The sequence below is a fragment of the Pseudomonas sp. TE36184 genome (assembly GCF_054060055.1).
In genome coordinates this window covers 2232185-2344482 of sequence record NZ_JBSSCU010000001.1, presented here as the reverse complement: position 1 = coordinate 2344482, position 112298 = coordinate 2232185, and the positions used below count along the sequence as shown (strand labels likewise).

General features: G+C 61.3%; 104 protein-coding genes and 5 pseudogenes (2 of these 109 running past the window's edge). 61 read left to right on the top strand and 48 right to left on the bottom strand.

Annotated elements, in window-relative coordinates:
• Positions 1–217: the beginning of an AraC family transcriptional regulator gene (locus ACVWZP_RS10220; protein WP_026140022.1), read on the bottom strand. Its footprint begins 611 nt before the window's first position; 217 of the gene's 828 nt are visible here — the first part of the coding sequence; its start codon is at positions 215–217; its stop codon lies beyond the left edge, outside the window.
• A 185-nt stretch (positions 218–402) separates the two neighbouring features.
• Between ACVWZP_RS10220 and ACVWZP_RS10215 the strand changes: the two genes are divergently transcribed.
• From ACVWZP_RS10215 to ACVWZP_RS10200, 4 genes are read left to right on the top strand one after another with little or no spacing between them, the layout of a single operon-like run.
• Entirely contained in the window at positions 403–1542 is a 1140-nt protein-coding gene (locus tag ACVWZP_RS10215) for a tyramine oxidase subunit B (protein WP_026140023.1), read from the top strand.
• A 31-nt stretch (positions 1543–1573) separates the two neighbouring features.
• Positions 1574–1996: a RidA family protein gene (locus ACVWZP_RS10210; RefSeq protein WP_017846980.1), complete on the top strand. Its 423-nt coding sequence runs from the start codon at positions 1574–1576 to the stop codon at positions 1994–1996.
• A gap of 57 nt (positions 1997–2053) precedes the next feature.
• Complete coding sequence (locus tag ACVWZP_RS10205) at positions 2054–3346, top strand: NAD(P)/FAD-dependent oxidoreductase (RefSeq protein ID WP_079443277.1); 1293 nt, start codon at positions 2054–2056, stop codon at positions 3344–3346.
• A gap of 34 nt (positions 3347–3380) precedes the next feature.
• Positions 3381–4229 (top strand): alpha/beta fold hydrolase, encoded by an 849-nt coding sequence (locus ACVWZP_RS10200; protein ID WP_046384077.1) that lies wholly within the window; start codon positions 3381–3383, stop codon positions 4227–4229.
• A 26-nt stretch (positions 4230–4255) separates the two neighbouring features.
• Here the strand turns inward: ACVWZP_RS10200 and ACVWZP_RS10195 are convergent, their stop codons facing one another.
• Positions 4256–5047 carry an IclR family transcriptional regulator gene (locus ACVWZP_RS10195; protein ID WP_046384076.1) on the bottom strand — a complete coding sequence of 264 codons (792 nt, stop codon included), beginning with the start codon at positions 5045–5047 and terminating at the stop codon, positions 4256–4258.
• Between the two features lie 119 nt (positions 5048–5166).
• Here ACVWZP_RS10195 and ACVWZP_RS10190 point away from each other — a divergent pair, with 119 nt between their 5' ends.
• From ACVWZP_RS10190 to ACVWZP_RS10160, 7 genes are all read left to right on the top strand, one after another.
• Complete coding sequence (locus ACVWZP_RS10190) at positions 5167–5976, top strand: enoyl-CoA hydratase/isomerase family protein (RefSeq protein ID WP_177030025.1); 810 nt, start codon at positions 5167–5169, stop codon at positions 5974–5976.
• Between the two features lie 2 nt (positions 5977–5978).
• A complete protein-coding gene (locus tag ACVWZP_RS10185) occupies positions 5979–8066 on the top strand; it encodes an acetate--CoA ligase family protein (RefSeq protein WP_046384074.1) in 2088 nt (695 codons plus the stop codon).
• Between the two features lie 179 nt (positions 8067–8245).
• Positions 8246–9094: an ABC transporter ATP-binding protein gene (locus ACVWZP_RS10180; protein WP_108525689.1), complete on the top strand. Its 849-nt coding sequence runs from the start codon at positions 8246–8248 to the stop codon at positions 9092–9094.
• A complete protein-coding gene (locus ACVWZP_RS10175; protein WP_046384073.1) occupies positions 9091–9858 on the top strand; it encodes an ABC transporter permease in 768 nt (255 codons plus the stop codon). Before ACVWZP_RS10180 ends, ACVWZP_RS10175 begins: the two co-directional genes overlap by 4 nt.
• A 36-nt stretch (positions 9859–9894) precedes the next feature.
• Positions 9895–10890, top strand: a complete 996-nt coding sequence (locus ACVWZP_RS10170) for an ABC transporter substrate-binding protein (protein ID WP_046384072.1) — start codon at positions 9895–9897, stop codon at positions 10888–10890.
• Between the two features lie 81 nt (positions 10891–10971).
• Entirely contained in the window at positions 10972–12219 is a 1248-nt protein-coding gene (locus tag ACVWZP_RS10165) for an OprD family porin (protein WP_201022094.1), read from the top strand.
• 62 nt (positions 12220–12281) lie between these two features.
• Positions 12282–14351, top strand: a complete 2070-nt coding sequence (locus ACVWZP_RS10160; protein WP_288075395.1) for a 3-hydroxyacyl-CoA dehydrogenase NAD-binding domain-containing protein — start codon at positions 12282–12284, stop codon at positions 14349–14351.
• 42 nt (positions 14352–14393) lie between these two features.
• On the opposite strand, the gene ACVWZP_RS10155 is transcribed toward ACVWZP_RS10160, so the two are convergent.
• Positions 14394–15689 (bottom strand): MFS transporter, encoded by a 1296-nt coding sequence (locus ACVWZP_RS10155; protein ID WP_046384070.1) that lies wholly within the window; start codon positions 15687–15689, stop codon positions 14394–14396.
• A gap of 256 nt (positions 15690–15945) precedes the next feature.
• Between ACVWZP_RS10155 and ACVWZP_RS10150 the strand changes: the two genes are divergently transcribed.
• Positions 15946–16824 carry an alpha/beta fold hydrolase gene (locus ACVWZP_RS10150; protein ID WP_082107783.1) on the top strand — a complete coding sequence of 293 codons (879 nt, stop codon included), beginning with the start codon at positions 15946–15948 and terminating at the stop codon, positions 16822–16824.
• A 122-nt stretch (positions 16825–16946) separates the two neighbouring features.
• Here ACVWZP_RS10150 and ACVWZP_RS10145 read toward each other — a convergent pair whose 3' ends face one another.
• The 7 genes from ACVWZP_RS10145 to ACVWZP_RS10115 are packed head-to-tail and all read right to left on the bottom strand — an operon-like array spanning position 16947 to position 23381.
• On the bottom strand, positions 16947–17834 hold the full coding sequence (locus ACVWZP_RS10145) for an alpha/beta fold hydrolase (protein WP_046384068.1): 888 nt from the start codon (positions 17832–17834) through the stop codon (positions 16947–16949).
• Positions 17834–18643: a molybdate ABC transporter substrate-binding protein gene (locus tag ACVWZP_RS10140; RefSeq protein WP_046384067.1), complete on the bottom strand. Its 810-nt coding sequence runs from the start codon at positions 18641–18643 to the stop codon at positions 17834–17836. The genes ACVWZP_RS10145 and ACVWZP_RS10140 overlap by 1 nt, the downstream gene beginning before the upstream one ends.
• A gap of 29 nt (positions 18644–18672) precedes the next feature.
• A complete protein-coding gene (locus ACVWZP_RS10135; RefSeq protein WP_126588483.1) occupies positions 18673–19608 on the bottom strand; it encodes an SMP-30/gluconolactonase/LRE family protein in 936 nt (311 codons plus the stop codon).
• 26 nt (positions 19609–19634) lie between these two features.
• A complete protein-coding gene (locus tag ACVWZP_RS10130; RefSeq protein ID WP_241561609.1) occupies positions 19635–20579 on the bottom strand; it encodes an amidohydrolase family protein in 945 nt (314 codons plus the stop codon).
• Between the two features lie 59 nt (positions 20580–20638).
• Entirely contained in the window at positions 20639–21457 is an 819-nt protein-coding gene (locus ACVWZP_RS10125; RefSeq protein ID WP_046384064.1) for an SDR family NAD(P)-dependent oxidoreductase, read from the bottom strand.
• 10 nt (positions 21458–21467) lie between these two features.
• Entirely contained in the window at positions 21468–22028 is a 561-nt protein-coding gene (locus ACVWZP_RS10120; RefSeq protein WP_046384063.1) for a carboxymuconolactone decarboxylase family protein, read from the bottom strand.
• Positions 22029–22040: 12 nt separating this feature from the next.
• The gene (locus ACVWZP_RS10115) at positions 22041–23381 is read right to left on the bottom strand and encodes a cation:dicarboxylate symporter family transporter (protein WP_046384062.1); all 1341 of its coding nucleotides are present in this window, start codon (positions 23379–23381) and stop codon (positions 22041–22043) included.
• 165 nt (positions 23382–23546) lie between these two features.
• Between ACVWZP_RS10115 and ACVWZP_RS10110 the strand changes: the two genes are divergently transcribed.
• The 6 genes from ACVWZP_RS10110 (at position 23547) to ACVWZP_RS10085 (ending at position 29826) form a co-directional block, all read left to right on the top strand.
• Entirely contained in the window at positions 23547–24488 is a 942-nt protein-coding gene (locus ACVWZP_RS10110) for a LysR family transcriptional regulator (protein ID WP_046384061.1), read from the top strand.
• A gap of 199 nt (positions 24489–24687) precedes the next feature.
• Positions 24688–26823 (top strand): TonB-dependent siderophore receptor, encoded by a 2136-nt coding sequence (locus tag ACVWZP_RS10105; RefSeq protein ID WP_046384060.1) that lies wholly within the window; start codon positions 24688–24690, stop codon positions 26821–26823.
• 251 nt (positions 26824–27074) lie between these two features.
• A complete protein-coding gene (locus ACVWZP_RS10100) occupies positions 27075–27434 on the top strand; it encodes a response regulator (protein WP_017846984.1) in 360 nt (119 codons plus the stop codon).
• Complete coding sequence (locus tag ACVWZP_RS10095) at positions 27434–28045, top strand: chemotaxis protein CheC (protein WP_046384059.1); 612 nt, start codon at positions 27434–27436, stop codon at positions 28043–28045. Before ACVWZP_RS10100 ends, ACVWZP_RS10095 begins: the two co-directional genes overlap by 1 nt.
• Before the next feature lie 12 nt (positions 28046–28057).
• The gene (locus ACVWZP_RS10090; RefSeq protein ID WP_017846986.1) at positions 28058–29386 is read left to right on the top strand and encodes an ATP-binding protein; all 1329 of its coding nucleotides are present in this window, start codon (positions 28058–28060) and stop codon (positions 29384–29386) included.
• A 2-nt stretch (positions 29387–29388) separates the two neighbouring features.
• Positions 29389–29826, top strand: a complete 438-nt coding sequence (locus ACVWZP_RS10085) for a response regulator (RefSeq protein ID WP_057004887.1) — start codon at positions 29389–29391, stop codon at positions 29824–29826.
• A gap of 21 nt (positions 29827–29847) precedes the next feature.
• On the opposite strand, the gene ACVWZP_RS10080 is transcribed toward ACVWZP_RS10085, so the two are convergent.
• The 4 genes from ACVWZP_RS10080 to ACVWZP_RS10065 all read right to left on the bottom strand — a co-directional run bounded on the left by ACVWZP_RS10080 (position 29848) and on the right by ACVWZP_RS10065 (position 34105).
• The gene (locus tag ACVWZP_RS10080; protein WP_017846988.1) at positions 29848–30654 is read right to left on the bottom strand and encodes a CheR family methyltransferase; all 807 of its coding nucleotides are present in this window, start codon (positions 30652–30654) and stop codon (positions 29848–29850) included.
• 21 nt (positions 30655–30675) lie between these two features.
• Complete coding sequence (locus ACVWZP_RS10075; RefSeq protein WP_057004888.1) at positions 30676–31209, bottom strand: chemotaxis protein CheW; 534 nt, start codon at positions 31207–31209, stop codon at positions 30676–30678.
• Positions 31210–31251: 42 nt separating this feature from the next.
• On the bottom strand, positions 31252–32907 hold the full coding sequence (locus ACVWZP_RS10070; protein ID WP_232566461.1) for a methyl-accepting chemotaxis protein: 1656 nt from the start codon (positions 32905–32907) through the stop codon (positions 31252–31254).
• A gap of 667 nt (positions 32908–33574) precedes the next feature.
• On the bottom strand, positions 33575–34105 hold the full coding sequence (locus ACVWZP_RS10065) for a hypothetical protein (protein ID WP_457369715.1): 531 nt from the start codon (positions 34103–34105) through the stop codon (positions 33575–33577).
• Positions 34106–34540: 435 nt separating this feature from the next.
• On the opposite strand from ACVWZP_RS10065, the gene ACVWZP_RS10060 reads away from it, so the two are divergent.
• The 14 genes and pseudogenes from ACVWZP_RS10060 (at position 34541) to ACVWZP_RS09995 (ending at position 49360) form a co-directional block, all read left to right on the top strand.
• The gene (locus tag ACVWZP_RS10060; protein WP_457369714.1) at positions 34541–37435 is read left to right on the top strand and encodes a PAS domain-containing sensor histidine kinase; all 2895 of its coding nucleotides are present in this window, start codon (positions 34541–34543) and stop codon (positions 37433–37435) included.
• The gene (locus ACVWZP_RS10055) at positions 37435–38064 is read left to right on the top strand and encodes a response regulator (RefSeq protein WP_017846992.1); all 630 of its coding nucleotides are present in this window, start codon (positions 37435–37437) and stop codon (positions 38062–38064) included. The genes ACVWZP_RS10060 and ACVWZP_RS10055 overlap by 1 nt, the downstream gene beginning before the upstream one ends.
• 70 nt (positions 38065–38134) lie before the next feature.
• The gene (locus tag ACVWZP_RS10050) at positions 38135–39412 is read left to right on the top strand and encodes a methyl-accepting chemotaxis protein (protein WP_372340280.1); all 1278 of its coding nucleotides are present in this window, start codon (positions 38135–38137) and stop codon (positions 39410–39412) included.
• Between the two features lie 13 nt (positions 39413–39425).
• A complete protein-coding gene (locus tag ACVWZP_RS10045; RefSeq protein WP_017846994.1) occupies positions 39426–39794 on the top strand; it encodes a response regulator in 369 nt (122 codons plus the stop codon).
• A 33-nt stretch (positions 39795–39827) separates the two neighbouring features.
• Complete coding sequence (locus ACVWZP_RS10040) at positions 39828–40145, top strand: STAS domain-containing protein (RefSeq protein ID WP_017846995.1); 318 nt, start codon at positions 39828–39830, stop codon at positions 40143–40145.
• Positions 40146–40149: 4 nt separating this feature from the next.
• Complete coding sequence (locus ACVWZP_RS10035; protein WP_177032505.1) at positions 40150–42291, top strand: chemotaxis protein CheA; 2142 nt, start codon at positions 40150–40152, stop codon at positions 42289–42291.
• A gap of 25 nt (positions 42292–42316) precedes the next feature.
• Positions 42317–43567 (top strand): annotated as a pseudogene (locus tag ACVWZP_RS10030) (MCP four helix bundle domain-containing protein); the annotation flags it as partial.
• Positions 43550–44734, top strand: coding sequence for a methyl-accepting chemotaxis protein (locus ACVWZP_RS10025; protein WP_446676549.1), 1185 nt, complete (start codon positions 43550–43552; stop codon positions 44732–44734). The pseudogene ACVWZP_RS10030 and the gene ACVWZP_RS10025, both read left to right, overlap by 18 nt.
• Positions 44735–44737: 3 nt before the next feature.
• A complete protein-coding gene (locus ACVWZP_RS10020) occupies positions 44738–45250 on the top strand; it encodes a chemotaxis protein CheW (RefSeq protein WP_227778821.1) in 513 nt (170 codons plus the stop codon).
• 55 nt (positions 45251–45305) lie between these two features.
• Positions 45306–45830 (top strand): chemotaxis protein CheW, encoded by a 525-nt coding sequence (locus tag ACVWZP_RS10015; protein ID WP_026140027.1) that lies wholly within the window; start codon positions 45306–45308, stop codon positions 45828–45830.
• 21 nt (positions 45831–45851) lie between these two features.
• Positions 45852–46655 carry a CheR family methyltransferase gene (locus ACVWZP_RS10010; RefSeq protein WP_017847000.1) on the top strand — a complete coding sequence of 268 codons (804 nt, stop codon included), beginning with the start codon at positions 45852–45854 and terminating at the stop codon, positions 46653–46655.
• Positions 46648–47169, top strand: a complete 522-nt coding sequence (locus tag ACVWZP_RS10005) for a chemotaxis protein CheD (protein ID WP_046384050.1) — start codon at positions 46648–46650, stop codon at positions 47167–47169. The genes ACVWZP_RS10010 and ACVWZP_RS10005 overlap by 8 nt, the downstream gene beginning before the upstream one ends.
• On the top strand, positions 47166–48236 hold the full coding sequence (locus ACVWZP_RS10000; RefSeq protein ID WP_046384049.1) for a protein-glutamate methylesterase/protein-glutamine glutaminase: 1071 nt from the start codon (positions 47166–47168) through the stop codon (positions 48234–48236). Before ACVWZP_RS10005 ends, ACVWZP_RS10000 begins: the two co-directional genes overlap by 4 nt.
• A 371-nt stretch (positions 48237–48607) precedes the next feature.
• Positions 48608–49360 carry a hypothetical protein gene (locus ACVWZP_RS09995; RefSeq protein WP_017847003.1) on the top strand — a complete coding sequence of 251 codons (753 nt, stop codon included), beginning with the start codon at positions 48608–48610 and terminating at the stop codon, positions 49358–49360.
• A gap of 561 nt (positions 49361–49921) precedes the next feature.
• On the opposite strand, the gene ACVWZP_RS09990 is transcribed toward ACVWZP_RS09995, so the two are convergent.
• The gene (locus ACVWZP_RS09990) at positions 49922–51073 is read right to left on the bottom strand and encodes an MFS transporter (protein ID WP_457369713.1); all 1152 of its coding nucleotides are present in this window, start codon (positions 51071–51073) and stop codon (positions 49922–49924) included.
• 352 nt (positions 51074–51425) lie between these two features.
• On the opposite strand from ACVWZP_RS09990, the gene ACVWZP_RS09985 reads away from it, so the two are divergent.
• Complete coding sequence (locus tag ACVWZP_RS09985) at positions 51426–52421, top strand: diaminopimelate epimerase (RefSeq protein WP_201022099.1); 996 nt, start codon at positions 51426–51428, stop codon at positions 52419–52421.
• A 43-nt stretch (positions 52422–52464) separates the two neighbouring features.
• On the opposite strand, the gene codA is transcribed toward ACVWZP_RS09985, so the two are convergent.
• From codA to ACVWZP_RS09955, 6 genes are all read right to left on the bottom strand, one after another.
• Positions 52465–53700: a cytosine deaminase gene (gene codA, locus ACVWZP_RS09980; RefSeq protein ID WP_046384046.1), complete on the bottom strand. Its 1236-nt coding sequence runs from the start codon at positions 53698–53700 to the stop codon at positions 52465–52467.
• A gap of 27 nt (positions 53701–53727) precedes the next feature.
• Entirely contained in the window at positions 53728–54933 is a 1206-nt protein-coding gene (locus ACVWZP_RS09975) for a PucR family transcriptional regulator (RefSeq protein ID WP_372813260.1), read from the bottom strand.
• Positions 54930–56198, bottom strand: a complete 1269-nt coding sequence (gene codB / locus ACVWZP_RS09970; RefSeq protein ID WP_017847008.1) for a cytosine permease — start codon at positions 56196–56198, stop codon at positions 54930–54932. Before codB ends, ACVWZP_RS09975 begins: the two co-directional genes overlap by 4 nt.
• 191 nt (positions 56199–56389) lie before the next feature.
• Positions 56390–57013, bottom strand: coding sequence for an NUDIX hydrolase (locus ACVWZP_RS09965; RefSeq protein ID WP_017847009.1), 624 nt, complete (start codon positions 57011–57013; stop codon positions 56390–56392).
• 31 nt (positions 57014–57044) lie between these two features.
• The gene (queD, locus tag ACVWZP_RS09960; RefSeq protein WP_017736453.1) at positions 57045–57401 is read right to left on the bottom strand and encodes a 6-carboxytetrahydropterin synthase QueD; all 357 of its coding nucleotides are present in this window, start codon (positions 57399–57401) and stop codon (positions 57045–57047) included.
• A gap of 77 nt (positions 57402–57478) precedes the next feature.
• Complete coding sequence (locus ACVWZP_RS09955) at positions 57479–58558, bottom strand: patatin-like phospholipase domain-containing protein (protein ID WP_057004897.1); 1080 nt, start codon at positions 58556–58558, stop codon at positions 57479–57481.
• Between the two features lie 159 nt (positions 58559–58717).
• Between ACVWZP_RS09955 and ACVWZP_RS09950 the strand changes: the two genes are divergently transcribed.
• Genes ACVWZP_RS09950 through ACVWZP_RS09935 form a run of 4 tightly spaced genes read left to right on the top strand, consistent with a single transcriptional unit; the run spans position 58718 to position 61309 of the window.
• Positions 58718–59020: a PepSY domain-containing protein gene (locus tag ACVWZP_RS09950; RefSeq protein ID WP_057004898.1), complete on the top strand. Its 303-nt coding sequence runs from the start codon at positions 58718–58720 to the stop codon at positions 59018–59020.
• Complete coding sequence (locus ACVWZP_RS09945) at positions 59020–59331, top strand: PepSY domain-containing protein (RefSeq protein WP_017847012.1); 312 nt, start codon at positions 59020–59022, stop codon at positions 59329–59331. Before ACVWZP_RS09950 ends, ACVWZP_RS09945 begins: the two co-directional genes overlap by 1 nt.
• Complete coding sequence (locus tag ACVWZP_RS09940; protein ID WP_046384042.1) at positions 59331–59999, top strand: response regulator transcription factor; 669 nt, start codon at positions 59331–59333, stop codon at positions 59997–59999. Before ACVWZP_RS09945 ends, ACVWZP_RS09940 begins: the two co-directional genes overlap by 1 nt.
• Positions 59996–61309, top strand: coding sequence for a sensor histidine kinase (locus tag ACVWZP_RS09935; protein WP_457369712.1), 1314 nt, complete (start codon positions 59996–59998; stop codon positions 61307–61309). The genes ACVWZP_RS09940 and ACVWZP_RS09935 overlap by 4 nt, the downstream gene beginning before the upstream one ends.
• Positions 61310–61555: 246 nt before the next feature.
• On the opposite strand, the gene ACVWZP_RS09930 is transcribed toward ACVWZP_RS09935, so the two are convergent.
• Positions 61556–62311, bottom strand: a complete 756-nt coding sequence (locus ACVWZP_RS09930) for a methyl-accepting chemotaxis protein (protein WP_370737510.1) — start codon at positions 62309–62311, stop codon at positions 61556–61558.
• 102 nt (positions 62312–62413) lie between these two features.
• Positions 62414–62560, bottom strand: a pseudogene (locus ACVWZP_RS09925) (HAMP domain-containing protein); the annotation flags it as partial.
• 1372 nt (positions 62561–63932) lie between these two features.
• Here ACVWZP_RS09925 and ACVWZP_RS09920 point away from each other — a divergent pair.
• The 3 genes and pseudogenes from ACVWZP_RS09920 (at position 63933) to ACVWZP_RS09910 (ending at position 67005) form a co-directional block, all read left to right on the top strand.
• Positions 63933–65253: pseudogene (locus ACVWZP_RS09920) on the top strand (Na+/H+ antiporter family protein).
• Between the two features lie 72 nt (positions 65254–65325).
• Positions 65326–66147: pseudogene (locus ACVWZP_RS09915) on the top strand (cache domain-containing protein); the annotation flags it as partial.
• Between the two features lie 36 nt (positions 66148–66183).
• Positions 66184–67005 (top strand): methyl-accepting chemotaxis protein, encoded by an 822-nt coding sequence (locus tag ACVWZP_RS09910; RefSeq protein WP_370737509.1) that lies wholly within the window; start codon positions 66184–66186, stop codon positions 67003–67005.
• Positions 67006–67011: 6 nt separating this feature from the next.
• On the opposite strand, the gene trhP is transcribed toward ACVWZP_RS09910, so the two are convergent.
• On the bottom strand, positions 67012–68334 hold the full coding sequence (trhP, locus tag ACVWZP_RS09905; RefSeq protein WP_079443293.1) for a prephenate-dependent tRNA uridine(34) hydroxylase TrhP: 1323 nt from the start codon (positions 68332–68334) through the stop codon (positions 67012–67014).
• A 160-nt stretch (positions 68335–68494) separates the two neighbouring features.
• Between trhP and ACVWZP_RS09900 the strand changes: the two genes are divergently transcribed.
• On the top strand, positions 68495–69562 hold the full coding sequence (locus tag ACVWZP_RS09900) for an AI-2E family transporter (protein WP_017847019.1): 1068 nt from the start codon (positions 68495–68497) through the stop codon (positions 69560–69562).
• 3 nt (positions 69563–69565) lie between these two features.
• Here ACVWZP_RS09900 and ACVWZP_RS09895 read toward each other — a convergent pair whose 3' ends face one another.
• From ACVWZP_RS09895 to ACVWZP_RS09885, 3 genes are all read right to left on the bottom strand, one after another.
• Positions 69566–69739, bottom strand: a complete 174-nt coding sequence (locus ACVWZP_RS09895; RefSeq protein WP_017847020.1) for a hypothetical protein — start codon at positions 69737–69739, stop codon at positions 69566–69568.
• 91 nt (positions 69740–69830) lie between these two features.
• Positions 69831–70025 carry a hypothetical protein gene (locus tag ACVWZP_RS09890; protein ID WP_017847021.1) on the bottom strand — a complete coding sequence of 65 codons (195 nt, stop codon included), beginning with the start codon at positions 70023–70025 and terminating at the stop codon, positions 69831–69833.
• Positions 70026–70270: 245 nt separating this feature from the next.
• The gene (locus ACVWZP_RS09885) at positions 70271–70624 is read right to left on the bottom strand and encodes a hypothetical protein (protein WP_046384035.1); all 354 of its coding nucleotides are present in this window, start codon (positions 70622–70624) and stop codon (positions 70271–70273) included.
• Between the two features lie 156 nt (positions 70625–70780).
• Here ACVWZP_RS09885 and ACVWZP_RS09880 point away from each other — a divergent pair, with 156 nt between their 5' ends.
• Entirely contained in the window at positions 70781–71599 is an 819-nt protein-coding gene (locus tag ACVWZP_RS09880; RefSeq protein ID WP_301555999.1) for a shikimate 5-dehydrogenase, read from the top strand.
• Positions 71600–71659: 60 nt separating this feature from the next.
• Here the strand turns inward: ACVWZP_RS09880 and ACVWZP_RS09875 are convergent, their stop codons facing one another.
• A complete protein-coding gene (locus tag ACVWZP_RS09875; RefSeq protein WP_301556000.1) occupies positions 71660–72310 on the bottom strand; it encodes a YceH family protein in 651 nt (216 codons plus the stop codon).
• Between the two features lie 116 nt (positions 72311–72426).
• On the opposite strand from ACVWZP_RS09875, the gene ACVWZP_RS09870 reads away from it, so the two are divergent.
• On the top strand, positions 72427–72936 hold the full coding sequence (locus ACVWZP_RS09870; RefSeq protein WP_017847025.1) for a DUF1993 domain-containing protein: 510 nt from the start codon (positions 72427–72429) through the stop codon (positions 72934–72936).
• An 83-nt stretch (positions 72937–73019) separates the two neighbouring features.
• Here the strand turns inward: ACVWZP_RS09870 and sstT are convergent, their stop codons facing one another.
• Positions 73020–74240 carry a serine/threonine transporter SstT gene (sstT, locus tag ACVWZP_RS09865; protein WP_108525655.1) on the bottom strand — a complete coding sequence of 407 codons (1221 nt, stop codon included), beginning with the start codon at positions 74238–74240 and terminating at the stop codon, positions 73020–73022.
• 230 nt (positions 74241–74470) lie between these two features.
• Here sstT and ACVWZP_RS09860 point away from each other — a divergent pair, with 230 nt between their 5' ends.
• Positions 74471–75625 carry an MFS transporter gene (locus ACVWZP_RS09860; RefSeq protein WP_046483161.1) on the top strand — a complete coding sequence of 385 codons (1155 nt, stop codon included), beginning with the start codon at positions 74471–74473 and terminating at the stop codon, positions 75623–75625.
• Between the two features lie 4 nt (positions 75626–75629).
• On the opposite strand, the gene nhaR is transcribed toward ACVWZP_RS09860, so the two are convergent.
• Entirely contained in the window at positions 75630–76532 is a 903-nt protein-coding gene (gene nhaR / locus ACVWZP_RS09855) for a transcriptional activator NhaR (RefSeq protein ID WP_017847030.1), read from the bottom strand.
• A gap of 134 nt (positions 76533–76666) precedes the next feature.
• Here nhaR and ACVWZP_RS09850 point away from each other — a divergent pair, with 134 nt between their 5' ends.
• The 4 genes from ACVWZP_RS09850 to mnmH all read left to right on the top strand — a co-directional run bounded on the left by ACVWZP_RS09850 (position 76667) and on the right by mnmH (position 79930).
• Complete coding sequence (locus ACVWZP_RS09850; RefSeq protein WP_017847031.1) at positions 76667–76918, top strand: hypothetical protein; 252 nt, start codon at positions 76667–76669, stop codon at positions 76916–76918.
• A gap of 28 nt (positions 76919–76946) precedes the next feature.
• Positions 76947–77696 carry a TerC family protein gene (locus tag ACVWZP_RS09845; protein WP_017847032.1) on the top strand — a complete coding sequence of 250 codons (750 nt, stop codon included), beginning with the start codon at positions 76947–76949 and terminating at the stop codon, positions 77694–77696.
• A gap of 96 nt (positions 77697–77792) precedes the next feature.
• A complete protein-coding gene (gene selD / locus ACVWZP_RS09840) occupies positions 77793–78827 on the top strand; it encodes a selenide, water dikinase SelD (RefSeq protein ID WP_108525653.1) in 1035 nt (344 codons plus the stop codon).
• Positions 78827–79930, top strand: coding sequence for a tRNA 2-selenouridine(34) synthase MnmH (gene mnmH / locus ACVWZP_RS09835; protein ID WP_017847034.1), 1104 nt, complete (start codon positions 78827–78829; stop codon positions 79928–79930). Before selD ends, mnmH begins: the two co-directional genes overlap by 1 nt.
• Before the next feature lie 38 nt (positions 79931–79968).
• Here the strand turns inward: mnmH and ACVWZP_RS09830 are convergent, their stop codons facing one another.
• Both ACVWZP_RS09830 and ACVWZP_RS09825 read right to left on the bottom strand, forming a co-directional pair.
• Positions 79969–81024, bottom strand: a complete 1056-nt coding sequence (locus tag ACVWZP_RS09830; protein WP_026140034.1) for a permease — start codon at positions 81022–81024, stop codon at positions 79969–79971.
• A 58-nt stretch (positions 81025–81082) separates the two neighbouring features.
• Positions 81083–81784: a hypothetical protein gene (locus ACVWZP_RS09825; protein ID WP_026140035.1), complete on the bottom strand. Its 702-nt coding sequence runs from the start codon at positions 81782–81784 to the stop codon at positions 81083–81085.
• A 249-nt stretch (positions 81785–82033) separates the two neighbouring features.
• Between ACVWZP_RS09825 and ACVWZP_RS09820 the strand changes: the two genes are divergently transcribed.
• The 3 genes from ACVWZP_RS09820 to hemB all read left to right on the top strand — a co-directional run bounded on the left by ACVWZP_RS09820 (position 82034) and on the right by hemB (position 84670).
• Positions 82034–82732 (top strand): glutathione S-transferase N-terminal domain-containing protein, encoded by a 699-nt coding sequence (locus tag ACVWZP_RS09820; RefSeq protein ID WP_276197385.1) that lies wholly within the window; start codon positions 82034–82036, stop codon positions 82730–82732.
• A gap of 4 nt (positions 82733–82736) precedes the next feature.
• Entirely contained in the window at positions 82737–83579 is an 843-nt protein-coding gene (locus ACVWZP_RS09815; protein ID WP_046384026.1) for a PhzF family phenazine biosynthesis protein, read from the top strand.
• A gap of 116 nt (positions 83580–83695) precedes the next feature.
• A complete protein-coding gene (gene hemB, locus ACVWZP_RS09810; protein ID WP_017847039.1) occupies positions 83696–84670 on the top strand; it encodes a porphobilinogen synthase in 975 nt (324 codons plus the stop codon).
• 55 nt (positions 84671–84725) lie between these two features.
• Here hemB and ACVWZP_RS09805 read toward each other — a convergent pair whose 3' ends face one another.
• Entirely contained in the window at positions 84726–85340 is a 615-nt protein-coding gene (locus ACVWZP_RS09805) for a LysE family translocator (RefSeq protein ID WP_457369711.1), read from the bottom strand.
• 145 nt (positions 85341–85485) lie between these two features.
• On the opposite strand from ACVWZP_RS09805, the gene ACVWZP_RS09800 reads away from it, so the two are divergent.
• Entirely contained in the window at positions 85486–86571 is a 1086-nt protein-coding gene (locus tag ACVWZP_RS09800; RefSeq protein ID WP_057004905.1) for a DUF1615 domain-containing protein, read from the top strand.
• 126 nt (positions 86572–86697) lie between these two features.
• Positions 86698–87114: a PaaI family thioesterase gene (locus ACVWZP_RS09795; RefSeq protein ID WP_457370391.1), complete on the top strand. Its 417-nt coding sequence runs from the start codon at positions 86698–86700 to the stop codon at positions 87112–87114.
• Between the two features lie 59 nt (positions 87115–87173).
• Here ACVWZP_RS09795 and ACVWZP_RS09790 read toward each other — a convergent pair whose 3' ends face one another.
• From ACVWZP_RS09790 to ACVWZP_RS09780, 3 genes are read right to left on the bottom strand one after another with little or no spacing between them, the layout of a single operon-like run.
• Positions 87174–88355 carry an acetyl-CoA C-acetyltransferase gene (locus ACVWZP_RS09790; RefSeq protein WP_457369710.1) on the bottom strand — a complete coding sequence of 394 codons (1182 nt, stop codon included), beginning with the start codon at positions 88353–88355 and terminating at the stop codon, positions 87174–87176.
• A gap of 11 nt (positions 88356–88366) precedes the next feature.
• The gene (locus ACVWZP_RS09785; RefSeq protein ID WP_010566045.1) at positions 88367–89026 is read right to left on the bottom strand and encodes a CoA transferase subunit B; all 660 of its coding nucleotides are present in this window, start codon (positions 89024–89026) and stop codon (positions 88367–88369) included.
• Between the two features lie 36 nt (positions 89027–89062).
• Positions 89063–89761, bottom strand: coding sequence for a CoA transferase subunit A (locus ACVWZP_RS09780; RefSeq protein WP_017847044.1), 699 nt, complete (start codon positions 89759–89761; stop codon positions 89063–89065).
• Positions 89762–89894: 133 nt separating this feature from the next.
• Here ACVWZP_RS09780 and ACVWZP_RS09775 point away from each other — a divergent pair, with 133 nt between their 5' ends.
• Complete coding sequence (locus ACVWZP_RS09775) at positions 89895–90797, top strand: LysR family transcriptional regulator (protein WP_046384021.1); 903 nt, start codon at positions 89895–89897, stop codon at positions 90795–90797.
• Positions 90798–90854: 57 nt separating this feature from the next.
• Here the strand turns inward: ACVWZP_RS09775 and ACVWZP_RS09770 are convergent, their stop codons facing one another.
• The 6 genes from ACVWZP_RS09770 to ACVWZP_RS09745 all read right to left on the bottom strand — a co-directional run bounded on the left by ACVWZP_RS09770 (position 90855) and on the right by ACVWZP_RS09745 (position 98650).
• Positions 90855–91184 carry a hypothetical protein gene (locus tag ACVWZP_RS09770; RefSeq protein WP_017847046.1) on the bottom strand — a complete coding sequence of 110 codons (330 nt, stop codon included), beginning with the start codon at positions 91182–91184 and terminating at the stop codon, positions 90855–90857.
• Positions 91185–91702: 518 nt separating this feature from the next.
• Complete coding sequence (locus tag ACVWZP_RS09765; protein ID WP_046384020.1) at positions 91703–92548, bottom strand: NAD-dependent protein deacetylase; 846 nt, start codon at positions 92546–92548, stop codon at positions 91703–91705.
• A gap of 8 nt (positions 92549–92556) precedes the next feature.
• Complete coding sequence (locus ACVWZP_RS09760; protein ID WP_017847048.1) at positions 92557–92997, bottom strand: CBS domain-containing protein; 441 nt, start codon at positions 92995–92997, stop codon at positions 92557–92559.
• A 131-nt stretch (positions 92998–93128) separates the two neighbouring features.
• Positions 93129–95078 carry a DNA topoisomerase III gene (locus tag ACVWZP_RS09755; protein ID WP_449100897.1) on the bottom strand — a complete coding sequence of 650 codons (1950 nt, stop codon included), beginning with the start codon at positions 95076–95078 and terminating at the stop codon, positions 93129–93131.
• 166 nt (positions 95079–95244) lie between these two features.
• Positions 95245–96867 (bottom strand): MFS transporter, encoded by a 1623-nt coding sequence (locus ACVWZP_RS09750; RefSeq protein WP_169881439.1) that lies wholly within the window; start codon positions 96865–96867, stop codon positions 95245–95247.
• Between the two features lie 115 nt (positions 96868–96982).
• On the bottom strand, positions 96983–98650 hold the full coding sequence (locus tag ACVWZP_RS09745; RefSeq protein WP_457369709.1) for a GMC family oxidoreductase: 1668 nt from the start codon (positions 98648–98650) through the stop codon (positions 96983–96985).
• A 129-nt stretch (positions 98651–98779) separates the two neighbouring features.
• Between ACVWZP_RS09745 and ACVWZP_RS09740 the strand changes: the two genes are divergently transcribed.
• Positions 98780–99673 (top strand): LysR family transcriptional regulator, encoded by an 894-nt coding sequence (locus ACVWZP_RS09740; protein ID WP_457369708.1) that lies wholly within the window; start codon positions 98780–98782, stop codon positions 99671–99673.
• Between the two features lie 1287 nt (positions 99674–100960).
• On the opposite strand, the gene ACVWZP_RS09735 is transcribed toward ACVWZP_RS09740, so the two are convergent.
• From ACVWZP_RS09735 to ACVWZP_RS09725, 3 genes are read right to left on the bottom strand one after another with little or no spacing between them, the layout of a single operon-like run.
• A complete protein-coding gene (locus ACVWZP_RS09735) occupies positions 100961–102058 on the bottom strand; it encodes a DNA alkylation repair protein (RefSeq protein WP_457369707.1) in 1098 nt (365 codons plus the stop codon).
• 18 nt (positions 102059–102076) lie between these two features.
• Positions 102077–103423, bottom strand: coding sequence for a glutamine synthetase family protein (locus tag ACVWZP_RS09730; protein WP_057004910.1), 1347 nt, complete (start codon positions 103421–103423; stop codon positions 102077–102079).
• An 11-nt stretch (positions 103424–103434) separates the two neighbouring features.
• Positions 103435–103992 carry a helix-turn-helix domain-containing protein gene (locus ACVWZP_RS09725; RefSeq protein WP_017847055.1) on the bottom strand — a complete coding sequence of 186 codons (558 nt, stop codon included), beginning with the start codon at positions 103990–103992 and terminating at the stop codon, positions 103435–103437.
• Between the two features lie 208 nt (positions 103993–104200).
• Here ACVWZP_RS09725 and ACVWZP_RS09720 point away from each other — a divergent pair, with 208 nt between their 5' ends.
• The gene (locus ACVWZP_RS09720) at positions 104201–105394 is read left to right on the top strand and encodes an MFS transporter (protein ID WP_079443312.1); all 1194 of its coding nucleotides are present in this window, start codon (positions 104201–104203) and stop codon (positions 105392–105394) included.
• On the opposite strand, the gene ACVWZP_RS09715 is transcribed toward ACVWZP_RS09720, so the two are convergent.
• Together ACVWZP_RS09715 and ACVWZP_RS09710 are read right to left on the bottom strand one after the other, a co-directional pair.
• Entirely contained in the window at positions 105357–105629 is a 273-nt protein-coding gene (locus tag ACVWZP_RS09715) for a DUF1652 domain-containing protein (protein WP_017847058.1), read from the bottom strand. The two genes, ACVWZP_RS09720 and ACVWZP_RS09715, sit on opposite strands and share 38 nt — an antisense overlap.
• A gap of 130 nt (positions 105630–105759) precedes the next feature.
• On the bottom strand, positions 105760–107256 hold the full coding sequence (locus tag ACVWZP_RS09710) for a helix-turn-helix transcriptional regulator (RefSeq protein WP_046485900.1): 1497 nt from the start codon (positions 107254–107256) through the stop codon (positions 105760–105762).
• Between the two features lie 185 nt (positions 107257–107441).
• Between ACVWZP_RS09710 and ACVWZP_RS09705 the strand changes: the two genes are divergently transcribed.
• Positions 107442–108062 (top strand): transglycosylase SLT domain-containing protein, encoded by a 621-nt coding sequence (locus ACVWZP_RS09705; RefSeq protein WP_046384012.1) that lies wholly within the window; start codon positions 107442–107444, stop codon positions 108060–108062.
• 12 nt (positions 108063–108074) lie between these two features.
• On the opposite strand, the gene ACVWZP_RS09700 is transcribed toward ACVWZP_RS09705, so the two are convergent.
• Positions 108075–108962: a nitrilase family protein gene (locus ACVWZP_RS09700; RefSeq protein WP_057004913.1), complete on the bottom strand. Its 888-nt coding sequence runs from the start codon at positions 108960–108962 to the stop codon at positions 108075–108077.
• Between the two features lie 314 nt (positions 108963–109276).
• Here ACVWZP_RS09700 and ACVWZP_RS09695 point away from each other — a divergent pair, with 314 nt between their 5' ends.
• From ACVWZP_RS09695 to mgtA, 4 genes and pseudogenes are all read left to right on the top strand, one after another.
• Entirely contained in the window at positions 109277–109528 is a 252-nt protein-coding gene (locus ACVWZP_RS09695; RefSeq protein WP_046384010.1) for a hypothetical protein, read from the top strand.
• A gap of 283 nt (positions 109529–109811) precedes the next feature.
• A complete protein-coding gene (locus ACVWZP_RS09690; protein ID WP_017847066.1) occupies positions 109812–110156 on the top strand; it encodes an FKBP-type peptidyl-prolyl cis-trans isomerase in 345 nt (114 codons plus the stop codon).
• A 3-nt stretch (positions 110157–110159) separates the two neighbouring features.
• Positions 110160–110414 (top strand): annotated as a pseudogene (locus tag ACVWZP_RS09685) (GNAT family N-acetyltransferase); the annotation flags it as partial.
• 567 nt (positions 110415–110981) lie between these two features.
• Positions 110982–112298 carry the start of a magnesium-translocating P-type ATPase gene (gene mgtA / locus ACVWZP_RS09680; RefSeq protein WP_079443313.1) on the top strand. The gene runs 1389 nt beyond the window's last position, so 1317 of the gene's 2706 nt are visible here — the first part of the coding sequence; the start codon lies at positions 110982–110984; the stop codon falls past the right edge of the window.

The window sequence follows — 112298 nt, the reverse complement described above, 5'->3', positions numbered from 1 at the left end:
GCACGGTGGGACGTGTGGCATCGCAGTCGAAAACGATGTCCACGCAGCCATCCGGCACCGCCAGCACGTCGGTCGATTGGGCGACATCGAAGGCATAGAAATGCGAGATCGCCGGGTGTTCGGAAGGCATCACCGAATACCGCGATGAGTTGAGTACGAACCAGGGTTGTTCGTAGGCGGTTGGGTGCCGCGGCCTCGGCGCACACAGGTTGACCATGACGGAACCTTCGATTGGCAATATGCGCGAATATTCAGGCATTTATCGCGCCAACTCAGGTGCCCGCGGCAAGCGCCGATGTCCGAAATTTACAATACCGCCGATAAGCCCAGCCCGATACTCGGACTCGACAGCGTGGGAGCCGCGCCTACCGCAGCGATATCACCTTCAGCCCGAGAATAATTATGTCCACGACTACAAAAATAGACTTCATTTACCTGTCCGAGCAGGACATGATCCGCGCTGGCGTCACCGACATGCTTGCCTGTGTCGACACCATGGAAGAGATGTTCGGCCTGCTGTATATCGGCGACTACCGCATGGCGGGCCCGAACAACGATTCCCACGGCGCGATGGTGATTTTCCCCAAGGAATCACCCTTCCCGAACATGCCCAAACCCACCGCTGACCGACGCATGATGGCGATGCCAGCCTACCTGGGCGGCAACTTCTGCACCGCCGGCGTGAAGTGGTACGGCTCCAACATCGCCAACCGCGACAAAGGCCTGCCGCGCTCGATCCTGATGTTCACGCTCAACGACCCCGACACGGGCGCACCGCTGGCGCACATGTCGGCCAACCTGCTGTCGGCGTATCGCACCGGCGCGATTCCCGGCGTGGGCGCGCGCCACCTGGCCCGCAAGGATGCCAAAGTCGTCGGCCTGCTGGGCCCGGGGGTGATGGGCAAGACCACGCTGGCCGCTTTCATCGCGGTGTGCCCGCAGATCGATACCTTGAAGATCAAGGGACGCGGCGAGAAAAGCCTCAACGATTTTATTGCCTGGGTAAAGCAAACCTACCCACAGGTGACCACGATAAAAGTCGTCGACACCCTCGAAGATGTGGTCCGCGACGCCGACCTTGTTACTTATTGTAGCTCCGGTGAGGTCGGCGACCCCTCGAACTACCCAATCGTTAAGCGTGAGTGGGTCAAACCGGGCGCCTTCATGGCGATGCCGGCGTCCTGCTCCCTGGATGAAGGCATGGAGAGCTCCGAGGTGCGCAAGGTGCTGGATAACACCGGCCTCTATGAAGCCTGGTTCGAAGAGTTGCCCAAGCCCGCGCACCACTGCGTGCCGGTGATCGGTGTGCGGTTCATGGACATGATCGCCGAAGGCAAGATGCAGCGCGACGAGCTCGAAGACATCGGCAAGATCGTTGCCGGCGATGCCCAGGGCCGCCGGAACGATGAAGAGATCATCATCATGTCGGTGGGCGGCATGCCCGTGGAAGACGTGGCCTGGGGCACGGTGGTGTACCGCAATGCCATCGCAAAAGGCATCGGCGTGAAACTGAATCTGTGGGAAACCCCCGCGTTGCGCTAAGCCACCCTTATCCATCTGAAGAGGCAACGACATGACCAAAATCATCAAGCTCAAGACCGGTTCCCCGTTTGAAGACCAAGCCAGCTATTCACGCCTGGTGGTGGTGGACAACTGGATCTATGTCTCCAATACCGCAGGCCGCAACCCGCAAACCAAGTTGATCCCCGAGGACATCCTCGAACAGACGCATCAGGTATTCGCCAACATCGAAACGGCCCTCGCCGCCGTCGACGCCAGCCTGGCCGATGTGGTGTGCTCGCGGGTGTTCATCCAGGACCCCAAGGACGTTCCGGCGGTCATGGGCCTGATCGGCGAGAAGTTTCGCGGTGTCGATCCGGCCAGTACCGTGACCTGCCCGCCGTTGGGCTCGACGGTCTACAAGGTGGAACTGGAAGTGACGGCCTATCGCAACGCCTCCAAGGCGCAGGTCGAAGTCATCCGCCTGTCGCAATGACCGCTACGCGGCCGTGCGCTTGCGCGGCCGACCTCAATCGCTCACAGAGTCTTGATCATGGCCCCGACTATAGCGCCCGTGAACACGTCAACCACGTTCCCCTTCGCGACGTCCGTCGTCATCATTGGCGGCGGGATTATCGGCTTGACGGCTGCGCTGACATTGGCCGAACGCAATATCGCGGTGGTGGTGCTGGAAAAAGGCCGTATCGCCGGCGAACAGTCCTCACGCAACCTCGGCTGGGTGCGCAAGACCAGCCGGCACGCCGCCGATATCCCCTTGGCCCTCGCCGCAGATCGCTTGTGGGCGCAGATGCCTGAGCGGGTCGGCGCCGACGTCGGGTATCGGCAAGAGGGCATCATGTTCCTGGGCCGCAACGAGGCGCAGATGGCGATGCATGAAAGCTGGCTGAAATCGGTCGAACATCTGTCCCTCGACTCGCGGTTGCTGAGCCAGCGCGAGATCGCGCAACGGGTGCCGGGCGGCGTGGCTGACTGGGCCGGCGGTATCTTTACGCCATCCGATGCGCGGGCCGAGCCGACCCTGGCCAGCAGTGCGATCGCCAAGGCGGCCATGGCCAAGGGCGTGGTGATCATCGAGCAGTGTGCGGTGCGTACACTGCAGATGTCCGCCGGCAAGGTCAGTGGGGTGGTCACTGAAAAGGGCGAGATTCGCTGCGATCAGGTATTGCTGGCCGGGGGGATGTGGTCGCGGCGTTTTTTGGGCAACCTCGGCGTGGCGTTGCCGACCTTGGCCTTGACCTGTTCGGTGCTGCGCACACATCCGATGGACGGGCCTACGGAGATCGCCGTGGGCGCGCCGGACTTTTCCTTTCGCAAGCATAAGGACGGCGGTTTCATCATTACCCAACGCGGCAAATTGGACGCCTACCTGACCCTCGATCACCTGTTGCTCGCCAAGCAATACATGCCGCAGTTTCGTGCGCAGCGCAGCGTGTTGAACGTGTCGCTGGGCAAGTATTTCTTTAACGACCTGGCGCTGGCCCGGCGTTGGTCGGCCGACAGTATCAGCCCGTTCGAACGGGTACGGGTGCAGGACCCGGCCGCCAACCCGCGGCTCAACAACGATGCGATGAACAACCTCAAGGCCGCCTGGCCGGTATTCGAGCAGGCGCGGATCGCCCAGGCCTGGGCGGGCACCATCGACGTGACGCCGGACTCGAACCCGGTGATTGGGCCGGTCGCGCAAATTCCCGGGTTGACCGTCGCCACCGGTTTCTCGGGGCACGGTTTCGGTACCTCGCCGGCGGCCGGCCATCTGGCGGCGGATATCGTCAGCGGGGATACCCCGATCATCGATCCGAGCCCGTATCGTTTCGATCGTTTCTAAGCCGGCCCAAGCCCAGCCTTCATGGAGCACAACGATGTCGCCTGCCAGCTGTTTTTTTACTAATCGCACAGGCTTGCGCCTGCATTTTCTGCAATGGGGCGCGCCGAGCGGCGTGCCTCTGGTTCTGCTGCACGGCTTGCGGGCCTATGCGCAGACCTGGGAGTCGCTGGTGCAGGCGTTGGGCCCCGGTTACTGCGTTTACGCCCTGGACCAGCGCGGTCGCGGGTTGAGCGATTGGGCCACGCCGAGCAGCTACCACACGCAATCTTATGTGGAGGATGTGGAGGACTTCGTCGCCCACCTCGGTTTGCAACGCTTCGTGTTGCTGGGGCATTCGCTGGGTGGCGCCAATGCCCTTGAATATGCGCGGCAAAACCCAGGGCGTTTGCACGGGCTGATCATCGAAGACATCGGTCCCGGCTCTTCGAGCCAGGGCGACGGCGCGGCGCGTATTCGCCGTGAAATGAGCCAGACGCCGTTGCACTTCGACAGCTGGGCGAGCGCCCGCGCTTTCTGGCAGGCGTCGCGCCCGGGCTTGTCGGAGCAGGGCCTCGCTTCCAGGCTGGCGCATTCGATGAAAGAGCACGAAGGGCTGATCAGCTGGCGGCACGATCAGCAAGGCATCGCCGAGGCGCGCCTGAGCATCGAGCCGACCGACCTGTGGCCGGCGGTGCGGGCCTTGGACTGCCCGACCCTGTTCATTCGTGGCGGGCGTTCGGACTTCCTGCCCACCGCGACGCTGCAGGCGATGCGTGACAGCAATCGGCAGGTGCAGACGGTGGAAGTCGCGCACGCCAGTCACTATGTCCACGACGATCAGGGCGAGACGTTCAACCGGCTGGTCGCTGACTTTCTCGCCAGCCTCACGACTCCCAGCCCATGAAGGCAAGCGCGCACCGGCACTGACGTTTACGCCGCATCGAGACTGGCGCGGATCTTGTCCGCCAGCGCCAGCAACGGCGCGGCATACTGCGCGACCACCGCTTCGATCGGCTGCGGGGTCGACACGCTGATATTCAAAATGTGGTCCTGATAATTGCGTATGCCGAGTGGGGTCGAAATAGCCACCACCTCGGCCTGCCAGGACGCCGCGCAATACCCGCGAAGGCGGATGCTTTCATCGGCCTCGGCGATCTCGGCCGCCAACCCCTCCCATCTGGCGTCGCAGCGCCTGGCCTTGAACAGCGCCAGCAGCGCTTGCTGTTTCTGCGTTGGAATCGTCGCCAGGTAAGCGCGTCCCAGCGAGGTGAACTCCATGGGTACCCGTTGCCCGGTTTGTACGGTGCGTGGCGTGTTCTTGCGACTCAGGCGGATCGACTCCAGGTAAATCATTTCATCGCGGTCGGCGGCGGCCAACCCGACATTCACCCGGAGTGCATGAGCCGCCTCGCGCATCAGTGGCGCGGCGCGCTGAATCAGTGAACTGCTGTTGTACATGGCGTTGCCCAAGCAAAGCGTGGCGGGCGCGAGGCGATAGGCGCTGCGCTGGCCGTCGTACACCAGCATCCCGCTGTGAATCAGCGTCTGGGTCAAGCGACTGATGGTCGACTTGGACAAACCCGTGCGCTCGCTGATATCGCCATTCCCCAGGTACTCGGTGCCCGCGCGAAAGGCCCGCAGAATCTCGAGGCCCCGCTCAAGCGAGCGGTTGAGGGGCGCCTTGCCCGCACCGGGTCTGTCCAGGCCGTCATCCTCTCTCATCGTGTTCCACCCAGTGGAATTGGCGGATTGTTAATCATGGGGAGCTCCATAGACTCGGATCAGCGCAAGGCCTTTCAGTTTGGGCCGCTGCCATGCCAACAACAAGAGAGAGATTCCCCATGACGATGTTGCAAAGTGTTACTTCGCCGATCCACATGACCGTTGATGACGACGGTATCGCCGTGCTCACGCTCAACCGCCCCGAGGCGCGTAATGCGATCAGCGACGAGATGCGCAGCCAGATGATCGAGCTGCTGGAGGAGGTCGCCGCGAACCGCGCGATTCGCGCACTCATCATCACCGGCACCGGCAAGGGTTTCTGCGCCGGAGGCGACATCAAAGGCATGGAAAAGCGCATGAGTGCGCCGGCGGGCGAGGTGGCCTACAACGGTTGGAAGCGCCAGCAGCGCGTGCATCATGCGGTGTCCCTGTTGCTCAACCTGCCCAAGCCGACGCTCGCCGCGGTCAACGGCGCCGCCACGGGCCTGGGGTGCGACCTGGCGTTGAGCTGCGATTTCGTGGTGTCCTCGCGGCAAGCCAGTTATGCGATGAGCTACATCGCACGGGGCCTGATTCCCGACGGCGGTGGCTTGTATCTGCTGCCGCGTCGCGTCGGGCTGCCCAAGGCCAAGGAGCTGATCTATACCGGGCGCACCGTGCAGCCTGAAGAAGGTTTGGCGATCGGCCTGGTGGACCGGCTGGTGGAGCATGACGACCTGCTTGTGGAGGCCCGGCGCTGGGCCCTTGAGTTATCCGCCGGCTCGGCCACTGCGCTGGCCTTGAGCAAATCCATCCTGAACAACAGCTTCGAACTCACCCAGGCCCAGGTATTGGCCATGGGCAGCCAGGCCCAGGGCATCTGCTACACCTCCGCCGAGCACCAGGCATCGGTCGCCGCTTTTCTGGCGGCCAAGGCGAAGAGGGGGTGAGCATGGACAGCATTTCCCGCCTGATGAACCCACGCAGTGTCGCCGTGATCGGCGCCTCCGGGGACGCGCAAAAAACCTCCGGCAGACCCATCGCGTTCTTGCGTAAACATGGCTTCGCCGGCCGCTTGTACCCGGTCAATCCACGCTACGCCGAGATCGATGGGTTGACGTGCTATCCCAACATCGCCGCATTGCCGGAAGTGCCGGACGCCGCCATCATCCTGCTCGGCCCCGAACGCGCCAACCAGGCCGTGGCCGAATTGGCGGCCATGGGCACGCCGGCGGCCATCGTGCTTGCCGGTGGTTATGGCGAAGCCGGCGAGGAGGGCATCGCGCGCCAGCAAGCCTTGCAAGCCGCGCGAGGCAACATGCGCGTGTTGGGGCCGAACACCATCGGCCTGATCAACCTCACTCAAGGCATCACCCTGTCTGCCAGCGGCGCACTTGATCAGGAGGCGTTGCGGGCCGGCAATATTGCGGTGATTTCGCAAAGTGGCGGGATTCTCGGCTCTATCCTGTCCCGTGGCGCAGCTGCCGGCATCGGCTTTTCAAAGCTGGTGGCAACCAGCAACGAGGTCGATCTGGACGTCGCCGATTTCGTCGATTACCTGGTGGATGACGCGGCAACCGACGTTATCGCCCTGTATCTGGAAGGGCTTCGCGACACGGCCAAGTTCAGCCGTGCCGCGCTCAAGGCGCGCGCTGCCGGCAAACCGATCGTCGTCTTCAAGGTCGGACGTTCCGAGGCCGGTGCCCGCTCGGCGGCGTCCCATACCGGCGCCCTGGCCGGTGCCGACGCGCTCTACGATGTCTACTTCAAACAATTGGGCATTGTTCGCGCCCAGACCTTTGCCGACTTGCTCGACCTGCCTTTCGCACTGGCCAGCCGGCGCACGATGGCGGGCAATCGCGTGGCGATTCTGACCTCCACAGGCGGCGCCGGCACGCTGATCGCAGATGCCCTGGGCGCCAGCGGGTTCGACACCCCACCGCCGGGCGACGCCACCGCCGCGCGTTTGCGCGATCTCGACATCGGCGACCAGGCCGTGCTGGATCGCAACCCCATCGACCTGACGCTGGCCGGCCTGCAGCCGCATATCATGCAGCAGGCCATGTGCATCCTGCTGGAAAGCACGGACTACGACGCGGTCATCAGCGTGGTGGGGTCGTCCGGCGTCGCCCGCCCGACATTGATGGCGGATGCAATCCGCGACAGTCAGCGCGACAGCTGCAAGCCGGTCCTCGCCTATGTCAGTCCTTATGCACCGCAAGCCTTGCTGCGCATCAACAGCAACCAAGGCATCGCCTTTACCGCGCCTGAGGCGTGTGCCAGTGCGTTGCTGGCCTTGAAAGGCCACAGCGCTGTCGAGCCGTGCGCGGCGCCGACGCAAGCGCGCAATCAAGCCATGACCGCGACGGAAGTTGAGCAATTGCCGAGCGGCACCCTGGATGAACGGCACAGCAAGGCGCTGTTCAGCCGCTTTGGCGTGCCGGTCACCCGCGAACGGGCGGTTGAGCATACGAGCCAGGCAATAGACGCCGCTCGTGCGCTCGGCCCCAAGGTTGTGCTGAAGGTGCTCTCCGAGCGCATTCCCCACAAAACCGAAGTGGGCGGCGTCGCGCTCGGTCTTACCGAACACACCATTGGCCAGGCGCTGGAACACATGCGCGGCGTGGTCGCGGACAAGGTGGGGTTTGTCCCCGAGCGCTTTCTGGTTCAGGAGATGGTCAGCGGCGGCCACGAGCTGATCCTGGGCTTCCATCGAGACCCGCAACTGGGGCCTGCGTTGCTACTGGGGATGGGCGGTGTCAGCGCCGAACTGCTGCGGGACACCAGCATGAGGCTGCTGCCGATCAGCCGCAACGACGCGCAGGCAATGCTCAGAGAACTGAAAACCTTTGCGCTGCTCGACGGCTATCGCGGCGCCCCCAAGGCGGATATCGGTGCGCTTGTCGACTGCATCATGGCCTTCGCCGATATGGCAACGACCTTGGGCACCAAGCTCCACGAAGCCGAAATCAACCCTTTGCGCGTGTTCGCGCAAGGGCAGGGTGTCAGGGCGGTGGATGGCCTGGCACTGCTGGCGTGAGGCAGCACCTGTTCCACTCTGTGGAATAGGTGGATTGACCCTCACAGCCCCGGTTTCATAATCAAGACAGCTTCATCAACGACTCATAAAAACAAGTAGGTCGCTATGAACGTACTCAACTGCACATCGAACCAACGGCTCCCTCTGGGCAACCTGCATTTTCAGAGAAGGAGCCCATCATGCCTGTCGCATTAAAAGCCATCACCACGCCAGCTGGCGCGGAACGGGATGAGCGCGCGTCGGCGCTGATCCAATTTATCGGTGTTTCCAAATCCTTCACGGTCAAGGGCGTGGCCAAACAGGCATCCCACAGCATCAACCTGTCGATCGAGAAGGGTGAAGTGGTCACCGTGGTCGGGCCATCGGGATGTGGTAAATCCACACTGCTGAACATGGTCGCGGGGCTGTTCGCGCCCACCGAAGGGCAGGTGGTCTACAACGGCAAAGCCGTATGCGGGGTCAATGGCCGTACCGGCTACATGACCCAGAGCGACCACTTGCTGCCCTGGCGCGATGTGGTCGGCAACATTGCCGTGCCCCTGGAAATCCAAGGCATGCCCAAGGTGCAACGGCGCGAGCGTATTCAGGAACTGATCAAACTGGTCGGTCTTGAAGGCTTCGAAAAATCCTACCCCAGCCAACTGTCCGGCGGCATGCGCAAACGTGCGGCGCTGGCCCGCCTGCTCGCCTATGACCCGGAAACGCTGCTGATGGACGAGCCTTTCGCGGCATTGGATGCGCAACTGCGCATGCGTATGCAGACCGAGCTGATTCGGCTCAGCCGGCGCTTGAACAAGACCGTGATCTTCGTGACTCACGACTTGGATGAAGCCGTCGCCCTGGGGGATCGCTGCCTGATCTTCGCCGGCCGGCCCGGCACCATTGTCAAGGACGTGCCGATCCCGCTGGGCGAGGAGCGCAACATTCTCCAACTGCGCAAGGACCCCAGGTACCACCAGCTTTGCGGCGATTTGTGGGACTTCATGACCCCGTCTTTGAACGATGCAGCGGAGGGTAACCGAGCATGAATATATTCCTTGGACGTCTGGCGATCTTCATCACACTGTTCGCCACGTGGGAGCTGTCATCGGGGCCGTTGATCGATCCCTTTTTCGTCAGTTCTCCCAGTGAAATCGCCGGCAAGTTCTACGAGCTGGTGATCAGCGGAAGGCTGTTTTCCCATGGTGGGATCACGGTGGTGGAAACCCTTGCCGGCTTCGTGCTCGGGGCGACGGTCGGGATCGGGGTGGGGTTGCTGTTGGGCCGTAACGAATTGCTGGCCAAGCTGCTCGATCCGATCCTCGTGTCGATCTATAGCTTGCCGAAAGTGGCCCTGGCCCCGCTGTTCATCATGTGGTTCGGCATCGGGATCGAGATGAAGATCATCCTGACCGCCACCATCGTGTTCTTCCTTGTCTTCCTCAACACCTACAGCGGCGTGCGAGCGGTCGACCGCGAGCAGCTGGAGATCCTGCGCTTGATGGGCGCACGCGAGCATCACTTGATCACCAAGGTGGTGTTCCCTTCGGCCATCCAATGGGTATTCACCGGGCTCAAGCTCTCGGTGCCTTACGCGCTGATCGGGGCCATCGTCGGCGAAATCATGGCGTCCAATCGTGGGCTCGGCTATCTGCTGCAAGATGCGGCGGGGCAGTTGGACACCGCTGGGGTGTTCGCCGCGTTGGTCGCCATCATCGCTCTGGCGCTGCTGCTGCAAGCGATCGTGCGTATGGTCGAGACACGCCTGATGCCATGGAAAAAAGATCTGGGTGATCGTGAAGCTTCGGTTTGACCTGTTCATAACTCACAAGAAAATACAGGTGTACGCATGTCTATTAAAAAACTGATCGCAAAGGCGGGCCTTGTCGCTTCGTTGCTGGCTGGCGCCACTGGCGCTTATGCGCAGGATATAAAAGTTGCCCTGGGCACCGATGGGTTCGTGCATATGCCGCTGTTCGTGGCGGTGGATGGCGGCTATTTCAAGAAGCAGGGGATGAATGTCGAACTCGTCAAGTTCAAGGGCGGCGGTGCCGCGACCTCGGGCCTGGCCAGTCGAACCGTCGAGTTCTGTTCCTGTGCGATCCAGAACTCGATCAACGCGAAATTGAAGGGCGCCGACTTGACCCTGCTGGGCCGGCTGGTGGGGCAGTACGCAAGCAACGTGGTGATCAGCCAGAAGAAAGCCGACCAACTGGGCCTGACCGCGCAAACGCCGATGGAGCAGCGGCTGAAAGCGATGAAGGGCTTGAAGATTGCGGTCAGCGGCGCGGGCGGCAGTGCTGATTTCCTGGTGCGGTTTCTCGGTGAAAAAGGCGGCCTTTCGGCAGAAAAGGACTTCACGTTGTTATACCTGAACAGTGCCAGCGCCATTCTGACGGCATTCGCCCAGGAACGTATCGACGGTTTCGCACTGTCCTCTCCGACCTCGGACAGCGCCATTATCGAACACAAAGGTTTCACCCTGTTGGATATGGCCGAAGGGCAGGTCAAGGAGCTTGATGGTTATCCCTCCATCGCCTTGAGTGCGCGCAAGCAATGGGCCGATGAAAACCCGCAGACGGTGAAGACATTCCTGGACGCGCTGGCGCAAGCGACGACGCTGATCAACGAGCACCCTGAGCAAGCCATGAAACTGGTGCGCGCGCGCTTTGAAGGCACGCCGGATAACGTGTACGCGGCGGCCTGGGCCTCCAACAAACACTCATTTCCTCAAACGCCTTATCTGAGCGAGGAAGACGTCGCCCGGGCGATTGCGTTTCTCGGCAAAGTCCAAGGTCAATCGATTCCCGGCAAGGCCGGCGACTACATGACCGCGATGCACTGACACCCACTCTCACCTGATGGATGTAGCGGCCCACCGATCTCGAACGAGCGCGGTGTGGCTGCGTACCGCCCGGATTTTCTCATGAATAATAAAAAAACAAGCATATCGTGGGGCGTGATGGTTGCCGTCGGACCCTGCCTGGCCACCGCCCAGGCAGCCGACTTCTTCGCCGACTCCAAGGTCGACCTGGAAATGCGCAACTTCTACATGAACCGCGATTTTCGCGACGGCAGCGGCCCATCAAAACGCGATGAATGGGCGCAGGGCTTCATTCTGCGCGCACAGTCGGGTTACACGCCCGGCGTCGTCGGGTTTGGCCTGGATGCGATCGCCATGGTGGGCCTGAAACTCGATTCGAGTCCGGATCGAACGGGCACGGGGTTACTGCCGGTTCGCGATGACGGCAGCGCCCCGGGCGAGTATTCCAAGGCCGGGTTGACCGCGAAAATGCGCGTGTCCAAAACCGAGCTGAAGGTCGGCACCTTGATGCCCAAGCTGCCGACGCTGCAAGCGAACTTCGGACGCTTGCTCCCGCAAACGTTTCGCGGAGGCATGATCGAGTCCCGGGAGTGGAATGGCCTGGAGCTGATCGGGGGGCACCTTGATCAGGTCACCGATCGCGATGTCACCGGTGCGCGAGGGTTGTCGATCAATAACAAGAATCGGCGCTTTTCCGGCGCGCTTGACGGCGGCAACTTCGAGTTGGCGGGTGCCGCTTACCGCTGGAAGCATTTCCAGCTGACCTATCAGCTCGGACGACTGGAGGATGTCTATCAGCAGCACTATCTCGGTTTCAACAGTACCCACGACGTCGGTGAGGGTAAGTTCAAGGCGGATCTGCGCCTGTTTGTCAGCGACGATCAGGGGCAAGCGCGCGCCGGGCAGGTGGACAATCGTGCGTTCAGCGGGCTGGCTACCTATGAATGGCGGGGCAACGCATTCAGCCTGGGGTATCAAGCCATGCACGGGGATTCGGCGTTTCCCTACGTCGACGGTACCGACCCTTACCTGGTCAACTTCGTGCAGGTGGGCGACTTTGCCGAGAAGGGCGAACGCTCATGGCAAGTGCGTTATGCGCGCGATCTGGCGTCGTGGGGCTTGCCGGGGATGACCTTCATGACCCGTTACATCAAGGGCTCCGACGCAGAGCTGCGCACGACCGACTCCGGCCGCGAGCGTGAGCTGGATGTCGAACTGCAGTATCGGGTGCAGAGCGGGCCGCTCAAGGCCTTGGACATACGCCTGCGCAACGCGGTGTACCGCTCGGACTTCTCCCGTAATGCCAACGACACGCGGGTGATCCTCAGCTATCCCATTTCCTTCCTGTGACCCTTCCGCCTGGTGACGAAGGATCGTTACCAGGCGACGGTCGCATCACTCAGGTAACGCTCATGGAATCCTTGGTCAGTTTGAATTCAGCTGATGGCATTGGTGTCATCGTCATCCATAACCCGCCGGTGAACGCGTTGTCCCAAGGCGTCCGGCAACAACTGTCGGACGCCTTGGCACAGGCTCAGGCCGACCCCACGGTGCGCGCCATCGTCCTCGCCTGCCAGGGCACGACGTTTGTGGCCGGAGCCGATCTCAAGGAGTTCGACCAGCCGTTGATGGCGCCGCACCTTCCGGACGTTCTGAACACCATTGAAAACAGCCCCAAACCGGTGATTGCTGCGCTTCACGGCTCCGTGCTCGGCGGGGGGCTGGAGCTGGCGTTGGCGTGTCATCTGCGGGTCGCGGATGCGTCTGCGGTGCTTGGTCTGCCCGAGGTCAGCCTGGGCTTGATCCCCGGTGCCGGCGGCACGCAGCGCTTGATTCGCCTGTGTGGCGCGTTGATCGCCGTCGACCTGGTCATTGCCGGGCAGCGTCTGACGGCGGCGCAGGCACACGCAGCCGGGCTGATCGATCACTGCGTGGCGACCGACGTCCACGCCGCAGCGATTGAGTACGCACGGCGCTTCAGCGTGGCCCAACCCTTCTGGCGGCGAACGCGAGATCGGCTGATTGCCGAACATGACGCCGCTGAATTCGAGGCGAAAGTCGCCGGCGTCATGAAAAAAATGCGCGGGCAACAAGCGCCCCTGGCTGCCCTCGAGGCGATCAAGGCCGCCCTGACCGTGCCGTTTGACGAAGGCATGGCCGTGGAGCGCAGGCTGTTTATCGAGCGCCGACAATCGGCCCAGGCCAAGGCGTTGCGGCATCTGTTTTTCACTGAGCGCGCCTTGGCCAGCCGCACGCGTCAGCTCGCTGCCAATGGCCACGCGCCCTCGATTCAAAAGGTCGCGGTGATTGGCTCAGGCACCATGGGCGCCGGGATTGCCATCTGCATCGCCAATGCAGGCCTCGTTGTAAGCCTGATCGACGTGCAGGATGCCGCGTTGCAACGCGGTGTGAAAAACATCGACGACTATTACCGGGACGCGCTGCTCAAAGGGCGGCTCGATGCCCAGGCTGCGCAACACTGCCGGGCCTTGATTCGGCCGTCGACCTCAATGGACGCGGTGGCGGACGCCGACCTGGTCATCGAAGCGGTGTTTGAAGACCTGCAGGTAAAACGTGCGGTGTTTCAACAACTGGACAGGTTGTGTCAGCCGCACGCCATTCTGGCGACCAACACGTCCTACTTGGACATCGAAGCCATCGCCGATGGCGTCAGCCGTCCACAGCAGGTCCTGGGCATGCATTTCTTCAGCCCCGCGCCGGTGATGAAACTGCTGGAGGTGGTGCGTACCACCCAGACCGACCGGGCAGTGCTGGCGGCGGTGCTGGCTTTGGCGCAGCGGCTCGGCAAGGTTGCGGTAACGGTCGGGGTGTGTGACGGTTTTGTGGGCAATCGGCTGTTGGCGGCGCGGGAGCGGGAAGCTATGTTCCTGTTGGAGGAGGGCGCGCCCCCCGAGGATGTCGACCGTGTGATGCGTGCCTTCGGCTTCCCCATCGGCCCCTTTGAACTGCGTGATCTGGCCGGCGTGGATGTTGCCTGGCGCAACCGCCAGGGGCGCCTTTCTCGGTTGAACGAGCGTGAGCGGCGCTGCGATTGGGTCGATAAACTGTACGCCGCCGACCGTCTTGGCCAAAAAGCCGGTGTTGGGTTTTATCGATACGCGCCAGGCAGCCGCCAGGCCGTGCCGGACCCCTGGTTGACCGAGGTGTTGGACCAGCACCGGCAGCAATGGCACATCACGCCGCGGAACATCACCGATCAGGAAATCGAAGAGCGCTGTTTGTTTGCAATGATCAACGAGGCCGCCTGGCTGATCGACAACGATATCGTGGCGCACCCTGGCGATATCGATCTGGTGTGGATTCATGGATATGGCTTTCCGCGCTACAAGGGCGGGTTGACTTACCATGCCGACCAGAGGGGGCTGGGCTATGTGGCAAAAGCGCTGACGCGCTATAACCCTGAAGCTGGAAAGGCACTCTTGGCGTTCATGACGCGCCGCAAAACCTTCCACGCTCATTGACGATCGGCCCCGGCGGGTTGTTGAGCCCGCCGGGGCATTGCGTCAGGCTTCTTTGATCACATGCCTCAGAATCAACGTCAGGACCGTCGCGACACACAGCATCGCGGCCATTGCGATAAGGCCGGCGTTGAATGAGTGGGTGAGGTCTTTGAGCCAGCCGACTGCGTAAGGACCGACCAACCCCCCGAGGCTACCCACGGCGTTGATGAACGCAATGCCACCGGCCGCGGCTTGCTTGCTCAGAAACGTCGCGGGGATGCTGTAGAAGCACGTGCGGACCGAACTCAACCCGATCAACGCCACCGTGAGGCCAATCAGTGCCGGAATCAGGTCGCTGTAGACCACCGAGAAAATAAACCCGGCCGCTCCGGTGGCGCAGGTAATGGCCAGGTGGAGCACATACCGCCTTTTGCGCGCGAGCACCTTCGCCCACACGAGCATCGCGACACTGGCAATCAGATACGGTATCGCCGACACCCAGCCGATCTGAGTCGTCGTCAGCGCATGGCTTTTGAGGATTTGCGGCAACCATACGCCAATGCCCAGGATGCCGATGATGTAGCTGAACAGAATCGCGGCGAGCAGCCATACCCTGACGTCGTTGATGGACTGTCGAAAGCTGTGCGCGCCCTTTGACTCATGTTCCGCGTCGAGTGCCGACTGCAACGCTTGGCGCTCGTGCACAGTCAGCCACTTGGCGTCTGCGGGCCTGTCGGCCAGGCACTTCAAGCACAGTACGCCGAGCACACATGCCGGAAGGCCTTGTAGCACCAACAGCCACTGCCAGCCCCGGTACCCCCAAAGACCATCCATCGAGAGCATGGCGGCAGAGAGCGGCCCACCGAGGACGGAAGAGACGGGGATGGCAAACAGAAACCAGGCCATGACCCGCGTCCGGTATTGGATCGGAAACCACAGCGACAAGAAGAAAATGACGCCAGGAAAGAACCCGGCTTCTGCGATACCGGCCAGCAGGCGGATGAAGGCGTAACTGAGCGGCCCTTGAGCCAGCGCGGTGGAGGCGGAGAACAGCCCCCAGGTAATCATGATTCTTGCGAGCCATCGCCGCGCACCGAAGCGGTACAGCGCCAGATTGCTGGGTACCTCGAACAAGCAATAGCCCACATAAAAAATGCCGGCTGCAAAACCGAACTGGGAAGCAGTGAGCCCCAAATCTTCATTCATTGTCAGTGAAGCAAAGCCGACGTTAGTTCTGTCGAGATAATTAAAGAAATACGCGATGGCGAGCAGTGGGATTAACCTTATCGCGGCTTTACGGCAGGCACTCGATTCCAGCGCCTCCTGTCTTGTTACTTCGCCTGCTGTGAGTATGTTCATGCGCGTCCATTATTGTTGTAGTGAGGAACCTGGAAGCATAGGGGCGCGCTTCTTATCCTCGCCAACACCTTTTAACCATAGGTCGCTATAACCGCAGGGCATGGGGCCGTGGCAGTGTTTGCGGGGATTCCTGCCATGCCCGACAGGCATCGAAAACCATGACGCATCAGCATTGGTTATTTTCTTGAAAGTGCATAAACCTGATGGCTCACACCCATCGGTTTGGCGTGCCAAACAATAATAAAAGGCTCATGTAATGCAATACACTAAGATGATTAAATCTCTCATAGTGGCAGGGCTGGTTGCCTATAGCTTGCCGGGACATACCGACGACATGGTCAGAACAATTGTTGCCGAGAAAGGCAATGTACACATTGAGGCGCTGGATCAGGGCAAGGGGCATGTCATCGTGATCCTGCCTTCAAAAGGCCGTGGCGCGAACGACTATGACGAAGTGGCCCGTTACCTGGTAGGTGACGGCTATCGCGTGATCCGTCCGGAGCCTCGCGGTGTCAAGGGCAGCAAGGCGCCCATGGATACGCCGACGCTGCACGATTTTGCGGCCGACGTCGCCTTGGTGATGGATAAAGCCAGCACCGGGCCTGCGGTGGTGGTCGGGCATGCCTGGGGAAGCCAACCTGCGCGTGTGCTGGCGGTCGATCGTCCAGATCTGGTTAAGGGGATTGTATTGGCCGCCGCGTCGGTTGGTAAGTTGCCTGCCGGTTCATCTGAAAAGCCCTACGGCCGCATGCTCGAAGCGATCAAAGGCGCGGGCAATTACGCGTTACCCGAAGCCCAGCGAATCAGCTATCTGAAGGAAGCGTTCTTCGCCCCCGGCAACGATCCGCGCGCCTGGCTGAGCGGATGGTACGACAAGACCCACCAGGCTCAAGACCATGCACGGGACAGCACACCCGTGGATCTTTATTGGTCAGCCGGCGCAACCGTGCCGATTCTCGACCTGCAAGGGCAGCATGACGCCGTCGTTATCCCGAACATTCTTAAATCCATGCTCGGCGATCGGGTCGAACATAAAACCATTGCCAACGCCGGACATGCCATGGCCCCCGAGCAGCCGCGTGAAATGGCGAGTGCCATCGCCGATTTCGCTAAACGCGTGTATGCGGACAAGTGATCGGCGTCTGTCGCCGATTTGATTGACGGGCGGTGCATGCGTTGGCCGTGGCCTGACGGAAAAATGCTCCGGACCTTTCGGTTCGGAGCATTCCTCATCTGTTGCGCGGCGTGTATTGCGCGCTACATCTTGCGGGCGTACTGGGCCTTGGCAAACGCAGCGATGGCATCCGCCATCGCTTTGGGTTGCTCAGGCGCCATGGCGTGTCCGGCATCTTTCAAGACCACGACCTGGACCCGGTCACCGAGCATGCTTTTGAGCACGCCGGAGAAGCGCCGCGGGGCAACCGTGTCCGCTTCACCTTGCAGATCGAGAATCGGGGCACTGCCGGCGGCGAAGTAGTCGTCTACCGGTGTGGTGTTGCGTGCATGGGACTCGGCATCGTGGGTGGCCTGGTGCCAACCGCCCAGCCACACAGTAGGATCGTTGCCGGGGGCAAAGAAGGCCTTGCGCAGGTAGATCAGGCGTTGCTCTTCGGGCAGCGACAGGTCGCCGGCACCATCGATGGCCTGCCGCATCTCGGCATTGATCGGTTTTTCCGTCGAGCCCGGCGGCACTTTGCCGGCAGACGCTGCGGCCATCACTACACCGCGGACAAGGTCAGGGCGATCGGCGGCGAGCATGCGCGCGGCGAAGTTGCCCCAGGCGTGACCGACCACCACGACAGGGCCTGTGTTTTCATGTTCGACGACTGCTGCGACGTCCCGGGCAAAGTCGTGTACCGACAGGTTTTCCATCGGCCCTTTGCTTTGCCCTATGCCACGCGGCTCGGGCCTGAGGACGCGGAACCCATCCACCTGAAGATAATGGGCGACCTGGTCATAATCGCGAGCCGAACGCCCCAATGAAGGGAGCATCACGATCACCGGCCCTTTCCCTTGCGAGCTGACCTCGATTTGCACGTTGTCATAGTTGACCAGCGTTTGCTTGATCGGTGTGCCAGCAGCCATCGCAACGGCGCAAGTGAGGCCAAAGGTGGCGCCGAGCAGAATACGCGAGAGGGTTTTCATTATTTACGCTCCTGTGCCGTTGGATTGTTGGCCGGTTCGAGGCCGCTTTCGGTCAGCAGATGACGTGCGGCCGGGCTGTTGAGGAAGGCAATGAACTCACGGGCAGGTTGTGTATGAGGCGTCTCGCGGGCGACTGTCGCGCAGAACCGGCTGATTTTCTGTACCTCTTCGGGAAGCGGGCCCAGGTAGTCGACGCCGGGGGTGACCTTCAACTCGCTGATTTGCTGCATGCCGATGTCCGCATCGCCTCTGGCCAGCGCCGTGCCCACCAGTTCCTTGCCGGCGATCTCAACGGTTTTACCTTTGATCTTGTCGCTGATGCCCAACCGCTGGAACAGCTCGGTACGGATATACACGCCGCTGGCACCTTGGGAGTAAGCGATCTTGTCGGCATTGAGCAACGCCGAGGTGAGCGCGGCGACGCTTGATACGTCCGGCTTGGGTTTGCCGTGAGGCACCCCGACACCGATGCGCGAGTCGGCGATCTCGCGGCGGGTGGTCATATCAAACGCGCCGGTGGGCGAGAGCAGTTCCAGGGTTTCATCCGCCATGATCGCCAGGTCCATCGGCTCTTTATGCCTGATGCGTTCTGGAATGGATTCGGGCGATGTGCCCATTGAAGGTCCCCAACTGAAACTCAGGGTATTGCCGCTGGCTTTTTCGTAGGCCGGCTGAAGGTGTTCCATGGCACCCCGCAGTGCGCCACTGGCAATGATCTTCAGTTCAGCGGCTTGGCTCAATTGAGAAAAACCGAGCAGGCTGACCAAACCGGTGGACAGCAGTATCGGAGCAGATCTTGTTTTTTTCATGGTGCTGCCTTCTTCAATGGGCGCCTGTTTCAAGCGCCGCGAGTGTTGACGAATAACGAGTACAACGATGTGGTCGACGCCATCAGCAGACGATTCCCGCGTGGGCCGCCGAAGCACAGGTTGGCGCAACGCTCCGGCAGGTCGATGTGACCAATCGCGGTGCCATCAGGGGCGAAGATGCGTACACCGTCCAGTCCGGGCTCAGGCGTGGCCCAGCCGCACCAGAGGTTACCGTCCACATCCACGCGTATCCCGTCGGGCAACCCGCTGCCGGCATCGATCAGCTCACGCCGATGACTGACTTGGCCTTGCTCATCGACGCTGTAGGCGACGATGCGCCGAGGGCGAGCCCTGGACTCAACCAGGTAGAGGGTCTTTTCATCCGGGGAGAAGGCCAGGCCGTTCGGGCCGTCGAGGTCTTCGGCCACGCAGTGCAGGCTGCCGTCCGCATCGAGGCGATAGAGGTTGGCCGGCAGTTGCGCGGTGCCTTGCCGGCCCATGTAGTCGCTGATCAGGCCGAACGGTGGGTCGGTGAACCAGATACTGTCGTCCGACTTCACCACGATGTCATTCGGCGAATTCAGCGGCTTTCCTGCAAAGCTGTCGGCCAGCACGCTGATGCTGCCGTCGTATTCGGTGCGGGTGACGCGCCGGCCGCCATGTTCGCAAACGAGCAGGCGTCCTTGACGGTCGCGCGTCATGCCATTGGCCTGGTTCGAGGGCTGGCGAAAGACACTCAAGCCGCCGGTGGTCTCGTCCCAACGCATGATGCGATCGTTCGGCAGATCGGTGAACAGCAGGAAGCGCGCGTCGGCGAACCAGGCGGGGCCTTCCGCCCAGCGCAGGCCTGTACCGAGACGCTCAACCTTGGCATGGGCAAGGCGGTAGTGCGCAAATCGAGGGTCCAATTCGCGAACGCTCGGGTCGGGCACGCGGGAGCTGGGAACCCAGGTAATTTCGTTCATCGTTTGATCTCCTGAATGGACGCACATCAGGCGTAAAGGCGCGCCGGGTTGTCGACCAGCACCGCCTGCTGCAAGGCGGGGCTGTCGCACACCTGGCGAATGAAGGCGAGAAGCTGGGCATCGTCAGGTATCGGCCCTTTGATATTCGGATGCGGCCAGTCCGATCCCCAGATGGCGCGCTCGGGGGCGCACTCCAGTAACGCGCGAACCTGATCCAGCGCCTGCGGCCAAGGGCCGGGCTGACCCTGCATGGCACGATCGATGCCCGACAGTTTGATCCAGCGATTCGCGTGGCCCAGTTCCGCCCGCAGTTCGTCCATCAACCGCGGATCAACCGGCTGGGTGAGGTCCGGGCGCGCCATATGATCAATGACCAGTGGCGTCTTCAGGTCGCGCCAGGTGTGGAGGAATGGCAACAGCGTCGGCAACTCCCCGTGCACCAGCACGTGCCACCCCAGCGGAGCGACGCGCTCGGCCAACGCGCGCAGCTTTTGTGGGTCGCGGGCCCCCGGCAGATGGCCCATCAAGTTGAAGCGGATACCGCGCAGGCCGCCGTCGTGCAGAGCCTGCAACTGATCGTCGGTGGTGGTTTCATCAATGATGCCGACACCGCGATAATGCCCGTTGCTGCTGGCTATCGCCTCCAGAATGGCGCTGTGGTCGGTGCCATAGGGCGCAGCCTGCACCAGCACGCCGTGACTGATACCCAGTCGACGATGCATGCCCAGCAGTTCGCTGAAAGGCGCAGGCTCAGGCGTATAGGCCGCGTTGGCCGGAAGAGGGAAACGCGCCCACGGGCCATAGATATGGGTGTGACAATCCCAGGCACCTGTAGCGCTGGATGAAATCGACATGCTGGCTCCGAAAGTCTGCCCCGATACGCCGCCTGCCAGACCGATACCGGCGGCAGCTATCATGGTGTGTTTGATGAACAGACGACGTGACGTCTGAACGCAGGAAAAGTCGTCCATGTTCGGCCCTGGTTGGGTAGGCGGGCAGGGCTGCGATTTGCACAGCCCTTTGGAATGAGTCAGTCGCAGCGTGCGGTCATGCCGCCATCGACGATGATTTCCGTGGCGGTGACGAAGCGTGATTCGTCACTGGCCAGATACAGCGCTGCAAACGCCGTATCGCGGCCATCGCCCATGAACCCGAGTGGAATGCGTGCCACACGCGAATCGAGCAGTTTGCTCACATCGCCGCCCGTGCGTTGCCCGGCCAGGCGCACTTCGACCATCGGCGTATGCAACTGCCCCGGAACCACCGTATTTACGCGGATGCCCTTGGGGGCGTATTCGACGGCGGTGACGCGAGACAGTTGAATGACGCCGGCTTTGCTGGCGGCGTAAGCCACTTGTGCCGAGCCCGTCCAGCGCGTGCCGGACGTCGAGGCGGTGTTGATGATCGAACCGCCGCCCTGTGCTTCCATCAGTGGCAGCACATGCTTGCAGGTCAGGTAGACGCTTCTGAGGTTCAGGGCGATCTGCGCATCGAACTTGTCTTCGGCCAATGCCACAGCGCCGCCCGCGGCGGAACCGCCGACGTTGTTGACGAGAATATCGACCTGGCCGTAAGCCGCTTTGCACGCGGCGACCATCGAGGCGACCGCCTGACTGTCGGTGACATCGCAGGCGAATGGGGTGACCTCACCGCCGGCTTCACGGATGCGTTCGAGGGTTTCCTCCATGGCGCCCAGGTCGCGATCGACCGCGAACACCTTCGCCCCGGCCATGGCGAATATCACCGCGACCGCACGGCCATTACCCCAGCCACTGCCGACACAGCCGGCGCCGGTGACGATAGCGACTTTGCCCTTGAGGCGATCGCTTTTTGGGAGAGTATCAGTCATGCAAGTATCCTCAGTTCAATGTAGTCGGCAGTTCGGCAGTGGCGCCCGCAGGTGGCGGAACTTCGAACACCTTGATGGTCATGGAAATCAGGGTGTAGTAACCCGCGATGCCGACCAGATCGACGGCCGCATCGGTACCCATCTGTTCGACGAATTCGGCGTAGAGGCCATCGCCGATAGCGCGTTGGGCGTGCAGTTCGCGAATGAAGCGGTAGACCAGGGCTTCATCGGCGTTTTCGAACGCCGGCTCGCGGTCATCCCGAATCGCTTCGATGATGTGTGGCGCCAGCCCGGCCTTCAGTGCGAAAGGCTTGTGCGCCGCCCACTCGTATTCGGCGAGCCAGTGCCGGCCCATCAACAGAATGGCCAGCTCCGACAGGCGCGGGTCCAGGCAGGTGTCATAGCGGCAGTAGCGGCCCAGTGCCTGGGCGCACTCGGCCAGCGCTGGCCGATGCAGCCAGATCGCCAGAGGGCCGCGCACGCCTTGGCGAGGGCCATTGGCGATGCGCTCGTAAACCGGGCGCTGCGCGTCGCTGAGGTGGTTCGGGTCGATAGGCTTTAAACGATTCATGGAGCTTTCCTGTCAGGGACGCGGTGACTGAATAGAAGGTTTGTGCGCGGGCGCGATGGCCGCCTCGGCTGACGGGCTTTCGACCGGTGGGCGCAGCAGGCTTCGGCTCGGCTTGCGGCCGGTTGCCCGCTCGAAAGCGTCGGGGTCGAATGCGCCTTCCCAGCGCGCGATGGCAAACACCGCGACGGTGTTGCCGACGATATTGGTCAGGGCGGTAGCGGTGGCCATGATCCGGTCAATGCCGAACAGCAACCCCAGGCCACTCAGCGGAAGGGTTTGTACCGATTGCAACGTCGCGGCCAGCTTGATGAAGGCCCCGCCTGCAACGGTGGTGCCGCCTTTGGAAGTGATACTCAGGATCGCCAGCAGACCCAGTTGCTGCACCAGGGAGAAAGGCGTGTCGGTCGCTTGTGCGATGAACCCGATCGCAACTGCCATGTAGATGGCAGTTCCATCAAGGTTGAAGCTGTAGCCGGCGGGCAGTACAAAACCGACGACCACTTCGTCACAACCGCTGCGTTGCAGCTTTTCGATCAGGCGTGGGAATACCACTTCGCCGGACGCCGTGCCGAACACCAGCAGGATCTCATCGCGAATCAGGCGCAGCACAGTGCCGAAGGGCAGGCCGATAGACCAACTGATCGAGCCCAGAATGCCGAAGACGAAGATCAGTGAAGCGGCGTAGTAAACCGCGATCAACTTGAGCAGATAGAGCAGGGTGTCGCCACCGTAACTGCCGATGGCCGCAGCCATGGCGCCGAACGCGCCCAGAGGGGCCAGCTTCATGATGAAGCCGAGCATTTTGAAGAGGATGCTCTGCGCCTCGCCAAGGGCTTTGACGGCGACCGAATCAGGGCCGCAGACGCGGTTGATGGCGATACCGGCCAATACCGAGATGATCAGTACCTGGATGATGTCGCCCTTGGCGAAAGCATCGACCAGTGTGTGGGGAATGAGCCCCAGCAGGTAGTTGATCATCGACACACTGCCTGCCGCAGAGGTGGCCTTGATCGCTTCACTGGATTCATTCAGGCTCGTCGCATGCAGGCCCACGCCCGGTTCAACGACGTTGACCAGAATGAAACCAATGAGCATCGCGACGGTGCTGACCACTTCAAAATAGACTAGCGACTTGATACCGAGTCGGCCGAGTTTGCGCATGTCCTGAACATGGGTAAGGCCATGAACCAGGGTGACGAAAACGATCGGCGCCAGCATCATTTTCAGCAGCGCGATGAATGCTTGTCCGAGGGGCTTCATGGCGACCGCCCATTGCGGTGCGGCGAAACCGAGGATGACGGCAGCAACAAGTGCTATCAGCACCTGTACGTGGAGTTTCTTCAACTGATTCATGGCATTTCCTGGCCCGAGAATGGGCATCATTATTCTTGTGGTAACACGTCCCTTGACGGGCAAGCTGGGCCTTCAGCTATCAGCGATGAGCATAGAAAAAACTAAAGCTAGGCACAAAAACCTTATTTTGATACAAAGCTATGCCATTACGGCATGGTGATAACGATGGATATTCGGGAACTACGCTCCTTCGTAAAAGTGGCCCAGTGCGGAGGTTTCAGCCGTGCGGCCAAAGAGCTCTTCATTGCTCAGCCGGCTCTGAGTCGGCAGATCGCCAAGCTTGAAGAGCAGCTTCAGGTGGCACTGTTCATTCGTCACGGAAGGGGGGTGGAGCTGACTGCCGCCGGGGCGCGTCTGCTGGAGCGGGCGGATGTAATGCTGCGTTACATGGAGGACACCGCTGATCATGTCCGAAACAGTGCGTTTGAAGAGCGCGGCCATTTGGCGATCGGGTTGCCTCCTGCGATCGGGACCATTGTGGGGCCGCAATTGATCCGTCGTTTTCACGAACGCTGGCCGAAGGCGTCGCTGCACGCGCTGGAAGGGTTGAGCACGTCGTTGCAGGAATGGCTGCTGGATGGCCGAATCCAGGTAGCCGTGGTGTACAACCAGCCTCTGCTCGAGGCCTTTGATGTCAAACCCATTTTCAGTGAGCGCATGGTGCTGGTCGGGCCTCCAGGGGAAGCGCCGAGATCGGTGCGTATCACCGGCCTGGCTGATTTCCCGCTGATCCTTCCGGGCCTGCCGCACAGTAATCGTCGCTTGATCGAGCAGGTTGCCGCGCAGAATGGACTGCGGCTGAACGTCATATTCGAAGTGGACAGCGTGAGCTTGACCAAGCGTCTGGTCGCCGAAGGCATGGGGTACTCCATTCTTGCTCACGCAGCCGTTCAGGAAGATATCGCGAAGGGGCTGTTGGTCGGTCACACCATCGAACGACCGGGCATCCGATCCACGGTTTCGTTGACGACACTCAAAGACCGTAGAAGCAGCCGCCTGGCGTTGAGTTGGGAAAAGATTCTGTTGGAGACGTTGGAAGAGCTGGTGACGGTCGGCGCGTGGAAGGACGCGACTCTCTGGCTGGGGCTGGAAAGCACAAAAACCTAGGGTGCCCGGCATGGCAAAGGCGAACCACTCCAGCGAGTGGTTTTTTTTTGCCTGGATTTTTACGCGGTTGATACAAAGCTGATACGCGAAAAACAGTTAATGAGAATCCATGTCATACGCGAATGGTTTGGTATATCATGCGCCGCGAATTCCTGGCAGGTTTGCCTGCGCGTCGGCTCATCCATGAGGTCCAACATCCATGCGTCACACCCTGATTTCCCTCTGCGTGCTTCAGGCGTTTACTCCTTTTGCCTGGGCACAGGTTGCCGCCTCTGAACAACCCAGCCTCGAGTTGCAGGCGACCACGGTCACCGGCGAAATGGACTACGAGACGGCTCAAGGGCCGGTCAAGGGCTACCGCGCAACACGTTCAGCCAGTGCGACCCGTACCGACACTTCGATTCATGAAACGCCGCAGTCCATCAGCGTAGTGCCCAAGGACGTGGTCGAGGACATTGGTGCGACTCGCCTGCAGGAGGCCCTGGACTACGCGGGCGGCGTCGGCCGGGCGAACAACTTCGGCGGGCAAGGGCTTACCAGCTTCACCGTGCGAGGCTTTACCACTGCCGAGTTCTACCGCAACGGTTTCCCGATCAACCGCGGCTACCCGAGCATGCCCGACGCCAACAGCATCGAGCGCCTTGAAGTGCTGCGCGGGCCGGCGACCATGCTGTATGGCCGTGGCGATCCCGGTGGCACCTTCAACGTGGTATCCAAGCAGCCGCTGGCCGAGCCCACGGTCACGCTGGGTAGCCAATTGAATGATCAGGGCATGAAGCGCGGCACCCTCGATGCGTCCGGCCCGCTGGATGAGCAAGGCGCGCTGGCCTATCGTCTGAACGTGGTGGGTGAGGGCGGCGACACCTTCCGCGACCATGTCTCGAGCGAACGCTACGGCGTGACCCCGGTGTTGACCTGGCAGGCCAATGACGCCACCAAGGTGATCTTCGAAGGCGACTTCATGCGTAACAATCGCCCGCTGGATCGCGGCCTGACACGCTTCGCCAACCAGCGTGGGACGCCGTCCCGTGACACCTTCTGGGGTGAGAAGTACGCCGGCGACCTGCACAACGATAACAACATGGCCCAGTTGCGCTTCGAACATCTGCTCAACGACAACTGGACCCTGGGCGGTGGTTTCCAGTGGCTGGACGGGACGATGAAGGGCAATGGTGTCGAGGCCAACGGCGCGACCAGCCTGGATGCCGATGGCCGCACACTTCAGCGCAACTTCAACTACCGCAAGCTGGAATGGACCGACAAGGACTACCAACTCAACCTGACCGGGCACTTTTCCACCGGCGGCTTTGATCACACCTTGCTCACTGGCATCGAATACGAAGACTACGACTACAAGTCGATCATCCAGCGTTCCGCCGTCTTGGCGGGGACCTTTCCGATCGATATCTACAACCCGGTCTACGGCCAGCCTCGTCCGGCGCTGACCCGCACGCCGACACACGATAAAGAAAACCTCAAGACCTACGCGGCCTTCGTTCAGGACCAAGTGGCACTGACCGAGCGCTTGAAAGTCCTCGCCGGTGCGCGCTTCGAGCGCTTCGAGCACGATTACGAGTCCTACGTACCCGGTGTCAGAAGCTGGAACGCCGCCGACAACGCCGTCACCCCGCGCGTCGGCGTGATGTATGACCTCACCGACACCGTCGCGCTCTACGCGGATGCCGCGCGCTCGTTCAAGCCCAACACTGGCGCCAGTCGTCAGGGCGGTGGGTTCGATCCGGAGAAGGGCAAGTCCTACGAGATGGGCGTGAAGTGGGAAGCGCTTGACCGACAGCTGAGCGTCGATGCGGCGATCTACCAGATCGAGAAGAAAAATGTCCAGGGTGTCGACCCCTTTAACTCCGACTTCAATGTCGCGACGGGCCAGGTCCGCAGCCGCGGCTTTGATCTGAACGTGGCCGGCAACCTGACGCCCGAGTGGCGGATGATCGGCGGCTATGCCTATGTGGATGCCGCCGTCACCAAGGACACCACTGTCCGTACCGGAACGCGTTTGGCCAACATTCCGCGCAATAGCTTCAGCCTGCTCAACGTGTATGAGTTCCAGGACGGCACGCTCAAAGGTTTGGGCCTCGGCGCCGGTGGCAAATACGTGGCCGAGCGTGCCGGGCAGACGGCCAACAACACGTTCGCGATGGACGCTTACACGGTCGTCGACCTGCTCGGTTACTACAAGGTCAACGAAAAGGTCAGGCTCAACCTGGACGTGAAGAACCTGTTCAATCGCGAGTACGAAGAGGGCTCGTTCTTGAACTTCTACGCCTACCCTGGCGAGCCGCGCACGGTGCAAGTGGGTATTTCCTACACTCTGTAGCGCGGTCAGCGCCCGGTGCGATGTGCCTCGTCGCTTGATCCGGTGGTATGCCGGGCGAAGGTCACGCAGCCACACTTTTTGGCGGCCTGTAGGGAAACCCCTACAGGCTCCGAAAATCCCTCGCGCAATATCAGGATTGGATGATGGCTCTTTGCTAGATGTCGGGTTAGAGTGATTAAAAGGTTCTTGCGAATCTTCGTTTCTGCGACCCCTCCCGAGGCTGCAGGACACTTCATAATGTGGAGTGCATCATGAAAGTCCTAATCGCTGATGACTCATCCATGTCCCGCAAGCTGGTCTTGCGTTCCCTGCCAGAATCACTGACCGAAGATGTTCGCCAGGCCTGTAACGGTGCCGAGGTGATGGAGGCGTATCACGCCGGTTTGGTGGACCTGCTTTTTCTCGACCTGACCATGCCGGTCATGGATGGCTTCCAGACCCTTGAGGCGCTCAAGCGCGAGGACGCGAATGTGGTTGTCGTGGTGATCAGCGCCGACATCCAGCCGCTGGCCAGGCAGCGCGTATCCGATCTGGGCGCTGCTGCATTCGTCGCCAAGCCGGTTACGGCGCAAGCTGTACTCAATGCCTTGCACGTCATAGGGGTACTTTGATGGAAACCTTGGCCGCGCTAACCGAAGACCAACGTGATGCCTTGCAGGAATTGATGAACATTGCCATGGGGCAGGCCGCCGAACGACTGGCCCGGCTGACCAACACCATGGTTACGCTTTCGGTTCCTTTCATTCACCCACTGATCCGGGAGCAGGACAACCTGTTGATTCCGGACCATCTTCGTCGAAGCTCCATGATCGTCACCCGCCAGTCGTTCCTGGGGGAGTTGCGCGGAGAGGTGTTCGTTTGCTTTGGTTCCATGGGGGCCGACAAGCTCGCCGAATTGCTCGGCTATAGCGACGGCGGCCCTGCGCAGCAGGAAGAACTGATGCTGGATGTCACCAACATCCTGTCCGGCGCCTGCATCAGTGGCCTGGCCAAGCAGGTGGCGATACAAGTGAGTTATGACGCGCCGTCGATTCTGGTCCACAGAGAAGAGTCCGCGAACGCACTGAATGAATTGAACCTGAACGAACACCTGGCGATGGTGTTGGAAATCCGTTTCGAGGTGCAGGCTCATCAATTCTCCTGCGACCTGCTGATCTGTATTACCGAACGTACAGCAGGCGTTGTGGTCCGGGCCATCGATCGCTTGCTCTATGAGCTTTGAAGGGGCGTCTTCATGACAGACAACAAGGCAATTTCCCGGGAAACCCTTGAGTCGATGCTCAAGGCCATCAACATGGGCGTGCTGCTGGTCGATCATGACTGCAAAGTGCTGTTCTCCAACCACTTCATGTCCATCAACAGCGGCCGCAGCGCCGAAGAGCTCGTCGGTCGCACGCTGTTCGAAGTGTTTCCGGAACTGCCCGAGGTCTGGACCCGGCAGAAGATCAACAGCGTCGTCACGCTGCAAAACTTTGCGTTCACCTCCTGGCAGCAACGGCCGCACCTGTTCAACTTCGAAAGCACCCGGCCGATCAGTGGCTTGGTCGGGCACATGTATCAGAACTGCACGTTCTTCCCGGTGCAGGACGCCGATGGCGGCAGTCTGGGGGTGGGCCTGGCGATAAGCGATACGACCGATACCGCTGCCCGCCAACTCGAACTGACGCACCTCAACGAGTTGCTGGAAGAGGAAAAGAGCGCCCAGGCGCTGCTGATCGCACGGCTCGAGGAGGCTCAGGCGCAGTTGCTGCAGTCCGAGAAAATGGCAGCGATAGGCCAGCTTGCGGCGGGCGTGGCCCACGAGATCAATAACCCGATCGGCTTTGTGTGCTCCAACGTCAACAGCCTGCGGCGTTACCTGGTGGATCTTTTCGCATTGCTCGACGCCTATGAACAGGCCAGTGACGAAAAACATGCGCAGGCTCATCCCGAGCTTGCGGCCATGCGGGACAAGGCGGATTACGACTTCATGCGGCAGGACATCGACGAGCTGATCGTCGAGTCAGTCGAGGGGCTGGACCGGGTCACTCGTATCGTCAAGGACCTGCGCGAGTTCTCCCATGTCGACAGCTACGAATGGCAGTTGGCTGATCTGCACAAGGGGCTGGATAGCACCCTCAACGTTATCTGGAACGAGATCAAGTTCAAGGCTCAGGTGATCAAGCGCTACGGCGATATCGAGCCTATCGAGTGCATGGGCTCGCAGATCAATCAGGTGTTCTTGAATCTGCTCATCAATGCGAGCCATGCCGTGGGCGTTGATGGCGAAATCATCATCAACAGTGGCAGGGAAGACGGCGGTGTGTTCGTCGAGGTCGTCGACAACGGTCACGGCATCCCGCTGGACATCCAGAACCGGATATTCGAACCGTTCTTCACCACCAAGCCGGTAGGCATGGGCTCGGGCCTGGGCCTGTCGCTGTCGTACAGCATCATCGTCAAGCACCATGGAAGACTCACCGTCGAAAGTGAACCGGGCCGGGGCAGTTGCTTCCGCGCGTGGCTCCCGTTACGTCAGCCCCAGGTACAGGCCCACGCTACCTCTGCCGTTGAAGGATGCTGAGCATGAACACCACCGAGTTGAGCGAAAAACGCTACACCGTCATGCTGGTGGACGACGAAGAAAGTATCCTCAACAGCCTGCGCCGCTTGCTGCGTGGCAAGCCTTACGATTTGCTGCTGGCCACCAGTGGCGCGCAGGCGCTGAACCTTTTCGAACTGCACCCCATAGACCTGATCGTCTGCGACGCGCGCATGCCGTTCATGGACGGCCCGACCCTGCTCCGTGAGGTGCATAAGCGCGATCCGCACTGCATGAATATCCTGCTGACCGGTTATGCCGACATGAGCATGATCACGCAGGCACTCAGCGATGGGTACATTTTCCGCTACATCAGCAAACCCTGGAAGGATGAAGAGCTTCAGCTCACCCTCGATGAGGCTTTGGAAATGCAATGTGTGCTGCGTGAACGTGACAACCCGAAGAAGCTCATCAGCGAATAGTGGCTCGACAGCTTCGGCGCCTCACGGTTTTTGATAAATCGAAGGCGCCACCAGCTTGAACGCATCGCTGACGCCGTTCAGGCTTTCCGAATGACTGATCATGAAATAGCCGCCACGTCGCAGGAATGGGAGCAGGCGACTGACCACTTTTCGCTTGGTCTCCTGATCAAAGTAAATCATCACGTTGCGCAGGAAAATCACATCGAATTCGCCCAGTTGGGGCAGGGTTTCGATCAGGTTGACTTGCACGAAACTGACCCGCTGGCGCAGGGATTTATCGATCAGGAAGGTACCTTCCTGCTGGCCGATGCCCTTGAGGCAGTATCGACTGAGCAAGGACTGCGGCAGTCTGTTGGCGCGTTCCATCGGGTAATGCCCGTTCCGGGCCTTGGCCAGTACCTGGGTGCTGATGTCCGATCCGATGACCTCCCAGGGCGTGCTGCGCAGGGTTTCGGCAAGGGTCATGGCCAGGCTGTAAGGTTCTTCGCCCGAGGAGCTGGCCGCGCTCCACACCCTGAAGGTCTTGCCTGGCGACGCGAAGGGCAATACCCGTTCGCGCAGGAACTCGAAGTGCTTGGGTTCACGAAAGAAATACGTTTCGTTGGTGGTCAACAGGTCCAGGGCGAACTGCAGTTCGTCGGGGTTCTCCTTGCCCATTATCATTTTGAAATACGCGCCGTAGCTCTCCAGTTCATGGAACTGCAGGCGCTTGAACAGACGCCCGGCAACCAGGGCTTTTTTCATGGGTGACAAGTGGATGCCCGCTGCACCATAGAGCCAGGACTGGAACTGGGTGAATTCACGATCTTCAAGATTGATCTGTTTCAATCCGAACTCCTTGTTCGTGACTTACAGCTCCTGGAGGCTGGGGCTGTCACCGGCGTCCGCCAGTTGAGACATTTCATCCATCGACAGCACCTTGTCCACCTGCAAGACGATGACGAACGTGCCGGCGACCTTGGCCATGCCGCTGATGAAGTCAGGGCGAATGCGCGCGCCAAAGCTGGGGGCCGGCTTGATCTCGTCCGCCGGAATTTCCAGTACCTCTGACACACTGTCCACCAGAAGCCCGATATCCTGGGCCTGGTGGTCCTCGCTACTGGCTTCGAGGATCACCACACAGCTGCGTCGAGAGACCTTCGTGCAGGGCTGTCCGAACCGTGCCTTGAGGTCCAGCACCGGCACCACGGCACCTCGCAGGTTAAGCACGCCGCGCACGAAGTCGGGCATCATCGGCACCGGAGTCACGTGTCCGTACTCGATGATTTCCTTGATGCCCTGGATATCGATGGCGAACATTTCGCCGCCCAGCAGGAGCGTCAGGTACTGCGCCTCCTGCTTTTGAATCGCCGTCGTCTGTCGGGTATCGGTTAACGCGCCCATGTCGCTCTCCTGCATGAAAAAAGCACCGCGTCCGGTTTGCGCTCAGAACCGCGTGAACTCGCTTTCGTCGGGGCCTGCGCTCTTGAGGAAGGTTTTCTGCGGGACCGCTCGCGGTGCCCGCGCCACCGCACGCGATACGCTGCTTGCCTGGCTGGATTTGCCCAGTGTGACGTTCGATGCCTGATCGCTTGCGTCCAGCCTGAAAAAACTCATGGCCTGCTGCAACTGTTCGGCCTGGGTACTCATTTCTTCGGCGGTGGAAGCGAGCTCTTCGCTGCTGGAGGCATTTTGCTGAGTGACCTGGTTGAGTTGGTTCATCGCCGAATTGATCTGCGCCACGCCGGCTGCCTGTTCTTCGGAGGCGGCCGTGATTTCCTGGACCAGATCGGAGGTCTTGTTGATCGACGGCAGCATCTCGCCAAGCAGATGGCCGGCCCGTTCGGCCATTTCGACACTGCTGGTGGACAGCTCGCCTATTTCCAGAGCCGCCACCTGGCTGCGCTCCGCCAGTTTGCGCACTTCGGCCGCCACCACCGCGAAGCCCTTGCCATGTTCGCCGGCTCGCGCCGCTTCAATGGCGGCGTTCAAGGCCAGCAAGTTGGTCTGGTAAGCAATGTCATCGATGATGCTGATGCGTTGCGCGATTTTTTTCATCGCCTGCACCGTCTGCTGAACAGAGTCGCCGCCGTCTCCTGCTTCCTTGGCCGCTTTGCTGGCCATGCCGTCGGTTATCTTGGCGTTCTCGGTGTTCTGGTTAATGCTGGCACTCATTTGTTCGATGGACGCACTGGTTTCTTCGACGCTTGCGGCTTGTTGGCTGGTGGTCTGGCTGATGGCCTGGGCGGTAGCGCTGACTTCCTCCGACGCGCTGGCCAGACCGTCGGCGGCATTGCGCACCTCACCGATAATCTGCGAAAGCTTGCCAATCATTGCCTGCATCGCCGTGAGCACACGCCCGGTTTCGTCCTTGGAACCACCTTCGATCTTCACGGCCAGGTTACCTTCGGCCAGTTGGCTGGCCACATCCACGGCCCTTTTCAGCGGGGTGGAAATGATGCGTGAAATAAACAACGCCAGCGCGATACCCACCAGCAAAGCCACGAGTACCGCGGCGATGATGGACAGTCGCGCATTGGCGTAGATTTCGTTACCGCGTTGATTGGCTGCCGTGGCTCCGGCGTCGTTGAGGTCGATGAGTTTTACCAGGTCGCTGGAGATCTGTTCGAAGTCCCGTTTCGAATCCCCTTTGAGAATGACACTGGTCTGTTCCTTCAAACCCTGCCGCGACTCGGCCAACAGGTTCTTGCTGGTGTTGAGGTAGCTGTTCCAGTTGGTCTTGAGCGTATCGAACAACGCCTGTTCCGCCGGGCTTGAGATCAGCTCTTTTTCATAGCGCGCCATGCGGGTCTCGACTTCCTTGCGGGCATCGACGATCTCCTGTTCATATTGCGCCTGTTCCGTCGGGCTCTCGGCCATCAGATAGCGCAGTTCCTTGACCCGATAGTTGGCGACAAAAAAACGAATGCCGGAGACAACCCGCACCGAAGGCAACCAGTTGTCGCGCATCTCAGCGGCAGTTTCGTTAACCAGGCCCAACTGGATGATGGCGAACACGCCCGTCATGGCCGTCAGCACCAACACCAGCAAGAACGAAGTGATGAGCTTGGTAGCTATCCTTAAATCGTAGAACCATTTCATTGAAAGGCCTCTCCATGTGCGGTGCGGTTGGCTGAATTGCCGGGTTTGCTATCGTTCGAGGAATAAACAGCGGTTTGCCCAGGCGTTTGCTGGGCGCGTTGTCTGGTTGTCGGTGCGCCAGCCGCTCAATAGCAGGGCGCACGCGCCACAGGCAGCGGCTACGAGCGATAAGTGGAAAAAAGTGCGAGCCTGAGGAAGCGGCTGCAAGTTGCCGTATGACGACATAGGTTCCTCCCTGAATCAGTAAATAGCGATCCTTCTCACATCAGCCTATCGGCTCGGGCCAAGATCAACTTGAGCGCAGAACAGGTCAGTCGTCGGTCAGCGGTAAAATAATTCGGTTTTACCGGGGCGGTAAGTAAGGGCTGTAATAAAAAACGGCCCGGCAGCGGTGATTTATATAATCGGTAGACGACTGACGGAGGCGTGGCGTTATATAAATAGCGCGCAATCGCCGCGTGCGAGTCCTTCAACGTCATGATTGCCTCCTAGTTTCTTTGTCCTATCCAGGTTTCTAAGGCCTTGGAACTCATAGGTTTTTCTATCAAGTAACGCTGCAGAACTTCTTGGTTTTCTACACCTTCTGCAACGACTCGGTAGCCGATATTTTGAAGTTATGCAGAATACGTTCGCAAATTTGCTCAGGGCCCGGCTCATTCATTGAGAATCAAGCCGAATCGCGTCGGACTGATTTTATAAAGCAAGCAATTATTGGGTAGCACTTTTGTAGGCGCGACGTTATCGTCAGGATCACGTCTTGTGCACAGATATAACCCGGTGCCTTGACTATATCGTTGAGGACTTTCGGCGTAATGACGTCGACTGCGTCAATCTCGCATGCGCTGTTTACCCGGACCGTTTGATGTATATCTTCCTCAAACCTCAATCGATTAAACAACCCGGTGGGTTGGTCTACGAAGTTACGAGCGCGCATGTTGCAGATACGCATCATGACCCGTTCAGCGAAGTCATTGAGCATGCCTCTGTCCAACTCGCTCATGGGCGCGCGCGTGGCAGTGTCAATAATGCAGAGCTCATCGACGATTGAGGCCCGCGTGACCGGCGCGTTGAAATACGCCGAGGTCATTGCGGCGATTTTGTCGAAGACTTCGTCGGAGTCGCTGCCCGCGGGGCAAAATTTGGCGACCTCTTTTAGCCTTTCAGCTTCATTCGACGGAATAGGAGCGCCTTCGCCCATGATGACCCTCGCAATTGCTTGGTTCTACCTACAAGGTATCAGGTGATGATGTCATTATGATATCATTTTTTCGTTCGCTGCAACGCTCAACGGTCTGCGCCTCGGCGTTGCGGGTGAGCACAGACAAGAGGTGATGCAAAACCCGCGACGGCCCACGAGTATTGACTTGGATCAGTTCCTGTAGCGCATTCTCTTCTATCGTGCTGCAGCTCTTCGAAGCCTGATATTGGGCTACAGTTCGAGCAAAGGATTGAGTCGTGGGTCTGAAGGCGCTTTAACGCGAGATAGACAAGTTGGCGGTGAGGGGCCGTGCTCTCGTAAAAACGTCAATGTTCAGGCGTTTCCGATTTCCAGTGCTGCGTAGAAGGTTGCTAGGCGTTTTACCCGCCTTGCAAATATCGTTAAGTCCGTTCAACGACCGAGGGCACAGGGACGATGGCTCGCGACGCACAGGCAGTGGCTGACGACGATACGTTGCGAACCCTCGAGAGTGTGCTCGGCTGTCTGTCCATTGCGGTTGTGGCGCTGGACCGCGCCGCTCGGGTTATCTCCGGCAATCCCGCGTTCGCCCAACTGCAAGTTCAAAATGGCGTTTCTCCGGCAGCGGGCGGCGAGTTCATCGCCCTCCTGCGGCCCGAAGACCATGGGCTGTTTTATGCCGCGCTGGAAACGGCCGCAGGGAACACGCGGGCTGGTTTCGCGGCATTGAGCAGAGGGGCGTGCGGGCTGGACGTCTCCCTGACGCTGTGGCGCGATGCGTATTTTATTGTCGAGGTCGTTGCCCGCCAGGGCGCGTCGGCCCCGTCATCCGAAACCGAAAGCTACGCGCAGATCCCGCTCAGGTCGATTTTCGATTCCTCCGGCACCGGCCTGGCGCTGGTGTCGCTGGACGGTCATTGGCTACGGGCCAATGGCGTCATCTGCAGGTTGCTTGGGTATAGCGAAGCGCAGTTGCAAACCACCACATTCATGGCACTGACCCACCCCGAGGACCGCGAGGTCGGCAAGCAGTTGATCGACGAACTCAAGCGCGGTGCAAGGTCGGGCGCGACGTTGCATAAACGCTATATCCATCGCGACGGGCGGGTGGTGTGGGCGCGGTTGACCGTGGGAATGGTGCGGGACGATCAGGGGCAGCCGCTCTGCTTTGTGTCCCAACTGGAGGACATCACCGAGAACTGGCAGCTGCGCGAAACGCTGGTGGGCAGCGAACTCAAATTTCTCACCCTCGCGGAAAGTTCACCCAACATCATCGTTCGCTACAACCGCAACCTGTTGCGCACTTACGTCAACCCGGCCTTTTTGCGCTTGACCGGCATGTCTTATGACGAGTCGATAGGCGTGAGCCCCGACGAGGACGCGGGTGACTATATCAACCAGCTGCGCCATGTCGTTGCGACGGGCGAAACCGCGCAATTCCTCGACAGTTGGACCTTCGCGGACAGTACCGAGTTGGTCAGTTGTGCGGTCAGCCTGACGGCCGAGCGCAGCCCGACAGGCGAGGTGATCGGCGTGTTGGCGCTGGCCCACGACATTACCGAGTTGTGCAAACAACAGGTCCTGGAAGACGCGCGCTTGGGGATTTTCGAAAAAATGGCGACGGGCGCGCCCCTGGAAGAAACGCTCGGGCTCCTGGTGGACTATCTGCAATTGGCCTTGCCCCATCGGTCCTGCCGGGTGCAGCTGGTAGCGCCGCTCGGCACCGGCGCGGTGATGAATACGGCGTCTGCCGTAGGCTGGTCCGAGCCGATCGTGGACAAACAAGGTCATGTGCTCGGCACTTTCGAGTTGTCCCAGGCGTCCGGCGCCGGGCCGGATGAGAGCGACATCCTGCGCGTGCGCCAGACCTGTCATATTGCGGCGATCGCGATCGAACGCTGGCAGTCAGAGTCGTTGCTCCGCGAGCGCGAGCGTCGTTACCGTGACATTTTCGACCATACCCTGGACATGCTTTGCCTGCTGGAAATGACGGCGGTCGGTTGCCTGCGTTGTGTCGAGGTCAACCCGGCGTTGTTGCGCGCGCTGGGCAAACCGCATGCCGATGTCATCGGTGAGCCGCTGGAGTTGATCTTTGGTCGATTGGGCGCGCAAAAGATCCAGGCGCTCTGTGAGCAATGCACAAGCGCCGGGCGGGTGGTTGAGTCGGATGAGGGCATGGTGCTTCGCAACGAAGTCCGTCAACTGCACTTTACGCTGGTGCCGGTGGCGGATTCAGGGCGTGTGGCGGCGCGGATATTGGTGATCAGCCGCGACATTACCCTGTTGATCAGGGCCCGGCAGAAAGAACTCGGACGCCAGCACGACATCAGCGCACTGGTCGAAAACAGCCCGGACGCTATCGCTCGGTTGAGTGCTCATGGCGAAGTGCTCTACGTCAATGCGCAGTTGCGAAGATGGGTGGGCGGGGCCTGGCCGGAACTGATGGGCATGCCCATGGACGCGGTGGCGCCGCTGAACCATCAGTCTCAGCTGTTTCGCGAATTGGTGGCCCAAGTGATTCAGGAAAATAAAGCGACGGAGCAGGAGTTTCTGCTCTCGGGGTTGAAGAGCGCACCCAAAGTGGTACTGATCCACTTTGTTCCAGAGGTCGACGGCCAGCGGGTCGTGAGTGTGCTGGCGGTGGGGCGCGATATTTCCAGGCTGCGGGCTGCCGAGCGGCGCCTGGCCAACTCCAATGCACAATTGCGCGATCTGTCGACCCGTCGCGAAACGGCGCGGGAAGAGGAGCGCAAACTGATCGCCAGGGAGATCCATGATGAGCTGGGCCAGCACTTGACGGCACTGCGCATGGGGATATCACTGTTGAGGTTTCAATTCGGCGCTTCGACACCCGAGCTGACCCCGCAGGTCGAGCGGCTGATGGTGCTGACCGACAAGACGATCCAGGTCGTGCGTGATGTCTCCACCAGCCTGCGACCGTCCGCGTTAAACCTGGGGCTGGTTTCCGGTCTTGAGTGGCTGACCACCGAGTTCGTCACCTTGACCCGGGTTCCCTGTGTGTTACACCTGCCGTCGATTCCCCTGACGCTCCCCGATACCCACGTCACCGCCGCGTTTCGCATCGTGCAGGAGTCGTTGACCAATATCGCGCGTTACGCCGAAGCGACACAGGTCAGCGTCACCCTGAGCCCGCAGGAAACCAACTGGCTACTGGAGGTCCAGGATAACGGCAAGGGGTTTGACCCCGACGCCGTCACCCGGCAGACCCTGGGGCTGGCCGGGATGCGTGAGCGCGGCCTGATGTTGGGCGGCAAAGTGATTGTTTTCAGCCATCCCGGACAGGGCACAACAGTCCAGGCATTCATTCCGATGCACAAGGATACGTATTAATGATTCGCATGCTGATCGCCGATGACCACACCATCATGCGCGAAGGGCTCAAGCAGTTGTTCATGCTGGTCGCCGACGTCCAGGTGGTGGCCGAAGCCGAGAGTGGCACGCAAGTGATCGAGCTGTTGCGCCAGGTCGAGATCGACCTGCTGCTGCTCGATATGAACATGCCGGGTATCAGCGGCGAAATCCTGATCGCCCGCCTGCATACCCAGTACCCGGAGCTGCCGATCCTGGTGTTGAGCATGCATAACGAAATCCACATTGCGCAACGCGCACTGCGCGCTGGTGCGCTCGGCTACCTCACCAAGGACCGCGACCCCGAGACCCTGTTGGTTGCCATGCGACGAGTGGCCAGCGGCCAACGTTACCTGGACCCGGCGCTGGCAGAGCAGATTGCCCTGCAAAGCAGTGGCCTGAAGCAACAGACCTACGTTGAAAGCCTGTCCGATCGCGAGTTTCAGATTCTGCGCTTGCTGGCTCATGGCATGAGCGTCAACCAGATCGCCGAACAGTTGGTCATCAGCAACAAGACGGTCAGCACCCACAAGACCCGGCTCATGGAAAAGATGGGGTTCGGCTCTACGGCGGACATTGTGCGCTTCGCCATGACCTTGGGTATTTCGTGAGCAAGCCCCTTGTGTAGGGATTTTCCTACCTTGGTTGCCGGTATCCCTACCCTGGAATAGGGATGGTCCGATGGCCGTGGTGCCATTATTGGGCCAGTATCCCTCTCAAGCAATCGAACTGCCGATCAACCGGCGACGAGATGCTTCGATTGGGAGACAGACCGTGAGCGAACAGACCACACCCCCCTCGGCTGCTTTGATAGTGTTTCCGGTCGCCTTGGCCGGTCTGCTCGGAGGTCTTGCGGTTGCCTACAGCAATGACTTCAGCGCATGGGCTGTGGCGGCAGGGGGCGCGTTGTTGGTGCTGTGCGTTGGCTTGGGCCTTTGGGCAAACAGATGCTTCCAGGCGCATTGCAACAGCCTGCAACGCCAGCTCGATCAGCCGCCCGAGGTCTCGGCGACATTGGCCGTCGATAACGGCCTGTCAGACGTGTGCCTCAGCGTGCTTCCCGTTTGGTCCAGGCAGATCGAAGCCGCGCGCGTGATCAGCGAAACGTCCATCCTCAAGCTCAGCGAACGCTTTGGCACGCTGTCATCGAACATCAGCCACAGCGTGGCCAGCAACGGCGGGCAAGATGCTTCCCAGCAATTGGTCGACTTGCTGGAAGTCGGCCAGCGCGACCTCAATTCCATCGTGCTGGCCCTGCGCTCCGCGCTCTCCAATAAAGAGAGCGAACTCAAAGAAGTCCTGCAACTCTCCGGCTTCACCGAACAACTTCAGCAGATGGCCAAGTTTGTCGGTGACATCGCCAGTCAAACCAACCTGCTTGCCCTCAACGCCGCCATCGAGGCCGCGCGCGCCGGTGAGGCGGGGCGAGGTTTTGCGGTGGTCGCCGATGAAGTGCGCAAGCTGTCGAGTATGTCCGGCGAGACCGGGCGCAAGATCAGTGAAACCGTGAATACCGTCAACGCGGCCATTGCCCGCACGGTGCAAATGTCCCGCCACCACGCTGAACAAGACACCTTGACCCTCGCGGATTCGGAGCGTGTGGTCTCGCAGGTCATCGAACATTTTCGCGGTACCGCCCAGACCCTCGTGCGCAACAGCCATGACCTGCAACAGCAGAGCGCCAACGTCGCCGACGAGATTGCCCAGGTGCTGGTCGCCTTGCAGTTCCAGGACCGCGTCAGCCAGATGTTGACGCTGATTACCCGCGACCTGGACAAGCTCCAGCAGCAATTGGACGAGCGCCAGGCATCGAGCCTGAGCGGGCATACCCTCAGCCCGATGGTCAGTGATCGTTGGCTGCAAGAGCTTTCAACGGCCTACACCATGCCGGAGCAACACGCTATCCATGGCGGTAACACGCACGCCAAGTCCGATGACAGCGAAATCACCTTTTTCTAGAGGAGCTTTTCCGATGAGCAAAACCATTCTGATCGTCGACGACTCTGCCTCCATCCGGCAGGTGGTCAGCATCACTCTCAAAGGCGCGGGTTATGACGTGATCGAAGGCTGTGATGGCAAAGATGCGCTGAGCAAACTGGACGGACGCAAAATCCACCTGATTGTCAGTGACGTGAACATGCCCAACATGGACGGCTTCAGCTTCGTCAAGGCGGCCAAGCTATTGCCGGCCTACAAGTTCACGCCGGTCATCATGCTGACCACCGAGGCCAGTGATGCGATGAAGCAGCAAGGCCAGGCCTCCGGTGCCAAGGCGTGGATGGTCAAGCCCTTTCAGCCGGCGCAAATGCTCACTGCCGTCTCCAAGTTGATCCTGCCATAGCAATGACCAGCGACCGCTGGCCAGGAGGTTTCCATGAAAAGCACCGTACCGATGCTACGTCGAATCCAGGTCATGGAAGGCCCCCTGACGATCTACACCGCCACTGAACAAAAAGACCTGTTGTTGTCGTTGTTTCCGCTGGCGCATGAGGTTGAGTTGGACTTGTCCAATGTCGACGAACTGGACAGCGCCGGTCTGCAATTGTTGATCCTCATCAAACGCGAGTCGCTCAAGGACGGAACGCAGCTGTTGCTGAGCAACCCGAGCGCGACCGTAATCGAAGCAATACGGCTCAGCGGTCTTGACGACTACTTCGCCAATCCGCTTTTCGCCCAGTCGCTTGGAGCATGATCGTATGGCCCAGCCCATGAACATGGATGACGTGCTGCAGACTTTCATTGCCGAGAGTCGCGAGCTCCTGCTGCAAATGGAAGACGCACTGCTGCAGATCGAGAGGTCGCCGCAGGACCTCGACACCATCAACGGCTTGTTCCGCGTGGCCCACACCATCAAAGGCTCGGCCGGCTTGTTTGGCTTGATGCCCATCGTTGAGTTCACCCATGTCGCCGAAAGCGTCCTGGACCGGGTCCGCAGCCTGGAAGTGCGCGTCGACGAGGCATTGAGTGCGTTGTTTCTCGATGCCCGTGACCATATCGGCCAGTTGATCGACCTGCTGGCCGAGGATGGCAACCTTGACCGATTGGACGAACCGCTGCGGGTCCAGGGCCAATGCCTGGGCGAGCGGCTCGCGCAGTACCTGGAAGGCTCGGTGCCGAGTGCTTCGCCTGCTCCAGCCACGCTGCCGGCGGACGAGCCGGGCGCAAGTCCCGGCCACTGGCACTTGTCCCTGCGCTTTGGTCCGGATGTATTGCGCAACGGCATGGACCCGCTGGCGTTCCTGCGTTACCTGAGCACGTTGGGGCAGTTGCTGCATACCGTCACACTGTGCGAGGGGTTGCCGCCGTTTGCGTCGATGGACCCGGAAACCAACTACCTGGGCTTTGAACTCGCGCTGCTCAGCGATGCCTCGCGGGAGGTCATCGACGGGGCATTTGATTTTGTGCGCGATGACGCGCTCGTCCAGATCCTTGCACCGCAAGCCTCTGTCCAAGCCTGTCGCGCGCATCTCGACGGATTGCCGGAAGACAATGCCGTGCTGCTTGAGCTGCTGGTGCGTTGCGGCACATTGACGGAGTCCCAGGCCCTGCTCGTCACCCAGGAGGGTGAGCATGCTCCAGTCGAGATGCGCGGCGAGCTGGACGCACCACCCGATTCAGTCGCGCCGTTGATCAAGGCCGGCAAGGGTGCGGCGAGCAACGAAGGCAACCTGATCCGCGTCGATGCCGCCAAGCTGGACCAACTGATCAACCTGGTTGGCGAGCTGATCATCGCCGGAGCCGGAGCCAACCTGGTGGCAGTGCGTAGCGGGATTGGCGAGATGATCGAAGCCACCAGCCTGTTATCGCGCTTGGTGGAAGAGGTGCGTGACTCGGCACTGACCCTGCGCATGGTGCAGATCGGCGCGACATTCACGCGCTTCCAGCGGGTGGTGCGCGACGTCTCCAAGGAACTGGGCAAGGACATCGTGCTGCAGATCGGCGGTGGCGAGACCGAGTTGGACAAGACCGTCGTCGAACGTATCGGCGACCCGTTGACGCACTTGGTGCGCAACGCCATGGACCATGGCATCGAGGCCGTATCGACGCGTCTTCAACGGGGCAAGCCGGCCCAGGGCACGGTACGCCTGAATGCCTACCACGAGTCCGGCAGTATCGTGATCGAAGTGTCGGACGACGGCGGTGGCCTGGCCAAGGACAAAATCCTGGCCAAGGCCCGCGAGCGTGGCCTGGTGGGGGACGGCCAGCTACCGGCGGATAAAGACATCCTGAACTTGATTTTCGAGCCGGGCTTCTCCACCGCCGACCAGGTCAGCAACCTGTCCGGCCGCGGGGTGGGCATGGATGTGGTCAAGCGCAATATCACCGCGTTGCGCGGCAGCGTGAGCCTCGAGAGCGAAGAAGGGCAGGGCACAACGGTACGGATTCGTCTGCCGCTGACCCTGGCCATCATCGACGGCTTTCTGATCGGGGTGGGCAAGGCTTCTTATGTCATCCCGCTGAACATGGTGGAGGAGTGCATCGAGCTGGCGCCTGGACAGGGCGCAGACACCGGCTACCTGGACCTGCGTGGAGATGTGCTGCCGATCCTGCGCCTGCGGGACATGTTCGATGTGCAAGAACCTCGAGGCAGTCGAGAAAACGTGGTCGTCGTGCAATACGCCGGCCTGCGTGCTGGCTTGGTGGTCGATCGCTTGCAGGGGGAGTTTCAAACCGTGATCAAGCCATTGGGCAAAGTGTTTGGTGAGGCCCATGGGCTCGGCGGGTTCACCATCCTTGGCAGTGGAGCCGTCGCCCTGATTCTGGATATACCCAATTTGTTAGGACACGTTGCCAAGGACGCCACCCACCGTTCGATCCCAAGTCCGTTATCGACTTAATGAGCGTCATCAGGAGTTCCTCGCCATGACCGTTATCAGAAATATCATGCTGTTGGTTTTCACCGCAGTGCTCGGCGTTGTCGTGTTGGGTGGTACCAGCCTTTACCTGGCCGGTGAAATCAATACGAGCGCCAGTTATGCCAACGTCAATACCGTGCCCAGCTTGCTGGAAATCGACCGTGCGGCGGCTGCGTTCACCGACCTTCACGCCCTGGAATGGCAGCGTCTGAACGATTCCGAAAAAAACTTCGTGTCCAGCTATGCGCAGAACGTGGCACAGAACTTCAGCGCGATTGGCAAAGCCCTGGATCACTATGAGGCCGCATTGGTCTCCGACGACCATGACGCAGCACTGTTGAAGCAGTTACGTGGCCGCTTGGGTGAATTTGCGACCCTGCAGGCGCATTTCGACAAGTTCATCGACGCCGGTGATCAAGCCTCGGCCCGCGCATTGATCGAGGCCAGCCAGCCATTGCAGAGCGCGGTGCTGACGACGATCGGTGAGCTGCGCGAATACAACCTGGAACTGGGGCGCAAGGGCCAATTGGTTGCCACCGCCACTGAGAAGAATGCCCGCTCCCTCATCCTGCTGGTCAGCGCGCTGACATTTTTAGCCACCGCGTTGGTGGGCGCACTTCTGGGGCGCAACCTGATGCGCCAACTCGGCGGCGAACCGGTGGCCGTGCGCGCTTTCGCCGCTCGCTTGTCAGCGGGGGAGCTGGATGCCAAAGCCACGCTCAAGCCCGGTGACACCACGAGCTTGATGGCGTCCATGCAACAACTGGGCGCGAGCCTGCATGGGCTGGTCGCGGAGATAAACCGCATGTCCAGTGAACACGACAAGGGCGACATCGATGCACAGATCGATGCTGGCCGCTTTCATGGCAGTTACCGCTCCATGGCCCAGGGCATCAACGAGATGGTCAACGGCCATATCAGCGTGAAGAAAAAAGCCATGGCCTGCATCCGCGCCTTTGGTGAAGGTGATCTGTCGGCGTCGCTGGAAAAATTCCCGGGCAAAAAAGCCTTTATCAATGAAAACATCGAGCTGCTGCGCAGCAATGTGCTGGCGTTGATCCATGAGATGCAGCACATGTCCAGCGAGCATGAAAAAGGCGACATTGACGTCATGATCGACGTCGATCGCTTCTCGGGTTCGTACCGCGATATCGGTCAGGGCATCAATCAGATGGTCAGTGGCCATATCAGCGTGAAGAAAAAAGCCATGGCCTGTATCCGCGCGTTCGGCGAAGGCAATCTGTCAGCACCGCTTGAGCAATTTCCCGGCAAAAAAGCCTTTATCAACGAGAACATCGAGCAACTGCGGGCCAATATCCTGGCGCTCGTCGAAGACACCAGCCAGATCAGCGACAGCGCGCTGATCGGCAAACTCGATACCCGGCCTGACGCCGCTCGGCATCAAGGTGATTTCCGCCGCATCATCCTGGGGATCAACGGTTCGCTGGATGCGATCATCGTGCCGATTACTGAAGCGATGGATGTCTTGTCGGCGATGTCCAATGGCGACCTGACCCGGACCATCAACGGCGACTATCAAGGCAAGTTCCTGGAACTGAAAAACTCGGTCAACGGCACCGTGGAAAAACTCTCGGAAATCATCGGCGAAGTGCGCGGTTCGGCCGATTCGCTGTCCAGTGCTTCCGAGGAGATCTCCGCCACTGCGCAAAGCATGGCGCAGTCGGCGTCCGAACAGGCCGCGTCGGTGGAGCAGACCTCGGCATCGATGGAGCAGATGTCGGCGTCCATTGCTCAAAATACCGAAAATGCCAAGGTGACCGACGGCATGGCGGGTAAAGCCAACAAGGAAGCCTCGGAAGGCGGTCGCGCCGTGAAGGACACGGTGGCGGCGATGAAGACCATCGCTGAGAAAATCGGCATCGTCGACTCCATTGCTTACCAGACCAACCTGTTGGCGCTCAACGCGGCGATCGAAGCGGCGCGTGCCGGCGAGCACGGCAAAGGCTTCGCGGTGGTGGCGGCCGAAGTGCGCAAACTGGCCGAGCGCAGCCAGATCGCGGCGCAGGAAATCAGTGAAGTGGCCAAGAACAGCGTGGCCTTGGCGGAACGGGCGGGCAACCTGCTTGACGAGATTGTGCCCTCGATCGCCAAGACCTCTGACCTGGTGCAGGAAATCGCGGCCGCCTCGGAAGAACAATCCATCGGCTCTGAGCAAATCAACAGCGCGATGTCGCAGATGAGCCAACTGACCCAGCAAAACGCTTCGGCCTCCGAGGAACTGGCGGCGACGGCTGAGGAAATGAGCGGCCAGGCCGAGCAGTTGCAGGAACTCATGGGCTTTTTCAGCGTACAGAGCAAGCGCGCCGGGCGGACCGCCTCGATGCCCGTGATCAATCGCGCGGCATCCACGTTCGACCAGGATAGCCGTGCGGTGGAGAGCGGTTTCGTCCGCTTCGGGAGCTGACCCATGAGCGCCACAGCCGTTATGCCGAGCACTTTGGAGTCAGCGCCGCAGGTCGATGAGCCCTTGCAGTACCTGACCTTCTTGGCTGACCAGCAGATGTATGCGGTCAATACACTGAACGTTCGCGAAATCATCGAATACAACCAGGTGACCACGGTGCCGATGATGCCGACGTTCCTGCGCGGGGTGATCAACCTGCGCGGTTCAGTGGTGCCGTTAGTGGACCTCAAGGCACGGTTTGGCAAGGGTGTGACGGTGCTGGGCAGCCGAACGTGCATCGTCATTCTTGAAGCGGCGAAGGAGGGCGAGTCCCAGGTGCTGGGGGTGGTGGTGGACTCGGTCAGCGAAGTGATCGAGATCCTCGATATCGATATCAAGCCCGCGCCGGCCTTTGGTAACCCTATCCGTACCGACTTCATCCGGGGGATGACCAAGGTGCGAGGTGCGTTTGTCACGCTGCTGCAAATCGAGCAGGTGTTGTGTGTCGATGAGATGGCCGGCTTGATGCGAGCTTGACGTGTACGACCGCGCCTCCCGGCGCGGCCGCAAAGTAATCGATGCGAGGTGAGTCATGGCGTTATCCATCGCAAGTCCAGGGAAAGCCACGGTCTCGAGCCCTAGCCAATACCTCACCTTCGAGTTGGGGGATGAGATGTTCGCCGTCGGCACGCTCAACGTGCGAGAGATCATCGAATACGGACCGATCACCAGCGTGCCGTTGCTGCCGCCCAGCATCCGCGGCGTGATCAATCTGCGCGGCGCGGCGGTTCCTGTGCTGGACCTGGGTGTGCGCTTTCGCGGCGAGCGCACGGTGCAGACCTCGAGGACCTGCTTTGTGATCCTTGAGGTACAGGCCAATGCCGGGGGCAAGCCGGTGGGCATCATTGTGGATGCGGTCAGCGAGGTCCTTGAAATCGCCGATCAGGATATCGAACCGTCCTTGAATTTCGGGACCGATGTCAGAGCGGACTTCCTGTTGGGCATCGGCAAATTGGAGAGCGGTTTTGTGTTGTTGCTGGATATCGGTCGTGTGTTGTCCCTGGAACAGGTCGATGTGCTGGCAACCCTTGATCCCTTGCTGCCTTCAACTGCCTGATTGTTTTTTGGGAGTGTCCTCATGAACGTGATTCTCTCCGATGCGGAGTTCCTGCAGTTTCGCACTCTCATTCATCAAATCGCCGGCATCAGCCTGTCGGATGCCAAAAAACAGTTGGTGAGCGCTCGGCTCGCCAAGCGCCTGCAAGTGTTCAAGCTCAATACCTACGGCGCGTACTACAAAGTGCTGATGAAGGACGCGACGGAACTACAAGTGGCGGTCGATATGCTGACCACCAACGAAACCTACTTCTTCCGCGAGCCCAAGCATTTTGATTTTCTGCGCGATGTCGCACTGCCCGAACTGCGTGGCAGCGGGCCTTTGCGTGTATGGAGCGGCGCCTGCTCGAGCGGTGAAGAGCCCTACACCCTGGCCATGGTCCTGGCGGACAGCCTCGGCGGCCGGCCCTGGGAAATCGTCGCATCGGATATCAGCAGCCGGGTACTGGAAACGGCCCGCCAGGGGCGCTACCCCCTCGAAGGCACGCGCGGCATTCCCCAAGCGTTGCTCAACAAATATTGCCTCAAGGGCGTCGGCGCCAACCACGGTTGCTTCATGGTCGAACCGGCGCTGGCGTCGAGGATCGATTTCCAGGCCATCAACTTGAACAATCCTCTGCCGAAACTGGGAATGTTTGACGTGATCTTCCTGCGCAACGTGATGATCTATTTTGACAGCGAGACCAAAGTGCAAGTGGTCAAGCGCCTGGTCAGCCACCTCAAGCCCGGCGGCTATTTCCTGGTCAGCCATTCGGAAAGTCTCAATGGCGTGACCGATGAACTGCGACTGGTCAAGCCTTCGATCTATCGGAGGCCGCATGCCTGACACCCCACCGTCCCGCGAGGTGTACCTGAATCCCGGCGAGTGGTTTTTCGGTTCAGGCGCTATTCGGCTGCGCACCGTGCTGGGCTCATGCGTTGCATTGGTGGTCTGGCATCCGCGGCGCTTGTTGGGCGGCATGTGCCACTACCTGTTGCCCCGGCGCGCAGTGAAGAGATCGGCTGCACTGGATGGTCGCTACGGCGATGAGGCGCTCCAATTGCTGCTCGGCCGAATGCACGCGATCAAGGTGCCGCCGACGGAGTTCAGAATCAGCGTGTATGGCGGCGGGGATATGTTTCCGGGGCTGGCGCGTTCGGACAATCACTACGTTGGCCAGCGCAATGTCGAGCAAGCCAGGCACCTGCTCGATTCGCATCAGTTGCGGTGTCACAACTTTCATGTGGAAGGCGTGGGTTATCGAACCGTGGTGTTCGATCTGGCCAATGGCAACATCGAACTCAACTACCTGGCCCTGCATTGGCCACTCAGCAGCCCTCATGGAGAGCGTGCGATATGAGCCTTATCAAAGTACTGATCATTGACGACTCCGCGGTGGTTCGCCAGGTGCTGACGGCGACCCTTGGGCAAGACCCGGCCATTGAAGTGATCGGCGCGGCGGCGGACCCGGTGTTCGCCATGGACAAGATGAACAAGCAATGGCCGGACGTCATTGTGCTGGACGTCGAGATGCCGCGGATGGATGGCATTACGTTCCTCAAGAAACTGATGGCCGAACATCCGACGCCAGTGGTCATCTGTTCCACGCTGACCGAGAAGGGCGCGGCCACCACCATGCAAGCGCTGGCCGCCGGTGCGGTGAGTATCGTGACCAAGCCGCAACTCAATTTGCGTCAGTTCCTGACCGACAGTTCCGATGAATTGGCCGGTGCCGTCAAGGCCGCAGCCCGTGCCAACATGAAACGCATGGTGCCGTCCAGCGAGCGAGCCCCGGTCAAGCTGACTGCCGACGTCATACTGCCGGCGAGCACGCATGCCATGGCGCGCACCACCGAAAACATCGTCGCCATTGGTACGTCCACCGGCGGCACGCAAGCCCTGGAGCTGGTGCTGACTGCCTTGCCCAGGGTGTGCCCGGGAATCGTGATCGTGCAGCACATGCCGGAACACTTCACCGCGGCATTTGCCGAGCGGCTCAACCGCCTGTGCGAGATCGAAGTCAGGGAGGCGAAAAATGGCGACCGCGTCATTCCCGGTTGTGCGTTGATTGCTCCCGGCGGCAGGCACATGTTGCTCAAGCGCAGCGGCGCCCAATACCTGGTTGAAATCGTTGATGGGCCCCCTGTCAGCCGGCACCGCCCTTCGGTGGACGTGCTGTTTCGTTCGGTCGCCCGCAGCGCAGGCGGCAACGCGCTGGGCATCATCATGACGGGCATGGGGGACGATGGCGCTCGCGGGTTGAAGGAGATGCACGACAACGGCGCGCTGACGCTGGGCCAGAATGAAGAGTCGTGCGTGGTGTACGGCATGCCTAAGGAGGCCTTCAAGCTCGGTGCGGTGGAGCGCGAGTTGCCGCTCGAACAAATTCCAGCCGCGATTCTGCAGTCCATGCACCTGCGCCGCTGACGGTTGATGCTGGTGAACCGAGGTTTTTTGCGCACCTGGGTCGGGTTGGGCGGCGAGGGGGCTGGCTGCGCCGAAACGGCTTGGGAAGGTGATGAGTTCCGTATCTCAGCAGATGCTCTTCCTACCTGGGCGCTGGAAACTTTCAGCGCGATCAGGAACCGACTCCCACAGTTCTGCCACACAGGATAAGCCTGCTTCCGCTGGTTTGCTTGACGATTTGTCGATCGTCGGGGCGCCTGGAGCGCTGAGGCAAGGCGTCTGATCAAACCGAACTGGAGAACTAAATGTCGGCATCAGTATTCATGCAGTCTGTCGCTCACTCCTCTGATGACAAGTCTTTCAGAGACCCCATGTCCATTGCCGAGCGGTCTATGAGCTCATCGGCCAGCCAGAGCCTGTTCTGGGATTCGTATCACTTCGGCTCAGCATTCGGCAGCACGTCGTCGCGCCCGTACTTCGGCCACGGTCATTATCACTCGGGGCCGCCGCAACGTCCGCTGCCCGATAATGTGCGCCCGAATCCCGGCCCACCGCCGCGCCCAACCCCCGAGCGGCCGGACCCGCATTACTCCAAGCAAAGCAATCAGCAACTGGCCCAGGCGCTGCTGAGCAATTACGGCGCGTTCAGGGAAGGGCATTTTTCGCGGCAAGTCACCCTCGAAAGCCTGAAAAAAATGGCCGAGCGACCGTTGACCGGCAACCCGCAGATGGACGCCAATATCCGCCTGGCGAAGGAACTGCTGCGGCGTCCCGAGCTGGTACGCGCGCTCGATCGAAACATGAGCACCGGTGCTTCGGATGGCCGCTTGTCCAGGGACGATATTATGAGCGTCATCGGTTCCGATAACCCCTTTAAACTCAAAGACGACAAACAGCTGATCAAGGAAATGCTCGGCCATTTCCAACAGTTGAAGGGCAACGGTCGGGGCGACAGCATCAAGCTCGACAAGCTCAAAGAGTTTGCGGCGCAAGCGTTGACGGGCAACCCCTTCACTGACCATCTCATCCAATTGGCCAAGGAAGTCATGGCCCGTTCGATTCTGCAGGGGCGGATGGACAATGTTGACGAGTGGCAGCGCGACGGCAAGATTTCGCGACGCGAACTGCTGAAACTGCTGCGTTAACTCTGGCACAGCCGAATGCCGCGTCACTCGCGGCATAGGTTGGCAAGCGTAGTGAGCAGGAAGCACCACTTCAGTCAGGGAGGAAGGGTTTTACCACGAAGAGATTGCCATCGGCCGTTGAATGGCTGCCGGTGTCTTCACCTACCGAATCAGGTCTGGACTATGAATTCGACATCCTTTGAATCTCAGCCCTCCCAGTACACGGTTGCGAGCCTGGCGATGCCTGCACGGGAAGCAGGCCTCCCAAGCACATCCCGTTCGCAGGCACTTAACCTCATGTCTTCGCCGAAGTTCAGCTTCAGGGCGCCCACCGCCGAAGACTTCGATAAAGGTTCTCGAACATTCACGGAGGAACCGTTGTCCAGCCCTGTGTTTTCCACGCTCGCCGGGTTATGGCACAAGTTGTCTTGCCGTCTGGCCAATGACACCGAGCGGCATCTGGGCTAACCACTGAACCGTTCTGCCAGGCACAGCGCTGCGGACGGGAAACGATAAGGCAGGGAAGAAACGATCAGGCGTACATGAGCTACTTGAAGGATTCAGGCCGCTCATGTCCTTTGCTCATACCCGCAGTATTTTGCCGCTGACCGCCACCGCTGCGAGCAATCCCCCGATCAACAGGAAGGCAGTCGCCAGGCTGCTGCCATGGGCAATGAAACCGATCACCGCGGGCCCCGCGAGAATACCGGCATAGCCGAGGGTGGTGATGGCCGGCACGGCGATGTGTTCCGGCATGACGGTCTGCTTGCCGACAGCGGTGTAGAGCACCGGGACGATATTTGAGCATCCGGCGCCGACCAGCGCATAGCCCAGCAGGGACATGGCCCAGGCCGGCGACAGGGTCGCGAGGAAGATCCCGGCCGCCGCCAGCGCCCCGCCGGCGACGATCACCCGGGCAGCCCCCAGTCGACGGACAATCCGGTCGCCGGTCAGGCGCCCGGCGGTCATGGTCAGGGCAAAGGCCGCATAACCCAGGCCGGCGTAGGCTTCATCCAGGCCGCGTTCGGCACTGAGGAACACCGCGCTCCAGTCGAGCACGGCGCCTTCGGCCAAAAACACGATGAAACACAAGCCGCCGATAAACAGCACCACGCCGTGGGGAATGGCAAACGGCGGCCCGGCGCTTTCACTGCCGTAGGGCAACCAGTGGGGGGCGGCCTTGAACAGCGCCAGCGCCATGATGACGATCACCACCAGGGTCGCCTGCAGCGGCGAAAACCCCAGCCCCAGCAACCCGGAAACCCCCGCTGCGCCGACGATGCCGCCCAGGCTGAACAACCCATGGAAGCCCGACATCATGGTTTTGCCGCTGGCGCGCTCGACGATCACCGCTTGCAGGTTGACCGTGGAGTCGACCGTACCCAGGCCCGCGCCGAACAGGAACAGACTGGCCATCAGCAACGGGATCGAACTGACCGTGGCGAGCATGGGCAACGCCAGGCAGATCAGGACCGTCCCGGCGCTCAGTACGCGCCGGCAACCATAGCGCGAGGCCAGTGCGCCGGCCACCGGCATGGCGATGATCGAACCGCCCCCCAGGCACAGCAGCAACAGGCCCAGGGTGCCCTCGTTGAGTTCGGCGCGGGCCTTGGCATACGGCACCAACGGCGCCCAGGCGGCGATGCCGAAGCCGGCGATGAAGAAGGCGATGCGCGTCGACATTTGCTCCAGCCGCCCGGGAACCACGGGCGCTGGGGTGGGGATGGCAGTCATGGAGAATCCTTGGTTTTGCGTTCAACGAACGATGTCCGGCGCGACATCCTTACACATCAAGCCTGATCGAGCGAGCCAGGTTCACGCGGCGTTCGCGCTGGCGGCGGGTTTTATTTTCGCCAGCACGGAACGCTCTGGACACTGGCTGCCACCTAGAGGACATCGACGTGTAGGAGGTGGTCTGGAAGGTGCGTAATCCCCGTGAGAATTGCTGAACCCCAGGCTTCCTGCGGCGGATGACGCACCTTCCAGACCACTTCCCACGCGCCGACCGTTCTGTAATACGCTGCTGCTTCTGTGTGCAGACGATTGGACGGACGAAGCGATGAAGGACTTTCAGCCAGGCGACCCCATGACCCGGTTCTACGATGCCCGCGGCAATATCTATGGGGTGGTCAGCCCGGCCTGTTTGCGTCGCCACGGGGTCGAGGTGCCCGACACTGCGGCCCTCGCGGCGAGCCGGCGCGACGCTTGGGCACTGCCGGCTATTGCCGCCGAATGTGGCTGGGGGCCTTCGCCGCGTCCGGCTGGCGCCAAGGCGCACCGTTGTGATGGGTTGTTGGTCGGGCCGTTCCAGGCGGCGCCGCCGTTCGACCTGTTGATCGTCAACACTGACGGCTCCCTTGCGGAGCGCAGTGGCAATGGCCTGACCATCTTTGCCCAGGCGCTGAGCGATCAGGGCTTGATGACGCAGGGCTGCGAGCTGCGGGTGCATCACGATAAACAGGATGCGAAGTCGCCGCTGGCCACCTATGTCGAACCGGCACTGCACGAGCAGGTGCGTGGGTTCTGGCTGGCGTTGGGGCAGCCGGCGTTCGGCCCGCTGGCGGTCGGCGCGGACCTGCCTGGCGCCGAAGAGGGGGCGTTCAGCCATGTGTCCGCGCTGGCGGCGATCAACCCGGCATGGACGCGCAGCCAGTTTGTGCGGGTGGGCAACCCCCATTGCGTGACGTTGGTGTACCAGGCCGCTGCGCTGCCGGACAATCTGCCGATGCACCAGAGCGCACTGTTCGAGCCCTTGCAGGCGATTGCATTTGCGCCACCTGCCGGGCGTGGCCAGCCCTGTGTGGCCGGGGTCAACTTGCAATGGGCTGCCCAGGCGTCCGGCAATCGAGTGCTTGCGCGGGTGTTCGAGCGGGGAGAGGGGCCGACGGCGTCCTCCGGGACCAGCGCCTGTGCCGTGGCGTGCGCCGCGTGGCGCGCCGGTTGGGTCGCGGGCGGGGAGGTCGCGGTCGTGATGCCGGGCGGTACGGTGCCGGTTCGGTTGCAGATTCAGGATGCGACAGTGCTGAGCGTCAGCCTGTTCGGGGCCGCGCGGCCGCAGCTCGATGCAGGGCCGCGCGGCTGATCGCGTCGAGTCGTATCAGCGGCTGTCCATCGAACCCCGCGCGCTACAAAAACGTCACCTGCGCCGGCTGGCGCTTCATCAACACCTTGCCGTTGCGGATCGAGTACAGCGCCAGGCCCTGGCTGCGAATCACCTCGTAGTCGCTGTCGGCCGAGAGGATCAACAGGTTGGCCGGCCGGCCGGGTTCCAGCCCATAGCGATCGCCGAGGGCCATGGCCTTGGCGCTGTTGTCCGTGACCAGGTCCAGGGCGTTTTGCAGGTTGCGGTAGCCGAGCATGTGGCAGATGTGCAACCCGGCTTCGAGCACCCGCAGGATGTTGCCGTTGCCCAGGGGGTACCAGGGATCGACGATGGAGTCCTGGCCGAAGCACACGTTCATGCCGGCTTCCAGCAGTTCGTTGACGCGGGTGACGCCGCGCCGTTTCGGGAAACTGTCGAAGCGCCCTTGCAGGTGAATGCTTTCGGTGGGGCAGGAGACGAAGCTGATGCCGGAATGCCCGAGCAGGCGGAACAGTTTGGCGCAGTAGGCGTTGTCGTAGGAACCCATGGCCGTGGTGTGGCTGGCGGTGACGCGGGCGCCCATGTCGCGGCTGCGCGCTTCTTCGGCGAGCACTTCGAGGAAACGCGAGTGCGGGTCGTCGGTTTCGTCGCAATGCACGTCGACCAGGCAGCCGCTGCGTTCGGCCAGGTCCATCAGGAACTTCACCGAACTCACGCCCTGGTCGCGGGTGTATTCAAAGTGGGGGATGCCGCCGATCACGTCGGCGCCCAGGCGGACGGCTTCTTCCATCAGCTCGCGGCCGTTGCGGTACGACTCGATGCCCTCCTGGGGAAAGGCGACGATTTGCAGGTCGATCAGGTGCGCAGTGTCCTCGCGCACTTCGAGCATGGCTTTGAGCGCGGTGAGGTCCGGGTCGGTGACGTCGACGTGGGTACGCACATGCTGGATACCGTGGGCGGCGAGGGCCTGGATGGTTTTCCTGGCGCGGGCCTTGGTGTCTTCGTGGGTGATGGTGGCTTTGCGTTCGCCCCAGCACTCGATCCCTTCGAACAGGGTGCCGCTCATGTTCCAGCGCGGCTCGCCGGCGGTGAGGGTGGCGTCGAGGTGGATGTGCGGTTCGACGAAGGGCGGTATCACCAGGTTGCCGGCCGCGTCGAGGTCGTCGGGCCCCGCCGTGGGGGCTGTGGTTTGCGGCGTGATGCTGGCGATCCGGCCGTGTTCCAGGTGCAGATCATGCAGGCCTTCACGGTTGCGCAGGCGGGCGTTGATGATGTGCATGGGCAAGTTCCTCTTGGCTAAAAACAATCAGGCAGACAGCCGCCAGATCATCAGCGCGATGCCGATGTCCAGGCGGTCATACGAATTATCCAGCCTCAGCCCGCACAGGGCTTCGATGCGCTGGACGCGGTGCGTCAGGGTATTGCGGTGGACGGCCAGGCGCTGCGCGGCGGCCACCAGGTTACCATTCTCGTGGAACCAGGCTTCGAGGGTCGGCAGCAGGCTTGGGCCATGGTGCAGGTCGTGGCGCAGCAACGGGCCCAGGCGGTCATTGAGAAACTGGTCGAGCAGCGCACGATCGCGCACGCCGCTGAGCAGCTTCAATACGCCGAGTTCGTCATACACGCAGAGCCCGGCGCGTTCGCTGAAGCGCCGCGCGGCGGCCAACGCCTGGCGCGCTTCATCCTGCGCCTGGGCCAGGCGTGCCGGCGGGTGGGCGGCGGCGCTCAGGCCTATGAACAGTTTCAGCGGCGCCAGGCGCAGGTTCAGCGGCTTCAACCAATTGGCCAGTTGCTCCCGGTTAGCCAGCGCCGCGACGGCATCGGCGGCCGGCAGCAGCAACGTCCATTGGCCGGCGCGCCCGAGTACCGGCACCGCGGCCGACAACTGCCGCAAGCGCCGGGTAATGCTGTCGTGTTGCCGCGCCAACTGCGCTTCCATCTGCGCGGCCTCACCCTGGGCAAATAACGCGTCGCTGCCCTCTAACTGCAACTGCACGATTTGCCAATGGCCGGCCAGGGGCATGCCCAACTGGGCGGCGCGGTGCAGCAGCAGATCCAACGATTGATAGTCACCGGCCAGCAACCGCTCCAGCACATCGTGCCGCGAGCGGCCCAATTGCTCCGACTGGATCAACGCCGAACCGATCGCCTGGGTCACCAGCACCATTTTCAGTGAGTAAGGCTGTTCGATCAGCGGCATGTCGGCGGCTTCGGCGGCGTCCAGCAAGCGCTGGGGAATCGCCTGGATATAGGCCGGCCCGGTGAGAATCACCAACCCGGCCACCTGACGCAGGCAGGCTTCCTCCAGCAGTTGCAGCAAATTCGCTTCGTCCCGTGGGTGATTGATACCGGTGACGAACACCAGTTCGCCCCCCAGCACCCACTCGGCGATGCCGCTGTTCTCTGCGACATACGGCCAGCGCACGGCATTCTCCAGGCCCGCCGCCCCGGCGCGCAGACACAGAGACTCCAGCCCCGGCAGGGCGAGCACATCGGCAATGGTCAGGCTCATGCCTGTGCGTCAGCCAACGGTGCCCGCACGCGCAGTACGGCGCTGAGTAGCATGTAGGTCAGCGACGCGGCGACGATCCCCACCAACGGCGCCACCCAGGGCGAATTGAACGCCAGTACGGTGCCCACGGCGTAGGCGGTCAGCCCCGGCCAGTTGAACGCCGGCAGGCGCGCATCGGCCAGGCGCGGGTAGCGGCCGCGGTAGCGATAGAAAAAGTCCGCCATGATCACCCCGCCAATCGGTGGAATCACCGTGCCCAGCAGGATCAGGTACGGCACCAGCATGTCGTACATGCCGAGCAGCGCCAGCAGCGTGCCGATCACCGCACCTGCCAGGGTCACCGTCTTGCGGCGGCGGGTGCGCAGCAGGTTGCAACCGGCCACGGCGAAGTTGTAGATGGTGTTGTCCTGGGTGCTCCAGATATTGAGCAGCAACATCGCCATCGCGGCCGTGGCAAAGCCTTGCAGCAGCAACACCTCCACCACGTCGGGCTGTTGATAGACGATGGCGCCATAAGCCCCGATCAGCACCATCAAGCCATTGCCGACAAAAAAACCGATCAGGCTGGCGAGCACCGCGACCTTGGCCGAGCGCGAAAAGCGCGTCCAGTTGGTGGCCTGGGTCGCGCCGCTGACAAAGGTGCCGAACACCAGGGTGATCGCCGTCGACAAGTCCAGTTCCGACGTCGGCACCACCGCCAGCAAGCCTTGCAGCCCGCCGACTTTCACCGTGGCGACCCACATCGACAGGCACAACAGAATGCCCATGGCCGGCACCGCTATGTAGGACAGAATCTCCAACCCGCGATAGCCCACGTAGGCCGTGGCGCAGAACAGCAGGCCAAACAGCACCATCAGCACCAGCACGCTGCCCTGGCTCAGCTCGAAATATTTGCCCAGCACCACGGCGGCGGTGGCGGTGCCCCAGGCGTACCAGCCGATCTGGGTGAAACCGAGGATCAAATCACTGAGCTTGCTGCCGACTTCGCCAAAACAGAAGCGCCCCATCAGCACCGAGTTCAGGCCGCTCTTGAACGCGATGTAACCCAAGCCTGCGGCATAAATGCCCAACAGCAGGTTACCCAAGGCCACGACGCCGAGCATGTCGACGAAACTGAACGCCACGCCCAGCTTGCCGCCGGCAAACATGGTCGCGGTGAAAAAGGTGAAGCCCAGCAGCACCATGGCGGTGGACGCCAGGCCCTTGCGTGCGTGCATCGGGACTTCGCTGAGGGGGTAATCGTTGCCCGGTTCTTGCTGCGTCATGTGCCTTGCTCCCTGAATGAGTGACGCAGGCCTATTGCACCCCGCGTGCCAATTGAGCAGCAGTGACGGGCGCACGGTGGGTGTTGTGCAGTATGCACAGGATTTATCGCCAGACAGGCGCGGAACGCGGGCGGGAGTGGTCGCGGTGCCCAATCGGGCACGAAAGCGGTGCAGCGGTGATACAAATTGGATCAGTCGAACAGCGTCAGCGTGGTTTCGCCGCGATGAAACGCAAAGGCCGCCTCGAGATCGCTTTCGATGGTGCGCCCACGGGACAGCGGCGGCAGGTCGTCGAGGGCGAAAAAGCCCACCTCGGTGGTTTCGAACCCGGCCGTCGGCGCCAGTTGGTCGACCCGTTCACACAGGAAATACAGCTTGTAGAAGTCCCGCACATCCGGGCGATACAAGCCCTTGGCCTTGTGCGTGACGCTGTAGAGCGCCCGCGCCGTCACGGTCAGCCCGGCTTCCTCGCGGATCTCCTTGACGATGTTTTCTGCGGCCGACAGACCGATATCGGCATAGCCCCCCGGCAGCGCCCAGCAACCATCGGTCGCCTCGCGCACCAGCAGAATGCGCTCGCCGTCGATCACTGCGCCGCGGACATCGATCATTGGCGTCGAATAGCGCTGGGCGAAATCCGGGACCAGCCCGCTGATGCGCTCCAGCGGCACATTGCCCAATTGCGCGAGCATGCTGTGGGCGATCTCGGCAATTTCTTCCAGGCGCTCGCGTTCGAAGTCGTCGGTGCAAAAGTGCAGCCCCGTGGAAGCCAATGCCTGCAAGCGTTTGGCCTGGGCCAGCCAGGTGTTTTCCATGGGGCGCTCCCGCAGGACGTTGACGTGAGGGTTACTCGCCGCGATAGATGCAGCCGCTGGTGCAGGTTTCATGGATGCGAATCGCGCTGAGTTCCGGCAGCAGGGGTTTCAATTCGGTCCAGATCCACTTGGCCAGTACTTCGCTGGTGGGGTTTTCCAGGCCGGGGATGTCGTTCAGGTAGTTGTGGTCGAGGCGTTCATAGAGCGGCTTGAAAATCGCCTTGATCTCCGAGAAGTCGCGAATCCAGCCGGTATGGGGGTCCAGGTCGCCGCTCAGGTGGATCGCCACCTTGAACGAATGCCCATGCAGGCGCCCGCATTTGTGGCCGTCTGGCACGTGGGGCAGGCGGTGGGCGGATTCGAATGTAAATTCCTTGAAGATTTCCACAGTATTTTTCAGCTCGGTCAGGTTTCTGGCAGGCGGCGAGTTTAACAGCTACATCGCGCCTCGCGCATACCGCTGGGTCAAAGCGCCTGCAAGCGCTCGCCCAGGCCACCCTGGTCGGCCAGATGCAGAAACTCATCGCCCAGGCGCCGGCTCTCGCTCATTGCGGTTTGCCAGTATTTGTTGCGAGTCGCGTCATCGCCCAGAAAGCGCTTGAAGTCGCTGCGGTCCGGCAGTTTGCCGTGGGGCAGGCGGGCCAGGTAGTCCTTCGACGGCGCCAGCAGCAACACGTCCTGCAAGCCTTGTTGATTGCTGCGTCGCCACGGCAGGCCCTTGTCGAACCAGCCGGGGATGACGCGGTCGGTGAAGTGCGGGTACAGCACGATGTCATCGCCGTGGTAGGGCAGGTCGAGGTGGTAATCCAGCAGGCCGCCGTCGCGGTAGGTGCCGGCACCGGCGCCAGGCAGGTCGCGCACGCCTTGCATCACCAGGGGAATCGAGCCGGACGCCAGCAGCGCCTGGCGCAGGTTGCCCAGGTTCAGGTCGAGGAAGCGCGACGGAAAATCCCGCAGCGCATGCACCGGCGGCGCCTGGCGTGGGTCATGGATGATCAGCCGCTCGAAATGCCGCGCCAGCCGCGCGCGGCCGCGCAGGTTGTCGGCAATCACCGACGACAGGCCCAGGCCCAGCCGCCCGCGGTGGTCATCGGCGAGCAGGCCGTGGCTCTTGACCACCATGATGTTCAGCCGATAGCCGGGGTTGTCCAGCACCCGCGCATCGCGCCCGGCCAGCAGGTCATCGAGCATGCGCCGGCAGCTCTGGCTGACCTCGGCCATGGTCACGCCTTTGGCGAAGCGTTGTTCGTTGTACAGGCGGCCGAGGTCGAGCAGGCCTTGCACCGGGTCGGGCAGGCAGGCGCTGGCAAACCGCCAGGAACCGATGGAGGCACCGATCAGCGCACGTTCGCGTGGCGCTCGGGGCAGCCACTCGCCGAACAGCGCCAGGTCCAGGCCCTGGATGCCCAAGGCCTTGGGCCCGCCTGCCGCACCGGGAAGGATACCGACATCGGCAGGCTTGAGGCCTTGCTCGCGAATGCGCGCAAAGGCGCGTTTGCCGGCCTTGAGGGTCAGGGCGGGAAACTTGATGTGGATGGCTGTCATACCGGTCTCTGTTGAAGCGAGCGGGGCAGTATAGAAAATCTCGTCGGGTGAAGGAAAACGCGGGTGACGCGAATTGCCATGGTGGCAATTCAGTTTCAGTTAAGTTGCCACGGATACCCTGGCGGGTGTAGGACAAATATCGTGAAACGGAGACTCAGCATGAAGCGTCTTACAATGCTGGTCGCCGCCGGGTGCGCGGCCTCTTTGGCGGCACAGGCCCTGGCAGCCGACCCCGACAAGTCACTCCGCGGGCCCGGCACTGTTACTATTGTCGCCTTCGATCAGCTGGACGCTACGGCCCTGGCCTTGCATCCCGGTTCGACCCTGCTGGACACCGACCTGGACGAGGTCTACGGCAAGTACCTCTACGAGGTCGAACTGGAGGATGTCGACGGCATCGAATGGGAGGTTGAATTGGACGCGCTCACCGGGCATGTGCTCAAGAATCATCAGGATACGTAATGAAGGTATATCGACGCGCCGCTGGCTGGGCGGGGCTGGTGCTCCTGGCGTTTTGCTCAAGCCTGTCAGCCCGCGACCTCAACCAGGACGAAGCCTTGGCACTGCGCCAGCAGGGGGTGATCCTGCCGCTCGAGCAACTGTTGCAGCAGGCCATGGCGCGCCACCCCGGCTCGCGGCTGCTGGAAGCGGAGCTTGAGAAAAAGGACGAGCAATATGCCTATGAAGTGGAACTGGTGACGACCGACGGTGTGGTGCGCGAGATCAAACTCGACGCCACCAGCGGTGCGCTGATCAAAGACGAGGAAGACTGATGCGCCTGCTGTTGGTGGAAGACAACGTACCGCTGGCCGATGAACTGCTGGCCGGCCTGCAGCGCCAGGGCTATGCCGTCGATTGGCTGGCCGATGGGCGCGATGCCGCGTACCAGGGCCGCAGCGAACCCTATGACTTGATCATCCTCGACCTCGGCCTGCCCGGCTTGCCCGGGCTCGAGGTGTTGGCGCAATGGCGCGCGGCCGCGCTGGCCACCCCGGTGCTGATCCTCACCGCGCGCGATTCCTGGGCCGAGCGCATCGAAGGGCTCAAGGCCGGCGCCGACGATTACCTGAGCAAACCGTTTCACCCCGAAGAACTGCACCTGCGTGTCCAGGCGCTGTTGCGCCGTTCCCATGGCCAGGCCAACCAGCCGACCTTGCAAGCGGCCGGCCTGCACCTGGATGAAGGGCGCCAATGCGTGCTGCGCGACGGCGACGAAATCCAGCTGACCGCCGCCGAGTTTCGCTTGCTGCGCTATTTCATGTTGCACCCGCAACAGATCCTGTCGAAAAGCCATCTGGCCGAGCATTTGTATGACGGTGAGACCGAGCGCGATTCGAATGTGCTCGAAGTCCACGTCAACCACCTGCGCCGCAAATTGGGCCGCAGCGTGATCGAGACCCGGCGCGGCCAGGGTTACCGGTTCGGCGCCAGTCCTGCATGAAGTCGATCCAGCGGCACCTGAGCCTGGGGCTGATCAGCGTGATGGTGGTGGTCGGCGTGGTGCTGGCGCAAACCAGCCTGTGGTTGTTCGAAGCCGGTTTGCAGCGCTATTTGGAGGCCGGCCTGCGCAACGACAGCGAGAACCTGCTGGTGGCGCTGGTGCGCGGGCCGAATGGCGTGCAACTCGACGAGCAACGCCTGGCGCCGGCCTATCAGCGGCCGTTCTCGGGGCATTATTTCCGTATCGATTTCGCCGACATCCACTGGCGCTCCCGCTCGTTGTGGGACCAGGAGCTGCCACGCCTGCCCGCGGCCGGGCTCAAGGGCAATCTGCAGCTGGGGCCGGAAGGCCAGCAACTGTTGGTACTGCGCTCGGACTACAAGCGCTTCGGCCAATTGATTTCCATCAGCGTGGCCCAGGACTACACGCCCGTGCGCGAAAGCTTTCGGCTGATGCGTCAGATCGGCCTGGTGCTGGGGGTGGCGGCCCTGTTGCTGGTGTTGATCCTGCAACGGGTCACGGTCCGTCGCGCCTTGCGCCCGCTGGAAGTTGCGCGCAACCAGATCGCCCAGCTGCAACAGGGCCAGCGCTCGCAACTCGACACCCAGGTGCCGCAGGAGCTGGAACCGTTGGTGGCGCAGATCAACCACCTGCTGGCCCACACTGAAGACAGCCTCAAGCGTTCACGCAATGCCCTGGGCAACCTCGGCCACGCGCTGAAAACCCCGCTGTCGGTGCTGTTGAGCGCGGCGTCGAGCGAAGCGCTCAAGGATCAGCCGCGCTTGCGCACGCTGCTGCGCGAACAGCTAGAACAGGTGCAACAACGCCTCGACCGCGAACTCAACCGCGCACGCCTGGCCGGCGACACCCTGCCGGGCGCCTTGTTTGATTGCGCGAACGAACTGCCGGGCCTGCTGGCGACCCTGAACATGGTCCACGGCGACCACCTGGACTTGAGCCACCACGCCGTCCCTGGCCTGCAATTGCCCTGGGACCGCGAAGACCTGCTGGAGCTGCTCGGCAACCTGCTGGACAACGCCTGCAAATGGGCGGATGCGCAGGTGCGCCTGAGCATCGGCGAGACGCCGCACAGTTACCTGCTGGCGGTGGAAGACGACGGCCCCGGCATTCCCGAAGCCCAACACGACCGGGTGTTCAGCCGTGGTACGCGCCTGGACGAGCAGACCGACGGCCATGGCCTGGGCCTGGGAATCGTGCGCGATATCGTTGAGGTGTGGGGCGGGGTGTTGCAGTTGCAGGAAAGCCAACTGGGCGGGCTCAGGGTGCTGATCGAACTGCCCAAACGCTGAGGTCGATCAAAAATGGGGGGAGGGGGCTTACCCCGGTACAGACCGGAGACATCCTTTACGTTTGAAACCGGAGACATCGTTTACATGTATTAATCATGGCCTGGCGATGACCAGCCGATCAAAAGTGTGGGAGGGGGCTTGCCCCCGATAGCGGTGAATCAGTCGATGTAGCCTTTGACTGACCCACTGCAATCGGGGGCAAGCCCCCTCCCACATTGGATTTCCTTCAGAGTCGGTGTCGGTCACTCACACCTGGAAATGATCCATCAACCCCTGTTGCTGATTGGCCAGGTGGTTCAACGCCTGGCTGACGCGCGCCGATTCGTTGGCCTGTTCTGACAGCGACTCGGTGACATCGCGGATTGTCGCCACGTTGCTGTTGATCTCCTCGGCCACTGCGCTTTGCTCTTCGGCGGCGCTGGCGATCTGTAGGTTCATGTCGCTGATCACTGTGACTGCGGCGCCGATCTGGCGCAGGGCGGTGACCGCCTCGCCGACTTGTTCGACGCTGCTCTGGGCCTGGCGATAGCTGTTGCCCATGGCGCCGACCACATCGGTGGTGCCGCTTTGCAGTTGCTCGATCACCAGGCGGGTTTCTTCCACCGACTCCTGGGTACGACGCGCCAGGTTGCGCACTTCGTCGGCGACCACGGCAAACCCACGGCCGGCCTCACCGGCCCGGGCGGCTTCGATGGCGGCGTTGAGGGCCAGCAGGTTGGTCTGCTCGGCGATGCCGCGAATCACTTCGAGCACCGAGCCGATCTGCGCACTGTTGGTCGCCAGGCCTTCAACCTGGGCCATGGCGGTGCTCATGTCCGCCGCCAGATGGCCGATGTTGGTGGTGGTGCGGTCGATCACCTGCAGGCCGTCACGGGTGGCCTGGTCGGCATCGCGTGCGGCTTGGGCGGCCTGAGCCGCACTGCGGGCGACGTCCTGGGCGGTGGCGCTCATTTCATGGGAGGCGGTGGCCACCTGGTCGACCTGGCGGTATTGCTGCTCCATGCCAGCGCTGGTTTCGCTGGCGATCGCGGCGGATTGGTCGGCGGTGCCGCGGGCGTCCTGCACCGAGCGTTTGACCTCGGCGATGATCGGCTGCAGTTTGTCGAGGAAGCGGTTGAACCAGCCGGCCAGTTGCCCCAGCTCGTCCTGTTTGGCGTAGTCCAGGCGGCGGGTCAGGTCGCCTTCGCCGCTGGCGATGTCTTCGAGCATGTGCGCCACGCTCAGGATCGGCCGGGTCACGCTGCGCGCCATCAGCCACACCAGTCCCAGGCCGATCACGGCGGCGAGCAGGCCCAGGCTCAACTCGAGCAGGGTGCCGCGGGCGTTGTCGGCGTCCAGTTGCGCCTTGAGCGCTTCGGCCGGGCCCACCAGGATTTTTTCCGGCACATCCAGCAACACGCCCCACGGCTTGCCGCCGGGGATCGGCGTGAACGGTGCCAGGACCTTGAGTCGATGGTCGGCACGCAGGCTGCTGATCCGCGTACTGCCGGCCAGGGCGCTGAGCAATTGCGCGCCGCTGGCGGTGTCGACCTGGTCCAGGCGCTGGCTGAGCTTGCTCGCATCCGGGCTATAGCCGGCCAGCAAGCCGGTGGCGCTGAGAATGCTGACCTGGGTCTGGCCGTCATACAGCGTGTGGCTCGCCTGCTGGCTCACCGCCTGCAGGCTGTTGAGGTTGATGTCCACCGACAGCGAGGCGATGACTTTGCCATTCACTATCAGCGGGAACACGAGGCTGGTCATCAGTACGTTTTGGCCGTCGATGACATAGAAGTACGGTTCGATCACACACGGTTTGAGGGTGGTGCGCGGGCAGGTGAACCAGGCGTTGGCCTTTTCTCCACTCGGGCCGATGCTGGTGTCGGACATGTCGCTTTCGGGCAGCGACATGGCGGTGAGTTTGCCGGGCGTCGGCTGTGACCAATAGAGGGCGAATCGGCCTTTGTCGTTGCTGCCCAGCTCTGGCTGGTTGACGAACAGCTCGTCCTTGCCGTCCAGGGCATTGGCTTCGAACACCAGGGACAAGCCGAGCAGGTCGGGGTTGGCCTGCAAGGCGGCCTTGACCTGGCGGGTCAAGTCTTCACGGGTGTCGAAGGCGTCAAGGAAGCGCTTTTCTGCCTGTTCGCGCAGGAACAGCACCTGGCGGGAAAACCCGTGACCGTATTGATAGGCATCCATGAACTGCTGGCGGATGCCCAGCGCCTGCGCTTCGCCCTGGGCTTCGATACGCGCCTGGGCCGCTTCGTCGAGCATGTGCATGCTGGAGGCTTTGACCTGCTGCGAACTCTGTTCCATGCGATACAGCGACAGACCCACCAGCAGGGTCACGATCCCCAGCAGGCAGAGGCCGGCGAGCAGGGTGATTTTCCATTGAATGGACAGCTGTCTGAGGGACATCGCGGAGCATCCTTTACCTGAAAACATAGAGAGCCTTTATATCGGCGGCTGTATTTTTTTCTTTATTCAAACGTTCAATTTAAATTTGAAAGCGACGTCGTTTTTTGACATGCGACCGCGCCTGCTGCAAAGTGCGCGCCCTCTAATAAGACCTCCTTCCAGCCTGCACACCGGCAGTCATGCCGGTGCGGGCATGCCTGTATTTTGTTTTTTGCTTGAGGTAACCATGATTAACGCAGTCATCGCCGCGGTCGGCACCATGCTGGTGCTCAGCTTGTCCCGCGTGCATGTGGTCATCGCCATCATCGTCGGCGCCCTGGTGGGCGGGCTGACCGGTGGCCTGGGCATCGACGCCACGCTCCAGGCCTTCAACGGTGGGCTGGGTGGTGGCGCGACAGTGGCTTTGTCCTACGCATTGCTCGGCGCTTTCGCGGTGGCGATTGCCAAGTCCGGCCTGGCCCATGCCCTGGCGGACAAGGCGTTGCTGCTGGTCGATCGCCAGGAAGCCAGCGGCGGCAGCCATGTCAAATGGCTACTGATCGGCCTGCTGTGGGTGGTGGCGATCGCCTCGCAAAACATCCTGCCGATTCATATCGCGTTTATCCCGCTGCTGGTGCCGCCGTTGCTGTACGTGCTGACCAAACTGCAACTGGACCGTCGCCTGATCGCCTGCGTGATGACTTTCGGTTTGATCACGCCCTACATGTTCCTGCCGGTGGGCTTCGGCAACATCTTTCTCAACCAGATCCTGCTGGCCAACGTGGCCAAGAGCGGCGTGGACATCAGCCAGGTCAACGTGACCCACGCCATGGGCCTGCCGGCGCTGGGCATGGTGGTCGGCCTGCTGGTGGCGGTGTTTGTCAGCTACCGTAAAAAGCGCGTGTACGACCTGGAGAAAATCGAGCGGGTCGAACAGGTCGCGGTGCAATACAACCCACTGACCCTGCTGGTGGCCGGCCTGGCGATCGCCTCGGCGTTCATCATTCAGTTGTGGTTGGACTCGATGATCATCGGCGCCCTGGCCGGGTTTTTGATTTTCTCGGTATCGGGCATTGTGCGCTGGCGCGAGACCGACGACCTGTTCACCGAAGGCATGAAGATGATGGCGATGATCGGCTTCATCATGATCGCCGCTTCAGGCTTCGCCGAAGTGCTCAAGGCCACCGGAGACGTGCGCTCGCTGGTGGAAACGTCGGCGGCGTTCATCGGCCATAGCCGTGGAATCGGGGCGTTGCTGATGTTACTGGTGGGGCTGCTGGTGACCATGGGCATCGGTTCGTCGTTTTCCACGGTGCCGATCCTGGCCGCGATTTTCGTGCCGCTGTGTGTGCAACTGGGCTTCAGCCCGCTGGCCATTGTGTGCATCGTCGGCACGGCCGGCGCCCTTGGGCGATGCCGGTTCGCCGGCGTCGGACTCGACCCTGGGCCCGACCTCCGGCCTGAATATCGACGGCCAGCACCACCATATCTGGGACACCGTGGTGCCGACGTTCCTGCATTACAACATCCCGCTGCTGGTGTTTGGCTGGGTGGCGGCGATGACGCTCTGACGAGGTCGTCCTACAGAATCCGCGCAACTGGCCGTTAACCTCTCAAGCCGCCACTAATAAGAGAGAAAAGCCATGCGTCTGAGCCTGAAGGTCAAAGTCCTGTGCCTGGCCATAGTGCCGGTGCTGTTGTTTGCGTTGGTGATCAGCCTGACCACGGTGTGGATCCTCAAGGGGCAAGCGCGCAACGAGGTGGATGAGACCCGCCAGCACTTGCTCGACGCCGCCAAGGCCACTCTGCAGAGCTATGTGGAAGTGGCCATGACCACCATCAAACCGCTCTACGACGCCGCCGCCCCGGGCGATACGGCGGCGCGTGCCGAGGTGGTCAAGCTGCTGTCCAATACCAGCTACGGCAAGGATGGCTACTTCTTCGGCTACGACTCCGAAACCATCCGCCTGTTCAAGGGCAACAGCCCGGACGGCGTGGGCAAGAGCTTCAAGGACAACCGCGACCCGAATGGCGTCTACGTCAACCGCGACCTGGTCAAGGTCGGCAAGGACGGCACCCACTACCTGCAATACAGCTCGACCCAGCCCGGCCAGACCGAACTGGTGCCCAAGCTTGGCTACACCGAATACCTGCCCAAGTGGGACATGGTCATCGGCACCTCGGTCAACCTGGATGGCATCGATGCCCAGGTGGCGGTGGTCGAGGCCAAGGTCAAGAAGCGCATGGAGGGCGTATTGCTGAGTATCTTCGGTGTGGCCGTGCTGGTGCTGCTGGTGATTGCGGCGGCGGGCATGGTCCTGGCCAATACCATCCTGCGTCCGCTGCACCTGATGAAAGCCAACCTCGACGATATCGCTGCCGGTGAGGGCGACCTGACGCGGCGCCTGGCTATCACCAGCCAGGATGAGCTGGGCGATCTGGCTGGGGCCTTCAACCGGTTTGTCGAAAAGATCCACGGTTTGGTGCGCCAGATCACCGAAATGACCGCGCAACTCACCGGGCTGGTGGGCCAGGTGTCCGACCAGGCGCAGCGTTCGGAGCAGGCCATGGAGCGTCAGCGTCACGAGACCGACCAGGTGGCCACCGCGATCAATCAAATGTCTTCCGCCGCCCAGGAAGTGGCGCGCAGTGCCCAAGGCGCTTCCGTGGCTGCGCAACAGACCGACGCCGAGGGCCAGGCTGCCAAGCGCGTGGTGGACGGCAGCATCGCGCAGATCCATGCGTTGGTGAACGATATCCGCAGCAGCGGCGTGTCCCTCGACAGCTTGCAGCAGGATGTGTCGTCGATTGTCAGCGTGCTCGGCGTTATCCGCTCGATTGCCGAGCAGACCAACCTGTTGGCCCTTAACGCCGCGATCGAAGCGGCGCGGGCGGGGGAGGCCGGTCGCGGCTTTGCCGTGGTCGCCGACGAAGTGCGTGCCCTGGCCAGTCGTACCCAGACCAGCACCCAGGAAATCCAGGGCATGATCGACCGCCTGCAAAAAGGCACCGTCGCCGCCGTGGAGGCCATGCGCCGCTCCAGCGATGCCGGGGACGGCACCTCGGCCCAAGCCAACGAAGCCGGGGCGTCGCTGGACACCATGGCGCAGTTGATCGGCACCATCAACTCGATGAACGCGCAAATTGCCAGCGCCGCCGAAGAACAGACCGCCGTGGCCGAAGAGATCAACCGCAGCGTGCATCAGATTGCCGTGGCGGTGGACAGCGTGGCCGATGAAACCCAGTTGGGCGCCCAGACGTCGCGCAGCCTGGCCGACCTCGGCCAGCGCTTGGGCCAACTGGTGGCCCAGTTCAGGATCTGAGGGGGGTTACTCGACGTCGCGCATCAACAGGCCGAAACGCAGATCCATCTGCGCCGGCAAGGGCACATACACCGTGTGCCCATCCCCCGGCGCCACCTCGATGGCTTCGCCCTTGGCGTTGTGCAGGGTGGCCAGGTCGAAGTGAAAGTTGCCGGCGGGGGTCATCAGTTCCAGGTGATTGCCCACCGCAAAGCGGTTCTTCACCTTGACCTCCGCCAGCTCGCCCCGGCGCTCGCCGGTCAATTCGCCGACGAACTGCTGACGTTCCGACACCGAACTGCCGTTCTGGTAGTTCTGGTACTCGTCGTGTACATGGCGGCGCAGGAAACCTTCGGTGTAGCCGCGTTGGGCCAGTGACTCCAGATTGGTCATCAGGTTGCGGTCAAATTCGCGACCGGCCACGGCGTCATCGATGGCCTGGCGATACACCTGGGTGGTGCGCGCGCAGTAGAAGTGGGACTTGGTGCGGCCTTCGATCTTCAACGAATGCACGCCCATGCGGGTCAGGCGCTCCACATGCTGCACCGCGCGCAGGTCCTTGGCGTTCATGATGTAGGTGCCGTGCTCGTCTTCGAAGGCGGGCATCTGTTCATCCGGGCGGTTGGCCTCCTGCAACAGGAACACCTGATCGGTCGGCGCGCCAATGCCCAGTGTGGGTTCCGGCTGATATTCCTGGACGATATCGCCGGTGACGTTTTCCACCGCCGGCGTGGCCTGGTATTTCCAGCGGCAGGCATTGGTGCAGGTGCCTTGGTTGGCGTCGCGCTTGTTCATATAGCCGGAGAGCAGGCAGCGCCCGGAATAGGCCATGCACAACGCGCCGTGGACAAACACTTCCAGCTCCATGGCCGGCACTTGCTCGCGGATTTCGCCGATCTCTTCCAAGGACAATTCCCGCGACAGGATCACCCGGCAGATGCCCTGCTGTTGCCAGAATTCCACACTGGCCCAGTTCACGGTATTGGCCTGCACCGACAAGTGGATGGGCATCATCGGGAAGTGGCGACGCACCAGCATGATCAGCCCGGGGTCGGACATGATCAACGCATCCGGGCCCATGGCGATCACCGGGGCCAGGTCCTTGAGGAAGGTCTTCAGCTTGGCGTTGTGCGGCGCGATGTTGACCACCACGTAGAAACGCTTGCCCAGTGCATGGGCTTCCTCGATGCCCAGGGCCAGGTTGGCGTGGTCGAATTCGTTGTTGCGCACGCGCAGGCTGTAGCGCGGCTGGCCGGCGTATACCGCATCGGCGCCGTAGGCGAAGGCGTAGCGCATGTTTTTCAGGGTGCCGGCGGGGGCGAGCAGTTCGGGTGCAAGGACGAGAGACATGGGGAGTGGGGCCCAAAAGGCCGCGAGCGTAGCCGAACGCGTGCAGGGATTTATTGATCCAGGTCTACGCTTGCTGCAACAAAAAAGGCACTCCCGGGATTTGCGACGGACTAAGCACGTGGACGCAAGCGCGCGCCCGGCTTTTTGACCTGGATCGGACATGAATCAAACCAACCTGCAATTCAAGACTCTGCTGTTACTGCTGGCCCTGGTGACCGTTGCCTTTATCTGGATATTGCTGCCGTTTTACGGCGCGGTGTTCTGGGCGGTCATCCTGGGCATCATCTTTGCCCCGATGCAGCGGCGCCTGCAGGTGAAATCAGGCTGGAACCGCAACCTGACCTCCCTGGCCACCCTGACGGTGTGCCTGGTGATTGCGATTCTGCCGGTGATCATCACCAGCGCGTTGCTGGTGCAGGAGGGGGCCACGCTGTACAAAAATGTCGAAAGCGGCAAGCTGGACGTGGCCGGGTATATCGAACAGTTCAAGAACTTCCTGCCACCTTATTTTCAGCACCTTCTGGACCGCTTCGGCATGGGCAACCTGGAAAGCCTGCGCGAGAAAATCGTCAAAAGTGCGATGCAGGGCAGCCAGTTCTTCGCCAGTCAGGCGTTCAGCTTTGGCCAGGGCACGTTCGATTTCCTGGTGAGTTTTTTCATCATGCTGTATCTGCTGTTTTTCCTGCTGCGTGACGGCCCGGAGCTGGTGCGAAAAGTCCGCACGGCGGTGCCGCTGGCCGAGCCGCAAAAGCGCCGCCTGCAGCTCAAGTTCAACCGCGTGGTGCGCGCCACGGTCAAGGGCAACGTGTTGGTTGCCGTGACCCAAGGCGCGTTGGGCGGTTTGATCTTCTGGTTTCTGGACATTCCCAGCGCGTTGCTCTGGGCGGTGCTGATGGCGTTTTTGTCGCTGCTGCCGGCGGTGGGCGCGGGGATCGTGTGGGGGCCGGTGGCGGCGTACTTCCTGCTGAGCGGGGCGATCTGGCAAGGCGTGGTGCTGAGCCTGTTCGGTGTGTTCGTCATCGGCCTGGTGGATAACGTGCTGCGCCCGATTCTGGTGGGCAAGGACACCAAGATGCCGGACTACCTGATTCTGATCTCGACCCTGGGCGGCTTGTCGGTGTTCGGCCTCAACGGCTTTGTGATCGGGCCGCTGGTGGCGGCGTTGTTCATGTCCAGCTGGGCGTTGTTTGTCGAAAGCAAGCCGCGGCTCAAGTTGCCGTTGCCCTAGGCCTCAGGCGCGCAGCCTGAAGGTTGCCGCTTGTTGCTCGGCAGCCGATAACGAGGTGAGCGGGCCGCTGACGGGTTCGCCATCGTGCATCAGGTACCAGCAGGCGAGTACACCCAGCTTGCGCAGGGGGGCAGGAACGGCGCTGCCGATGACGGACATGATCTGAATAGTGGGCATATGGACCTCCAATCGCTATGAGGGTCACCTTACGGGGTGCCAGCGTCGAGGAAAAATCACCCGGCTTGATAGTCGACATCAACGCCAGGCGTCACTCCACCACTTGATCGAGCATGTGTACCACTTCTTGCTCATTGAGCAGGCCTTTGCGCACCAGGCTTTCGGTCAGCAGTGCGAGGAATTTTGCGCTGCGGTGGCCTTCCAGGTGCTTGAGTTCGGTCAGTGCGCTGTAGACCTTGCTGGACGTACAGAGTCCGGCTACGTGGTGTGGGTTTTGCGTGGGCATGGTCAGCCGTCCTTGTTGTTATCGGGTTCAGAGGTGGGATAGTGAAAGTGAGTCGTGACACAAACATGACAGCGCGAGACCCGGTCGGGCAAGTAGACTTTCGGCTTCGATGATGTGGGATTACGACTCGGCCATTGTCCTTATAACGACCTTGGTACGATCAATCCGCGCGAGGTGCGATAAAACGCCATGCAAAAAAAGGCCCCGCGGGTGGGCGAGGCCGGTTCAGGCAGATCGGTTCAAGCTTACCAACCGCGACCATAGTAGCCGTGGGGGTGGCCGTAATAGCCACGCGGTGGCCCGTAATACACCGGCGCCGGGCGGTAATAGACTTCTTGTTGCACATACACCGGCGGCGGTGGTGCGTAGTACACAGGCGGCGGTGCGGCGTAAACCGGTTGCGGTTGCACATACACCGGCTGCTGCACATAGACTTCACGCGGTTGGCTGGCAACCACGGAGCCTACGACGGCGGCGCCGACTAACGCACCCAAGACGGCCGGACCACCCCATCCACCACCGTGGGCGGAGGCTTGGCCTGCCATAGCGAGTGCACCGATAAGCAAGGCGATCTTGGGGATTTTACGAATCATGGTCATTCCTCGGTTAGCCCCTGCGCTTGTGGCCTGCAATCAATTGGCTCAAGTAATGTCGCGGGGATACTTTTAAGACAACGTATTTCTGAAAAACAGCACGGCCGATTGGTAAAGATTGTGTAAGGTCTGTACCGATTTGCTTACTTCAAGGAGTTACCCATGCAGATGCACCCCAACAAGGATACCCAACTGTGCATGTCACTGTCGGCGCGTCCCGGGAATTTCGGCCTGCGATTTCATAACCATTTGTATGAACAACTGGGTCTGAATTTCTACTATAAAGCCTTCAGCAGCCAGGATTTAGCCGGCGCGATCGGCGGTATCCGGGCGTTGGGGATTCGCGGTTGCGGGGTGTCGATGCCGTTCAAGGAGGCCAGTATTGCCCTGGTGGACGAACTGGACAGTTCGGTCAAAGCCATCGCGTCCCTGAACACCATCGTCAACACGGCCGGCCATCTCAAGGCCTACAACACCGACTACATCGCCATCGCGCAACTGTTGAAAAAGCATGCAGTGCCGACAGATTCGACCTTTGCCCTGCGCGGCAGCGGCGGCATGGCCAAAGCCGTGGCCAGCGCCCTGCGCGACGGCGGGTATGCCAATGGCGTGATCGTGGCGCGTAACGAAGCGGCGGGCAGGGCGCTGGCGCAGAGCCTGGGTTATCAATGGCAGGCGCAACTGGGCGATCTGCGCCCGCAGATGTTGATCAACGTCACGCCGATCGGCATGAGCGGCGGGGCCGAGGCCGATCAGTTGGCTTTCGAGGCTGACGCGGTGGACCAGGCGCAGACTGTGTTCGATGTGGTGGCGATCCCGGCGGAAACACCGTTGATCGTGCGCGCACGTGCCCAAGGCAAGCGCGTGATCACCGGGCTGGAAGTGATCGCGATCCAGGCGCTGGAGCAGTTTGTGTTGTACACCGGGGTGCGGCCGACCCAGGAACAGTTCGAAAGCGCCGTCGCGTTTGCGCGAGGCTGAACAGCGCGGCCAATCACCTGTAGGAGCAGGCAAGCCGGCTCCTACAGGGGGTTGAGCGTGTCAGGCCTGTTCCAGCTGTGCCAGCCGTTCTTCGAGCGCGGCAATCCGCGCTTCCAGCTCTTCGACGCGCTCGACTGAGACCCCGCCGGCCCCGCGTTCCACCGGGTTGCCGCGCGCCGCGATAATCGCCTCGATATCCGCCGGGTCGCCCAGCGCGTGGGTATAGCGATCCTCGCGTTGCCCCGCCTGGCGCGGCACCAGCACGGCCAGCCCCCGCGCAATCAGGCGTTCCAACTGGTGTACGACCTGGTCGGCGTCTTCGAAGTCATGCATGCGCCCGCTGCGGGTCAGCAGTTCGTTGACCGTCTGCGGCCCACGCAGAAACAGCAGCCCGGTCAGGATCACCTGGGCCGGCACCAATTCCAGCGCCTTGTCGACCCGGTGTTCCCAGCGGTCGGCGCGGCTGCCCATGACCAGGCGGGTGAAACCCTGGCCTTCCAGCACGCGCAGGCTTTGGCCGACCTGGCCTTGACTGAGGTTCATCACCGGCTCGCGGCTGGTCTTCTGGTTGCACGCCAGCACCAGCGCGTTGAGGGTCAGGGGGTAGGTTTCCGGGTTGGTCGCCTGTTTTTCGATCAGGCAGCCCAGGATGCGGATTTCCGTGCTGTTCAGGCGCGGCTCAGGGGTGTCGGTATCGTGCTCAGCGGTCATCGCGCTTTCCCTATGCAGTGAACGCACTAGCCTAATCCTGAAAAAATAAAAGACAAGCTGCCGGCATGGCTATAATCGCTGCTGGTTCCAACCCAGCCCTTACCGATGAGACTGTCATGACTATTTCCCTGTACGCCGCTTCCGTCCCAGTCTTCAAGCAAATGCTCACCGCCCTGAGCGGTGTGCTGGACAAAGCCGAAGCCCACGCCACCGCGAAGAACATCGAACCCAACGCCTTGCTGCAAGCGCGCCTGTTCCCGGACATGTTCCAACTGGTGCGCCAGGTGCAGATCGCCGTCGACTTCGCCAAGGGCGTTTCCGCGCGCCTGGCCGAGATCGAAGTGCCGAAATACGAAGACAACGAAGTGACCTTCGCCGACCTGCAAGCGCTGATCGCCAAGGTCCTGGCGTTTATGGACAGCATCAAGCCCGAGCAAATCGACGGCAAAGAAGGCATCGAGATCATCACTCGCCCAGGCACGCCGAAAGAGAAGCGCTTCAGCGGCCAGTCCTACCTGCTGACCTACGGCCTGCCGCAGTTCTTCTTCCACGTCACCACCGCCTACGCGCTGTTGCGTCACAACGGTGTGGAAGTGGGCAAGCGTGATTACATGGGCGCTTTCTGAATAACCGTGTACTGAGCGCATAAAATAAAAAAGCCCGGGGTCGTTCCGCTGTGAACGGCCCCGGGCTTTTTTGCGAGCACTGTTTAAACCGGCTGCTCTTCCTTGCCCAGGCACGCCGCCGCAGTAAACAGCACATCGGTGGACGAGTTGAGCGCGGTTTCCGCCGAGTCCTGCAACACACCGATGATGAAACCTACGGCCACCACCTGCATGGCGATATCGCTGGAGATGCCGAACAGGCTGCACGCCAGCGGGATCAGCAGCAGCGAACCGCCGGCCACGCCCGACGCACCGCACGCGCAAATGGCGGCGACCACGCTGAGCAGCACGGCGGTGGGCAGGTCTACGACGATGCCCAGGGTGTGTACGGCGGCCAGGGTCAACACGGTGATGGTGATCGCCGCACCCGCCATGTTGATGGTGGCACCCAGCGGGATCGACACCGAGTAGGTGTCTTCATGCAGGCCCAGGCGTTTGCTCAACGCCAGGTTCACCGGAATGTTCGCCGCCGAACTGCGGGTGAAGAATGCCGTGATGCCGCTTTCGCGCAGGCACATCAATACCAGTGGGTAGGGGTTGCGGCGCAGTTTCCAGAACACGATGGCCGGGTTGATCACCAGCGCCACGAACAGCATGCAGCCGATCAGCACCACCAACAGGTGGGCGTAACCGAGCAGGGCGCCGAAGCCGGAGGTGGCCAGGGTCGAGGCCACCAGGCCGAAAATCCCCAGGGGCGCGAAGCGGATCACCACGCGCACGATCAAGGTCACGCCGTTGGACAGGTCATCGAGCACCGTGCGGGTGGTTTCGCCGGCATGGCGAATCGCGATGCCCATGCCGATGGCCCAGGCCAGAATGCCGATAAAGTTGGCGTTCATCAGCGCGCTCACCGGGTTGTCCACCACGCTCAGCAACAGGCTCTGCAACACCTCGCCGATGCCGCCGGGGGCGCTCACGGTGGCGTCGTGGGTGGCGAGCACCAGCGGCGAGGGAAACAGCGTGCTGGCGATCACTGCAACCACGGCGGCCGCGAAGGTGCCTAGCAGGTAGAGGAACAGGATCGGCTTGATGTGGGTTTCCTGGCCGTGTTTGTGGTTGGCGATCGACGCCATCACCAGCACGAACACCAGGATCGGCGCCACGGCCTTCAGCGCGGTGACAAACACTTTGCCAATGAAACCGGTGGCCCTGGCGGCGTCGGGCGACACGAAGGCGAGCAGAATGCCGGCGATCAGGCCGATGACGATTTGCGTGACCAGGCTGACGCGCGTGAGTCGTTGGAAAAGGGAAGGGGCAGCAGTCATAAACGGTTGTCTCTGGTTTTTTTAGTAGGACGCAGCATTGCAGGTGGAGCGCGCTGTAGGAAGCGGGCGCGGAGTCTATCATGCTGTAGGAAATGTCCCTGTTGATGCGACATTCCGTCACCCATTTGCGGCCAATTCGCACAGATCCTGTTAATATCGCCGTCTCTCATCTTTCTTCTTCGTCAGCGGGCCTCCGGGCTTTCGTTGATGTCGTCGTTTCTGGAGTTTTCATGCTGTTTCCCATCCTGCTGCTGTCGGCCGCCGGTTTTACCGTGCTGACCACAGAATTCATTATCGTCGGCCTGTTGCCGTCGATTGCCCGGGACCTGAATGTCAGCGTGTCCCAGGCCGGCCTGCTGGTGACGCTGTTTGCGTTCACCGTGGCGGCGTTCGGCCCGTTTCTCACGGCCTACTGCGCGCGGTTCCAGCGCAAGCGCCTGTTCATCACGATTTTGATCATGTTCGCCGTGGCCAATGGTGTGGCGGCGCTGGCGCCGAATATCTGGGTGATGTCCCTGGCGCGCTTGATTCCGGCGTTGGGTTTGCCGGTGTTCTGGGCGCTGGCCAGTGAAACGGCGGTGGACATCGTCGGCCCGGCATACGCCGGTCGCGCCATCGAGAAGATCGGCTTCGGGATCGTCTGCGCCACCGTCTTCGGCATTCCGGTGGGCACGTTGATTTCCGATATGTTCGGCTGGCGCAGCGCGTTTGCGGTCCTCGCGGTGATTGCCTTGGCCAAGGCGCTGCTGCTGTTTGTCTACCTGCCGGTGACACAGGCGAAGAACGCGCAGGTGACGTTGCGCTCGCAATTCAAGCTGTTGCGCAGCCCGTTGATGCAGGGGCATATCCTGCTGTCGATCCTGGTCTTCAGCGGCATGTTCACCGCCTACACCTACCTGGCCGACATCCTTGAACGCCTGGCCGGCTTCGACGGCACGCTGGTCGGCTGGTGCCTGATGGGCTTTGGCGCAGTCGGGTTGATCGGCAACTCCCTGGGCGGCCGCGCGGTGGATCGCCACCCCTTGATTGCGTCGATGGTGTTCTGCGGGTTCATGATCGGCGGCATGGTCGCGTTGGTGCCGGCGATTCACTCCACCATCGGCCTGGCGGCGGCGATGGCCGTGTGGGGCGTGACCCAGGCGGCGATGTTCCTGGTCAGCCATGTGCGGCTGATGAAGGCTGCGCCGCATGCGCCGGCGTTTGCCGCGTCGCTGAATATTGCCGGTGGAAACCTCGGTATCGGTCTCGGCGCCTTGGTCGGTGGGCATGTGATCGACACCCTCGGCCTGGCCAGCCTGGGCCTGGCTGCGTCCGGGTTCATCCTGGTGTCGATGCTGCTGGCGCTGTGGCTGATGAGCGCCAAACCGCTGCCGACTGGCGCTTGAACCCTCAGGGCAGGGCGGTGAACAGTTCTCGCCTGGCGCCTTCGGTAATCGCCACGATGCCGGGGTGCTTGACCTTGCGTTCCACCGAAATCGCATAGAACGATTCGGTCACTGCCTCGGTCTGGCCAATCAGCGCGACGCCGTACTGGCGCACCACCTCATCGGCGATCACGCTGGGGGCGATAAAGATCCCGCTGCCGGATTGGCCGAATGCCTGCATCAAGGCACTGTCGTCGAACTCGCCGATGATCTTCGGTTGGATCTGTTGCTCGGCAAACCAGCGCAGCAAGCGGCTGCGCACCACGGTCTCCGCCCCCGGAATCAATAGCGGCGCGCCCTGTAAACACTGTGGGAAAACGCCGCGGTGTCGGTCAGCCAATGCTTGGGTAGCGAAAAAACTGATGCCGCATTCACCCAACTTCTGGCTGTAGCCTTTGATGTCCAGATGCGTGGGCATGGGGCTGTCGGAAATCACCAGGTCGAGGCGCTGGATCGCCAGGTCGGCGAGCAGGCGTTCGAGTTTGTCTTCGCGGCAGGTGATGCGGATCGGCTCGCTGAGCTCCATGGTCGGCGCGATCAGCCGGTAGACGATGGATTTGGGCACCACATCCGCCACCCCGACGCGAAACAGAATCTGCTGCTCATTCGGCTGGGCGCGCAACATCGCCTCCAACTCGTTGCCGGTCTGGAACATCTGCTCGGCATAGGGCAACGCCTGGCGCCCGGCTTCGGTCAGCTCGAGCTGACGGCCGACCCGCTGAAACAGGGCGATACCGAAGGTTTGCTCGAGCAGACTGATCTGCCCGCTGATGGTCTGGGGTGTGAGGTTCAGTTGCTCACAGGCGCGCACGATGCTGCCGGTCTTGGCCACCACCCAGAAGTAATGCAATTGTCGGTAATTGAGCATGCCGGCCTACACTTCGTTAAAACCGAAGTATACGCGAGAAAAATACGAATTTTCCTGAAGTGTTCCCCTGCATAGAATGCATCGCTATCGAGGGGCCACTATTTGGACCCAATGGTTCTAATGAGGAAAACATCATGAAACTCAATTCTCTGGGCGCGGCATCGTTGCTTGCGCTTTCATTAGTAGTGGTCAGCGGTTGTGATCAGGTCGAAAAAAGCGCACAGCAGGTGATGGGCAAGGCCAGCGAATCGGCCAAGCAAGTGATCGATGACACCCACAAGGCCGCCGAGCAGGCGTTGAGTGAAGCGACCCAAGGCCTGATCAGTCCGCAGAAAAAAGACGATCAGCCGCAAAACGAGTCTGAATCGACGCGTAAAGAAGCCTAATTTCCCAGCACAACGTCAGGATTGATCTATGGACTACCTTGTACAACTGGCCGCCAGCCCCACCGCCTGGGTCGCACTGGCGACCTTGATCGTGATGGAAATCGTGCTGGGCATCGATAACCTGATCTTTATCTCGATCCTCACCAACAAATTGCCCGAGCAGCACCGGGCCAAGGCGCGGCGCATCGGCATCAGCATGGCGTTGGTGTTGCGCCTGGGCCTGTTGAGCACCATTGCGTTCATCGTGCAGTTGACCACGCCAGTGTTTGAGATCCTCGGCCAGGCGTTTTCGTGGAAGGACATGATCCTCATCGCCGGCGGCCTGTTCCTGGTCTGGAAGGCAACCACCGAGATCCATCAAAGCATGGACCCGGAGCCTGAAGAGAAGGCCAGCAGCGGCAATGCCGTGTCCATAGGCTTTGCTGCGGCCATCGGCCAGATCCTGATGCTCGACCTGGTGTTCTCCATCGACAGCATCATCACCGCCGTGGGCATGACCGAGCATTTGCCGATCATGATCGTTGCCGTGGTGACCTCGGTCATCGTGATGCTGGTGGCGGCTGAACCGCTGGCCAAGTTCATCCACGACAACCCGACCGTGGTGATGCTGGCCCTGGGCTTCCTGATCATGATCGGCATGACCCTGATCGCCGAAGGCTTCGGCGCCCATGTGCCAAAAGGCTACGTGTATGCGGCCATGGCGTTCTCGGCGGCGATCGAGTGCTTGAACATCGCCCGGCGCAACCGCCACAAGCGGTTGCTGGCCGCCCGCCAGTAATCGCAGCACCCCAAAAAGGCCGGCTGTGCTCGTAAGAGCCCCGCCGGCTTTTTGCCGTCTGTTAGAATCCGCGCACTTGATAGCTTGAGGTCCACCATGAACGAGCCGATTCGCCTTACCCAGTACAGCCATGGCGCGGGGTGTGGCTGCAAGATTTCGCCCCAGGTATTGGAAGTGATCCTCGCCGGCAGCGGCGCACAGAACCTTGACCCCAACCTGTGGGTGGGCAACGCCTCGCGGGATGATGCGGCGGTGTACGCCATCGACGACGAGCGCGGCGTGGTCTCCACCACTGATTTTTTCATGCCGATTGTCGATGACCCGTTCGACTTCGGCCGGATCGCCGCCACCAACGCGATCAGCGACATCTACGCCATGGGCGGCGACCCGTTGATGGCCATCGCCATTCTGGGCTGGCCGGTGAATGTCCTGGCGCCTGAGGTTGCCCGCGAAGTGATCCGTGGCGGCCGCTCCGTGTGCGACGAGGCCGGCATTCCCCTGGCCGGTGGCCACTCCATCGATGCGCCGGAGCCCATCTTCGGCCTGGCCGTGACTGGCATCGTGCAAAAGCGCCATATGAAGCGCAACGACACCGCCACCGTCGGCTGCCGTTTGTACCTGACCAAGCCCCTGGGCATCGGCATCCTGACCACTGCCGAAAAGAAGGGCAAATTGCGCGAGGCGGATATCGGCCTGGCTCGTGACTGGATGTGTACCCTCAACAAGCCTGGCAGCCGCTTCGGCAAACTGGCCGGCGTCACGGCAATGACCGACGTCACCGGCTTCGGGCTTTTGGGCCACTTGGTGGAAATGGCTGACGGCAGCGGCGTGACGGCACGCATCGAATACGACAAAGTCCCACGCCTGCCCGGGATCGAGGACTACCTGGACCAGGGCTGCATGCCGGGCGGCACCTTGCGCAACTTCGACAGCTACGCGAGCAAGCTCGGGCGCCTGCAGGAGCTGCACAAGCGCGTGCTGTGTGACCCGCAGACCAGCGGCGGCCTGCTGATCGCCGTTACGCCCGCGGGCGACGCCGAGTTTCATGCGGTCGCCAGCGAACTGGGCCTGACCCTTGAGGCCATCGGTGAATTGGTTGAGCGACAGACCCACGCGGTAGAGGTGTTTTGATGGCGACTGACATCACCGACTACCGCGACATCTTCCTCAACGACCGGCCGATGATGGATACCCGCGCGCCGGTCGAGTTCGCCAAGGGCGCGTTCCCGGGCGTGGTCAACCTGCCACTGATGACCGATGACGAGCGTCAGCGGGTCGGCACTTGCTACAAACAGCAGGGCCAGCAAGCGGCTATCGTGCTCGGACACGAACTGGTGTCCGGGGCGATCAAGGCCGGGCGTATCGAGCAATGGGCGCGGTTCGCCCAGGCCAATCCCGATGGCTACCTGTACTGCTTTCGTGGCGGGCTGCGCTCGCAGATCGTGCAGCAATGGCTGAAAACCGAAGCCGGTATCGAGTACCCCCGCGTCGGCGGCGGCTACAAAGCCATGCGTGGTTTTTTGCTGGAGACCGTCGAACAGGCGGTCGCCGAGTGTGATTTCGTGTTGCTGGGCGGCATGACCGGCACTGGCAAGACCGAAGTGCTCGGCCAACTGCGCAACGCCCTGGACCTGGAGGGCCACGCCAACCATCGCGGTTCCAGCTTCGGCAAGCGGGCCACGGTGCAACCGTCCAACATCGACTTCGAGAACCGCCTGGCGGTGGACCTGCTGAAAAAACGCGCGGGCGGCGTCGAGCAGTTTGTGGTCGAGGATGAGAGCCGCATGATCGGCAGTTGTGCGCTGCCGTTGCCGTTGCACAAGGGCATGCAGACCTTTGCGATGGTGTGGCTGGAAGACACTGTCGAAGGCCGGGTCGAACGTATCCTGCGCGATTACGTGGTCGACCTTTGCGCTGAATTCATCGCGGTATTTGGCGAAACCGGCTACGTCCTGTTTGGCGAGCGCCTGACCCAGAGCCTGGCCAATATCCACAAGCGCCTGGGCGGCGAGCGTTTCCAGCGGTTGCAGGCGATTCTGCAGGACGCCCTGGCGGAACAGACCCGCAGCGGCGCTGTGGACCTGCACCGGGTGTGGATCGAAGGGTTGCTGCGTGAGTACTACGACCCGATGTACGCCTTCCAGCGTGAAAGCAAAGGCGCGCGCATCGAGTTTGTCGGGGAGCAGGCAGCGGTGGTGGAGTATTTGCGCGAGCGTGGTGCGTTGCGAGGTTGATGCTTGCCTGCAATAAGGCCCTCAACCCCGCCTGCCACTTATAGAATCGCCGCTCCAATCAAGCCGCAGACCACGCCTACCAGCATGGTCAAACCGGCCACGGTGACCAGCACCCGCGCGTCGAAATCCTTGCGCAACATCAACAGCGACGGCAGGCTCACGCTCGGCAGGGTCATCAACAGGGCCACGGCCGGGCCGCTGCCCATGCCCAGCGTCATCATGGTTTGTACGATAGGAATCTCCGCGGCGGTCGGAATCACGAACAGCGTGCCGACAATCGCCAGCGGCACCAGCCACAGCAGGCTGTCGGCCATCGCCCCATCCACATGAGGAAACAGCCAGACCCGCGCCGCGCCCAACACCAGCACTGCCAGGATATACACCGGGATCGTGCTCCAGAACAGTTGCCACAGGGTGCGCAACCAGCGGCTGAAAAACGGTTGCGACTCGATCACGCTGGCCTCGGCCACCGCGCCCAGCGCCGCTTCCGGCACTTGTTCCGGGCGCGCGATGCGCTGGGCCACCAGGGACACGCCCACCACCAGCACAATCCCCGCCACCAGCCTTAACGCCGTGAAGCCCCAGCCCAGCACAAACCCCATGAATACCAGGGTGGCCGGGTTCAGCACCGGGTTGGCGATCCAGAACGCCAGCGCCGCGCCCACCGACACTTGCTGCCGGCGCATGCCTGCCGCCACCGGTGCCGCGCAGCAACTGCACATCATTCCGGGCAGCGCGAACAGCCCGCCGCGCAGGGTCGAACCCAGCCCGGCACGCCCGAACAGGCGCAGCAACCAGTCGCGGGGGATCAACACTTGCAGCAACGAGCCCAAGATCACCGCCAAAACGGCGGCTTTCCAGATCGCCAGGAAATACACCTGGGCGTAGGCCAGCGCCGCGGCCAGTGGAGAGGTTTGCTGGTCATTGAGAATCGACGCGCCGATGCTGTGGTTGTCGGCGGCGACAAATGCCTTGAAGTAGTAGGGCGACCACTTCACGTAGTAGAGGCCGATGCAGGCGACCAGCAGGAACAGCGCTGGTTTCCACCAGAACGACCAGCCCCGGTTGGGTTGGGTGGAGACGAGGTTGGACATGGTGTTGATCCGCAGATGAGTCAATAGCCGCGCATCATACGCCGCTATCGCCCATCCTTCAGATATCTGCGCTGATCTGCGTCGCCGGTGGGCAGGTTTGTTCGCCGTTGTTCAGGCCCTGCTTGTAGTTGCGGCTCAGCAGCGAGGCCTTGCCGTTATGCCAGGTGAGCGTCAACACATACAACGTGTCGTAGTCATTGCCGGACCAGTCTTGGGTGATGGTGTGCTTTTCGCCCACCGCTTCGCTGGCCACCTTGTTGATCAATTCCGGCAGATAGCCGTGGGACCAGGCGGTGTAGATGATGGCGTTGTGGTACTTGTTTTCCACCAGTTCGTCGGCGAGGGCGCTGGTGTCATTCGCCGAAAACGTGATGTTCACCGGCAAGCCGAGCTTGATCGCGCTGGGGCTGATGGTCATCAGTGGGCGAATGTAGCTGTAGGAATTATCTTTTTCGCCTTCCTCGACATTGCGCGTCGGGTTGGCGGCGAAGACGAAGTTGGCCTTGCCGAACTTTTCCGGCAGTACGGTAGCCAGGTTCATCGCACGGTTCAGGCCCTGGCAATTGAGTTGGCCCAGGCCGCCGACGGGTTTTTCGCCGTGGCGCAGGAACACCAGGGTTTGCACGCCGTCCACCGATTCGGCGCGGCTGATGCGCGATTGCAGGGTCAGGTCGAGGGCGCCGCCGACCAGCAACAGCGGTAATATGATGTATGAATATCGTTTGAGGCGTTGCGCAAGGCACAGAGGCTTTATTGTCATTGGGTTCGAGTCTTCAGTGCATCGGATTAAGGCGGACAAGCCCGGCCCCAGTGACACACGCGGCGTCCTGCGGGTTCCGTGTCTTATTAGCAGGCGTGCCTCCATTCACCGTTCAGCGCACTTAAGAGTCCACTCGGCCACTTTGGTTCGCTCGTGGGGGAGAGTAGCGAGGGCATGTTGCGCAATGATGACCCATGCAGGATGCCGGGCAGATGATTATCATGGGGGTTTCCGCCGAGGGATATCCCGATGAATTCACTCGCCGCTTTCCCGATCAACCGCAAATGGCCCGCCCAGCATCCGGAACGCCTGCAACTGTATTCGCTGCCCACGCCCAACGGGGTAAAAGTCTCGATCATGCTCGAAGAGCTGGGCCTGCCCTACGAGGCGCACAAAGTCAGCTTCGAGACCCAGGACCAGCTGTCGCCCGAGTTCCTGTCGCTGAACCCCAACAACAAGATTCCCGCGATCATCGACCCCAACGGCCCCGGCGGTCAGCCGTTGGCGCTGTTCGAGTCCGGTGCGATCCTGCTGTACCTGGCGGAAAAAACCAGCCAGTTGCTTTCCGAAGACCCGGCGACACGTTATGAAACCATTCAGTGGCTGATGTTCCAGATGTCCGGCATCGGCCCGATGTTTGGCCAGGTGGGGTTCTTCAACAAGTTCGCCGGCAAGGCCTACGAAGACAAGCGCCCGCGTGACCGCTACGTCGCCGAGTCGCGGCGCTTGCTGGACGTCTTGGAAAAACGCCTGCTGGGCCGCACCTGGATCATGGGCGACGACTACAGCATCGCGGACATCGCGACGTTTCCGTGGATCCGTAACCTGATCGGTTTCTACGAATCCGGTGACCTGGTCGGCATCGCCGATTTCCCCAATGTGCTGCGCGCGCTGGACGGCTTTGTCGCACGTCCGGCAGTGATCCGTGGCCTGAACATTCCGAGCTGAGCCCATGCCGACTTTCGATTTCAAACAACTGGATGTCTTCAGCAGTGTGTCGCTCAAAGGCAACCCGCTGGCGGTAGTGCTGGGGGCCGACAGCCTCAGCGAGCAACAGATGGCCGACTTCGCCAAGTGGACCAACCTCAGCGAAACCACGTTTTTACTCACGCCCCGCGATCCACGGGCTGACTACCGGGTAAGAATCTTCACCACCTTGCAGGAGCTACCGTTCGCCGGGCACCCGACGCTGGGCAGTTGCCATGCATGGTTGCAGGCGGGGGGCATTGCGCGAGGGGAGGAAATTATCCAGGAGTGCGAAATCGGCCTGGTGCGTATCCGTCGCCAAGGCGATGAGCTGGCGTTCATCGCGCCGCCGTTGTTGCGCTCGGGCCCGCTGGAGGCAGCGTTGCTGGAGCGCGTGCGGCTGGGGTTGGGCCTGGCGCCGGAGGCTATTGTGCGCAGTCAGTGGGTGGACAACGGCGCAGGTTGGCTGGCGGTGATGCTGGCCGACCGCCAGGCGGTGCTCGATCTGCAGCCCGATTACTCGCAGTTGCTCGGTCTGGCGGTGGGCGTGATTGCCCCCTGCGATCCCGAACGCGACGCTGTAGACACGCACTTTGAAGTGCGCGCGTTCATCGCCGGCGACGGGTCCCCGGAAGACCCGGCCACCGGCAGCTTGAATGCCGGGGTGGCCCAATGGTTGTTGGACGAAGGCCTGGCACCGAACTGTTACGTGGTCAGCCAGGGCACGGCCATGGGGCGCGCGGGGCGTATCCGCATCGAGCGCCAGGGCGATGAGATCTGGGTCGGCGGTGCTGTGGCGGTGTGCATCGAAGGGCGTCTACAGCTCTAGATCAATGCAATTGTTGTGGGCCTTGCCATAAACTATTGCCTGCCTGGCATTTGCGCTGCCGGGGTCGGGGGGCATACGCTTTCGCCCCAACGTTTTTAGCCTTATTCAGGACAGCCATGACCAGCCAGTTCCCTCAAGCCCGCCCACGCCGTCTGCGCCGCTCCCCGGAGTTGCGTAGCTTGTTCCAGGAAACCGAGTTCACCCTCAACGATCTGGTGCTGCCGATTTTCGTCGAAGAAGAAATCGACGACTTCGTACCGATCACCAGCATGCCGGGTGTGTTGCGCATCCCTGAGAAAAAGCTGGCCGGGGAAATCGAGCGCTATGCCCGCGCCGGGATCAAATCGGTGATGACCTTTGGCGTGTCCCACCACCTGGACGCCAGTGGCAGCGACACCTGGAAGGAGCGCGGCCTGGTCTCGCGCATGTCTTCGATCATCAAGGACGCCGTGCCGGAAATGATCGTGATGTCCGACACCTGTTTCTGCGAATACACCGATCATGGCCATTGCGGTGTGATGCATGGCGCCCATGTCGACAACGACGCGACCTTGGTCAACCTCGGCAAGCAAGCCGTGGCGGCGGCTCGTGCCGGTGCCGATGTGATCGCGCCGTCGGCGGCGATGGACGGCCAGGTTCAGGCGATTCGCCGGGCGTTGGATGACGCCGGTTTTACCCATATTCCGATCATGGCCTACTCCACCAAATTCGCTTCGGCCCTCTACGGCCCGTTCCGTGAAGCGGGTGGCAGCGCGCTCAAGGGAGACCGCAAAAGCTATCAGATGAACCCGATGAACCGCCGCGAAGCCGTGCGTGAATCGCTGCTGGACGAGCAGGAAGGCGCGGATGCGCTGATGGTCAAACCGGCCGGTGCCTACCTCGACATCATCCGTGACATCCGCGAAGCCTCGCGCCTGCCGGTGGCGGCGTATCAGGTCAGCGGCGAGTACGCGATGATCAAATTCGGTGCTCAGGCAGGCGCGATCGATGAGGACCGCGTGGTGCGGGAAACCCTGGGTTCGATCAAGCGCGCCGGCGCGGACCTGATCTTCACTTACTTCGCCATGGACCTGGCGCTGGCAGGGATCTAAAGCGCCCAACCTGTGGGGCGGGTAAGCCCGTCCCCACAGTGGGTTGCAGCGTTTTTCAGCGCTGTGCGAGCGCCAGGTTCAAGCCCAACCCCGCAAAGGCCGCCGCAAAACTGCGCCGCAGCCAGTTCTGTACCCGTGGTGACTCGATCACTGCGCGGCGAAACACATTGGCCAGCAGGCCATACACCACAAACACCGCAAACGTCATGGCCATGAACACGCCGCTCAGCACCAGCATTTGCAAGGCCGGCGCCGTGCTGGCCGGTGTGACGAACTGAGGCAGGAAGGCCAGGAAGAAAATCGTCAGCTTGGGGTTGAGAATATTCAGCAAAAAACCGCGCAGCATCAGGCCACGGGCCGTGGTTGCCGTTGGTGTGTCATTCACCGCGAAGGCCGAACGATCGCGCCAAGTGGCGTAGGCCAGGTACAGCAAGTAGGCGGCTCCGGCGAATTTCAGCGCTTCGAATGCCAATGCGCTGGTGTGCAGCAGGGTGGAAAGGCCGAGTATGGATGCCAATAAGTGCGGGATGATCCCAGCGGTACAGCCCAGCGCGGCGAACACGCTGGCGCGCTTGCCGGCCATGAGCCCCGTGGACACGGTAAAGATCACGCCGGTGCCGGGAATCAGCACAACGATCAGGCAGGTGATGAGAAAGTTCATGCTGAGCATGGCATTCAAACTCCTTGTACGAATGGTCGGTGAAAGATCCTGTCATATTCGCATTGTGTTGGCGAGGGGGCCACAGGGCGAACCCGCGTTAGACTTATCGGTCGATATCTGCATCGCCCGGCCCATCGCCCCTCAAGGAAGCCCCATGCACCTACGCCGCCTGATCCTGTGTCTCACGCCCTTGCTGGTGCTGGCCGGTTGCTCGACCGCACGCGGCCCGCAACAGCCGGAGCGCAGTGAAGCTGAGGTCAAGGCGCAGATCGTGCGTTTGCTGCCCGCCAAGGTCGCCGATCGCAACGGTTGGGCCCAGGATATCTACACCGCTTTCGACACCCAGCACATCTACCCGAGTACCGAAAACATCTGCGCCGTGCTGGCGGTGACTGAGCAAGAGTCCACTTACCAGGTCGACCCACCTGTGCCGAACATGGGCAAGATCGCCCAGGATGAAATCCTGCGCCGTGCCGGTAAGGTGCATGTGCCGGCGGTGTTGGTCCGCACGGCACTGCAACTGCGTTCGCCCACTGGTAAGTCCTACGCCGATCGCTTGAATGCCGCCCGCACGGAGAAAGACTTGAGCGGGATCTTCGATGACTTCATCAGCATGGTGCCCTTGGGCAATACGCTGTTTGGCGGCTTCAACCCGGTACACACCGCCGGCCCGATGCAAGTCAGCATCGACTTTGCGCAGAAGCAGGCGCGGGGTTATCCCTACACGGTAGACGGCACGATCCGTCGGGAAGTGTTCACGCGACGTGGCGGCATGTACTTTGGCATCGCCCATTTGCTTGGTTACCCAGTGAGTTATGACCGGCCGCTGTACCGGTTTGCCGACTTCAACGCCGGTTGGTACGCCAGCCGCAACGCCGCGTTCCAGGCCGCCGTCAGCCGCGTCTCAGGCACCGAGTTGGCGCTGGACGGGGATTTGATCCGCTACGGCTCGCTGCTGCCCGGCAGCACCGAATTGGCAGTGCGTTCCCTCGGCGCCCGGCTGGACATGCGCAACCCCAGCATCCGCAGTCAGCTGGAGCAGGGCGAACAGTTGGATTTTGAGCAGACCACGCTCTACACACGCGTGTTTGCCCTGGCCGACACGGCGGCCGGCAAACCGCTGCCGCGCGCGATCCTGCCGGGCATCGTGCTCAAGAGTCCGAAGATCACCCGCAACCTGACCACTGCCTGGTTCGCCCAGCGGGTGGATGAGCGTTATCAGCGCTGTATGAAGCGCTGAGGCCGGTCCTGAGCGGGGTTGGTGAATCAGCCCCAGGCATTGCAGAGGATATGTGCGGCTGATGGTAATAGTCGCCGTGTGGGGCCTGGGGTACACCTCATGCCTGACTCCAAGGAAGACTCCGCGATGATCGCTCACGCCGTGCCCGAAGGTTTTGTCTCACTGCCGCGCAGCAGCCCGCTGCTCGACTTGTTGGGCCCGGCGTATTGCCGGGGTGAAGGTCTGCTACTGGAAATCGGCCTGCGCGCCGACAACCGTCATGCCAATGGCCGCGGCACGGTGCATGGCGGGGTGTTGGCGACCCTGGCGGATATCGGCATGGGCTACGCGATGGCGTTTTCCAGTGAGCCGCCATTGCCGTTGATTACCGCGAGCATGACTGTCGATTACCTGGGCGCGGTGCAAGTGGGGGAGTGGATCGTGGTACGACTGGAGCATCACAAGCGTGGCCGGCAAATGGCATTTGCCACGGTGAGTCTGCAGGTGGGGGAGAAAGTCGTGGCGCGGGCGAACGCGGTGTTTGCGGTGCCGCGTGCGGACTGACAGGCGAAAAAAAGCCCGGTTTTTCGTGGAACCGGGCCTTTTCGTGTGTTGCTCTTGAATCAGCTGCGCTCAAGGGCCAGGGCTACGCCTTGGCCGCCACCGATGCACAGTGTCGCCAGGCCTTTTTTGGCGTCGCGCTTGATCATTTCGTGCAGCAGGGTCACCAGTATGCGGCAGCCTGATGCGCCGATCGGGTGGCCAATGGCAATCGCGCCGCCGTTGACGTTGACTTTGTCGGCGTCCCATTCCAGCTCTTTGGCCACCGCCAGGGATTGCGCGGCAAAGGCTTCGTTGGCTTCGACCAGGTCCAGGTCGCCGACGCTCCAGCCGGCTTTGTCCAGGCAGCGGCGGGTGGCCGCGACCGGGCCGATGCCCATGATGGCCGGGTCGACGCCGGCATTGGCGTAGCTGGCGATACGCGCCAGAACGGGCAGGCCAAGGGCCTTGGCCTTGTCGGCGCTCATCAGCAGCACCGCGGCGGCGCCGTCGTTGAGGCTGGATGCGTTGCCCGCGGTGACGCTGCCGTCTTTCTTGAACGCGGGTTTGAGTTTGGCCAACGACTCGGCGGTGGTGCCGGCGCGCGGTTGTTCATCCACGGCGAAGGCCACCGGGTCGCCCTTGCGCTGCGGGATCAGAATCGGCGTGATCTCATCGGCAAAGCGGCCGGTTTCGATGGCGGCGGCGGCTTTTTGCTGGGACGCGGCGGCGAAGGCGTCCTGGGCTTCACGGCTGATGCCGTACTTGTCCACCAGGTTCTCGGCGGTGATGCCCATGTGGTAGTCGTTGAATGCATCCCACAGGCCGTCGGTGATCATGCTGTCGATCATCTTGGCGTGGCCCATGCGCAAACCGGTGCGCGCACCAGGTAATACGTAGGGGGCCAGGCTCATGTTCTCCATGCCGCCGGCGATGATCACGTCGGCATCGCCACAACGGATGGCCTGGGCGCCCAGGTGCAGGGCCTTGAGGCCCGAACCGCAGACCTTGTTCAAGGTCATCGCGGGTACGGCATGGGGCAAGCCGGCGAGGATCGACGCCTGGCGCGCCGGGTTCTGGCCTGAGCCTGCGGTGAGTACGTGGCCGAGGATCACTTCATCCACCTGGGCCGGGTCGAGGCCGGTCTGCTCCAGCAGGCGACGGATTACGGCAGCGCCCAACTCCGGTGCCGGGATGCTCGCGAGCGATCCTTGAAAACTGCCTACGGCGGTACGTGTGGCAGCAACAATCACAACGTCTTGCATGGAATGTGTCCTCACTGGAATTGCATTTCTGGAACGTGGTCGGGGACGATTAGTTTACCGGCTGTCTTGCTGACAATCTCTTCAATACTGACCCCTGGGGCACGCTCCTTTAGGATAAAGGCGCCGTTGTCGATTTCCAGGTATGCAAGGTCCGTCAGCACACGCTTGATGCAGTGGGCACCGGTCAGCGGCAGGGTGCATTGGCTGAGCAATTTGGACTCACCGTCCTTGGAGGCGTGGGTCATGATCACGATGATGTTTTCCGCGCCGGCCACCAGGTCCATGGCGCCGCCCATGCCCTTGACCAGCTTGCCCGGGATCATCCACGAGGCGATGTTGCCCTGTACGTCCACTTCAAACGCGCCGAGCACGGTGAGGTCGACATGGCCGCCGCGAATCATTGCGAAGGACTCGGCGGAGGAGAAGATCGAGGCGCCGATGCGCGCGGTCACGGTTTGTTTGCCGGCGTTGATCATGTCGGCATCGATGGTGTCTTCGGTGGGAAACGGGCCCATGCCGAGCAGGCCGTTTTCCGATTGCAGCATCACTTCCATGCCTTCCGGGATGTAGTTGGCCACCAGGGTCGGAATGCCGATGCCCAGGTTGACGTAGAAACCGTCCTGCATTTCGCGGGCGACGCGTTGAGCCATTTGTTCGCGGGTGAGAGCCATTGTGCTGTTCCTCTTGTTCTCTTCGGGCTGGAGGGATTATTTGCGGACGGTGCGCTGTTCGATGCGCTTCTCGAAGGTGCCGCAGATGATCCGGTCGACGTAGATGCCAGGGGTGTGGATCTGCGACGGTTCCAGCTCGCCCGGTTCGACGATTTCCTCGACTTCGACCACGGTGATCTTGCCGGCGGTGGCGGCCAGCGGGTTGAAGTTCTGGGCGGTGTGGCGGTAGATGACGTTGCCGAAGTGGTCGGCTTTCCAGCCTTTGACGATGGCGAAGTCGCCGGTGATGGATTCTTCCATCAGGTACGGGCGACCGTTGAATTCGCGGGTTTCCTTGCCTTCGGCCACCGGGGTGCCGACGCCGGTGGCGGTGAAGAAGGCCGGAATGCCAGCACCGCCGGCGCGCATTTTTTCCGCCAGGGTGCCTTGGGGGGTGAGCACCACTTCGATTTCGCCGCTGAGCAGTTGCTTCTCGAACAGGGCGTTTTCGCCCACATAAGACGCGATCACTTTGCGGATCTGCTTTTGTTCCAGCAGCACGCCCAGGCCAAAGCCGTCGACGCCGCAGTTATTGGAAACCACGGTCAGGTCGCGGGTGCCTTTGCGCTTGATCTCGGCGATGAGGTTTTCCGGAATGCCGCACAGGCCAAAGCCGCCAGCGAGTACGGTCATGCCATCTTCCAGGCCTGCGAGGGCTTCTTCATAGGACGCCACGCGTTTATCGAAACCTGCCATATGCACCTCTTTTATTGTTAGTGGGCCAGCCAATGCCTCGAGTGTTGCGCCGACGGATTGATTTGTTAAGTTGTTTTTTAAGGTTGATTGATTTAAAAAACTGCATAGTCGAGCCGTCGTCCGGAGTAATGTCATGACCGTCAAACAGATGCGTGCCTTTTTGGCTGTGGCGCAGAGCCTGAGTTTTGCCGCCGCCTGCGAGCGCCTGCACCTCTCTCAGTCGGCGCTGAGCCTGACCATCAAAGGTCTGGAAGAAGGGCTGGGCGGGCGCTTGTTCAGCCGCAATACACGGAATGTCGCGCTGACCCCTGAAGGGGAATCCTTATTGCCGCTGGCGCGTCGGCTGATTGCCGATTGGGACAACGCCGAGGATGAACTGCGCCAGCGCTTCACCCTGCAGCGCGGGCGCGTAACGGTGGCGGCGATGCCGTCGTTTGCGGGCAACCTGCTGCCGCCGATCCTGAAGATATTCCGCGCGCGTTACCCCCATGTGAACGTGACGGTGCATGACCTGATCAACGAACAGGTGCTGGAAATGGTCCGTGATCGCCAGGTCGAGTTGGGCGTGGCGTTCGAACCGTCCGAGGGGTCGTCGCTGGCGTTTACGCCGTTATACCTGGACCGCTTCATTGCCGTGGTGCCCATGGATTCACCCTTGGCACTGCGTGCTGAAATCGACTGGAAAAGCCTGTTGGAACAACCGTTCATTGCCCTGCAACGACCCTCGACGGTACGGGTGATGCTGGAGGAGCATCTGGGCGCCTTGCAGATGAAATTGCCGGTGGCGCTGGAGAGTCATCAATTGGCGACGGTGGGCAAGATGGTTGCCAGTGGCCTGGGGGTCAGCGCCGTACCGGCATTATGTGCGCAGCAGATGCAGGAGGCGGGCGCCCATTGCATCACCTTGACCGATCCGGTGATCGAGCGGCCGATTGGTGTGTTGACCAAACCGGGGCATGAACTGTCGGCGGCGGCACAGGTGTTGTTTGATATTTTCCGCGATGAAGCGGGGAAAGGGCGTTACCCCAACTTTTGAAGTTGCATAAAAAATGTGGGAACTGGCAAGCCAGTTCCCACATTAGTTGAGAAGTACTTAGTAGTAGCGGTCGATTACTTTAACTTGCGAGTTGTCTTTGAAAGACTCCCACGCGTGGTTAAGTGTGTCGAACACTTGCTCGATGAAATTGCGATCGGCCGCCGCTTTCTTGCCGACATAACCCTGGCCGCGGCGGTACATCTTCAGGCGCGCCGCCAGTTCACGGTTGTTTTTGTCGAACTCGGCTTCTTCGGTGTGGGGCGCCAGGCAGTCAATTTGGACTTTGCCCGATTTGCCAATCCACAGGATATGGTCGTCGAGTGTGTCTTTCTGCGCTGCGAACATCTCAGCCAATTCTTCGATAGTTGGTTGGTTGTTCAGATTCATGTGTAAGCCCCTTGACCAGTTGGCGATCTATCAATTGATTCGTTAAAACTGCTTAGTTGTCTCCGGTTCCGAAAACCGGGCGTCAGTGACGGTCTGCCGAATACGGGCAGGGTCTTGAACCTGATGCATGTAGTCTTGCTGATGAACTGCTACGCAATGGTTTCATAACGAAGACAAGCAGCGTTTGAGCTCCTTGTACCGAACCCTTCGGGTCGGTCAGCTTCATCAATCTGCCTTGTGGGCAGTGCACATCCGGAAGAAACAGCTCGGCGGTCAGACGAGCTTGTTCAAAACGCTTGTTACCAACGCTCCCGATCCGGGAGACGTCTAGATCATGCAAGGACAAAAAGGTTACGTCAACGGTTATGTAGTGATTATTTTTGATCACTACATAAATCGCTGTGGGGATGGGGGCATGCGAGGAGGTGTGACTCAGGCGTCATTTTTTGTGCGGTGGGTCGCTGCAGTTCGTTGGCCTGCCCGGGTCTCCCGCTGATTTTTGAGGGGCGGTGCCCTGGCTATCCCAGGCGCTCTGCCAATAGCGGCAACAACCGCTCGCAGGATGCCGCGATCTTCAGTTGCAACAACTCATCCCCACGGGTCTTGCCCAGATTGATGGCAATCACCGGTTTGCCTTGCTCGACCATCGCCTTGCACAGGCGAAACGCCGAATAGGCCATCAGCGACGACCCCACCACTAACAGCCCCTCGGCGTGTTCCACCGCCGCCATCGCCCTGGCGGCGGTGGCCTGGGCAACGTTTTCGCCGAAGAACACGACGTCCGGTTTGAGCCGTTCACCGTCGCAATGGGGGCAGCGGGGCACGCGAAAACGTTGTTCAAACGCTGCGTCGAGCAGCGTATCGCCGTCGGGTGCCTGCACGGCGTCGACGCCCGCCAGGTACGGGTTCTCGGCCTCCATCAACCGTTGGATCACATCGCGTGCGCTGGGCCGATGGCAATCCAGGCATAGCACGCGATGCAAGCTGCCATGCAGCTCGATCACATCCTCACTACCGGCCTGGTCATGCAGCGTGTCGACGTTTTGTGTGATCAGCCCGCTGATACGCTGGCGATGTTGCAAGGCGGCCAGCGCCAGGTGGGCCTGGTTCGGCTGCGCAATCCGTACCCGTGGCCAGCCCAGCATCGCCCGTGCCCAATAACGGCGCCGCGCTTGCGGGGTGGCCAGGAACTCCTGGTACATCATCGGCGCCTTGCCTCGGCGCACGCCTTCGCTGTCCCGATAATCCGGGATACCTGATGACGTGCTGATCCCCGCCCCGGTCAGCACCAGAAAACGCCGTGCGGCCATGGCCCGGTGCAGGGTCTCGAGGTGGTCTTCTTGATGTTCGAGCATGTCGAGCATGGGCTCTCCTATTCGCCGCGAATGTATTGCTCCAGTTGCTTGATCAGGTTGGCTTGTTCGGCAATGGCTTCCTTGACCAGGTCACCGATGGAGAGCAGGCCCAGCAGTTTTCCGTCGACGACCACCGGTAGGTGGCGCAGGTGACTGTCGGTCATGATGTTCATGCAGGCTTCGACTGTCTTGTGGGCATCGACCGTGATGACTGGAGAGCTCATGACCTCGTGGACTTTGGTGGTGACGGAAGAAAGGCCTTTGAGTATCAGCTTCCGTGCGTAATCGCGCTCGCTGATGATGCCAACCACCTCACCCTGCTTGACGACCGGCAAGGCCCCGACATTTTTTGATGACATCACCACCAACGCTTCGAATACGGTGTGGTCCCATTCAATGGTGTGGACTTCCTGGTTTTGCTTGTCTTTGGCTTTGAGTACTTCTGAGACGGTTTTCATGGTGGCCACTCCGGTGTTGTTGTTGGGAAGTCAGCAATCCCCTACAGAATCCTAGACGGCCGGCGCCGGAGCAAGGACCAAAGCGGCGTTAAAGCTGTCGAAAAACGTCATCCGCCGGATTTATTCATGGTTTACCCGGTACTTGTCGGCTTTTTCGCCCGCTTTGGGCTGGCCGCCGTCTTGCGGGGCGCGGCCGTGCGTTTCTTCTTCCACGGGGTGGCGCCGCGGCCTGCCGGGCTGGCGGGGCCGGTGATGGTCATACGCATACCGTTGCAGCGGGCGATTTGCTTGCTCATCCAGGCCGCTTGCTTGGCGACGAATTCTTCCAGGCTCATTTCGCCGCTTTGCACCATGTCCAGCGCCTGTTCCCAGATCGCCGTGGTGCCCGGGTCGGCGATGGCGCGCGGCACCGCATCGATCAGGCTGAACGCCGCCGGGGTGGCCGAGAGGGCCTTGCCGTTTTTCACCAGGTAGCCTCGGTCCAGCAGGCCCTGGATGATCCCGGCGCGGGTGGCTTCGGTGCCGATGCCGGTGGTGTCCTTGAGCTTTTGCTTGAGCAACGGGTCTTCCACCAGCTTGGCGACGTTTTTCATCGCCTTGATCAGGTCGCCCTCGGTGAAGGGTTTGGGCGGCTGGGTCCACAGGTCCTTGAGGTTGACCTTGGCAACGGCGTAATCCTGGCCCTGCACCAACGCCGGCAGGGCTTGCGGTGCCGGCGCCTCACGGCCTTTGGCGGGTGCAAGGGCTTCGGGCAGCGCGCGTTTCCAGCCTGGCTCGATGACGACTTTGCCCACCGCGCGCAGTGCTTGGCCGGCGCAGTCGAAATCCGCCTGGGTACGGTCGTATTCATGGTTGGGCAGAAACTGCGCCAGGTAGCGCGCGCGAATCAGTGTGTAGACCGCCCGATGCTTGCCGGTGAGCTGCCCGGCATCCTTGCCGGCGCCGGTGGGAATGATGCCGTGGTGGGCGCTGACCTTGGCGTCGTTCCACGCCCGCGAGCGGCGCTGGGGATCGAGATGCGGCATCAGTTCGTTGACGGCCGCGTCGGCCCGGCCCAGGGCGGCAAGGATCTTCGCCGCGTCGCCATGCTGACTCAATGGCAGGTAGCCGCAATCGCTGCGCGGGTAGGTGATGGCCTTGTGGGTTTCGTACAGCGATTGGGCGATGTCCAGGGTTTCCTGGGCGCCGAGACCGAGCTTCTTCGAGCAGATTTCCTGCAACGTCCCCAGGTCGAAGGGCAGGGGCGCGACCTCGCGCATGCGTTCGGTGCGCAACTTCACCAGCCGCGCACTGGCGGCGTGGGTCATGGCGTCGGCGGCGTCCCGGGCGAGTTGCGGGTTGAGGCAGCGGCCTTGGTCGTCACAGGCATCGTCGACGGCGCGCCATTGGGCGGTGAAGGTCATGTGCGCGTGGCGCAGGTCGACATCGATGGCCCAGTAGGCCACCGGTACGAAATCGGCGATGCTGCGGTCGCGGTCGACCACCAGGCGCAGGGTCGGGGTCTGCACCCGGCCCACCGGCAGTACGCCTTGGTAACCGGATTGGCGGCCGAGCAAGGTAAACAGGCGGCTCATGTTCATGCCGATCAGCCAGTCGGCGCGGGAACGGCCGAGGGCCGAGTGGTACAGGCTGAAGGTCTCGGCGCCGGGTTTGAGCGCGGCCAGGGCCTTGCGGATGGAGGCGTCGTCCAGCGCCGACAGCCACAGGCGTTGGATCGGTCCGCGATAGCGGCAATGTTCCACCAGCTCGCGGGCGATCATTTCGCCCTCGCGGTCGGCGTCGGTGGCGATCACCAGTTCCAAGGCTTCCCCCAGCAGGCGCTTGACCGCCTTGAACTGGGCGGCGGTCTTGGGCTTGACGCGCATCTTCCATTTGTCCGGGACGATCGGCAGGTCGGCGAGCACCCAGCGCTTGTACTTGGCGTCGTAGGCGTCGGGCGGGGCGGTTTCCAGCAGGTGGCCGATGCACCAGGTGACAGTCACCCCGTTGCCCAGCCAGCAACCGTCGCCACGGCGCGTGGCGCCGAGCACGGCCGCAATATCCTTGGCCTGGGAGGGTTTTTCACAGAGGAACAGCCGCATGGTCATCACATCAGATCGGGTTGATGCCTTGCAGGATGCGTAGTCCGAGGGATTTGAGCAACCATTATCTGTATGGATGTACAGCAATTTGTGTGGCGCCGCAGAGCAGATGTGGGAGGGGGCTTGCTCCCTCCCACAGGGGACCTGCGGTGTTCAGGTGGTCAGGTCAGTTGTTGTCGATATCCACATGCCGCGTTTCCTTGAGGCAGAACATCCCGACAACCAGGCTCACCCCGGTCACGACCACCGGATACCACAAGCCATAGAAGATATCGCCGGTGTACACCACCAGGGCAAACGACACGGTCGGCAGGAAGCCGCCAAACCAGCCGTTGCCGATGTGATAGGGCAGGGACATCGAGGTGTAGCGGATGCGTGTCGGGAACAGTTCCACCATCAACGCCGCCAGCGGGCCGTAGCACATGGCCGCGATCAGGATCAGCACCACGATCAGCACCACCACCATCACCTTGTTGACCTGCGCCACATCCGCCGATGTCGGGTAGCCGGCCAGGGTCACGGCGGCGCGCAGGGCCGACTCGTCAAAGCCATCGATGTGCACGTCGCCCACACTCACCTGCACCGGGCTGCCCGCGGGGGCGGCGGCGCTGCTGTAGGGCAGGCCTTGCTTGACCAGGAAGGTCTTGACCTTGTCGCAGGGGCTGTCAAAACGCGCCTTGCCCACCGGGTCGAACTGGAAGGTGCAGGTGGCCGGGTCGGCCAGCACGGTGATCGGCGCCTGGCGACTGGCCTGGTCCATCGCCGGGTTGGTGTAGTGCGCCAGGCCCTTGAAGATCGGGAAGTACAGCGCGGTCGCCAGCAGCAGGCCGAGCATCAGCACCGGTTTGCGCCCGATCTTGTCCGACAGCCAGCCGAAGAAGATAAAGAACGGTGCGCCAATCACCACGCTGATGATCAGCAGCATATTGGCCAGGGCCGGGTCCATCTTCAGGAACTGCGTGAGGAAGAACAGCACATAGAACTGCGCCGCGTAAAAGGTCACCGCTTGCCCGCCGTTGATGCTGAACAGCGCAATCAGCACCACCTTGAGGTTTTCCCACTTGCCGAAGGACTCGCGGATCGGCGCCTTGCTGGCCTTGCCTTCCTCCTTCATTTTCAGGAACGCCGGCGATTCATGCAGGCTCATGCGGATCCAGGTGGAAATGCCCAGCAGCACGATGGAAAACAGGAACGGAATGCGCCAGCCCCACACTTCGAACTGATCGCCAGTGAAGTAGCGGCAGGCCAGCACCACCAGCAATGACAACAGCAGCCCCAGGGTGGCGGTGGATTGAATCCAACTGGTGTGCAGGCCGCGCTTGCCGGCGGGGGCGTGTTCGGCGACATAGGTCGCCGCGCCGCCGTACTCGCCGCCCAACGCCAGGCCTTGCAGCATGCGCAGGGCGATCAGGATGATCGGCGCGGCAATGCCGATGCTGGCATACGTGGGCAACAGGCCGACGCAGAACGTCGCCACACCCATCAGGATAATGGTCACGAGGAAGGTGTACTTGCGCCCGATCATGTCGCCCAGGCGGCCAAACACCAGCGCGCCGAACGGGCGCACCACAAAGCCGGCCGCGAAGGCCATCAAGGCAAAGATAAACGCCGTGGTGTCGTTGACCCCGGCAAAGAACTGTTTACTGATCACCGCCGCGAGGGCGCCATAGAGGAAGAAGTCATACCACTCGAATACCGTCCCCAGGGACGAGGCGAAGATGACTTTTCTCGATTCGCTGACGGTGCTCGTGCTGACCGCCGAGCCCAGGGTTTGAGCATGTTCTGACATCGGGTATCCCTCACAGTGATTATTTATTGTTGTTCCACTGTCGGTGCCAACCTCAGCACCGGTCTGTTTTCCGTTCCTCTGTAGGCGCGCGCTTGCTCGCGAAAATCACCAACGATTACGCGGGAAATCTGGATGAACGCGGCGCCTTTGTGTTTTTCGCGGGCAAGCTCGCTCCTACAGTGTTCGGTGAAAGGATCAGTTGCGCGGCTTTCTCCGCGATCATCAGCGTCGGTGAGCAGGTATTGCCGGATGTGATGCGGGGCATGATCGAGGCATCGGCGATGCGCAGCCCCGGCACGCCATGCACCCGCAACTGCGCGTCGACCACCGCGTCCTGGTCACTGCCCATGCGGCAGGTGCCCACCGGATGGAAGATCGTCGTGCCGATGCGCGCCGCGGCTTCGTGCAGTTGCTCTTCGGTTTGCAGCGCATCGCCGGGCAAGTATTCCACCGGTTTGAACGGGCTCAGGGCCGGCGCGGCGACGATCCGTCGAGTCAGGCGAATCGCGTCGGCAGCCACCCGCAGGTCTTGCGGATGGCTGAGGTAATTGGGCTGGATCAACGGCGCATCCGCCGGGTTGACCGAGCGAATATCGATACGCCCGCGGCTTTGCGGGCGCAGGTCGCAGACCGACGCGGTAAACGCCGGGAACGCGTGCAACGGCTCGCCGAAGCGCTCCAGGGACAGCGGCTGCACATGGTATTCAAGGTTGGCCGAGGTTTGTTCCGGGCCCGAGCGGGCAAACGCACCGAGCTGGCTGGGCGCCATCGACAGCGGGCCGCTGCGGTCATACAGGTAACGCAGGCCCATGCCCATTTTGCCCCACACGCTGCCCGCGATCTGGTTCAGGGTGCGCGCGTTTTCCAGCTTGTAGATCAGCCGCAGTTGCAGGTGGTCCTGCAGGTTGCCGCCAACCCCCGGCAGTTCATGCAACACATTGATGCCGAGCGGCTTGAGCACGTTGGCGGGGCCAATCCCCGAACGCTGCAAAATGCCGGGCGAACCCACGGCGCCAGCACACAACACGATTTCCTTACGGGCCTTCCAACGGAGCGACTGGCCGTGCTGACGCCCGACCACTGCCGATGCGCGGCCGTTTTCCAGCAACACGCGGTCGACTTCGACTTCGGTCAATACCGTCAGGTTCGGCCGATGGCGGATCGGTTTGAGGAACGCCTTGGCCGCATTCCAGCGGACGCCGGCCTTCTGGTTGACCTGAAAGTAACCGCAGCCTTCGTTATCGCCCTGGTTGAAGTCGCTGACGTTGGCGATGCCGCTTTGCGCCGCGGCCTCGCGAAAGGCATCCAGGATCGGCCAATGCAATCGCTGTTGCTCGACGCGCCACTCACCGCCGTCGCCGTGAAATGCCGAACCGCCGGCAAAATGGTTCTCGCTGTGCTTGAACAGCGGCAGCACGTCTTCCCACGCCCAGCCCGGGTTGCCTGCCGCCGCCCAGCCGTCGTAGTCCTGAGCCTGGCCGCGCATGTAGATCATGCCGTTGATCGACGAACAACCGCCGAGCACCTTGCCCCGCGGGTAACTCAGGGCGCGGCCTTGCAGGCCGGCCTGGGCTTCGGTCTTGAAGCACCAGTCGGTGCGTGGGTTGCCGATGCAGAACAGGTAGCCGACGGGGATGTGAATCCAGGGGTAATTGTCGCGACCACCGGCTTCAAGCAACAGCACACGGTGGGCGGGGTTGGCGGACAGTCGATTGGCCAGCAGGCAGCCTGCGGGGCCGGCGCCTACGACGATGTAATCGTATTCAGCAGTTGCAGTGGGCATCTGAGGTCTCGCTTGTTTTTCTTATTGGCTCCATCCTAGTTGTTAGTTTTCGTCTTAAAAATGTTAGTTTTTACCCAGTGGCTGTGCGTTTTTAAACAGTGCGGTCCAGGCTCACGGATTGGAGGCGCTATGTTCGACTGGAATGACCTGCGGTTTTTTCTTGAGTTGCAGCGCAGCGGCCGCCTGCTCACCGCCGCGCAACGCCTGAAAACCACCCACGCCACCGTGGCGCGGCATATCGAGGCGATCGAGAAAAGCCTCGGCACCGCGTTGTTCGTGCAGCACGCCCACGGCTATGAGTTGACGCCGTCCGGCGAGGCCCTGCTCAAACACGCCGAAGCCATGGAAAACGTCGCGCTGCTGGCCGAAGACGAACTGACTCACGCCGCCGCGCCCCTGGGCAAGATCCGCCTGGGCGTGGCCGAAGGGCTGGGGGTGATGTTCCTCGCCAGCCGCATGGGCGGGCTGTTCGAGCGCTATCCGGGGTTGGAAGTGGAGCTGGTGGCTGTGCCGCGTTTCGTCAGCATCCTCAACCGCGAAGCCGAAATCAGCATCCACCTCGAACGTCCCAGCGTCGATCAACTGGTCACGCGCAAACTCACCGACTACCGCCTGGCGCTCTATGCCAGCCGCGCGTATCTGGCGCGCACCCCGCCGATTGAAAAACGCGAAGACCTCGCCGCCCATGCCTGGATCGATTACGTCGACGATCTGCTGTTCAGCCAGGAACTGAAACTGCTCAGCAGCTTCTGCCGCAACCCCAAAGTGGTGTTCCACAGCACCAGCGTGATCGCCCAGCACCAGGCGGCGCGTTCCGGGCTGGGGATTGCGGTGTTGCCGTGCTTCATGGCGGCCGGTGATCCGGACCTGGTGGCGTTGTTGCCGGGGGAGGGGATTCAGCGCAGCTATTGGATCAGCTCGCGCCGGGAACTGCACAAGTCAGTGCGGCTGCGGGTGTTGTGGGATTACGTGGTGGAGTTGTGCGCGCGGGAGCAGCCACTGTTGCTCGGCGGGTCCGCCTGAAGAACCTGGATCAAAAATGTGGGAGGGGGCTTGCCCCCGATAGCAGTGTGTCAGCCAAAACATGCATGACTGAAGCAGCGCTATCGGGGGCAAGCCCCCTCCCACATTTTTGACCGGATTCAGCTTCCAAGATCAGGTCGGCTATAAGGCCAAGCAAGAGCAAAAGCAGATCAGGGTCTATCTGATCTATGGGGATCCAAATGTGGGAGGGGGCTTGCCCCCGATAGCAGTGTGTCAGCCAAAACATGCATGACTGATTCACCGCGATCGGGGGCAAGCCCCCTCCCACATTTTTGACCGGATTCAGCTTCCAAGATCAGGTCGGCTATAAGGCCAAGCAAGAGCAAGAGCAGAGCAAAAGCAGATCAGGGTCTATCTGATCTATGGAGATCCAAATGTGGGAGGGGGCTTGCCCCCGATAGCAGTGTGTCAGCCAAAACATGCATGACTGAAGCAGCGCTATCGGGGGCAAGCCCCCTCCCACATTTTTGACCGGATTCAGCTTCCAAGATCAGGTTGGCTATAAGGCCAAGCAAGAGCAAGAGCAGAGCAAAAGCAGATCAGGGTCTATCTGATCTATGGAGATCCAAATGTGGGAGGGGGCTTGCCCCCGATAGCAGTGTGTCAGCCAAAACATGCATGACTGATTCACCGCTATCGGGGGCAAGCCCCCTCCCACACTTTTGACCGGATTCAGCTTCCAAGATCAGGTTGGCTATAAGGCCAAGCAAGAGCAAGAGCAGAGCAAAAGCAGATCAGGGTCTATCTGATCTATGGAGATCCAAATGTGGGAGGGGGCTTGCCCCCGATAGCAGTGTGTCAGCCAAAACATGCATGACTGATTCACCGCTATCGGGGGCAAGCCCCCTCCCACACTTTTGACCGGATTCAGCTTCCAAGATCAGGTCGGCTATAAGGCCAAGCAAGAGCAAGAGCAGAGCAAAAGCAGCTCAGGGTCTATCTGATCTATGGAGATCTAAATGTGGGAGGGGGCTTGCTCCCGATAGCAGTGTGTCAGCCCAAACATGCATGACTGAAGCAGCGCTATCGGGGGCAAGCCCCCTCCCACACTTTTGACCGGATTCAGCTTCCAAGATCAGGTTGGCTATAAGGCCAAGCAAGAGCAGAGCAAAAGCAGATCAGGGTCTATCTGATCTATGGAGATCCAAATGTGGGAGGGGGCTTGCCGCCGATAGCAGTGTGTCAGCCAAAACATGCATGACTGAAGCAGCGCTATCGGGGGCAAGCCCCCTCCCACATTGGATCTGTGGTGTTGCTTGAACTGAGTCAATCGCGCAAGACGAATTCCGCGCTGCCCAGCCGTTCTCCATTCACCAGCACATGCACCGCGTGCTTGCCCGGGTAGTGCTTGCGCGTGGTCAGTTCACGGATATGTTGTTCGCGGCTGATGTGCTGCTGCTCGCCTGCGCCAAGGGTAAAGGCCTTTAGCTTGAACACTTTGGCCGCACGGTGGCCGGCGCTTTTTACGTAGTCGATGGCGTAGTCCACCACCAGTTTTTGTGGTGTGGCGGCGGTGGATTCGAGGCTGAAGGTCAGGTTGATCCGCTCCCCCAGTGTGATCACCGCCGGCGTGACGCGCAGGTGATGAATCTTGACCTCGGCCTTGGCTCCCGCGCCGATGATCGTCAGCGCGCGGGTGTTGCCCTGCTTGATCAGGCTGCGCAGTGCATGGCGGGCGATCCAGGCGGTGTGCGGGTTATCCAGCGACCAGCCTTCGATCAGGCTGAGGACCCAATCGGGGTGGTCCTTGGTGATGTCGTTGAGGTGGTTGGCCACGGACTTGCGCACGTAGAGGCTGCTGTCGGCCTTGAGGTTGTCGAGGATCGACGCGCACAGCGCGGGGGTGGCCTGCACGTCGGCCAGGCGGAATGACCACGGCAGGCGCGGTCGCGAGCCTTCGCTGGCGAGGCGGCGCACGTGTTCGTTGTCATCCAGCGACCACTGTTGCATCACCGCCAGGGTGCGTTGGAAGTCGTGCAGCAAGAAGTGCCGGATCGCGAATTCGGCGGAGCCAAAGGTGGTGAAATATTTGAGCGCGGCCATGGAGCGCTCGAAGTCATCCCGGCCATGACTCGCCACGTAGTGCGGCAGGAACAGGCTGACAAAGCCGCTGTTCAAGCGCGGCGCGAGGGCATAGAGCCGCGTGAGAGTCTGTGGGTAATCCAGCGGGATCACCGCATGCAGGCTGTCGCTGACCCGCGCCACGCGCTGCATCACCGACAACTCGGCCAGCCCGGCCTTGGCGTGCTGGAGAAAGCCCTGGGCGTCGAACGCCGGGTACACCGCCGTCATCTCGGTGGCGATGTGTTGCAGGCGTTCGGCGTTGAAGATTTCCTTGAGGGCCGGGGCGCTTTGGTCGGTCATCGGTGATTCCATGGGGGGTTAGAGAAACCAGCGGTATTCCCGTGCGTTGATCTCCTGCTGAAACGCCAAGTGGTCCTGGCGTTTGTTCTCGCAGTACACGTCGACAAATTCCGCGCCCAGCTTATCGCGCAATACCGCTTGATGTTGCATGGCGCGCACGGCCTCGAGCATTTCCAGGGGGAAGTCGGTGCCGCTGTTGCGGTCGTCGTTCAGTGGGGCGATGGGTTCGCGCTTGGCGTCAAGCCCATGCTCCAACCCCACCAGAATCGCCGCCAACACCAGGTACGGGTTGGCATCGGCGCTGGCCAGGCGGTGTTCGATACGCAGGTTGCGCGGGTCGGACTCGGGGATGCGTACGCACGCATCGCGGTCTTCGAAGCCCCAGCTGGCACGGGTGGCGGCGTTGACCGTACCGCCCAGGCGGCGGAAGGCGTTGTGGTTCGGCGAGAAGATCGGCATGCAGTGCGGCAGCAACTCCAGGCAGCCGGCCACGGCGTGGCGCAGGGGTTGCTGTTGATGGGCCGCGAGTATGTTGTTGCCGGCGCCGTCGTACAGGCTGACATGCACGTGCATGCCGCTGCCGGGGAATTGCAGGTAGGGCTTGGCCATGAAGCTGGCGCGGTAGCCGTGCTTGAGCGCCACGCCGCGGGTGCTGCGGCAGAACAGGGCGGCCCAGTCGGCAGCGCGCAGGCCATCGTCCAAGTGGCCGAAGTTGATCTCGAACTGGCCGGGGCCGAGTTCTGCGGTGATCACCGTGATGTCGATGCCTTGGTCCTTGGCGGTTTGCGCCATATCGTCGAGCACCTCGCTGAAGCGCGACAGTCGCTCGATATGCAGGTTGGGCTGGTCGTCGGCGTCGTTACTCAGCGGGTCGCGGGCGAATTGCGGCAGGCCGTTGTCGAGCTGCTTGTCGAACAGGTAAAACTCCAGTTCAAAGGCCACCACCGGGTGAATGCCTTTGTGGTGCAGGCGTTCCAGGACCTTGGCCAGTACTTCCCGCGGTTCGAATTCGATCGGCGCTTGCGTACCGTCCGAGGTGATCAGCATCTGGCCCAGCGGCTGCGACTCCCAGCTCACCGGCTTGAGCGTGCCCGGCACCAGGCGGCGGTTGGCGTCGGGGTCGCCGTCGTTGAAGCAGTAATCACCGATCTTGAACAACCCGCCCTGAACCCCCAGCAGCACGGCGTTCTGCGGCAGCTTCAAGGGGCCGCCGGCGGCGACTTTTTCCAGCATCTCCACCGGGTAGCGCTTGCCGTAGAAATGCCCGGGGATGTCCAGGGCGATCAGGTCGACATAACGCACGTCGGGGTGGTTCTGGCGAAAGCTCCGTACTTCGGCCAGCAGCGTGGAGGAATGGCTTTTCACGGGTGTAGCTCCTAGTTGTAAACCCACAGCACGCGGGCGGGCAGTTCGGTCAGGTTGGCGTAGCGGCAACGGGCGAAACTGGCCAGGTGGAAGCTGTCGCCTTGGTGCAGGGTGACCGAGTCGGCTTCCCCTTCCACCCACAGCGTCAACTCACCCTCCAGCACAAACCCGGCCTGCTCGGCGCGGTCGCTCATGGTCTGCTCACCGCTATTGGCTCCGGGGGCCAGCAGGCTGTCGAGCATCGAAAACGCACCGTTCATGTTGGGGGAGACCAGGATGTCGGTGATGCCATTGGCGTAATACACCGTGCGCCGCTCGTTGGGGCGCGTCACCCAGTTGATGGCCTTGGGCTTGCTCAGGCTGTAGAAATAGGTGGTGGGCACGTCAAGGGCGTGGCTGATCGCGGTCAGGTCCGCCACGGTCGGGCGTGACAGGCCTCGTTCGACCTGAGACAGGAAACCCACCGAACGCTCGATCTTTTGCGCCAATTGCGCGAGGGTGAGTTTCTTGTACTTGCGCAGGTCGTGGATCAGGATTGCCAGGGCTTCGAGTTCTTCTTGTTGGTTCATGAAATTTATTTCGTTAAATTTCATGAAAAATTACAGGATAAATTTCACGAGGGCAATAGGTTTGTGCTGCTCAAAACCACTAACGGCACCGTCCTCGAGATCACCCCGGTCAAGCAATAATCCGCTGGCAACGTCTGCTTTTTTTCGGGTTACTGAGGTAAGGTGACCGGCTGCAATGGCCGCGTTACCTTCATGGAATGAGAGCAGGATGCTTGCCACCCTAAGACACTACCCCCGCACAGTGAAGCTGTTGCTGTCCGCCACGTTGATGTTGACGCTGGCCAAGGCGATCACCTTTCCGTACCTGGTTATCTACCTCACCCGGCACTTTACCCTGGACATCACCCAGGTCGGCCTGGTGATCGGCAGTTCGCTGATCGTCGGTTCGTTGCTCAGCGTGTATGGCGGGTTTCTCGTCGATCGCATCAGCAGCTATCGGTTACTGCTGGGCTTGAGTGCGCTGTTTGTCGTGGGCTTTATCGGTACGGTGCTCGCGCAGACTATCTGGGCGTTCTACGGCTGCCTGATCCTGATCAACCTGGCTTACGCGGTCATCGATATTGCGATCAAAGCCGGCTTTGCCAGCCTGTTGCCGGAAGACGCGCGCAGTGAGGTGTTTTCCATCAAGTATACCCTGACCAATATCGGCTATGCGGTGGGGCCGTTCTTCGGCGCGATGGTGGCCAGGCTGGATATCAGCTTGCCGTTTATGCTGTCGGCGCTGTTGGGGGCGGGGTTTTTCCTGCTGTACTGGCGCTGGGGCGATCGTGCGCTGGCCACTGTCGATGCCACGCAAAAGCCGGTGTCGTTCCTGGCTGTCGGCCGCGTGCTGTTAAAGGATCGGCGCCTGGTGTGCTTCACCGTTGGCGGCGTGCTCAGTGCGGTGGTGTTCGGCCAGTTCACGGCTTACCTGTCGCAATACCTGGTGACCACCACCACTGCTGAATACACCTACAAGGTCATCAGCGCGGTGCTTACGACGAACGCCGTGTTGGTGATTGCCTTGCAATACGTGATCGGTCGGCGCATCTCGCACCGTTACCTGAGCCAATGGCTGATCTTCGGCTTGAGCATGTTCATGCTGGGGTTGATCGGCTTTGCGCTGTCCACCAGCGTACTGTGGTGGGTGCTGGCGATGGCGGTGTTTACCGTGGGGGAAATCGTCGTGTTCCCGGCCGAGTACATGTTTATCGACCGCATTGCCCCGGACCACCTGCGCGGCATGTATTACGGCGCGCAAAACCTGTCCAACCTCGGCGCCGCGCTGGGGCCGGTGCTGTGCGGGTTGGTGTTGGCCAGCCTGCCGGCGCATTACATGTTCTACATGCTGGGGGCGTTTATCGTCGGTGGCGGGGTGTTCTATTTCATGGGTGCGAGGCTGAAGGCAAGTCATCCAGAGTGAGTTTGCCCAGGTGGTTGCTGTGCAGCTCGTAGCGTAATTCTTCGACCATCTTGTCCACTTCTTGCGGGGTCTGCAGCCGATTGGTGCTGATCCCGGTGACCACCAGGTCGACCCGGCCGGTTTCGGCGTCGAAGACTTTGAGGGTCAGCGACGCGTCCCGGCACAGGGTGAATTCGCACGTCAGCGGCGACAGGCCTTCTTCGATGCAATTTCGCAATTGAGACAGGGTAAACATGCTAATTCCTTCCGGGTGTGGAATACGACGACACAGGATCGAAAGCCTGTGCCCACCTCAGGAAGGTTAAGCATTACACCTAGGCGCAATAAGGCGAATTCGCACTAACCGCACTAGTGCATTTGCACTTTCAGCGCTTGTTTTTCAGACGCAGTTCACCGGCGAACAGCCCGCGCTCACGGGCCCAGACGATCGCTGCACTACGGCTATGCACCCCCAGTTTGGAATACACCGTGGCCACATGGTTACGCACCGTGTTGGGCGCCAGCTTCAGGCGCGAGGCGATCTCTTTGTCGGCCAGGCCTTCGCAAATCAAACCCAGCACATCGCGCTCGCGGGTGGTGAGATCGGTGAAGGCAATGCCCGGCACATTGGGTCGGTTGGCGCCTTTGGCGTTGGCCAGCTTTTCGATCAGGGTCTGGCTGAACCAGGAGGCGTCCTGCATCACTTCTTCGATGGCCGCCACCAGCTCCAGCTCCGAGCGCTTGCGTTCGGTGATGTTCATCAGCACCAGCAGGTAGCAGGGCACGTCCTGGATGCTCACGGTATCGGCGGACACCACGCAGTCGATCACCTCATCGCCTTTCTTGCGCACCTTCAGATCCAGCCCGTCGAGGTTGCCGGCTTTTTCCAGAGTGGCGAACAACTGCGCGCAGGCTTGGGCGCTGTCGATGAAGTCGATGTCTTCGATGGCTTTGCCGATCAGTTCTTCACTGGTGTAGCCGGTAATGCTCATGAAGGCTTCGTTGATATCCACCACCTGACGGTTGTCGGCGTTGCACACCAGGGTTGGCACCGGCGTCAGGCGGAACGACTTGGCGAAGCGCTCCTCACTCTGGCGCAGGGCGATTTCTGCCTTGCGCCGCGGTTCCAGGTCGGTGAAGGAAAACAACATGCAGTCTTCCTCGTTCATGTCCAACGGCTGGCCGGCCACGATCACCAACTTGCTGCCGCCCTCGGGCAATCTCAATTCGGCCTGCATCTGCGGGATGGTCGCGCCTTCGGCCAGGCGCTGGATGGCCAGGTCCTTGCGCTCGGCGTGTTCCAGCACGTCCAGTTCATACACCGAGCGGCCGATCACTTGGTCGCGGTTATAGCCGGTCATCTCCAGAAAGCCCTGGTTGACCTTGATATAGCGCAGGTCGCTGAGGCGACAGATCACGGCGGGCGCGGGGTTGGCGTTGAAGGTTTTTTCGAAGCGCTGCTCGGCACTCGCCCATTCGGTGGCGTCGCTGAGGATCAACACCAAAAGCTCCGGTTCGCCGCGTGAATCGGTCAGCACCAGGCTGCGCAGGCGATGGACCCAACTGCGCTCGTCGTCGCCGGTGGGGCTGACTTCCACGATCACGTCGCTGAACGCTTCGCCGGCCGCCACCCGGCTGAGCGGGTAGTTGTCCGGCAACAGCGGGTGGTTATTGCGATAGCGCAAGGCGAACCGCTCGGCATAGGCCTGATTGTTGGCGCCCAGGTGTTCGACCGCGCTGACCCCGTGCATGGTCAGCGCGGCCTCGTTGGCCCAGAGGATGGTCTGGTCTAGCTCGGCCAAAATCACCCCGTCGGACAACCCGGAGATGATCTGCTGCAATTGGCGGCGGTTGGTTTCTTTGGCGAGGACGTCCTGGCTCATGGTTTCTCCTGGGAATGGGCGCATGCGAGTTACGACATCCAGGCTGCGCGATAGTGCAGCGCAACTGCCCCGTGCGATCTGGCGCACGCTGCTGTTGCGCACGGCGCTGAGCGTTTCCTTTCTTCACCTGCCGCGTTGAATGGGTAAAATGCCGGCTTTTTACGCGTATCCCGCAAAGGTGCATCTTGAACGCAGGCAAAGCTGTCGGCTTGTTATTACTCACTTCGCTGCTGGCGGCCTGCGGCACCTCGCCACCCCGCACGCCCAACGACCTCTGCGGCATCTTTCGCGAAAAGGCCGACTGGTACGACGCCGCCCAAGTCACCCAAAAGCGCTGGGGCGTGCCGATCCAGTTGCCGTTCGCCATCATGTACCAGGAATCGGCCTTCCGGCAGGACGCCAAGGCTCCGCGTAACTACCTGTTGTGGATCATCCCCTGGGGCCGCGTCTCCACGGCCGCCGGCTATGCCCAGGCCAAGGATGAAGTGTGGAACGACTACCGCAAAAGCACCGGCCGCAGCGGCGCCAGCCGTCAGGACTTCGACGACGCCATCGACTTCGTCGGTTGGTACATGGACAAGACCTACACCATCAACGGCGTTTACAAGTACGACGCCTACGGCCAATACCTGAATTACCACGAAGGCTGGGGCGGCTATCGCCAGCGCACCTACGCCAGCAAAGCCTGGCTACCCCCCGTGGCCAGCAAAGTGCAGGCTCGCTCGCAGCTGTATGCGCAGCAATATGCGGGTTGCAAGAATGATTTGGGGCGTGGGTTCTGGAGCCGGTTTTGGCATTGGTTGTGAGGCCGCTCGTGCTCAACGCGGCAATGCTCGATGCTGCATATAGCCCAGCATCTGATCGTACAGGTCAACCCGCCGATCCCTTTGCAGATCATTGAGGCTGTTCCAGATGGGCGCACTGCGCGCGCTGCTCAGGTCGATATCGGCGAACAGGATTTCCTGGCGATTGGCCGACGCCACCTTGCCGATAGGCCACCCATTGGTCCCGGCAATCAGCGAACACCCCAGGTAACGGGCATCGCGCTCTTCGCCGATTCGACTGGCGGCGGCAATAAACACGTTATTGACGTGTGCTGCCGTCATCGTCAGGTAGGACGCCATGCACCGCCCGGCGTCGTCGAACAGCGGGGGTGGCGTCCAGACCCAGTTGTTCAGGCTGCAAATGATATCGGCACCCTGCTGGCTGAGAATGCGCGGGACTTCGGGAAACCAGATGTCCCAACAGATCAGCATGCCGATCCGTCCGATCGGTGTCTCGAAGACTGGAAATCCCGTGTTTCCCGGGGTGAACCACAGCTTCTCCAGGTTCCATAGATGGGCCTTGCGGTACTTGCCGATAAAACCGTCCGGGCCGAGCAGCACCGCTGTATTGAATAATTGCGCTCCGTCGATTTCGTTCAGGCCCGCCGCCAGATAGACCTGGTACCGGCCGGCAAAGTCGATCCATGCCCGCAGACTCGGACCGTCTGGCACCGCTTCGGCGTGATCGAACGCATCTTTGCGGCTGGAAAAGAAGTAACCGCAGTTGGAAAGCTCCGGCAGCACGATCAGATTGGCGCCGCCGTTCGCTGCCGCGGCTGCCAGCTCCAGGCTACGTCGCAGGTTTGCGGTACGGTGGTCCACACCGACCTGGGGATCGAATTGCACAACAGAAACACGTACAGGGCTTGTGGCTTGGTTCATTGCGGGGTGATCTCTTTGGATGGCTACAGCCAAAGTGGCTGGCGTTCCATAAGAGGTGATTTGACGGGCGGGAGAAAATCGGGCGCTTCCGGTTGAGGTGTCAGTGGGCTCTTGATAGTTCGCTGCCCATATTCGTGGAGAGAGGTCAGGTCTTTTGGTCCCAGCGAAATTGGATCGACATGCACTAGCGTTGGTTGTGAGAACGACACCCGGCAACTGGTACAGACCTGTGAACTCTGACAGTAGGCAGGATGCAGTGAGCTTCTTAAGCTGCTGCGTGTGCCCTCACGCATTGTTGAAGAAGGAAACTGACAATGAAAAAGTCTGAATTTAGCGCTTACCTTGATAAAGAGATTAATACTGCCCAGGGCCGTATCTCATCCAAGGACAGCAAGTCCGATAAGGTCGATTCGGGCCGGGTGGAGTTTTTGACAGCGTTGAAGGATGTTGTCGATGGGAAGCCCCAGCCTAAAAATGTGGGCGTTGTCGGCGCCGTCAATGACGTGTTGCAGACACTAGGTCTGCTCTCTCGCGACAAAACCTTACTATCCGGCCTTGAGCTTTGAGGCGGTGATTGCTTTTGTTGTGGTGAGGCAATCGCCCCTCATCACAACGCGTGCCGCCGGTTCAGCTCGGCAGCATGCACTCCAGCGATCAATTCACCGCCCCCTCAGATTATGTTCACCGAGTGCGATCTCGAAATAGCGCCTGTGCGCGAGGTGCTGCCCAGCCGGCGGAAACGCCCCGCAGGTTAAAGAGAAATGTCATTGAGCCGACGCTTCCTACACTTGCCAAACCCACCCAATTCTGGGAAAACCCCAGCCTTTGCGCAGTCAACGAGAGCCCCCCATGAGCGACGAACAACTCCAGATCACCGACATCCGCCCCGGCACCGGCAAGGCCGTGGTCAAGGGCGCGTTGATCACCACTCAATACACCGGCACCCTGGAAGATGGCACGGTGTTCGATTCGTCGTGGGAACGGGGCAAGCCGTTTCAGTGTGTGATTGGAACGGGCCGGGTGATCAAGGGCTGGGACCAGGGGTTGATGGGCATGCAAGTCGGCGGTGTACGCACATTGTTCGTACCGGCGCACCTGGCGTATGGCGAACGTTCGATGGGCGCGCATATCAAGCCGAACAGCCCTTTGCGCTTTGAAATTGAATTGCTGGAAGTACTGACGCGCGATGATTGAGGGCGGCGGTTACACGCCGACCTCGAAGCATGGGCCGTCACGCAGGGGGCCGAGTGGCTGCGCCTGACGGTGGTGGTCGGTAATCGCAAGGCCGAGCGTTTCTGGCCGAAACTGGGGTATGTGCCGGTGCGTATTCGCGAGGGGATCAGGATGGGGCGACAGCTGAATACGGTGTCGATTCAGGTCAAGGCGCTGGTGGGTGGGCAGGTGGATGATTACCTGATACGGGTGCCGCTAGATCGACCTGTTGCACCTTAGCTGCGGATAGACACATTCAACCTGTGGGAGGGAGCTTGCTCCCGATGGCGATGGTGCAGCTAGAGATAAGCTAACTGCCCCACCGCCATCGGGAGCAAGCTCCCTCCCACATTTATGCCTCGGAGGGCTTCAAGATAGGGGTTCCTGAACCCATCCTGAAGAATCCTCTTATTCATCATGCAGGTACTTTCCTACGGTTTACTCTCCTGTAATCGGGGCGTAAGCTTCGCGCGTTTTCATCAATAGCGGAGACCCTCAGTGGGTACTTGTTCAAGTGACAGTCGTCGGCCGGTTTCGGTAACCGGCACAGACTTGGCAAGGTAACGCGCATTCTTCCGATGCCGTTGTCTCGCCAAACAGCGAGAAGCGGCATCCCGGCAGCGACCAGTCCTGGCGCCTGCCTCGATCCACTCTCATCGACGCTGACCAGCACCTGACTCACCTCAGGTTGCTACGGACGCGCCTGCCTTTTTGCGGCGGGCGGGCCAGGCTGGCTGTGCCTTTTTGATCGGGCGCGGCGCAGTTGGCCGTACCTGCACGACGGTTTCCTCGCGCAGGAGTAACACCATGAACTTCACTCTGTTGAAAGAGTTCTTTGCCGGCTTCCTGCGGACCCGGCATATCGCTCGGCATTTCCGTCGCCTGGCACTGCTCGACAGCGTCACCGACGCCAGCGTCAGCCGCGAAGTCCCGCCGAGCCTGGCGCAAACCCTGGTGGCTGCGGCCAACAGCGGCGCGGAACAATTGCTGGGCACCCTGGGCAGTCACGCCGAAGGCTTGGACGTCCAGGAAGCCGACGCGTTGCGGGAGCAATACGGCCTCAATGAAGTCGAACACGAACAGCCGCTGCCCTGGTGGGTCCACCTGTGGCATTGCTACAAGAACCCCTTCAACCTGCTGCTGACCTTGCTGGCGGTGATCTCCTGGCTGACCGAAGACATGAAGGCCGCCACGGTGATTTTTTCCATGGTGGTGCTGTCGACCCTGCTGCGTTTCTGGCAGGAGGCCAAGTCGAACAAGGCTGCCGACGCACTCAAGGACATGGTGAGCAATACCGCGACGGTGTTGCGCCGCGAGGCGGCCAAACCCATCGAGCTGCCGATCAAGCAACTGGTGCCGGGCGACCTGATCGTGCTGTCGGCCGGCGACATGATCCCCGCCGACTGCCGCGTGCTCAATGCCAAGGACCTGTTCGTCAGCCAGGCGGCGATGACCGGCGAATCGATGCCGGTGGAGAAGTTCGCCCAGCAGAAGGATGCCAAGACGCGCAACCCGCTGGACCTGGAGAACATCCTGTTCATGGGCACCAACGTGGTGTCCGGCGCGGCGACGGCGGTGATTCTGACCACCGGCAACAGCACCTATTTCGGCGCGTTGGCCCAGCGCGTCACCGCCACGGATCGCGCGACCACCTCGTTCCAGCAGGGCGTCAACAAAGTCAGTTGGCTGCTGATCCGCTTCATGTTCGTGATGGCGCCGCTGGTGTTGTTCATCAACGGTTTCACCAAGGGCGACTGGACCGAAGCGCTGCTGTTCGCGCTGTCGATTGCCGTGGGCCTGACCCCGGAAATGCTGCCGATGATCGTCACCTCGACGTTGGCCAAGGGCGCGGTGTTTCTGTCGCGCAAGAAGGTCATCGTCAAGCGCCTGGACGCGATCCAGAACTTCGGCGCCATGGACGTACTGTGTACGGACAAAACCGGCACGCTGACCCAGGACAAGATTTTCCTGGCGCGCCATGTGGACGTGTGGGGCGAAGAGTCCGACGACGTGCTGGAAATGGCCTACCTCAACAGTTACTACCAGACCGGTCTGAAAAACCTGCTGGACGTGGCGGTGCTGGAACACGTGGAGGTGCATCGCGAGCTGAAAGTCGCCACCGCG

Excerpts from the sequence above, each read along its gene's own strand:
- ACVWZP_RS10200 (WP_046384077.1), top strand. The coding sequence starts at position 3,381 with ATGTCGCCTGCCAGCTGTTTTTTTACTAATCGCACAGGCTTGCGCCTG.
- ACVWZP_RS10160 (WP_288075395.1), top strand. The coding sequence starts at position 12,282 with ATGGAATCCTTGGTCAGTTTGAATTCAGCTGATGGCATTGGTGTCATC.
- ACVWZP_RS09995 (WP_017847003.1), top strand. The coding sequence starts at position 48,608 with ATGAGCTCATCGGCCAGCCAGAGCCTGTTCTGGGATTCGTATCACTTC.
- ACVWZP_RS09985 (WP_201022099.1), top strand. The coding sequence starts at position 51,426 with ATGACCCGGTTCTACGATGCCCGCGGCAATATCTATGGGGTGGTCAGC.
- ACVWZP_RS10105 (WP_046384060.1), top strand. The coding sequence starts at position 24,688 with ATGCGTCACACCCTGATTTCCCTCTGCGTGCTTCAGGCGTTTACTCCT.
- codA (WP_046384046.1), bottom strand. The coding sequence starts at position 53,700 with ATGCACATCATCAACGCCCGCCTGCGCAACCGTGAAGGCCTGCATGAT.
- ACVWZP_RS10140 (WP_046384067.1), bottom strand. The coding sequence starts at position 18,643 with ATGAAAAAAACAAGATCTGCTCCGATACTGCTGTCCACCGGTTTGGTC.
- ACVWZP_RS09725 (WP_017847055.1), bottom strand. The coding sequence starts at position 103,992 with ATGAACCAACAAGAAGAACTCGAAGCCCTGGCAATCCTGATCCACGAC.
- ACVWZP_RS09945 (WP_017847012.1), top strand. The coding sequence starts at position 59,020 with ATGAAGGTATATCGACGCGCCGCTGGCTGGGCGGGGCTGGTGCTCCTG.
- ACVWZP_RS10150 (WP_082107783.1), top strand. The coding sequence starts at position 15,946 with ATGCAATACACTAAGATGATTAAATCTCTCATAGTGGCAGGGCTGGTT.
- ACVWZP_RS10055 (WP_017846992.1), top strand. The coding sequence starts at position 37,435 with ATGATTCGCATGCTGATCGCCGATGACCACACCATCATGCGCGAAGGG.
- ACVWZP_RS10095 (WP_046384059.1), top strand. The coding sequence starts at position 27,434 with ATGGAAACCTTGGCCGCGCTAACCGAAGACCAACGTGATGCCTTGCAG.
- ACVWZP_RS10190 (WP_177030025.1), top strand. The coding sequence starts at position 5,167 with ATGACGATGTTGCAAAGTGTTACTTCGCCGATCCACATGACCGTTGAT.
- ACVWZP_RS09770 (WP_017847046.1), bottom strand. The coding sequence starts at position 91,184 with ATGAATCTGAACAACCAACCAACTATCGAAGAATTGGCTGAGATGTTC.
- ACVWZP_RS09745 (WP_457369709.1), bottom strand. The coding sequence starts at position 98,650 with ATGCCCACTGCAACTGCTGAATACGATTACATCGTCGTAGGCGCCGGC.
- ACVWZP_RS09885 (WP_046384035.1), bottom strand. The coding sequence starts at position 70,624 with ATGACCATGATTCGTAAAATCCCCAAGATCGCCTTGCTTATCGGTGCA.
- ACVWZP_RS09760 (WP_017847048.1), bottom strand. The coding sequence starts at position 92,997 with ATGAAAACCGTCTCAGAAGTACTCAAAGCCAAAGACAAGCAAAACCAG.
- ACVWZP_RS09825 (WP_026140035.1), bottom strand. The coding sequence starts at position 81,784 with ATGACAATAAAGCCTCTGTGCCTTGCGCAACGCCTCAAACGATATTCA.
- ACVWZP_RS09740 (WP_457369708.1), top strand. The coding sequence starts at position 98,780 with ATGTTCGACTGGAATGACCTGCGGTTTTTTCTTGAGTTGCAGCGCAGC.
- ACVWZP_RS09755 (WP_449100897.1), bottom strand. The coding sequence starts at position 95,078 with ATGCGGCTGTTCCTCTGTGAAAAACCCTCCCAGGCCAAGGATATTGCG.
- ACVWZP_RS10090 (WP_017846986.1), top strand. The coding sequence starts at position 28,058 with ATGACAGACAACAAGGCAATTTCCCGGGAAACCCTTGAGTCGATGCTC.
- ACVWZP_RS09895 (WP_017847020.1), bottom strand. The coding sequence starts at position 69,739 with ATGCCCACTATTCAGATCATGTCCGTCATCGGCAGCGCCGTTCCTGCC.
- ACVWZP_RS09845 (WP_017847032.1), top strand. The coding sequence starts at position 76,947 with ATGGACTACCTTGTACAACTGGCCGCCAGCCCCACCGCCTGGGTCGCA.
- hemB (WP_017847039.1), top strand. The coding sequence starts at position 83,696 with ATGACCAGCCAGTTCCCTCAAGCCCGCCCACGCCGTCTGCGCCGCTCC.
- ACVWZP_RS10170 (WP_046384072.1), top strand. The coding sequence starts at position 9,895 with ATGTCTATTAAAAAACTGATCGCAAAGGCGGGCCTTGTCGCTTCGTTG.
- trhP (WP_079443293.1), bottom strand. The coding sequence starts at position 68,334 with ATGTCTCTCGTCCTTGCACCCGAACTGCTCGCCCCCGCCGGCACCCTG.
- sstT (WP_108525655.1), bottom strand. The coding sequence starts at position 74,240 with ATGACTGCTGCCCCTTCCCTTTTCCAACGACTCACGCGCGTCAGCCTG.
- ACVWZP_RS09715 (WP_017847058.1), bottom strand. The coding sequence starts at position 105,629 with ATGTTTACCCTGTCTCAATTGCGAAATTGCATCGAAGAAGGCCTGTCG.
- ACVWZP_RS09735 (WP_457369707.1), bottom strand. The coding sequence starts at position 102,058 with ATGACCGACCAAAGCGCCCCGGCCCTCAAGGAAATCTTCAACGCCGAA.
- ACVWZP_RS09860 (WP_046483161.1), top strand. The coding sequence starts at position 74,471 with ATGCTGTTTCCCATCCTGCTGCTGTCGGCCGCCGGTTTTACCGTGCTG.
- ACVWZP_RS10145 (WP_046384068.1), bottom strand. The coding sequence starts at position 17,834 with ATGAAAACCCTCTCGCGTATTCTGCTCGGCGCCACCTTTGGCCTCACT.
- ACVWZP_RS09890 (WP_017847021.1), bottom strand. The coding sequence starts at position 70,025 with ATGCCCACGCAAAACCCACACCACGTAGCCGGACTCTGTACGTCCAGC.
- ACVWZP_RS09765 (WP_046384020.1), bottom strand. The coding sequence starts at position 92,548 with ATGCTCGACATGCTCGAACATCAAGAAGACCACCTCGAGACCCTGCAC.
- ACVWZP_RS10065 (WP_457369715.1), bottom strand. The coding sequence starts at position 34,105 with ATGGGCGAAGGCGCTCCTATTCCGTCGAATGAAGCTGAAAGGCTAAAA.
- ACVWZP_RS10115 (WP_046384062.1), bottom strand. The coding sequence starts at position 23,381 with ATGAATCAGTTGAAGAAACTCCACGTACAGGTGCTGATAGCACTTGTT.
- ACVWZP_RS09750 (WP_169881439.1), bottom strand. The coding sequence starts at position 96,867 with ATGTCAGAACATGCTCAAACCCTGGGCTCGGCGGTCAGCACGAGCACC.
- ACVWZP_RS09815 (WP_046384026.1), top strand. The coding sequence starts at position 82,737 with ATGCCGACTTTCGATTTCAAACAACTGGATGTCTTCAGCAGTGTGTCG.
- ACVWZP_RS10185 (WP_046384074.1), top strand. The coding sequence starts at position 5,979 with ATGGACAGCATTTCCCGCCTGATGAACCCACGCAGTGTCGCCGTGATC.
- ACVWZP_RS09690 (WP_017847066.1), top strand. The coding sequence starts at position 109,812 with ATGAGCGACGAACAACTCCAGATCACCGACATCCGCCCCGGCACCGGC.
- ACVWZP_RS10060 (WP_457369714.1), top strand. The coding sequence starts at position 34,541 with ATGGCTCGCGACGCACAGGCAGTGGCTGACGACGATACGTTGCGAACC.
- ACVWZP_RS09830 (WP_026140034.1), bottom strand. The coding sequence starts at position 81,024 with ATGTCCAACCTCGTCTCCACCCAACCCAACCGGGGCTGGTCGTTCTGG.
- ACVWZP_RS10215 (WP_026140023.1), top strand. The coding sequence starts at position 403 with ATGTCCACGACTACAAAAATAGACTTCATTTACCTGTCCGAGCAGGAC.
- ACVWZP_RS09850 (WP_017847031.1), top strand. The coding sequence starts at position 76,667 with ATGAAACTCAATTCTCTGGGCGCGGCATCGTTGCTTGCGCTTTCATTA.
- ACVWZP_RS09820 (WP_276197385.1), top strand. The coding sequence starts at position 82,034 with ATGAATTCACTCGCCGCTTTCCCGATCAACCGCAAATGGCCCGCCCAG.
- ACVWZP_RS09900 (WP_017847019.1), top strand. The coding sequence starts at position 68,495 with ATGAATCAAACCAACCTGCAATTCAAGACTCTGCTGTTACTGCTGGCC.
- ACVWZP_RS10100 (WP_017846984.1), top strand. The coding sequence starts at position 27,075 with ATGAAAGTCCTAATCGCTGATGACTCATCCATGTCCCGCAAGCTGGTC.
- ACVWZP_RS10210 (WP_017846980.1), top strand. The coding sequence starts at position 1,574 with ATGACCAAAATCATCAAGCTCAAGACCGGTTCCCCGTTTGAAGACCAA.
- ACVWZP_RS10045 (WP_017846994.1), top strand. The coding sequence starts at position 39,426 with ATGAGCAAAACCATTCTGATCGTCGACGACTCTGCCTCCATCCGGCAG.
- ACVWZP_RS09695 (WP_046384010.1), top strand. The coding sequence starts at position 109,277 with ATGAAAAAGTCTGAATTTAGCGCTTACCTTGATAAAGAGATTAATACT.
- ACVWZP_RS10135 (WP_126588483.1), bottom strand. The coding sequence starts at position 19,608 with ATGAACGAAATTACCTGGGTTCCCAGCTCCCGCGTGCCCGACCCGAGC.
- ACVWZP_RS09710 (WP_046485900.1), bottom strand. The coding sequence starts at position 107,256 with ATGAGCCAGGACGTCCTCGCCAAAGAAACCAACCGCCGCCAATTGCAG.
- ACVWZP_RS09870 (WP_017847025.1), top strand. The coding sequence starts at position 72,427 with ATGACTATTTCCCTGTACGCCGCTTCCGTCCCAGTCTTCAAGCAAATG.
- ACVWZP_RS10180 (WP_108525689.1), top strand. The coding sequence starts at position 8,246 with ATGCCTGTCGCATTAAAAGCCATCACCACGCCAGCTGGCGCGGAACGG.
- ACVWZP_RS10070 (WP_232566461.1), bottom strand. The coding sequence starts at position 32,907 with ATGAAATGGTTCTACGATTTAAGGATAGCTACCAAGCTCATCACTTCG.
- ACVWZP_RS09780 (WP_017847044.1), bottom strand. The coding sequence starts at position 89,761 with ATGGCAGGTTTCGATAAACGCGTGGCGTCCTATGAAGAAGCCCTCGCA.
- ACVWZP_RS09875 (WP_301556000.1), bottom strand. The coding sequence starts at position 72,310 with ATGACCGCTGAGCACGATACCGACACCCCTGAGCCGCGCCTGAACAGC.
- mnmH (WP_017847034.1), top strand. The coding sequence starts at position 78,827 with ATGGCGACTGACATCACCGACTACCGCGACATCTTCCTCAACGACCGG.
- ACVWZP_RS10050 (WP_372340280.1), top strand. The coding sequence starts at position 38,135 with ATGGCCGTGGTGCCATTATTGGGCCAGTATCCCTCTCAAGCAATCGAA.
- ACVWZP_RS10015 (WP_026140027.1), top strand. The coding sequence starts at position 45,306 with ATGGCGTTATCCATCGCAAGTCCAGGGAAAGCCACGGTCTCGAGCCCT.
- ACVWZP_RS09910 (WP_370737509.1), top strand. The coding sequence starts at position 66,184 with ATGACCGCGCAACTCACCGGGCTGGTGGGCCAGGTGTCCGACCAGGCG.
- nhaR (WP_017847030.1), bottom strand. The coding sequence starts at position 76,532 with ATGCTCAATTACCGACAATTGCATTACTTCTGGGTGGTGGCCAAGACC.
- ACVWZP_RS10075 (WP_057004888.1), bottom strand. The coding sequence starts at position 31,209 with ATGGGCGCGTTAACCGATACCCGACAGACGACGGCGATTCAAAAGCAG.
- ACVWZP_RS10110 (WP_046384061.1), top strand. The coding sequence starts at position 23,547 with ATGGATATTCGGGAACTACGCTCCTTCGTAAAAGTGGCCCAGTGCGGA.
- ACVWZP_RS10120 (WP_046384063.1), bottom strand. The coding sequence starts at position 22,028 with ATGAATCGTTTAAAGCCTATCGACCCGAACCACCTCAGCGACGCGCAG.
- ACVWZP_RS10205 (WP_079443277.1), top strand. The coding sequence starts at position 2,054 with ATGGCCCCGACTATAGCGCCCGTGAACACGTCAACCACGTTCCCCTTC.
- ACVWZP_RS09950 (WP_057004898.1), top strand. The coding sequence starts at position 58,718 with ATGAAGCGTCTTACAATGCTGGTCGCCGCCGGGTGCGCGGCCTCTTTG.
- codB (WP_017847008.1), bottom strand. The coding sequence starts at position 56,198 with ATGACGCAGCAAGAACCGGGCAACGATTACCCCCTCAGCGAAGTCCCG.
- ACVWZP_RS10195 (WP_046384076.1), bottom strand. The coding sequence starts at position 5,047 with ATGAGAGAGGATGACGGCCTGGACAGACCCGGTGCGGGCAAGGCGCCC.
- ACVWZP_RS09785 (WP_010566045.1), bottom strand. The coding sequence starts at position 89,026 with ATGGCTCTCACCCGCGAACAAATGGCTCAACGCGTCGCCCGCGAAATG.
- ACVWZP_RS10125 (WP_046384064.1), bottom strand. The coding sequence starts at position 21,457 with ATGACTGATACTCTCCCAAAAAGCGATCGCCTCAAGGGCAAAGTCGCT.
- ACVWZP_RS09880 (WP_301555999.1), top strand. The coding sequence starts at position 70,781 with ATGCAGATGCACCCCAACAAGGATACCCAACTGTGCATGTCACTGTCG.
- ACVWZP_RS09790 (WP_457369710.1), bottom strand. The coding sequence starts at position 88,355 with ATGCAAGACGTTGTGATTGTTGCTGCCACACGTACCGCCGTAGGCAGT.
- ACVWZP_RS09990 (WP_457369713.1), bottom strand. The coding sequence starts at position 51,073 with ATGACTGCCATCCCCACCCCAGCGCCCGTGGTTCCCGGGCGGCTGGAG.
- ACVWZP_RS10040 (WP_017846995.1), top strand. The coding sequence starts at position 39,828 with ATGAAAAGCACCGTACCGATGCTACGTCGAATCCAGGTCATGGAAGGC.
- ACVWZP_RS09975 (WP_372813260.1), bottom strand. The coding sequence starts at position 54,933 with ATGAGCCTGACCATTGCCGATGTGCTCGCCCTGCCGGGGCTGGAGTCT.
- ACVWZP_RS09935 (WP_457369712.1), top strand. The coding sequence starts at position 59,996 with ATGAAGTCGATCCAGCGGCACCTGAGCCTGGGGCTGATCAGCGTGATG.
- ACVWZP_RS09940 (WP_046384042.1), top strand. The coding sequence starts at position 59,331 with ATGCGCCTGCTGTTGGTGGAAGACAACGTACCGCTGGCCGATGAACTG.
- ACVWZP_RS09775 (WP_046384021.1), top strand. The coding sequence starts at position 89,895 with ATGACCGTCAAACAGATGCGTGCCTTTTTGGCTGTGGCGCAGAGCCTG.
- ACVWZP_RS09930 (WP_370737510.1), bottom strand. The coding sequence starts at position 62,311 with ATGGAGCAGCAATACCGCCAGGTCGACCAGGTGGCCACCGCCTCCCAT.
- ACVWZP_RS09800 (WP_057004905.1), top strand. The coding sequence starts at position 85,486 with ATGCACCTACGCCGCCTGATCCTGTGTCTCACGCCCTTGCTGGTGCTG.
- ACVWZP_RS10005 (WP_046384050.1), top strand. The coding sequence starts at position 46,648 with ATGCCTGACACCCCACCGTCCCGCGAGGTGTACCTGAATCCCGGCGAG.
- ACVWZP_RS10085 (WP_057004887.1), top strand. The coding sequence starts at position 29,389 with ATGAACACCACCGAGTTGAGCGAAAAACGCTACACCGTCATGCTGGTG.
- ACVWZP_RS10020 (WP_227778821.1), top strand. The coding sequence starts at position 44,738 with ATGAGCGCCACAGCCGTTATGCCGAGCACTTTGGAGTCAGCGCCGCAG.
- ACVWZP_RS09700 (WP_057004913.1), bottom strand. The coding sequence starts at position 108,962 with ATGAACCAAGCCACAAGCCCTGTACGTGTTTCTGTTGTGCAATTCGAT.
- ACVWZP_RS10035 (WP_177032505.1), top strand. The coding sequence starts at position 40,150 with ATGGCCCAGCCCATGAACATGGATGACGTGCTGCAGACTTTCATTGCC.
- ACVWZP_RS10130 (WP_241561609.1), bottom strand. The coding sequence starts at position 20,579 with ATGGACGACTTTTCCTGCGTTCAGACGTCACGTCGTCTGTTCATCAAA.
- ACVWZP_RS10000 (WP_046384049.1), top strand. The coding sequence starts at position 47,166 with ATGAGCCTTATCAAAGTACTGATCATTGACGACTCCGCGGTGGTTCGC.
- ACVWZP_RS10165 (WP_201022094.1), top strand. The coding sequence starts at position 10,972 with ATGAATAATAAAAAAACAAGCATATCGTGGGGCGTGATGGTTGCCGTC.
- ACVWZP_RS10010 (WP_017847000.1), top strand. The coding sequence starts at position 45,852 with ATGAACGTGATTCTCTCCGATGCGGAGTTCCTGCAGTTTCGCACTCTC.
- ACVWZP_RS10155 (WP_046384070.1), bottom strand. The coding sequence starts at position 15,689 with ATGAACATACTCACAGCAGGCGAAGTAACAAGACAGGAGGCGCTGGAA.
- ACVWZP_RS09955 (WP_057004897.1), bottom strand. The coding sequence starts at position 58,558 with ATGACAGCCATCCACATCAAGTTTCCCGCCCTGACCCTCAAGGCCGGC.
- ACVWZP_RS10175 (WP_046384073.1), top strand. The coding sequence starts at position 9,091 with ATGAATATATTCCTTGGACGTCTGGCGATCTTCATCACACTGTTCGCC.
- ACVWZP_RS09965 (WP_017847009.1), bottom strand. The coding sequence starts at position 57,013 with ATGGAAAACACCTGGCTGGCCCAGGCCAAACGCTTGCAGGCATTGGCT.
- ACVWZP_RS09795 (WP_457370391.1), top strand. The coding sequence starts at position 86,698 with ATGATCGCTCACGCCGTGCCCGAAGGTTTTGTCTCACTGCCGCGCAGC.
- ACVWZP_RS09720 (WP_079443312.1), top strand. The coding sequence starts at position 104,201 with ATGCTTGCCACCCTAAGACACTACCCCCGCACAGTGAAGCTGTTGCTG.
- selD (WP_108525653.1), top strand. The coding sequence starts at position 77,793 with ATGAACGAGCCGATTCGCCTTACCCAGTACAGCCATGGCGCGGGGTGT.
- ACVWZP_RS09805 (WP_457369711.1), bottom strand. The coding sequence starts at position 85,340 with ATGCTCAGCATGAACTTTCTCATCACCTGCCTGATCGTTGTGCTGATT.